Annotated in this window: 99 protein-coding genes, 5 tRNA genes, 2 pseudogenes and 1 riboswitch (1 of these 107 running past the window's edge); of the genes and pseudogenes, 59 read left to right on the top strand and 47 right to left on the bottom strand. The window is 43.2% G+C overall.

Annotated elements, in window-relative coordinates; genetic code table 11:
• The first annotated feature begins 35 nt into the window (after positions 1-35).
• The 9 genes from tpiA to IEV36_RS13705 all read left to right on the top strand — a co-directional run bounded on the left by tpiA (position 36) and on the right by IEV36_RS13705 (position 6969).
• The gene (tpiA, locus tag IEV36_RS13745) at positions 36-827 is read left to right on the top strand and encodes a triose-phosphate isomerase (RefSeq protein WP_004774091.1); all 792 of its coding nucleotides are present in this window, start codon (positions 36-38) and stop codon (positions 825-827) included.
• A gap of 12 nt (positions 828-839) precedes the next feature.
• Entirely contained in the window at positions 840-1169 is a 330-nt protein-coding gene (gene secG, locus IEV36_RS13740; RefSeq protein ID WP_005255466.1) for a preprotein translocase subunit SecG, read from the top strand.
• Positions 1170-1225: 56 nt separating this feature from the next.
• A tRNA-Leu gene (locus IEV36_RS13735) sits at positions 1226-1310 on the top strand.
• A gap of 45 nt (positions 1311-1355) precedes the next feature.
• A tRNA-Met gene (locus tag IEV36_RS13730) sits at positions 1356-1432 on the top strand.
• Positions 1433-1520: 88 nt separating this feature from the next.
• Positions 1521-1597 (top strand) — tRNA-Met (locus tag IEV36_RS13725).
• A 199-nt stretch (positions 1598-1796) separates the two neighbouring features.
• Positions 1797-2321 carry a ribosome maturation factor RimP gene (gene rimP / locus IEV36_RS13720; RefSeq protein ID WP_004774094.1) on the top strand — a complete coding sequence of 175 codons (525 nt, stop codon included), beginning with the start codon at positions 1797-1799 and terminating at the stop codon, positions 2319-2321.
• Between the two features lie 37 nt (positions 2322-2358).
• Positions 2359-3843, top strand: a complete 1485-nt coding sequence (gene nusA, locus IEV36_RS13715; RefSeq protein WP_004774096.1) for a transcription termination factor NusA — start codon at positions 2359-2361, stop codon at positions 3841-3843.
• A 10-nt stretch (positions 3844-3853) separates the two neighbouring features.
• Positions 3854-6568: a translation initiation factor IF-2 gene (infB, locus tag IEV36_RS13710; protein WP_004774098.1), complete on the top strand. Its 2715-nt coding sequence runs from the start codon at positions 3854-3856 to the stop codon at positions 6566-6568.
• Entirely contained in the window at positions 6568-6969 is a 402-nt protein-coding gene (locus IEV36_RS13705) for a ribosome-binding factor A (protein WP_004774100.1), read from the top strand. The genes infB and IEV36_RS13705 overlap by 1 nt, the downstream gene beginning before the upstream one ends.
• A gap of 54 nt (positions 6970-7023) precedes the next feature.
• Here the strand turns inward: IEV36_RS13705 and IEV36_RS13700 are convergent, their stop codons facing one another.
• The 16 genes from IEV36_RS13700 to IEV36_RS13625 form a co-directional block, all read right to left on the bottom strand.
• Positions 7024-7398 carry a Na+/H+ antiporter subunit G gene (locus tag IEV36_RS13700; protein WP_004774101.1) on the bottom strand — a complete coding sequence of 125 codons (375 nt, stop codon included), beginning with the start codon at positions 7396-7398 and terminating at the stop codon, positions 7024-7026.
• Positions 7399-7409: 11 nt separating this feature from the next.
• Positions 7410-7685, bottom strand: a complete 276-nt coding sequence (locus IEV36_RS13695) for a monovalent cation/H+ antiporter subunit F (protein ID WP_004774102.1) — start codon at positions 7683-7685, stop codon at positions 7410-7412.
• Positions 7682-8212, bottom strand: a complete 531-nt coding sequence (locus IEV36_RS13690) for a Na+/H+ antiporter subunit E (RefSeq protein ID WP_005255463.1) — start codon at positions 8210-8212, stop codon at positions 7682-7684. The genes IEV36_RS13695 and IEV36_RS13690 overlap by 4 nt, the downstream gene beginning before the upstream one ends.
• Positions 8212-10023, bottom strand: a complete 1812-nt coding sequence (locus tag IEV36_RS13685) for a monovalent cation/H+ antiporter subunit D (RefSeq protein ID WP_005255461.1) — start codon at positions 10021-10023, stop codon at positions 8212-8214. Before IEV36_RS13685 ends, IEV36_RS13690 begins: the two co-directional genes overlap by 1 nt.
• Positions 10023-10391 (bottom strand): Na+/H+ antiporter subunit C, encoded by a 369-nt coding sequence (locus tag IEV36_RS13680; protein ID WP_004774108.1) that lies wholly within the window; start codon positions 10389-10391, stop codon positions 10023-10025. The genes IEV36_RS13685 and IEV36_RS13680 overlap by 1 nt, the downstream gene beginning before the upstream one ends.
• The gene (locus IEV36_RS13675) at positions 10384-13236 is read right to left on the bottom strand and encodes a monovalent cation/H+ antiporter subunit A (RefSeq protein ID WP_005255459.1); all 2853 of its coding nucleotides are present in this window, start codon (positions 13234-13236) and stop codon (positions 10384-10386) included. The genes IEV36_RS13680 and IEV36_RS13675 overlap by 8 nt, the downstream gene beginning before the upstream one ends.
• A 250-nt stretch (positions 13237-13486) precedes the next feature.
• Entirely contained in the window at positions 13487-14869 is a 1383-nt protein-coding gene (locus tag IEV36_RS13670) for an ATP-binding protein (RefSeq protein WP_005255457.1), read from the bottom strand.
• A 24-nt stretch (positions 14870-14893) separates the two neighbouring features.
• Positions 14894-16396 (bottom strand): UvrD-helicase domain-containing protein, encoded by a 1503-nt coding sequence (locus IEV36_RS13665; protein ID WP_004774114.1) that lies wholly within the window; start codon positions 16394-16396, stop codon positions 14894-14896.
• A 9-nt stretch (positions 16397-16405) separates the two neighbouring features.
• A complete protein-coding gene (gene hisIE, locus IEV36_RS13660) occupies positions 16406-17173 on the bottom strand; it encodes a bifunctional phosphoribosyl-AMP cyclohydrolase/phosphoribosyl-ATP diphosphatase HisIE (protein ID WP_005255455.1) in 768 nt (255 codons plus the stop codon).
• A gap of 91 nt (positions 17174-17264) precedes the next feature.
• Positions 17265-17645, bottom strand: coding sequence for a VOC family protein (locus IEV36_RS13655; protein ID WP_005255453.1), 381 nt, complete (start codon positions 17643-17645; stop codon positions 17265-17267).
• Positions 17646-17657: 12 nt separating this feature from the next.
• On the bottom strand, positions 17658-18974 hold the full coding sequence (locus IEV36_RS13650; RefSeq protein WP_005255450.1) for an FAD-dependent oxidoreductase: 1317 nt from the start codon (positions 18972-18974) through the stop codon (positions 17658-17660).
• A gap of 108 nt (positions 18975-19082) precedes the next feature.
• Positions 19083-19682 (bottom strand): cytochrome b, encoded by a 600-nt coding sequence (locus IEV36_RS13645; protein ID WP_005255448.1) that lies wholly within the window; start codon positions 19680-19682, stop codon positions 19083-19085.
• A gap of 267 nt (positions 19683-19949) precedes the next feature.
• Positions 19950-21569, bottom strand: a complete 1620-nt coding sequence (locus IEV36_RS13640) for an ABC1 kinase family protein (protein ID WP_004774121.1) — start codon at positions 21567-21569, stop codon at positions 19950-19952.
• Positions 21570-21587: 18 nt separating this feature from the next.
• Positions 21588-22262 (bottom strand): ubiquinone biosynthesis accessory factor UbiJ, encoded by a 675-nt coding sequence (locus IEV36_RS13635; RefSeq protein ID WP_005255445.1) that lies wholly within the window; start codon positions 22260-22262, stop codon positions 21588-21590.
• Positions 22263-22272: 10 nt separating this feature from the next.
• A complete protein-coding gene (gene ubiE, locus IEV36_RS13630; protein WP_005255443.1) occupies positions 22273-23217 on the bottom strand; it encodes a bifunctional demethylmenaquinone methyltransferase/2-methoxy-6-polyprenyl-1,4-benzoquinol methylase UbiE in 945 nt (314 codons plus the stop codon).
• Between the two features lie 211 nt (positions 23218-23428).
• A complete protein-coding gene (locus IEV36_RS13625) occupies positions 23429-24136 on the bottom strand; it encodes a DUF8198 family protein (protein WP_188393551.1) in 708 nt (235 codons plus the stop codon).
• A gap of 207 nt (positions 24137-24343) precedes the next feature.
• On the opposite strand from IEV36_RS13625, the gene pap reads away from it, so the two are divergent.
• The gene (pap, locus tag IEV36_RS13620) at positions 24344-25762 is read left to right on the top strand and encodes a polyphosphate:AMP phosphotransferase (protein ID WP_005255439.1); all 1419 of its coding nucleotides are present in this window, start codon (positions 24344-24346) and stop codon (positions 25760-25762) included.
• Between the two features lie 27 nt (positions 25763-25789).
• Here pap and IEV36_RS13615 read toward each other — a convergent pair whose 3' ends face one another.
• Both IEV36_RS13615 and IEV36_RS13610 read right to left on the bottom strand, forming a co-directional pair.
• On the bottom strand, positions 25790-27082 hold the full coding sequence (locus IEV36_RS13615; RefSeq protein ID WP_005255437.1) for an MFS transporter: 1293 nt from the start codon (positions 27080-27082) through the stop codon (positions 25790-25792).
• Positions 27083-27346: 264 nt separating this feature from the next.
• On the bottom strand, positions 27347-27853 hold the full coding sequence (locus tag IEV36_RS13610; protein WP_004774132.1) for a hypothetical protein: 507 nt from the start codon (positions 27851-27853) through the stop codon (positions 27347-27349).
• 190 nt (positions 27854-28043) lie between these two features.
• Between IEV36_RS13610 and IEV36_RS13605 the strand changes: the two are divergent.
• Positions 28044-30521 (top strand): annotated as a pseudogene (locus IEV36_RS13605) (exodeoxyribonuclease V subunit gamma); the annotation flags it as partial.
• A 111-nt stretch (positions 30522-30632) separates the two neighbouring features.
• Positions 30633-31745, top strand: a pseudogene (locus IEV36_RS18950) (exodeoxyribonuclease V subunit gamma); the annotation flags it as partial.
• Positions 31746-31824: 79 nt separating this feature from the next.
• Here IEV36_RS18950 and IEV36_RS13600 read toward each other — a convergent pair.
• Positions 31825-32856 carry an OmpA family protein gene (locus tag IEV36_RS13600; RefSeq protein ID WP_005255434.1) on the bottom strand — a complete coding sequence of 344 codons (1032 nt, stop codon included), beginning with the start codon at positions 32854-32856 and terminating at the stop codon, positions 31825-31827.
• 215 nt (positions 32857-33071) lie between these two features.
• Between IEV36_RS13600 and IEV36_RS13595 the strand changes: the two genes are divergently transcribed.
• The 8 genes from IEV36_RS13595 to IEV36_RS13560 all read left to right on the top strand — a co-directional run bounded on the left by IEV36_RS13595 (position 33072) and on the right by IEV36_RS13560 (position 46427).
• Positions 33072-36785, top strand: coding sequence for a UvrD-helicase domain-containing protein (locus tag IEV36_RS13595; protein ID WP_005255432.1), 3714 nt, complete (start codon positions 33072-33074; stop codon positions 36783-36785).
• 99 nt (positions 36786-36884) lie between these two features.
• Positions 36885-38636, top strand: a complete 1752-nt coding sequence (gene recD / locus IEV36_RS13590) for an exodeoxyribonuclease V subunit alpha (protein ID WP_188393550.1) — start codon at positions 36885-36887, stop codon at positions 38634-38636.
• Between the two features lie 748 nt (positions 38637-39384).
• On the top strand, positions 39385-42012 hold the full coding sequence (locus IEV36_RS13585) for a type VI secretion system Vgr family protein (RefSeq protein WP_005255424.1): 2628 nt from the start codon (positions 39385-39387) through the stop codon (positions 42010-42012).
• Positions 42012-42911 carry a DUF4123 domain-containing protein gene (locus tag IEV36_RS13580; RefSeq protein ID WP_005255422.1) on the top strand — a complete coding sequence of 300 codons (900 nt, stop codon included), beginning with the start codon at positions 42012-42014 and terminating at the stop codon, positions 42909-42911. The genes IEV36_RS13585 and IEV36_RS13580 overlap by 1 nt, the downstream gene beginning before the upstream one ends.
• Before the next feature lie 89 nt (positions 42912-43000).
• The gene (locus IEV36_RS13575) at positions 43001-43423 is read left to right on the top strand and encodes a hypothetical protein (RefSeq protein WP_005255421.1); all 423 of its coding nucleotides are present in this window, start codon (positions 43001-43003) and stop codon (positions 43421-43423) included.
• A gap of 247 nt (positions 43424-43670) precedes the next feature.
• Positions 43671-44111, top strand: coding sequence for a hypothetical protein (locus IEV36_RS13570; protein WP_005255415.1), 441 nt, complete (start codon positions 43671-43673; stop codon positions 44109-44111).
• Positions 44112-44226: 115 nt separating this feature from the next.
• Positions 44227-44667, top strand: a complete 441-nt coding sequence (locus IEV36_RS13565; protein WP_005255409.1) for a hypothetical protein — start codon at positions 44227-44229, stop codon at positions 44665-44667.
• Positions 44667-46427 carry a T6SS phospholipase effector Tle1-like catalytic domain-containing protein gene (locus tag IEV36_RS13560; protein WP_005255407.1) on the top strand — a complete coding sequence of 587 codons (1761 nt, stop codon included), beginning with the start codon at positions 44667-44669 and terminating at the stop codon, positions 46425-46427. Before IEV36_RS13565 ends, IEV36_RS13560 begins: the two co-directional genes overlap by 1 nt.
• Positions 46428-46480: 53 nt before the next feature.
• Here IEV36_RS13560 and IEV36_RS13555 read toward each other — a convergent pair whose 3' ends face one another.
• On the bottom strand, positions 46481-47779 hold the full coding sequence (locus tag IEV36_RS13555; protein WP_005255405.1) for a serine hydrolase domain-containing protein: 1299 nt from the start codon (positions 47777-47779) through the stop codon (positions 46481-46483).
• Between the two features lie 238 nt (positions 47780-48017).
• Between IEV36_RS13555 and rpsO the strand changes: the two genes are divergently transcribed.
• The 4 genes from rpsO to IEV36_RS13535 all read left to right on the top strand — a co-directional run bounded on the left by rpsO (position 48018) and on the right by IEV36_RS13535 (position 53567).
• Positions 48018-48287, top strand: a complete 270-nt coding sequence (rpsO, locus tag IEV36_RS13550; RefSeq protein WP_004774141.1) for a 30S ribosomal protein S15 — start codon at positions 48018-48020, stop codon at positions 48285-48287.
• A 258-nt stretch (positions 48288-48545) separates the two neighbouring features.
• On the top strand, positions 48546-50633 hold the full coding sequence (gene pnp, locus IEV36_RS13545; protein WP_171067053.1) for a polyribonucleotide nucleotidyltransferase: 2088 nt from the start codon (positions 48546-48548) through the stop codon (positions 50631-50633).
• A 260-nt stretch (positions 50634-50893) separates the two neighbouring features.
• Complete coding sequence (locus IEV36_RS13540) at positions 50894-52213, top strand: dicarboxylate/amino acid:cation symporter (RefSeq protein ID WP_005255404.1); 1320 nt, start codon at positions 50894-50896, stop codon at positions 52211-52213.
• A gap of 130 nt (positions 52214-52343) precedes the next feature.
• Positions 52344-53567 carry a magnesium transporter CorA family protein gene (locus IEV36_RS13535; protein WP_005255403.1) on the top strand — a complete coding sequence of 408 codons (1224 nt, stop codon included), beginning with the start codon at positions 52344-52346 and terminating at the stop codon, positions 53565-53567.
• 372 nt (positions 53568-53939) lie between these two features.
• Here the strand turns inward: IEV36_RS13535 and IEV36_RS13530 are convergent, their stop codons facing one another.
• The 6 genes from IEV36_RS13530 to IEV36_RS13505 all read right to left on the bottom strand — a co-directional run bounded on the left by IEV36_RS13530 (position 53940) and on the right by IEV36_RS13505 (position 61514).
• The gene (locus tag IEV36_RS13530) at positions 53940-54266 is read right to left on the bottom strand and encodes a chaperone modulator CbpM (RefSeq protein WP_004774148.1); all 327 of its coding nucleotides are present in this window, start codon (positions 54264-54266) and stop codon (positions 53940-53942) included.
• 11 nt (positions 54267-54277) lie between these two features.
• On the bottom strand, positions 54278-55222 hold the full coding sequence (locus tag IEV36_RS13525) for a DnaJ C-terminal domain-containing protein (RefSeq protein WP_005255402.1): 945 nt from the start codon (positions 55220-55222) through the stop codon (positions 54278-54280).
• A gap of 140 nt (positions 55223-55362) precedes the next feature.
• A complete protein-coding gene (locus IEV36_RS13520; RefSeq protein WP_005255400.1) occupies positions 55363-55974 on the bottom strand; it encodes a LysE family translocator in 612 nt (203 codons plus the stop codon).
• Between the two features lie 119 nt (positions 55975-56093).
• Positions 56094-56969: an Hsp33 family molecular chaperone HslO gene (hslO, locus tag IEV36_RS13515; protein WP_005255398.1), complete on the bottom strand. Its 876-nt coding sequence runs from the start codon at positions 56967-56969 to the stop codon at positions 56094-56096.
• A 117-nt stretch (positions 56970-57086) separates the two neighbouring features.
• Positions 57087-58904 (bottom strand): cation:proton antiporter domain-containing protein, encoded by a 1818-nt coding sequence (locus IEV36_RS13510; protein WP_005255396.1) that lies wholly within the window; start codon positions 58902-58904, stop codon positions 57087-57089.
• 384 nt (positions 58905-59288) lie between these two features.
• Positions 59289-61514, bottom strand: coding sequence for a primosomal protein N' (locus IEV36_RS13505; protein ID WP_227591692.1), 2226 nt, complete (start codon positions 61512-61514; stop codon positions 59289-59291).
• Positions 61515-61727: 213 nt separating this feature from the next.
• Between IEV36_RS13505 and gspF the strand changes: the two genes are divergently transcribed.
• From gspF to IEV36_RS13490, 3 genes are all read left to right on the top strand, one after another.
• Positions 61728-62933, top strand: a complete 1206-nt coding sequence (gene gspF / locus IEV36_RS13500; protein ID WP_005255393.1) for a type II secretion system inner membrane protein GspF — start codon at positions 61728-61730, stop codon at positions 62931-62933.
• 23 nt (positions 62934-62956) lie between these two features.
• A complete protein-coding gene (gspG, locus tag IEV36_RS13495) occupies positions 62957-63394 on the top strand; it encodes a type II secretion system major pseudopilin GspG (protein ID WP_032810915.1) in 438 nt (145 codons plus the stop codon).
• Between the two features lie 261 nt (positions 63395-63655).
• A complete protein-coding gene (locus tag IEV36_RS13490; RefSeq protein ID WP_005255391.1) occupies positions 63656-64000 on the top strand; it encodes a hypothetical protein in 345 nt (114 codons plus the stop codon).
• A 62-nt stretch (positions 64001-64062) separates the two neighbouring features.
• Here IEV36_RS13490 and IEV36_RS13485 read toward each other — a convergent pair whose 3' ends face one another.
• Positions 64063-64326 (bottom strand): DUF2798 domain-containing protein, encoded by a 264-nt coding sequence (locus IEV36_RS13485; protein WP_005255388.1) that lies wholly within the window; start codon positions 64324-64326, stop codon positions 64063-64065.
• Between the two features lie 245 nt (positions 64327-64571).
• Between IEV36_RS13485 and IEV36_RS13480 the strand changes: the two genes are divergently transcribed.
• Positions 64572-64910, top strand: a complete 339-nt coding sequence (locus IEV36_RS13480; protein ID WP_004774166.1) for a tRNA-binding protein — start codon at positions 64572-64574, stop codon at positions 64908-64910.
• A 1-nt stretch (position 64911) separates the two neighbouring features.
• On the opposite strand, the gene lnt is transcribed toward IEV36_RS13480, so the two are convergent.
• Positions 64912-66471: an apolipoprotein N-acyltransferase gene (gene lnt, locus IEV36_RS13475; RefSeq protein ID WP_005255385.1), complete on the bottom strand. Its 1560-nt coding sequence runs from the start codon at positions 66469-66471 to the stop codon at positions 64912-64914.
• A complete protein-coding gene (locus tag IEV36_RS13470) occupies positions 66468-67307 on the bottom strand; it encodes a CorC family transporter (protein ID WP_004774169.1) in 840 nt (279 codons plus the stop codon). The genes lnt and IEV36_RS13470 overlap by 4 nt, the downstream gene beginning before the upstream one ends.
• A gap of 175 nt (positions 67308-67482) precedes the next feature.
• Here IEV36_RS13470 and tusA point away from each other — a divergent pair, with 175 nt between their 5' ends.
• On the top strand, positions 67483-67740 hold the full coding sequence (gene tusA / locus IEV36_RS13465; RefSeq protein ID WP_004774171.1) for a sulfurtransferase TusA: 258 nt from the start codon (positions 67483-67485) through the stop codon (positions 67738-67740).
• A gap of 74 nt (positions 67741-67814) precedes the next feature.
• On the opposite strand, the gene IEV36_RS13460 is transcribed toward tusA, so the two are convergent.
• On the bottom strand, positions 67815-69527 hold the full coding sequence (locus IEV36_RS13460) for an electron transfer flavoprotein-ubiquinone oxidoreductase (RefSeq protein ID WP_004774172.1): 1713 nt from the start codon (positions 69525-69527) through the stop codon (positions 67815-67817).
• Between the two features lie 186 nt (positions 69528-69713).
• Between IEV36_RS13460 and IEV36_RS13455 the strand changes: the two genes are divergently transcribed.
• From IEV36_RS13455 to IEV36_RS13435, 5 genes are all read left to right on the top strand, one after another.
• Positions 69714-70337, top strand: coding sequence for a DUF1285 domain-containing protein (locus tag IEV36_RS13455; RefSeq protein WP_004774174.1), 624 nt, complete (start codon positions 69714-69716; stop codon positions 70335-70337).
• Between the two features lie 44 nt (positions 70338-70381).
• On the top strand, positions 70382-71269 hold the full coding sequence (gene murI / locus IEV36_RS13450) for a glutamate racemase (RefSeq protein ID WP_005255383.1): 888 nt from the start codon (positions 70382-70384) through the stop codon (positions 71267-71269).
• 95 nt (positions 71270-71364) lie between these two features.
• Complete coding sequence (locus IEV36_RS13445) at positions 71365-72393, top strand: DUF4062 domain-containing protein (RefSeq protein ID WP_004774177.1); 1029 nt, start codon at positions 71365-71367, stop codon at positions 72391-72393.
• Between the two features lie 70 nt (positions 72394-72463).
• Positions 72464-73480, top strand: coding sequence for a ferrochelatase (gene hemH / locus IEV36_RS13440; protein WP_005255382.1), 1017 nt, complete (start codon positions 72464-72466; stop codon positions 73478-73480).
• A 29-nt stretch (positions 73481-73509) separates the two neighbouring features.
• Positions 73510-74154 carry an MBL fold metallo-hydrolase gene (locus IEV36_RS13435; RefSeq protein WP_005255381.1) on the top strand — a complete coding sequence of 215 codons (645 nt, stop codon included), beginning with the start codon at positions 73510-73512 and terminating at the stop codon, positions 74152-74154.
• A 57-nt stretch (positions 74155-74211) separates the two neighbouring features.
• On the opposite strand, the gene IEV36_RS13430 is transcribed toward IEV36_RS13435, so the two are convergent.
• Complete coding sequence (locus IEV36_RS13430) at positions 74212-75948, bottom strand: hypothetical protein (RefSeq protein ID WP_005255380.1); 1737 nt, start codon at positions 75946-75948, stop codon at positions 74212-74214.
• Between the two features lie 426 nt (positions 75949-76374).
• On the opposite strand from IEV36_RS13430, the gene pqqA reads away from it, so the two are divergent.
• The 6 genes from pqqA to IEV36_RS13400 all read left to right on the top strand — a co-directional run bounded on the left by pqqA (position 76375) and on the right by IEV36_RS13400 (position 80700).
• A complete protein-coding gene (gene pqqA / locus IEV36_RS13425; RefSeq protein ID WP_009514286.1) occupies positions 76375-76449 on the top strand; it encodes a pyrroloquinoline quinone precursor peptide PqqA in 75 nt (24 codons plus the stop codon).
• A 74-nt stretch (positions 76450-76523) separates the two neighbouring features.
• A complete protein-coding gene (gene pqqB, locus IEV36_RS13420; RefSeq protein WP_005255378.1) occupies positions 76524-77435 on the top strand; it encodes a pyrroloquinoline quinone biosynthesis protein PqqB in 912 nt (303 codons plus the stop codon).
• Positions 77436-77446: 11 nt separating this feature from the next.
• Complete coding sequence (gene pqqC, locus IEV36_RS13415; protein ID WP_155757675.1) at positions 77447-78205, top strand: pyrroloquinoline-quinone synthase PqqC; 759 nt, start codon at positions 77447-77449, stop codon at positions 78203-78205.
• On the top strand, positions 78198-78482 hold the full coding sequence (pqqD, locus tag IEV36_RS13410) for a pyrroloquinoline quinone biosynthesis peptide chaperone PqqD (protein ID WP_005255371.1): 285 nt from the start codon (positions 78198-78200) through the stop codon (positions 78480-78482). The genes pqqC and pqqD overlap by 8 nt, the downstream gene beginning before the upstream one ends.
• Positions 78479-79642, top strand: a complete 1164-nt coding sequence (gene pqqE, locus IEV36_RS13405) for a pyrroloquinoline quinone biosynthesis protein PqqE (protein WP_005255370.1) — start codon at positions 78479-78481, stop codon at positions 79640-79642. The genes pqqD and pqqE overlap by 4 nt, the downstream gene beginning before the upstream one ends.
• Positions 79639-80700, top strand: a complete 1062-nt coding sequence (locus IEV36_RS13400; protein WP_005255369.1) for a dipeptidase — start codon at positions 79639-79641, stop codon at positions 80698-80700. Before pqqE ends, IEV36_RS13400 begins: the two co-directional genes overlap by 4 nt.
• A gap of 18 nt (positions 80701-80718) precedes the next feature.
• Here the strand turns inward: IEV36_RS13400 and IEV36_RS13395 are convergent, their stop codons facing one another.
• Positions 80719-80910, bottom strand: a complete 192-nt coding sequence (locus tag IEV36_RS13395) for a DNA gyrase inhibitor YacG (RefSeq protein ID WP_004774191.1) — start codon at positions 80908-80910, stop codon at positions 80719-80721.
• Between the two features lie 91 nt (positions 80911-81001).
• On the opposite strand from IEV36_RS13395, the gene IEV36_RS13390 reads away from it, so the two are divergent.
• The 5 genes from IEV36_RS13390 to IEV36_RS13370 all read left to right on the top strand — a co-directional run bounded on the left by IEV36_RS13390 (position 81002) and on the right by IEV36_RS13370 (position 85368).
• Entirely contained in the window at positions 81002-81646 is a 645-nt protein-coding gene (locus tag IEV36_RS13390) for a class I SAM-dependent methyltransferase (protein WP_005255368.1), read from the top strand.
• Positions 81639-82841 carry a TIGR03862 family flavoprotein gene (locus tag IEV36_RS13385; RefSeq protein WP_005255367.1) on the top strand — a complete coding sequence of 401 codons (1203 nt, stop codon included), beginning with the start codon at positions 81639-81641 and terminating at the stop codon, positions 82839-82841. Before IEV36_RS13390 ends, IEV36_RS13385 begins: the two co-directional genes overlap by 8 nt.
• Positions 82842-82959: 118 nt before the next feature.
• Entirely contained in the window at positions 82960-84222 is a 1263-nt protein-coding gene (gene dctA, locus IEV36_RS13380; RefSeq protein ID WP_005255366.1) for a C4-dicarboxylate transporter DctA, read from the top strand.
• Positions 84223-84300: 78 nt separating this feature from the next.
• Complete coding sequence (locus tag IEV36_RS13375; RefSeq protein WP_005255364.1) at positions 84301-84711, top strand: GFA family protein; 411 nt, start codon at positions 84301-84303, stop codon at positions 84709-84711.
• Between the two features lie 18 nt (positions 84712-84729).
• Entirely contained in the window at positions 84730-85368 is a 639-nt protein-coding gene (locus IEV36_RS13370) for a flavin reductase family protein (RefSeq protein WP_005255362.1), read from the top strand.
• A 16-nt stretch (positions 85369-85384) separates the two neighbouring features.
• Here IEV36_RS13370 and IEV36_RS13365 read toward each other — a convergent pair whose 3' ends face one another.
• A complete protein-coding gene (locus IEV36_RS13365) occupies positions 85385-85717 on the bottom strand; it encodes a HopJ type III effector protein (protein WP_005255360.1) in 333 nt (110 codons plus the stop codon).
• A gap of 284 nt (positions 85718-86001) precedes the next feature.
• A riboswitch (Fluoride riboswitch) is annotated at positions 86002-86068 on the top strand.
• A 133-nt stretch (positions 86069-86201) separates the two neighbouring features.
• On the opposite strand from IEV36_RS13365, the gene crcB reads away from it, so the two are divergent.
• Both crcB and IEV36_RS13355 read left to right on the top strand, forming a co-directional pair.
• Positions 86202-86582 carry a fluoride efflux transporter CrcB gene (gene crcB / locus IEV36_RS13360; protein ID WP_004774202.1) on the top strand — a complete coding sequence of 127 codons (381 nt, stop codon included), beginning with the start codon at positions 86202-86204 and terminating at the stop codon, positions 86580-86582.
• A gap of 15 nt (positions 86583-86597) precedes the next feature.
• Positions 86598-86927, top strand: a complete 330-nt coding sequence (locus tag IEV36_RS13355; RefSeq protein ID WP_005255358.1) for a DUF190 domain-containing protein — start codon at positions 86598-86600, stop codon at positions 86925-86927.
• Positions 86928-87024: 97 nt separating this feature from the next.
• On the opposite strand, the gene IEV36_RS13350 is transcribed toward IEV36_RS13355, so the two are convergent.
• The 4 genes from IEV36_RS13350 to IEV36_RS13335 form a co-directional block, all read right to left on the bottom strand.
• On the bottom strand, positions 87025-87279 hold the full coding sequence (locus IEV36_RS13350) for a type B 50S ribosomal protein L31 (RefSeq protein ID WP_004774205.1): 255 nt from the start codon (positions 87277-87279) through the stop codon (positions 87025-87027).
• Between the two features lie 149 nt (positions 87280-87428).
• Positions 87429-88721, bottom strand: coding sequence for an ABC1 kinase family protein (locus IEV36_RS13345; protein ID WP_005255357.1), 1293 nt, complete (start codon positions 88719-88721; stop codon positions 87429-87431).
• Between the two features lie 260 nt (positions 88722-88981).
• Positions 88982-90340, bottom strand: a complete 1359-nt coding sequence (locus IEV36_RS13340; RefSeq protein WP_005255356.1) for an MATE family efflux transporter — start codon at positions 90338-90340, stop codon at positions 88982-88984.
• Positions 90341-90370: 30 nt separating this feature from the next.
• Positions 90371-90832: a DMT family transporter gene (locus IEV36_RS13335; protein ID WP_005226577.1), complete on the bottom strand. Its 462-nt coding sequence runs from the start codon at positions 90830-90832 to the stop codon at positions 90371-90373.
• A gap of 114 nt (positions 90833-90946) precedes the next feature.
• Between IEV36_RS13335 and hemW the strand changes: the two genes are divergently transcribed.
• The gene (hemW, locus tag IEV36_RS13330) at positions 90947-92101 is read left to right on the top strand and encodes a radical SAM family heme chaperone HemW (RefSeq protein ID WP_032863751.1); all 1155 of its coding nucleotides are present in this window, start codon (positions 90947-90949) and stop codon (positions 92099-92101) included.
• Positions 92102-92225: 124 nt separating this feature from the next.
• Here hemW and IEV36_RS13325 read toward each other — a convergent pair.
• The 4 genes from IEV36_RS13325 to IEV36_RS13310 all read right to left on the bottom strand — a co-directional run bounded on the left by IEV36_RS13325 (position 92226) and on the right by IEV36_RS13310 (position 98059).
• A tRNA-Lys gene (locus IEV36_RS13325) sits at positions 92226-92301 on the bottom strand.
• A 120-nt stretch (positions 92302-92421) separates the two neighbouring features.
• Positions 92422-92497, bottom strand: a tRNA-Lys gene (locus tag IEV36_RS13320).
• 173 nt (positions 92498-92670) lie between these two features.
• Entirely contained in the window at positions 92671-94512 is a 1842-nt protein-coding gene (locus IEV36_RS13315; protein WP_005255354.1) for a long-chain-acyl-CoA synthetase, read from the bottom strand.
• A 190-nt stretch (positions 94513-94702) separates the two neighbouring features.
• Positions 94703-98059, bottom strand: coding sequence for an Rne/Rng family ribonuclease (locus IEV36_RS13310; protein WP_005255353.1), 3357 nt, complete (start codon positions 98057-98059; stop codon positions 94703-94705).
• A gap of 790 nt (positions 98060-98849) precedes the next feature.
• Here IEV36_RS13310 and IEV36_RS13305 point away from each other — a divergent pair.
• The 5 genes from IEV36_RS13305 (at position 98850) to IEV36_RS13285 (ending at position 103287) form a co-directional block, all read left to right on the top strand.
• Positions 98850-99782: an RluA family pseudouridine synthase gene (locus IEV36_RS13305; protein ID WP_004774219.1), complete on the top strand. Its 933-nt coding sequence runs from the start codon at positions 98850-98852 to the stop codon at positions 99780-99782.
• Positions 99779-100453: an HAD-IA family hydrolase gene (locus IEV36_RS13300; RefSeq protein WP_005255352.1), complete on the top strand. Its 675-nt coding sequence runs from the start codon at positions 99779-99781 to the stop codon at positions 100451-100453. The genes IEV36_RS13305 and IEV36_RS13300 overlap by 4 nt, the downstream gene beginning before the upstream one ends.
• A gap of 71 nt (positions 100454-100524) precedes the next feature.
• Entirely contained in the window at positions 100525-101220 is a 696-nt protein-coding gene (locus IEV36_RS13295) for a helix-turn-helix transcriptional regulator (protein WP_005255351.1), read from the top strand.
• A gap of 52 nt (positions 101221-101272) precedes the next feature.
• Entirely contained in the window at positions 101273-101881 is a 609-nt protein-coding gene (locus IEV36_RS13290) for a glutathione S-transferase family protein (RefSeq protein ID WP_005255349.1), read from the top strand.
• Between the two features lie 353 nt (positions 101882-102234).
• Positions 102235-103287: an MBL fold metallo-hydrolase gene (locus IEV36_RS13285; RefSeq protein ID WP_005255348.1), complete on the top strand. Its 1053-nt coding sequence runs from the start codon at positions 102235-102237 to the stop codon at positions 103285-103287.
• A 126-nt stretch (positions 103288-103413) separates the two neighbouring features.
• Here the strand turns inward: IEV36_RS13285 and IEV36_RS13280 are convergent, their stop codons facing one another.
• Positions 103414-104934 carry a catalase gene (locus IEV36_RS13280; protein WP_005255347.1) on the bottom strand — a complete coding sequence of 507 codons (1521 nt, stop codon included), beginning with the start codon at positions 104932-104934 and terminating at the stop codon, positions 103414-103416.
• Between the two features lie 603 nt (positions 104935-105537).
• Between IEV36_RS13280 and IEV36_RS13275 the strand changes: the two genes are divergently transcribed.
• Positions 105538-105987 (top strand): hypothetical protein, encoded by a 450-nt coding sequence (locus IEV36_RS13275; protein WP_032863813.1) that lies wholly within the window; start codon positions 105538-105540, stop codon positions 105985-105987.
• Between the two features lie 70 nt (positions 105988-106057).
• Here the strand turns inward: IEV36_RS13275 and ptsP are convergent, their stop codons facing one another.
• Complete coding sequence (ptsP, locus tag IEV36_RS13270; RefSeq protein ID WP_004774229.1) at positions 106058-108352, bottom strand: phosphoenolpyruvate--protein phosphotransferase; 2295 nt, start codon at positions 108350-108352, stop codon at positions 106058-106060.
• 93 nt (positions 108353-108445) lie between these two features.
• On the bottom strand, positions 108446-108922 hold the full coding sequence (locus IEV36_RS13265) for an RNA pyrophosphohydrolase (protein ID WP_004656060.1): 477 nt from the start codon (positions 108920-108922) through the stop codon (positions 108446-108448).
• A 183-nt stretch (positions 108923-109105) separates the two neighbouring features.
• Between IEV36_RS13265 and IEV36_RS13260 the strand changes: the two genes are divergently transcribed.
• Complete coding sequence (locus tag IEV36_RS13260; RefSeq protein ID WP_005255345.1) at positions 109106-109756, top strand: HAD family hydrolase; 651 nt, start codon at positions 109106-109108, stop codon at positions 109754-109756.
• 98 nt (positions 109757-109854) lie between these two features.
• Here the strand turns inward: IEV36_RS13260 and IEV36_RS13255 are convergent, their stop codons facing one another.
• Positions 109855-110718, bottom strand: a complete 864-nt coding sequence (locus IEV36_RS13255) for a LysR family transcriptional regulator (RefSeq protein WP_004774233.1) — start codon at positions 110716-110718, stop codon at positions 109855-109857.
• Between the two features lie 52 nt (positions 110719-110770).
• Complete coding sequence (locus tag IEV36_RS13250) at positions 110771-110977, bottom strand: DUF2061 domain-containing protein (protein WP_004774234.1); 207 nt, start codon at positions 110975-110977, stop codon at positions 110771-110773.
• Positions 110978-111321: 344 nt separating this feature from the next.
• Between IEV36_RS13250 and leuC the strand changes: the two genes are divergently transcribed.
• From leuC to leuB, 4 genes are all read left to right on the top strand, one after another.
• Positions 111322-112740, top strand: a complete 1419-nt coding sequence (gene leuC, locus IEV36_RS13245; RefSeq protein WP_004774237.1) for a 3-isopropylmalate dehydratase large subunit — start codon at positions 111322-111324, stop codon at positions 112738-112740.
• A gap of 12 nt (positions 112741-112752) precedes the next feature.
• The gene (gene leuD, locus IEV36_RS13240; protein ID WP_005255344.1) at positions 112753-113403 is read left to right on the top strand and encodes a 3-isopropylmalate dehydratase small subunit; all 651 of its coding nucleotides are present in this window, start codon (positions 112753-112755) and stop codon (positions 113401-113403) included.
• A gap of 135 nt (positions 113404-113538) precedes the next feature.
• Positions 113539-114117, top strand: a complete 579-nt coding sequence (locus IEV36_RS13235; RefSeq protein WP_004774240.1) for a hypothetical protein — start codon at positions 113539-113541, stop codon at positions 114115-114117.
• Between the two features lie 46 nt (positions 114118-114163).
• Positions 114164-115243 carry a 3-isopropylmalate dehydrogenase gene (gene leuB, locus IEV36_RS13230; protein ID WP_004774241.1) on the top strand — a complete coding sequence of 360 codons (1080 nt, stop codon included), beginning with the start codon at positions 114164-114166 and terminating at the stop codon, positions 115241-115243.
• Positions 115244-115295: 52 nt separating this feature from the next.
• Here leuB and IEV36_RS13225 read toward each other — a convergent pair whose 3' ends face one another.
• Positions 115296-115343: the final stretch of a hypothetical protein gene (locus IEV36_RS13225; protein WP_005255342.1), read on the bottom strand. It continues 363 nt past the right edge of the window; only the last 48 of its 411 coding nucleotides appear in the window; its start codon lies off the right edge, out of view; it ends in the stop codon at positions 115296-115298.

Below are 115343 nucleotides of genomic sequence, written 5' to 3'. Positions count from 1 at the left end.
AGCATTTTTGAAAATTAACAGTAGGCGGGCTAAGTATGTCGAACTCGACCATTACCCCTTGGGTTGTTGGCAATTGGAAAATGAATCCAATGCATGCGAATGCTTTCCAACTAATAGAAGAATTTAAGCAGTTATTACAGCAGGACAATATTTCTCCTGAGCAATGTCATATTGGTGTAGCGCCAACGACGATTGCGCTGACGGGTGTCCACGCTCAGTTAAAAGATGCAGCCAGAGCCGTTTATACCGTGGCTCAGGATCTTTCTCGTGTGGCAGGTACAGGTGCTTACACAGGTGAAGTGAGTGCGGAACTGTTAAAAGACAGTCAGATTGAATATGTATTGATTGGACATTCAGAACGCCGTGAATTATTTGGTGACAATGTCGAAATATTAAAAGCAAAGCTGCAAAATGCCTTAAGTGCTGGTTTAACCGTGATTTATTGCGTCGGTGAAAGCTTGGAGCAACGTGAGCAGGGTGCAGCAGAGCAAGTCGTATTACAACAAATTTGTGATATTGCAGCGGTGGTAAAAGCTGAACAATGGCAAAATATTGTGGTAGCGTATGAACCGATTTGGGCAATCGGGACGGGTAAAACCGCGTCACCCGCAGATGCTCAGGCGATGCATGCAAAAATTCGTGAAGGCTTAAAGCAGATTACTGCATTTGGCGCAAATACTGCGATCTTGTATGGTGGTAGTGTAAAAGCTGAAAATGCGGTTGAATTGGCGGCATGTCCAGATATTAATGGTGCTTTGGTGGGTGGTGCATCTTTAAATGCGCAATCTTTTTACCAAATCGCAAAAGCATTTGCGCAAAGCAAATAACGAGGAATAGAGATGTATAGTTTTATACTCGTTGTACACATCATTCTAGCAATTTTGATTATTGCTTTGGTTCTGGTACAACAAGGTAAAGGTGCAGAAGCAGGCGCATCATTTGGTGGTGGCGGTGCTGCAACCGTATTTGGTGCTTCAGGCGCAGGCAACTTTTTAACTCGTATGACTGCGATTTTTACAGCGCTGTTTTTTGTCACCAGTTTGACACTCGCTGTGTTTGCAAAGAAACAAACCACAGATGCATATAGTTTGAAAACTGTTCAAACGACGACATCTGCGCCGGCAACATCGCCTGAAACTTCATCAAATGCACCTAAAACGGCTGAATAAGTCGATTTAGGACTTTCCTTTTTGTATTTAAAGGAATAGAATGCGTCCCACAAACTGCGGTGGTGGTGGAATTGGTAGACACGCTACCTTGAGGTGGTAGTGCTTTCGGGCGTGGGGGTTCAAGTCCCCCCTTCCGCACCAAACTTAATAACCAGTTAAGTTCGGTGTATGCAGTGTTTGTGTTGATGCGGGATGGAGCAGTCTGGTAGCTCGTCGGGCTCATAACCCGAAGGTCGTTGGTTCAAATCCAGCTCCCGCTACCATTTGATTAAGGTGCAACTTAATCAGACGGATATGAAGAAAACTTAAATTGACTTTTTTTCATATTTGTATATAATTTTTGCACGTTGATGCGGGATGGAGCAGTCTGGTAGCTCGTCGGGCTCATAACCCGAAGGTCGTTGGTTCAAATCCAGCTCCCGCTACCAAGTTTCTAAAAAGAGGCTCACAATAAGGTGGGCCTTTTTGCACAGTGGGCTAAGCTTTTCTGTGTAACATAGGGGCGATTTACGCCCTTTTTTATTGGTTGTTTAGCTATCGTGTAGTTGTTCGACATCAATTGGTCAAATAGTCGTGCTTCACTATACGGTTAAGATTGATTGGCTCGTATAAGAGCGACGAGAGTACATGAAATTATCAAATAAATCTCAAGCATTGCATGATCTTATTGCACCAGCTGTAGCTGCGTGTGGTGTAGATCTGTGGGGGATTGAATTCCTGCCACAAGGTAAGCGTTCTTTACTACGTATTTATATCGATAAAGTCGTAGATGAAAATGCTGAACCTGTCCTCAATGAAGATGGTGAAGTTGAACTCGGGCGTGGTATTGGCGTTCAGGATTGTGTTCTGGTAACACAACAAGTGGGTGCAATGCTTGATGTCCATGATCCAATTTCGGGTGAATATGCTTTAGAAGTATCATCACCAGGTTGGGATCGTCCATTTTTCCAACTTAATCAATTACCTGCCTATATCGGGCAACAAGTGGCTTTACGATTAATTGCTGCTGTCGAGAACCGTCGCAAATTTCAGGCGAAATTACTTTCTGTAGACTTGGAAAATGAAATCATTCAGGTCGAAGTTGAAGGTAATCATGTGCTTGAAATTGATAGTAATAATATTGATAAAGCAAATTTAATCTATCAAGACTAATATTAACTTAATTTTATAAGAAATCGGTAGGTGACTTATGGGCCGCGAAATTCTTACCGTTGCAGAAACGGTTAGTAATGAAAAAGGTGTTAGTCGTGAAGCGATCTTCCAAGCGTTAGAGCAAGCACTTGTTGCGGCAACGAAGAAAAAGTTTTACGAAGGCACACATTCTGAAGAAGCTCAACTCCGTGTTGAGATTGATCGTAAAACTGGTGATTACCGTACCTTCCGTCAATGGACAGTTGTTGCGGATGAAGATCATGAAATGCCAGCATGCCAAGACGCAATTTCTGATGTAGACCCTGCGAAATGGTCAATCGGCGATGTGCGTGAGCTTGAAGTTGAATCAATCGAGTTTGGTCGTATTGCTGCGCAAATCGCTAAACAAGTGATCGTACAGAAGATTCGTGAAGCAGAGCGTGCATTGGTTGCAGATGCGTATGAATCTAAAGTCGGTGAGTTGATTTACGGTGAAGTGAAAAAGCAAACCAAAGATGGCTTTATCATTGATCTTGGTGACAACGCTGAAGCTTACTTGGCGCGTGAAGAAACCATTCACAAAGAAATTTTACGTCCTAAACAGCGTATCAATGCAATTTTGTACAATGTAAACCGTGAAGGTCGTGGCGCACAATTATTATTGTCTCGCGCACGTCCTGAAATGCTGATTGCATTGATGAAGAAAGAAATTCCAGAAATTTCTGAAGAAATCATCGAAATTAAAGCAGCAGCGCGTCAACCGGGTGTTCGTGCTAAAATTGCAGTGAAAACCAATGACCATCGTATTGACCCAGTAGGTGCATGTATTGGTATGCGTGGTACACGTATCCAGGCTGTACAGCAAGAGTTGAACGGTGAGCGTATTGATGTGGTGGTGTGGTCTGATGATCCAGCACAATATATCGCAAGTGCGTTAGAGCCAGCTGATGTATCAGGTATTGTCCTTGATGAAGATGCACGTAGTGCTGACATCATCTTTGCGACCAATGATCAGTTAGCGCGTGCAATTGGTTCGCAAGGGCAAAATGTTCGTTTAGCATCTGAATTGACGGGTTATAAACTCGACATGATGTTAGAAGAAGAGTATCGTGCTCGTCAGCAAAATGAAGCACAGCAATATTTAGACATGTTTATTACACGTCTTGATATTGAAGAAGACTTGGCAATGGCATTGGTTGAAATGGGCTTCACTTCATTAGAAGAGATTGCTTACGTTCCAGCTGAAACATTTGACGAAATCGAGCTTGAAGCTGATTTGGTTGAATTGCTACAGAGTCGTGCGAAAGAAGCTGCTTTGACGGATGCATTGAAACAGCAAGAAAATATTCAAGAGCCAAGTGCAGAACTTCTCGGTATGGAAGGTATGACAACTGAGATTGCGTATGCATTGGCGGCGCGTGGTGTGGTTACTGTTGATGATTTGGCAGACCAGGCAACTGACGATATTTCTGATATCGAAGGTTTAGGTCATGACAAAGCGGGTCAGTTAATCATGAAAGCACGTGAATCATGGTTTAACTAGGAGATAATAGATGACGGACAAGTCGATTCAAGAGTTAGCACTCAGTGTAGAACGTCCTGTAGAGAAACTCCTGGAACAGGTTCGCGAAGCAGGCTTACCACAGCGTAAAGCAGATGACATTATTACCACTGAACAGCAAGATACTTTGGTCAATCACTTGAAAAAAGTACATGGTCAGGAAAGTGGTAACACAGGAAAGATTGCGTTGAAACGTAAAACAACGAGTACTGCTAAAGTTACAAGTACTTCAGGTAAAGCAAAAAGCATTAATGTTGAAGTTCGCAAGAAACAAGTTTTTGCTAAGCCAAATCCAGAGTTACTTGCAGCTGAAGCAAAAGCGCGTGTAGAAGCAGATGCTAAAGTACGTGCTGAACAAAAAGTACGTGATGAAGCAGATCAAAAAGCTCGTCATAGCGCTGAACAAAAAGCAAATGCAACATTAGAAGCAATGCGTGCAGCGCATACTTCTGATAGTTCAGGTCAAACTACTGCGAAAGCAGCTGTTGTGGTGAAAAAGCGTAATAGCGACAAGGTCATTAAAGCCCCTGTTGTTCGCCCTACAGAAACACCAGAACAGAAAAAAGCACGTGAAGAGCAAACTGCTCAGTTGAAAGCGACTGAAGAAGCAGTACGTCGTAAAGCAGCTGAAGAAGCGCAGCAACGTACGCTTGAGCAAATGCGTCAGATGGCATCAAAATATTCAAATGATGATGCAACTGCAACCATTCGTGTGATTGATGACTCACCTTTAGCTGCTGGTCTTGTTGGTCAGGCATATGAAGATTCTTTCAATAAGGAAGACCGTGAAATCAAACGCGGTGGCGCGACTGCAAACCCACGTGGTGGTAAGAAAGGCGGTCGTGGTGGCGATGCTCAGTCTGAACAAAGCTTTAGCAAGAGCCACCACAAGCGCGGCTTGAAAACAAGCCAAGCCAACAAGCATGGTTTTGAAAAGCCTGTGAAGAAACAGGTTTATGATGTAGAGATCGGTGAGAAAATCATTGTTGCCGATCTTGCACAGAAAATGGCTGTTAAAGTTCGTGAAGTCATCAAGACTCTCATGAAAATGGGTGAGCTTGTTACTCAGAACCAAGCGATTGATCAAGATACCGCTGTACTTGTCGTTGAAGAATTGGGTCACAACCCAGTATTAGTTTCTGATACACAAGCAGAAGATAACTTATTGGTTGCAGCTGAAGAAGCACGTGGTGAGCAAACAACTCGTCCACCAGTCGTTACAATCATGGGTCACGTTGACCATGGTAAAACGTCATTACTGGATCGTATCCGTCGCTCTAAAGTGGCAGCGGGCGAAGCGGGTGGTATTACTCAGCACATTGGTGCTTACCATGTTGAAACTGAGAAAGGCATTATTACTTTCTTAGATACACCGGGACACGCAGCGTTTACATCTATGCGTGCACGTGGTGCGAAAGCAACTGATATCGTGGTACTTGTTGTTGCTGCTGATGATGGTGTAATGCCACAAACAGCTGAAGCAATTGACCATGCGCGTGCTGCTGGTACGCCAATCATTGTTGCAATCAACAAAATGGATAAAGAATCAGCTGATCCAGATCGCGTATTAAACGAATTGACCACCAAAGGTATCGTACCTGAAGAGTGGGGCGGTGATGTTCCAATCGCTAAAGTATCTGCACACTCTGGTGAAGGTATCGATGGTTTACTTGACCTGATCCTGATTCAATCTGAATTGATGGAGCTTAAAGCTTCTGCTGAAGGTGCGGCACAAGGTGTTGTAATTGAAGCACGTGTTGATAAAGGCCGTGGTGCAGTAACGTCGATTCTTGTACAAAACGGTACATTGAACATTGGTGACCTTGTATTGGCAGGTTCATCGTATGGTCGTGTACGTGCAATGTCAGATGAAAATGGTCAACGTATCACTTCTGCCGGTCCATCAATTCCTGTAGAAATCTTAGGTTTACCAGAAGCGCCAATGGCGGGTGACGAAGTTCTTGTTGTTAATGACGAGAAGAAAGCACGTGAAGTTGCTGATGCTCGTGCAGACCGTGAACGTCAAAAACGTCTTGAGCGCGCAAGCTCGATGCGTCTTGAAAACATCATGGCATCAATGGGCAAAAAAGATGTTCCAACAGTTAACGTGGTACTCAAAACTGACGTACGTGGTACTTTGGAAGCATTGCATGTTGCACTTGATGAGCTTGCAACTGATGAAGTTAAAGTCCGTGTAATCGGTTCTGGCGTAGGTGCAATCACCGAGTCAGACGTAACGTTGGCTGAATCTTCAGAAGCAGTATTGCTAGGCTTCAACGTACGTGCGGACAATACAGCACGTCAAAAAGCTGACCAAGATGGTATCGATATTCGTTACTACAGCATCATCTATCAATTGATTGACGATGTGAAAGCTGCAATGAGCGGTAAGCTTGCACCTGAACACCGTGAGACAATCTTGGGTGTTGCTGAAGTGCGTGAAGTATTCCACTCAAGTAAGTTTGGTGCAGCAGCAGGCTGTATGGTACTTGAAGGTGTATTGCACCGTAACAAGCCAATTCGCGTATTACGTGATGACGTGGTTGTGTTCCAAGGCGAGCTTGAATCTCTTCGTCGCTATAAAGAAGTAGTTGAAGAAGTTCGTGCTGGTATGGAATGTGGTCTTGCAGTCAAAGGCTATAAAGACATCAAGGCACAAGACAAGATCGAAGTGTATGATGTTCAATTGATTAAACGGAGTCTTTAATGGCGGGTAGCCAACGCTTAAAGCGCATGGCGGATTCGGTACAACGTGAGTTGTCCGAGCTTATCCGTCAGGAGCTTAAAGATCCACGTCTGGGTGGTCTTGTGACCATCTCAGCCGTGAAAGTCAGTGCAGATATGGGATATGCTGAAGTATATGTCACTGTAATGGGCCGTGAACTTGGTGATGACCAAAGTGAAGCTGCAAATAAAGAAACCTTGGATGTCTTGAATAAAGCATCTGGTTTCCTGCGTCATGAGTTGAGTCGTCGTATCAAGACACGTATTACGCCAAGATTGCGTTTCCATTACGACAAGACCAATGCCTATGGTAACTATATGTTTGGTCTGATTGCTGAAGCGGTTAAAGATCTGCCTGAACAAGAGCAAGATGAACAAAAGTAAACAGATATAAAAAAGCCACCTTCGGGTGGCTTTTTTATGCGCTGAATAAAAGTGTTAATCTTTCTTCAAAGGATGACGACGATAGCGTTGCCAAGGAAGTGGGCGATTTAACGCTTCTGGTACATCACCACTGGTTGAGCGTAAACGTAAGTGGATGGCTGCTTGGGCCATCAAATTCGCTGATACTGGCGCAGTGATAAATGCAAATAAAGTAATCAGCAGCTCTGCAAAACCGAAACGGCCTTGTGTTGCTGAGAAGATCATCGCAGCGATCAGGAAGCTACCGAGACCCAGCGTACTGGATTTGGTCGGTGCGTGTAGACGCATAAATAAGTCTGGCAGGCGGATCATGCCGATCGAACCGACCAGCATAAAGAATGCGCCAAACACCACAAAGAATGAAATGATAATCTCAAAAATCAATTGCATGCTGGAGCTCCTTAATCAATCACGTGACCGGTTGTGAAATAGCGGGCAAGGGCAGCGGTTGAAACAAAGCCCAGCATTGCAACCAGAAGTGCGCCTTCAAATAAATTGGTGCTGACCCAATAAATGCCCAATACCACGATTAAACAGGTGGCATTCAGGAAGAGTGTATCCAGTGCCAGCAAGCGGTCAATCACAGAAGGGCCGACAATCAGACGAATCAAACACATGAACATGGAGATGGTAATCGCAATTAAACCAATACCCAATGCATAAGGTAAAATAGTCATTTGGTTGCTCCTTCTGCTGTAATCTTCACGTCAAAGATTTCGATTAAAGGTATTTCATAGCGCTTTTTGATGTCCTGAATATCCAGCTCGGCATTATCGGTACTGAGCGCATGCACCAGAATATCACCACGTTCCTGATCAATGCCCGCCGAAACCGTACCCGGTGTGGTGGTAATGATCATTGCCAGCAAGGTATTCACTTGTTCGTGCTCGGTGTCCAATGGAACGCGATACCATTTAGGATGCAATTGATCCATTGGTCCGAGTACCATTTTAGCAACACGGAAATTAGAGATCACGATATCCCAAAGCACCACAAAAACCAGTTTAATGGCAGGCGTCCAGTGAATATGTGGTGTTCTGGCAATAAATGGACTCACTAAACGTGCAATCCCGACTGCCAGAATCACGGCAATTAAAATATCAGTTGCATCCAGACTGTGAGCCAGCATTAGCCAGCTCAGGAAAATCAGAACAGACACAAATGGATGTGGGAACCAACGGTCAAGCAAAGATGATTTTTGCATTAGTGATCCTCCATTGGTTTTAACTGCGTGTTATTTGGAATGGTCGGTGCTTCTAAAACCTGCCCAGCGATTTGACGCTGTTTATATTCGGAAATATGTTCACCTTGTAAGGTCGGCTTGGAAATAATATCCGGAATCAATACTGCATTATGATCTTCTACTTCACCACCATATTTAGTTTCAGGCAAATAGCTTGGATCATAAGGCTGAACACTGATTGGACGACCTTGTGCATCATTTTTCAGAATGGTCTGGTTATACAATGCATGGTTCTGGATTTGCTGAGCAGTTGCTGTGGTATAGCTTTGTATTGGCGCAGCAAAAACCACATAGGCCATCAAGCTGGCAAGCAGGATGTAGATCGCCTTGTCATTACGTTTTGGTGCAACTTCAGGTAAGGCCTGATATTCAGCATAAGCAGCTTCTTTCTGGTCTTCTTCTGGAGGCGTTGCGCGCCAGAACAGAATAAAACCAACACGTGTCAGCGCGATAATGCTGAGCAAGCTGACAATCAAGATGACTGCAATGATCCAGCCTTGATATGGCGTTTCAGCTGTGGCTTGTAAAATAAAGACTTTGCCCAAGAAACCACTGAAAGGTGGTAAACCAGCCAACATTAACGCAATGATGAAATAGGTAAATGCTGCTGCTTTTTCCTGTTTGATTTTAGGTGCAACTTTCAAATGATCTTTGAAAGAACCACGTTGTGATGTCATCCAGCCACAGAATAAATAGAATGCGGCTGCGATTAAGGTACTGTGTACCAAATAATAGAGTGCCGCAGCCCATGCTGCTGTATTGAACATGGCAATTGCAATCAGCAAGGTACCAATCGATGACAACACCATAAAGCCGACAAAACGACGGAGACGTTCAGCACCAATTGCGCCAACCACACCATACAGTGAAGTAATTAAGCCTATGACCAATAAGCAATTCTTGAAAATGCTCTGTGCCATAGCATCATCAAACACGGTTCCATTGACACGTAAAATCGCGTAGATGCCGACTTTGGTCATAATGGTAAACAGTGCTGCAACAGGCGTACTGGCAACGGCATAGGTTTTTGGTAACCAGAAGCCGACAGGGAGCATGGCTGCTTTAATACCAAATACCACAAACAGTAAAAAACCACCTGCAATTGCAAGTTTGTGCTGATCACCATCCAAGGTCGGTACAAGACGACCGACATCGGCCATATTTAAGCTACCTACACTGCCATAGATCATCCCTAAACCGATCAGGAACAGGGCAGAGGCGAGCAGGTTAATGGTGACGTAGTGAATACCCAGTTGAAAACGTGGACGACCTTGACCGTGTAATAACAACACATATGAAGCCATCAACAGGATTTCAAAAAATACGAATAAGTTGAACAAGTCGCCTGTGAGGAATGCACCCGCGATTCCCATCAACAGGAAATGCACCATGGTATGGAAATAGCGTCCACGCGTGTCCCAGTTATCGCTTGCGAACCAGATTACAGGTACGGCAAGAAGATAAGTGAGCACTAGCATAAATGCAGAGAGTTGATCGAGAACCAGAACAATACCAAAAGGTGCAGACCATTCACTGAGTTGATAAACCGTGATTTGGCCGGTACTGGCAATCGCAAGATAACTGATTGCGGTGATCAGACCTAAAATTGCTGAACCCAGACTGATACCGCGACGCCAAGGTTGACGCCAATCGCGTTTTAAAGAACCTGCACCCGGATTACCCAGTAAGAGCAAGATAAAACTGGTAAAAGCCGGAATTAAAATACTGATAATCGGAGCGTGAGCGTGCCAGAAAGTATAAAAATCAAACATTATGGCTCATCCTCACGTGGGTCATAAGTCAAGGTGGGTTCTTCTTTCGAGTCGACATGATCAGTACCTGATTCATAACGGCTGCGTAAGGCAAGTTGCACAATAAATGCTGTGGTTGCAAAGCCAATGACAATAGCCGTCAAGACCAGTGCCTGTGGCAATGGATCGGTGACTTTAGTGGCTTGCGTCAAAACAGCAGGGGCGTTAATTTGCAAGCGCCCCATTGCGAACAGGAACAGGTTGACCGCATAACCAATCATGGCAAGGCCAAGCACAACAGGAAACGTTCTGGCACGTAGAATTAAATAAATACCTGTTGCGGTTAATAAACCAATCCCTGAAGCGAGTAAAAATTCAATACTAACCATTTTCTTTATCTCCACTTGGGATCGGGCCTGACATACTGGAGTGACGTGAGTCCCCCAAGACCGAGATCAATAACATGGCAGCCCCTACAACGGTAATATAGACACCAGTATCAAAGGCAACAGCCGATGCAAGGTGCATTTTTCCGAGTAAAGGTGCTTCCACATAAATATGTGCACTGGTGAGGAATGGACGTGCCCAGAACCATGCTGCAATACCAGTTAAACCAGCAATGGTTAAACCAGAACCAATCCACAATTCATAAAGACGTCCAGATTTGGCTTTGATCATCTGTTCAGTCTGGTCTTGTCCCAGCACGATGTACTGGATTACCAAGGCCATTGAGGTAATTAAGCCTGCAATGAAGCCACCACCTGGAAGGTTATGACCGCGCATGAAAATATACACACTCACCACAAGCGCAAGCGGCAAGATCCATGACGCAGTAATACGTAACATCAGTGGAGATGGGTTAAAACGATAAGTCAGGCCTTGTGTCATGGTCGTGCCATGCGCACGCATGCCATCCATCAAGCACAGCGCACCAATTGCCGCGATGCCCAGTACGGTGATTTCACCGAAGGTATCGAATCCACGGAAGTCCACGAGGATAACGTTGACGACATTTGATCCACCGCCAAGTGGAATCGCCTGTTGCATGAAGAACCATGAAATTGAATTATGGTCACGTGTCAGTAACAACCATGCAATCCAGCCAATCCCTAAACCGCCTGCGATTGCCAGACTTGCATCTCTCCAGCGACGTGAACGACTTGATTCATATGGCGTCAGTTGCGGTAATAACGACAGACTCATTAACAGTAAAACCGTCGTAACAACGTCTACGGTAATTTGGGTTAATGCAAGGTCAGGTGCAGACATGGTCACGAAAACCATGGTCACCACTAAACCAACCGCACCACTGATTAGAACCGCTTTGATTCGTTCATGATGGAACCAAAGCATCATCCAGCAACCAGAGAACAATGTGAGCCATAAAACGATAGCCACCCACGGTGCATGTGTCAGCTCTCGTGTACCTGTGGTGAGTCCCTGATTCAACAGCGGCAGTGCCACCATGACAATACTAAAGAGGACAATCCAGAGCAGATAGCTTTGCAGAGAACCATTTTCAGTGGTCTGCTTCATGCGGCGACTGCTGAGCAGTAAATGTTTCAGGAATAGATCGAATAGGACTCTGCCCTGAAATTTACCCAAATGAGGATCAAGATCAATCTTGCGAATGCGTCCGTCTTTCGCTAGTGCGAAATAGAACAATGCCCCACCAATCAAGGCAATCACACTCATTAGCAACGGTGCATTAATCCCATGCCAAATCGCAAGATGCACACCTTCAAATTCAGGTTGAGCCAGACTTGCACGCGTTACGCTATTCACGAGCGTGCCAGCGAGTAGGGCAGGGAGGATACCAACCAAGATACACAAAGTCGCAAGAATGATTGCAGGCAAGCGCATGCCTAATGGTGGTTCATGCGCATCTTTATTTGGAACCTGTTTACCAAGTGGGCCATCGAAGAAGACACCGTGAACCAGACGAATCGAATAACTCACCGCAAAAATACCTGCCAAGGTCGCAACGATCGCTGAGATCACCATGACTGGGCCAGATAGATTTGCCAGTAATTCAGTAAAGAACATCTCTTTGGAGATGAAACCATTGGTCAGTGGAACGCCTGCCATAGATGCAGCGGTGATCATGGTCAGAGTGGCAGTGAATGGAAGCAGTTGCCAAACGCCACTGAGCTTACGTAAATCACGTGTACCCGTTTCATGGTCGATAATCCCTGCAATCATGAACAATGCCGCTTTAAAGGTGGCATGGTTAATGATGTGGAATACAGCCGCTGCAACTGCGAGCGGTGAACCGATACCGAGTAAGCAGACAATCAGACCTAAATGACTGATGGTCGAATAAGCCAGTAACCCTTTGAGATCTTCTTTAAAAATCGCAAAACCTGCGGCCATACACAACGTGAATAAACCGACAAAAGTAACGATGTTGTGGTATAGCGCAGCACCAATAAAAATAGGCGCTAAACGTGCCAGCAGGAAAATCCCTGCCTTAACCATTGTTGCCGAATGCAGGTAGGCCGAAACAGGCGTGGGTGCCGCCATGGCATTGGGTAACCAGAAGTGAAACGGGAACTGTGCACTTTTGGTGAAAGCCCCAAGTAAAATTAACAGTAAGGTCGGAACAAAAAGCTCATGTTGCTGAATGGTATCTTTCATCAGCACCAGTTGATCAATTTGATAGGTGCCTGTGATTTGACCCAGTAAGACAAAGCCCCCCAGCATTGCCAAACCACCCATTCCTGTAATTGTAAGAGCCATACGGGCACCACGCTGGGCAGCATCATACTGACTCCAGTAACCAACCAGCAGGAAAGAGGAAATACTGGTTAACTCCCAAAACACCAATAACAGGATCAGGTTGTTGGAGAGTGAAATCCCGAGCATTGCTGCCATAAACAGCATTAATAATTGATAGAGTTTACTGAGCGAGTTCTTCGGGCTGAGATAATAATAGGCATAAATATAAATGAGTGTGCCGATACCGCTAATCAGCAGACCAAACAATAAACCTAATGCATCTAGGCGAAAACTAAGATTGATTCCAAGCTGCGGAAGCCAGTCCCAGCTTTGTTGCAGGGTATTGCCCTGAAGAACCGTTTCTGCCTGAGTAAGAAGTAAAATAAAACAGCTAAGGCTGATGCCAATCGCCCCAAGTGCCGTCACGCCCCGTGAAATACGTTGCAATTGTGAGACAAGGGTGGTGCCGAGTATGAGCGGTAATAGGATAATAATCGGTAGCACACTGGTATCCATGTCGATGATTTAGGTCGAGACCTAAGGGTGAATTTTTTTCAAGACTTACAGGCACTCAAAGAGAATACCAAAAACTTTAAATCTTGAAGCCCAATCAAGTTAACGGAGGCAGCAAGTTGTATTGCACAACTTGAAAATAAAAAATGAGATTTATTTTACTACAAAACATCAATAAAAATCTGATGTTATTACATGAAAATAACAACACTTTTTGTTTTAAACCACAGAATTATCCAGTTCGGGCAATCGATTAAAGTGGGCTCTCCTGAGGAGTGTCATCTATCTTGAGCAAGTTGATTAAATCGCTCTTTTCTTGTTCATTTAGACCCTGAATCTGATGAAATAAATCATCTACTTTGTTCGATAAAGGATCAGCTTGGAGCAAATTTTGTTGTTCGATTAAGCTCATTTCTTCTGCTTGCGCTAACTCTTGATACAAGGCAGAAAGTTGCTGTTGGGATGCTTCCAGATCGATTTCATAAACGCCTTTTTGATCCAGTTTCAGGCATTGGTATTGCGCAGCATGCTCCAGCAAAGCATCACGGTTGCCTGTGCTAATAATTTGCAGGCGAGGGAATGCTTCATGTAAGCGCGCCAGAATTTCAGCACACATATGCTGGTCGAGCTGATGATCAATCTGATCAATCAGCAAAATGCCTTCACCTTCCAGACAGGGATTAAAACAATGCTGATTCAATAAACACAATCGTCGGCTAATATCTCCCACCAGCGCAATCCATGCTTTCATGGAAGCAGACAGCAGTTGAAATGGCAGCGTCTTTTCCTGATAGCGCACCATTAACTGAAGTTTAGGAACGTATTGAATGTAAATATCATTCAGTTCGGGAAAAACAGTTTGCAGACTGCCTTTCAAGGCATACAAATTCGGTGCAGATAACTGTTTAGGATGATTGACCAGTTCCTGCTGCAATTCTTGCAAAATTTCTGACTGGTTTTGCTGATTAAAATCGTTGCCCATTAAGCGTCTGACAATGTGAGCCGAATGCGCATTCTCCACATCACTGATTTCACGCAACCATTCAAAAAAACGCGCAAAAGTGGTGTAAGGAATTGCTGTTAGATCATAGGCGGCAATTTCCTGCAAAGTTCCCGGCGTATTTTTACTTTGTAAATTAATATCTTGTACAAAACGCTCAGCGGGATAATAGGCGATCAATGGCAAGCCAAGTAGTGGATCCTGCTGATTGGTTTTCTGGTACAGCGTTACCAGTTGGTCGAGTTGCTGGGTTTCCACCTGACTGATGCCAACACCTTGTGCATTGAAAGTTTTGTACAATTTCCACATGCAGGTTTGTGTATCTTCGGCCTGTGCATTACTACTTTCAGGCAAAGCGCCATTCAGCTCGCTGCTCATGCGGACATGAATCTGGATTTTAGCTTGTAGTCTATTTAACAGAATATCCTGATCGGCAATCACGACCCCAGCGGTGCGTATATCTTTATAGCGTGCAGAAAACCAGGTCAGGCTTTGGTAGATATTTTTTAAAATCGTGCTTTTACCAGTGGCCTGATCACCCAGAATCAAGGTAATGGGGTGTTGTTCAGGATAGAAATCGAGTTTTAAATCCCGAAACATCCCGATGTGTTTAAATAGAACCGATTCAAGTTGCATAAGCTGACCTCAATCATGAGCGCTTTAACCTGCTGACTGACGAAGACTTGAGGGCGCCCGCTGTTTTAATTGTTGTATTAAGTCGTATAAATGATGAATATTTAAACTTACTTTAGCACGCGTGCAGGCCACGTAAAGTAGTCTTAACTCTTCATCTGTAATTTTATGTTCCATACCATTTATTTTAAATTGGTAATCGTCTTCAATATGAACCCGATTCCATTCCAGACCTTTGGCTTTGTGTGCAGTTGAAATGACATAATCCGCCTGTTCAATCGGCGTAATTTTTGCCAATGCTTTTTTCAGCGGTTCAGTCCCATGATCATCAACCAGCTTCACTAAAGGCTTGATATCGCTACCATCATTGGTTTCACAATATTCATGCACATCATGCCATGAGTTGAACCAAGCCAGTTCAGGCACATCGGTAATTCGTTTACCTTGTTTAAGCAAACTTGCGGCATCGACAAAGCGGCTGAGTTTCTGATGATCAGCTTGCAGGCTGACTTTATCACCATGCACCAGACCAGAAAGCAGTAACTCCATCGCGCGGGCATTGGTACGGCAGAGGATGGCATCACGCATTTTGGTGTGTGGTTTATTCACCACACTCGATTTTACATTTGGATTACCGAGTAAGGGAACGGTTTCATTCAATGCACCGAGTAAGCTGTTGGCAACATCGGCAATCGCTTCACCAAAACGGAAAGAGGTGGTGAGACGACTTTCAGGCAAAGGCATTTGTTGCATGGCATTGATTGCACCACGCCATGCATAGATTTGCTGATGCGCATCACCGACATAAATCACTTGGGTACTTTTTTGACGCAGTAAAATGCCCAACATCAATGGGTCTGCATCTTGTGCTTCATCGAACAGCACATAATCTGCAGGAATATTCGGTTCTGATAAGGCCCATAGTTTCAGGTAAATATCATGCCCGATTCCAGCCTGATGATTCGGATCAATCGATTCCAGCCAACGGCGTTCTACCGCAGGATAAAGGTGTTGCTGTAAGGCTTCAATATCATCCAGATGTAACCAGCTCGGTGCCTGAATATGACGTGGGGCAGGGTATTGGGAACTGGTCGAACAAAAGTAGCTCACCGCATTGGCCACCAGACTGGCTAGACGGCTGGGCATCAACACATATTTTTCATAACGTCCGCCCATTAAGCGACGCAGAGTAATTGGCTCTAAGCGATATTCTTTGGCAATAAAACTTGGGCTGAGACGGGGCAGACGTAACTTGTCGGTGACTCCACGTGGAACACTGCGAAATGCCAGTGAGTGGAAGGTACGACAGTTTACGTTGCCATGAAATTTATTCTGTGCTTCTGAAGCAATCGCCTTGTTAAAGGCCAGATACATACCACGCCGTTCAGGCATGGCATCACTGATCATTTGCAAAGTGGTGGTTTTACCTGTGCCAGCATACGCAATCACTTTAAAAGATTGACCTAAACGGGCATTGTCTATGGCAATCGCTTGCTCATAGGTGGCTTTTGGTTTTTCTATATTTGACACAGGCTCTATTTACGCTTCTTTACTACGGTTCGCTTTTTCAACTAAACCAGACAAACCTTGGCGACTTGCCAGCTCATCTAGTACCACTTGCGGATCAAGGTCGAAATAACCCAGCATGACAATACTGTGGAACCAGAGATCAGCGACTTCATAAACCAGATCGTGTTTATTTTCCAGTGAGGCATGTACTGCATAATCTTTGGCAGCGATAATGCTTTCGACACTTTCCTCACCGACTTTTTCTAAAATTTTATTGATGCCTTTTTTGTACAGGCTGGCAACATAAGAGTTATCTGCTTCGGCATTTTTGCGTTCTTGCATCAAACGCCCGAGATAAGCAAGCACATCCACCTGTTCACTTTGAACGTGATCATGTGCTTCAACTTTTGCAGATGCGCCGTAAATCGCTGTCGGATCTTTGAGTTGGGTATCTACGATTTCCCAACCTTGTGGGGTGAGCTTGCGATAGAAGCAAGATTCACGGCCCGTATGACAGGCAATGCCACCATGCTGTTCAATTTGTAGAATAATGACATCGGCATCGCAATCCAGACGAATTTCATGCACGGTTTGAAAGTGCCCAGACTCTTCGCCTTTGTGCCACAACTTTTGACGTGAACGCGAGTAATACACCGCCTGATTTTTTTCAGCAGTGAGTTGCAAAGCCTCACGATTCATCCAAGCAACCATTAACACTCGACCAGTTTGATGATGTTGTGCAATGGCAGGAACAAGACCATTGGAATCAAATTTAACTTCATCTAACCAGTTTGACATGAGTGAAAATCCATTGGGTGGAAAGCAGCTAGTGTAGCGTTTGTGGCTGGGGTTGGCTATGCTTGTGGGGTAAAAAATCGTGGATAGGGCATTAAAGAGCGTTTGAGATTTCAATCAAATTCTGATCTGGATCACGAAAATAAATCGAAAGGATTTTGCCCATTGTACCTGTTCTTTGCACAGGACCTTCAATGATTTCAATCTGCTGTGCCTGAAGGTGTGCAATCACTTCATTGAGTGGTGTTTCCGCAATAAAACATAAATCGGCTGAACCTGCGGTCGGTCGAAATGCTTTAGGTTCAAACTCTTTGCCTGCTTGATGCAGGTTAATTTTTTGAGTGCCGAATTGTAATGCCTTGCGGTTTTCACCGAAATCAATGACTTTAAAGTTCAGGGCTGATTGATAGAAATTACAAGTTGTCTCAATATCGGCAACGGTCAGAACCAAATGATCTAGATGGCTAATTTTCATATTTCACTGTGCTCATTCATATTCAGGGACAGATGCATTGGTATTTTTCAATGTATGGTTTGATCCAGCATAATGTGCCACTTGCTGATAATCCAGTTGCTGAAATAGTCCAGTTTTTAAACCTGAAATGGTGATTGCCATTTCTTTACGGAAATAGGGGATTTGATACATCCATGGGAAAGTCAGATCGCGTATGCCGCCCGCCCACCAATGATCAGATTGATACAATGGCGTTAATAATCGGCTGAGAAACTGGTAGAACTGGGTCGAAGAACGTCGATGTTGATGGTAGTGTTGCCAGAGCATCGGCCAGTCAGTTTGCTGATGATGGGTTGCAGCCTGTAAGGATTGAGAAAAGGCCCATGCATCCAGTAAAGCCATATTGGCACCTTGCCCCAGTTGTGGGCTCATGGCATGGGCAGCGTCACCGATCACACCGATTCGACCTTGTCCAAATTGTGACATCACCACATCACGATATTGAGCGGAAAGCCATTGGGGTTGATTCTGTTCATTCGTCAAAAGCTGTTTGAGCCATTCTGCAACCTCAGGCCAACGATCGCCGACTTGCTTTAACCATTGCTGTTTCGCTGATTCATCTTTTAGAAAAGTACCCAGTTGCGGGGTAGGCAAACTCCAGAACACGCTAGAAAGGCGTTGCTGTGGAGCGGTCGGGATTGCACCTGTAGGCAGCACACCCATCATGATTTTCGAGCGGTCATAAAATTGATGCAAAATTTCAGGATTTAAGTTTGGGCATTCTGGCACGATACTCCATGCCGCACCCCACGGATAAGCCTGATCCACTTTTACCCATGCTTTAGGACGTAACTGGCTACGCGCACCATTGGCAACCAGTACAGCATCAAAATGTTCATCAAATTTCTGTTGCTGATACGTACCGAATAGCCGAACTGCATGAGTACTTTCCTGAATCTGGTCGATCGAGTGACTCATTCGCCAAGTGACATGACTAGAATATTCAGCCAGCTTTTGGGTGAGAACGTGACATAAAGTTGCACGATGAATGCCGAGTCCATATAGATTGCTGCCTGCCTCACGATAATGACTATTTACCAACAGTCGTTTATCTGCAAGCTGACCTTCTAATCCTGTGACTCTCGCGCCTAATTTTAGTGCAGATTCAAGTACACCAAGATGTTCAAATACGGCTAAACCTGCGGGTTGTAAAAGTAAACCTGCACCCATAGGGGAAAGTTCATCTACCTGTTCAAATAGCGTGACTTGATTGCCTGCACGTGCAAGTAAAATGGCTGTGGCAAGTCCAGCAGTACCTGCACCGACAATCGCAAAGTGTGGAGTTTTCATTGCTTATTCTTTTAAAGTCTTTATTGGAGCGTTCAGTAATGATCTTAACTGATCTGCACGACTTTTTAAAAATGAAAATCTAAGCGCTTTTTTAAATATTAGATGGGTTTATTTAGGTTGATCTTGCCCAGTGGTCATTTTGAGGAGGGTGCGGTCTTTTTTGATAAAGTGGTGATACAGCGCTGCGCCTGCATCCCCGAGGATTAAAACCCAGATCAGCCATTGTCCAAGAATTTTCTTATGAATAAAATCAATCGGTTGCTCAAATTCTTCAAAGGTTAAGCCCAAGCCTTGTGAAATCCAGCTTTGGAACAGGGCTGTATGCTCAAATTGGGGGATCTCAAACAGGAAAAAGAATTCCGTATTTACACTGGTACCTAAATAGCCTGTTAATGGTGCAATGATCATAATGGCATATAAGGCAAAATGCCCTGCATGCGCTGCAAAAGTCATGAGCGGGCTGGCAGGTTCTAACTTCGGTTGTGGATTGCTGAGACGCCAGATCACGCGAAGGATGACAAGCACTGCAATACTTACGCCGACAGAAAGATGCATTTGTAGAGCAGTCAAGTTTTCAGCTGTACCTTTTTCGGTAAACCAATGGCGGTAATAAACACTGCAATAGGCACATAAAAATAGCAATGCTGTGGTCCAGTGTAGCCATTTTGCAATTGTGCCGTAATTCTCTGCGCTATTCCTTAAACTCAAATTTGCATCCTTTCACATCTGTTTTTTTAATTTGATTGCCATAGTCGTAACTTCGATGAGCAATCAATAAAAAAATGATTATCTACTTCTCAAAACAGGAAAAGGGCTTAGGTAAGGATGGCCTAAGTTCAATATAAAATTTTCCTGAAATGATTTTTAAATTGAAAATTGGCTGCATTTTTGCAGGGTTTTAAGAAAAAATGAATTTGAAGGCAAAAAGAAAGGCCATATCTATCGATATAGCCTTTGTTTGATTTAAAGCAGAATTTATTTCGCAATACGCCAAAGCGCCAACAGGCTACTTAGCACAATCAGGACAATGGAAATAAACCATGGTGTAATAATGGCAATGGTTAACAAAATCAGCATGGTGCTGCCAAACATCCAGCTACGACGTTGCTGTTGCTGCATTTGCAAACGCATGTGCTGGATTTCACGGAGTTGCTTGTCATGCCATGCAGACTGGTTTTTTAATCCATTCAGACTATCAATCAACAGGCTTGGAATGTCTTGCGCGCCAAGTAATAGATCTGGGATTTGCTGGCCCAGTTCTTTGACATTCTTGACGGGGTTCATATTGGCTTTCACCCATTCGGTCAGAATCGGTTTTGCCAGTTTCCAGATATCCAGTTGCGGATAAAGGTCAGTACCCAAACCTTCCACATGTACCAGTGTCTTGAGCAGTAGCATGAGTTGTGGTGGAATTTCCAGATGAAAACGACGGGCAATATCCATGACCTGGATCAGGATGCCTGCAAAATCCAATTGATCCATCGGCTTTGAAACCATTGGCCCAACAGTACGGCGCATTTCACGCGATAATGCATCCTGATCCGTACCCGGTGGAATCCAGCCTGCCTGATGCACGATTTGAATCAATTGCATAAAGTTGCTGTTCATAACGGCAAGCAACATACGTGCAACGGTCATCTGGTCATGTTTGGACAGTTCACCCATGATGGCACAGTCCAGCGCAATAAAGCGTGGATTGCTTGGATTAATGGTCTCGACAAAGACATTTCCCGGATGCATATCTGCATGGAAAAAATTATCTCGGAATACTTGGGTAAAGAAAATGGTCAGGCCTTTTTCTGCCAGATCCGCACGATCCATGCCTAAACGGTCAAAGGTCGCGATGTCAGAGATCGGCACGCCAGTAATACGTTCCGCTACCATTACATCTTTACTATCCATATAGACTTCAGGCACGTACATCATGCTTGAACCGGTAAAGTAGTGACGCATACGACGGGTATTATCGGCTTCAAGACTTAGATCAAGCTCATTTAAAATAATCTGACGATAATCTTGAATGATCTCTGTCAGATGCAAGGCTCGAGCCGCTTCCAAACGGTTTTCCAGCCAGTCGCCTAACCAAGCCAGAATTTCAAAGTCTTGTAAGATTTGACTGCGAATATCAGGACGAGTGACCTTCACTACGACTTCGCGACCATCATGCAAAGCTGCTGTATGCACTTGTGCAATCGAAGCAGCAGCAAGCGGTTGTTCATCAAAGCGGGAGAACAGGGTGGTCACATCTGCTTTAAGTGATTCCTGAATCCGTTGTTTTGCCAGTTGAGTGTCATAGGGCTTGACTTGATCTTGCAATAACACCAATTGTGATAATACTTCTGGTGGAATCAGGTCGCGGCGTGTAGACAGCAGTTGTCCCAGCTTAATCGCCAGCGGCCCCATTTCTTCAAGTGCTTCTTTCAGTTTAAGCGGATTCTTCTTTTCACGACTTGACCAAGCCGCGGGATGCATTTTAATGATATTTAATGCATGACGTGCTTTAACAGGTAATTCTTCCGCAGGGAACAGGGTATCAAGGCGATAGTGTGCTGCGATACGCCAGAGTTCGTGTAACCGTGTAACATGCGGAATCATATAAAGTCTTACCTAGTCTTATGTGGGTTGCTTTTGTGGATTGAATTGAGCATTCAGCTGTTGAAGCTTGGCTTCCAGACGATCAATTTCCTGATTGAGTTGGCGGGTCTCTCGATTGAGATCATCCATTTGCCAACGTGGGGCAAATAAACCGCTATCTTCTTTTAAGGCATCTTCAACAAAAAATAAATGGCTTTGTAGTGAGCGTTTTAACTGTTTCGGTGCAAGTTGCACTTTACCCAACTCATGTGCCAGTTGTGGACCGATCCACGGGGATAAATGCGCTGCGAGATCTGGCTCTGCTTGCTGCATGATTTTTTGAATATCCTGCAATAAGTGATAATCACCTTGCAATGGAATATTGCCAATCTGATCCATGTCGCTGAGCAATAATTTAACCAGCTCAACCGTATTTTCAACATGTAAGGTTGCAGTTGCATCCTTGAGGGTATGTTGAGGATCAAAGGGGCGTTGTTCAAAAATAGAAGGGCTTTGACTTTGTCCCGTCACGGTCGGTTCGAGACGAACTTTATTCTCATCAAAAAACACATCAACCGAGAGTTGTGGGCTATCGATCACAACACGTAATAATTGACCTTGTAGTTGATTGAGCTGAATGCGTGTAATTGCATCCAGATCAATCACATGATGAATGATACGTTCGACTGCACCGAGTGCTAAAATCGACCACATATCTTAAACCTTAAAGTTTGAATCCACGATGAACTGCAACAATACCACCAGTTAAGTTGTGATAGTCACAGCTTTGGAAGCCTGCATTTTCCATCATTCCTTTCAGGGTACGCTGGTCTGGGTGCATACGAATCGATTCAGCCAGATATTTATAGCTTTCCGAGTCATTGGCAACCAGTTTGCCCATGATCGGCAATGCTGTGAATGAATAAAGGTCATACAGTTTTGAGAATGGCTCAAACACTGGCTTAGAAAACTCAAGAATCAATAAGCGGCCGCCTGGCTTAAGCACGCGATACATGGCTTGTAAAGCAGCATCTTTATCAGTCACATTACGCAGACCAAAGCTGATGGTGACTAAATCAAAACTGTTGTCTGCAAATGGCTCTAAAGTTTCAGCATTGGCAAGTACGAAATCAACGTTGGTGCAGCCTGCATCAATCAGACGATCACGACCGACATTTAACATTGATTCGTTGATGTCTGATAAAACAACATGACCCTGCGGTCCAACTTCACGACTGAATACTTTAGCTAAATCGCCTGTACCACCTGCGATATCCAGTACGTGCTGACCACGACGAACACCTGACATATTAATCGCAAAACGTTTCCATATACGATGGATACCAAATGACATCAAGTCATTCATGATGTCGTATTTGCTGGCAACTGAATGGAACACTTCGGCAACTTTTTGTGCCTTATCATCACTACTCACGGTTTGATAACCGAAGTGTGTGGTTGCACCAACGTTGCCTGTATTGGCACCGCGCGGCAAATTATATTTTGGGATTGAACCTGTTGAGGTCGGCGCTGCTGCATCTTGTTGTAAAGACTGTTGCTGACCTTGTGGTGTGCCTTGTGGAAGTGGCGTGTTTAAGAAAGGGCTGACTTTGTCTGAACTTGGGTTTTGCTCAACTTCTGGGGTAGGCTGTTGGTTTTCGTTAGACATTGTTTTCTCCTAAACTTTCGCTCTAGCGGCACGAATCAGCAAGCATGATGACAGATTTTGTATCTTTTTACAGGGTTTCGCATGTAATTGATATGAATAATATACAGAAAGTCACTTTCTCAAAAGGGTTTTAATTTTTCTTAAGATTTGAAAAGACTCATTTTTCTATTTCAGCCATCATGTGCGTGGCTGAAATAGAAGCAGACTTATCCTAGTCTCGGAATGGATTTGGGTGTCCTGCATGAACTTTATCAATAATTTCACGCTCTTTTTCACTGAAGGTGTTGATAAAGGTTGCCGCAGATTTCATGGGTTTCATCGCAGCGAAACCTTCCTGAATAAACTCATACATGCCATCAAACTGGTATTTATGTGCGATGCCTTTGCACATTTTAAAGGCAGCATACATCATGGTTGAACGCATATATTTATCAAGCGTCACGCCTAATTCATCAAGAAGCTGGAGTTGTTCATAACGCGCTTCGCCCTGATCGAGTTTAATCAAGGTTTGGCGCATGATCTCATCCGTTAAAGGTGTTTCGAGGGGATAATCTTCTAACAGTTGCTGGGCAACTTGCTCATCGAGTCGTGTTGCAAGTACCGCTAAGCTCACTGATTTAGTGCCTGTTTTAATCGCATTTTCTGGGAGAAGGCTTTCGGCTTTATGGGCATATTTGAGCAGACGTTCGATTTGTTGCGCCATTGCATCAAAGTCTGGCCCACCATATAAGCGATTTAAAAAGTACGCTGCCATAAGCTGGTTCTTGGGTTCGGCAAAGAACTCCGCATGCGTCTCGGCAATACGTGCTTTCATCCATGCCTGTACTTCATGCAATCTCTGTGCAATCGCTGGATTCTGGTGGTAATTCAAAGATTGATATTGTAATAAAAGTTGATCAAATGCAGCGAGTTTTGACATGTTCGAACTCAAAGAAAATAAAACGATAAAATCATAGGCATCATCATAGCGGAGAACCATGACAGCATAAACTTTAAATGCTTAATAATTAGTCACTATAGCCGTGTCGGTACAGTCAACATAAACTGTACACGGGTTTTTCTGCGAACATTTATAGTTTGAACAATAGCAATTTTAATTTTAATAATGAGCCAGTTAGAGCAGCACATGAGTAAACAACAACCCACATTTGAATTACGTGACGAAGATGAACTCTCTTTAGAGCTGATTGAGGCGCAATATGCATTAAAAGAAAGTCGTGATAAGAAAAATGCAAAAAGTGTTCTGGTTCTGGTGAGTGGTATTGAGCTGGCCGGTAAAGGTGAGGCCGTGAAACAGTTACGTGAATGGCTAGATCCTCGTTATTTACGAGTCAAGGCCGACGCACCGCAATTTTTAACAAATAACCAGCCTTTTTGGCAGTCTTACACCCGTTTTATTCCCGCTGAAGGGCAAATCGTGGTGATGTTTGGTAACTGGTATAGCGATTTGCTCACCACTGCGATGCATGTCTCCAAGCCACTGGATGAAAATCTGTTTGATGCCTATATTGAACAAATGCGGGCTTTTGAACATGATTTGCAAAATAATCATGTACATATTGTCAAAGTCTGGTTTGATTTATCGTGGAAATCGCTACAAAAACGCTTGGACCAAATCGATGCTTCGGAACAGCGCTGGCATAAATTACACGGTCTGGATTGGCGGAATAAAAAACAATACGATACCTTGCAGGGCTTGAGCCAACGCTTTACCGATGACTGGTTTATTATTGATGGCGAAGATGAAAAGTTGCGTGATCAATGTTTCGCACAATATCTTTTGCAAACCTTGCAAGAGTTGCCAGAACACCAGACTAAAGTGACCCAGAAGTGGCAACAGGCAAAAATTCCACAGCGCCTATTGGAACCAGAGCAAGCCAATCTGGAAAAAGAAGATTATAAAGAAGAACTGAGTAAACTGACCAAAAAAGTGGCGGATAAGCTACGGTTTGATGAGCGCAAAGTGGTGATTTGCTTTGAAGGGATGGATGCAGCAGGTAAGGGCGGTGCGATCAAACGCATCGTCAAAAAACTCGATCCGAGAGAATATGAAATTCATACCATTGCAGCACCCGAACGTTATGAGTTGCGCCGACCTTATTTATGGCGTTTCTGGAATAGATTAAATGATAGCGGCAAGATTACCATTTTTGACCGTACCTGGTATGGACGGGTGTTGGTTGAGCGCATTGAGGGTTTTGCCTCTACAGTAGAATGGCAACGAGCTTATAGTGAAATTAATCGTTTTGAAGAAAATCTGGTGGATAGCCAGACGGTGATTGTCAAAATCTGGCTGGCAATTAGTAAAGACGAGCAGGCACTCCGATTCAAGGCACGTGAACAAACACCACATAAGCGTTTTAAAATCACTGAAGAAGACTGGCGTAACCGCGAGAAATGGGATGATTATCTTAAGGCAGCAGCGGATATGTTTGAACGAACCGATACCGATTATGCACCGTGGTATGTAATTGCGACGGATGATAAATATTCAGCGCGGATTCAGGTTTTAAAAGCGATCTTGCAACAACTGAAGGCGGACTAATCCGCCTTACAGCTAACTTCAATTAAATTAATTGTTACTCGCCAATTGGGCGCTATAACTGCGATGCTGTCGGAATACGATCAGTGTCGCGATTAAACTGGTGATTGCGGCGAACATCAGCCAGAAAGCAGGCATGCTCTTATTGCCTGAGGTCTGTACCAGATAGGTTGCAATCATTGGGGTAAGTCCACCAAAAATCGAGGTGGCAAAGCTATAAGCCACGGAGAAACCGGCAATACGGACTGAACTCGGCATCATTTCCGCTAGTGAAACCACCAGCGCGCCGTTGTAAAAGCTATACAGTAAAGAGAACCACAACAACACCATCAACATATGCGACAGGCTAATGGTATGGGTCAACCAAGTCAGTAGTGGATAAGCACTGATAAAGATCAATAAGGTTGTGGTGATTAACAGTGGTTTTCGACCAAATTTGTCAGAAAGATGTCCGCCAATCGGTAATAAAATAAAGTTACTTAGCCCAACCATAATCGTGGCGATTAAACTTTCGGTACGGGTTAAATGGAGTACTTCTTTACCGTAAGTTGGTGTATAGACAGTAATAAAGTAGAACATTGTCGTTGTGGTGGCGACCATACACACACCTGCCAGCACAATTTTCCAGTTGGCCGCCAAAGTGCTTAGAATTTGTCGAGTGCTTGGATGTTCTTTACGGGAGGCAAAGGCTTCCGTTTCAGCCAATGACTTACGTAGCCAGAAGATAAATGGAATGATGGCACAACCGACAAAGAAGGGAATGCGCCATGCCCATGCATCAACCTGAGCTTTGGTGAAAATGACACTGACGAGATAGCCCAACACAGCAGCGAAGATCACCGCGACTTGCTGACTCGCCGATTGCCAACTGGTGATAAAACCACGGTTATGTGGCTCGGCAATTTCTGCCAGATAAACCGAGACCCCGCCAAGTTCAACGCCAGCAGAGAAACCTTGCGCAAGCCGCCCCGCGAAAATGAGGACTGTGGCTGCGAAGCCGATACTGGCATAGCTTGGCGTAAATGCAATGATTAAAGAACCAAAAGCCATAATGCTCAAAGTGACCATTAGACCTTTACGGCGGCCGATCCGGTCAACATAAGGGCCAAGTAGCAGAGCACCAATTGGACGCATCAGAAAACTGACAGCAAACACCAAAAAGGTTTTCATCAGTGCGGCATAACTGCTATCGGAATGGAAGAAAGTCTCGCCTATCGCCTGTGCATAGAGACCGAAAAGGAAGAAGTCGTATTGTTCAAGGAAGTTCCCGCTGGTCACGTTAAAAATTGCACGGACACGAGAAGGTGATTGGCTAGTTTGCACAACGACGCTCCATCATCTAATTATCATCGAGATGTGGAGATTAAAAATACAATCTTTATGAAAGCTTAAAAAATTAAGTGAATATTAACGTAATTGTGGTGTTTTTTTATGGGTGTGTTGGTGTGATGTAAACAGGAGTCTTGAGGTGTGAAGTAAATAACACATGAATTTGGTCGAGTAATAAGGGCAATTTTCAGTTTTTCATTTCACCTGACCAAACCAATAAAAAGCAGGTATTTAAATCGATACCTGCTCGTTTTTGATTTAAGCAACAATGGTATTACGGCTTTTTTGCTGAATCCGTTTTGCCAGATTATAGCAATCCTGTACATGCGCTTCAGTGATTTTACGCATCATGAAATAGCCGAGACTTGCTGCCACAAGTTGTCCGCCTAAAGGAATAAATTTAGTCACCTGTTTGGTGGCAATCTTGGTGAAAAAGCCATTAAACGACTTTTTCATCGCGGTACGCGCCACCACAAAACCTGAAAACTCAAATCCGCGCTTACGTAGTTCGTCCCAGTGAACTTTTTTAGTTTCAGGGTCGTAAACACTGATATGTTCAGGTGCCAAACCAAAGCGGGCATTAATATCGGGAATAATCTGGGTCAGCATGCCCAAATCAACCACCACATCAAAGAATGGAATCGGTACAATTGCTGCACCTGCGGACCAATATGCACGTTTTTTAGCGAGTTCTAAACATTCGTCACGGATTTGTTCCAAGTTTAAACTTGGGTCAATGGAATCAGGAATTTTTTCAATTTTCATAAAGTTATACCTAAAGTCTATCCCTTGATAGTACATTCAATCGTATTGAATGGTGAATTTCAAAACAATTTTTTTGTTGGATTGTGTATTTAACGTGACTTCATGATATGAAGTTGAATGTTGTATAGTGACTATTATGGACGTTTTCGTGCAACAAAATGATCATTTTTTGATGAGGTTATATTAATACATGGGTATTCATGTTATTCAAAGTCAACGTCTTGAAGTGTTATTACAAGGCGTGATGGCATCAATTACCCAGCCCAGTGATTCACCTTTTCAGGTATTTAAAACCCAGCATTTTATTGTCCCGAGTCCTGCACAAGAACAATGGTTAATACAGAAGATTGCTGAACAACAAGGCATGACCGCCAACTATCAATTCCATCAGCGTATTCGTGGTTTTCAGTGGTATGCCTATCAGCAGGTGCTTGAAAATAAAGAGCAGGTGCGAAAGGCCAATATTCCACGATTAATTTTAAAATGGCGTATTCACCAAGCCTTGCAGCCCTTTATCCGTGCTGATCAGCTCGATCTTGCTACAGATCATCCTTTATATTCAATTGTGCAACGTATTTATGACAGTGCGGCTCAATTACCGCAGGGTACAGAGAAACAGTTAAAAAAGCAGAGTATGTTGTATTGGGTGGCGGAGCAGGTGTCGCAACTCTTTAATAACTACATGATTTATCGCGGTCATTGTCAAAAAGGCTGTCGCAGTGAATGCAGTTGCACAACGAACTGGCTCTCGACTTGGGGGCAGAATAAAGCACTCGATATTGAACAGCTGATTGCCAAGACCGATCAGCAGACCTCAGCCTTTAGCCTAAACCAGACCGAACAACTGGAAGCGTGGCAACGCTGGTTATGGCAAAACTATTTCCATGATGACTTTATTGAAATGCAGGGGATTGATGCCGATTTCTGGAAGGCTTTAGATAATGAGCAGACACGGGCAAAAGCTTTAGCACAATTACCGAATCAGGTGATCGTTTTTACGGTGCTCGATTTGCCACCCAGCCAGCTGCAGTTTTTACGCCGTTTAGGTCAATATCTTGATGTGGTGATTTTGCACTATAACCCTTCACAAGAATATTGGGCGGATAGCGTCGATCCCTTGTGGAAGCAACGTTATGACTTAGGTGTGAAAGAACGTTTTATTGCCAAGCATCCCAAGGCAACCGATGCAGAAATTACTGCTTTTTTTGAGCGTTTTAGTTTAGGTTTTAATGCTCTAAATCGTGAATCTCGTCATCCTTTACTCACCCGTTTAGGCAAGCAGGCGCGTGATCACTTTTCCTTGTTATCGCAACTTGCAACAGGCGAGGAGGGGAAATGGGTTGATGCATTTGAAGATTATTTCCCCGAGACCTTACTGGGCAAAATCCAGTCGGATATTTTCTATCTGGCAGAGCCATTACCTGAGCAATATGAACTGGCAGCCGAGGATAAATCGGTTCAGTTCCATGTCTGTCATTCGAGCCTCAGACAGCTGGAGGTGTTAAAAGAACAGCTCTTACATTGGCTTTCCCAGTCAGATTCATCACCACGTCGTCCCAACGATATTCTGATTCTTACCCCGAATCTGGCTGAGCTTGAGCCGCTGATTCGTAGTGTTTTCCATGCAGTGCCCAATGATCATGATGTGTTCTTACCCGTTAAAATTGCAGGTGTGGCCCAGCTCGATGCACTGAATGCTTGGCGGGCAGTGCTAGGGCGTTTGCAACTGACGCAAACCCGAATGACACAAGATGATTTTGCTGACTGGTTGAATCTATCGGCAACCCAACAGCGTTATGGACTGGATTATAGTCAGGCACAACGCATCCTGACCCTGCTAAATGAAGCGGGTTTTAAACGCGGTCTGGATGAAGAGCATCTCAAGCATAGTCTAAGTGCTGATGATCAAGACTATCGTTATAGCTTCAAGTTTGCTTTAGATCGTTTGGCTTTAGGTATTGCTGTACCTGCGCATGTAATGGTGCAGCAAACTTTAAGTTATGCAGCAGTACAGCCAAGTGATTTTGAACTGATTGGTATTCTGATCCAGATATATCAGGATTTGTCGGTGCGACGTCACTGGCTGGTGGCGCATGAGCAAGGCCAGCGCTTACCAGTAGAGACATGGCTAAAACGCCTGAAAGCAGATGTTCAAGAATTTGAGCAGGCCGATATTGTGGCCTTAAAAGCTGTGCGTGAGATTATTCAGAAGCAGGAGCGGATGCTGACGCTGGCAAGTTATTATGAAGATATGGAAAGCCAGTTACGCCAGATTTCTTTGCCTCTGCCTTATATCATTGAAGAAATTCAACGGACTTTGGAAAGCCAGTCAGCGCAGGTTGAACCCACAGGGCAAATTACCTTTAGCCAGATTGGTCAGATTCGGCCAATTCCTTATCGACTGATTGTGATGTTGAATCTGGATACAGGAAAATTTCCAAATCGTGATAGTCATATTCCTTTTGATTTGATGGATGCGTTACGTCAGCAATTGGGGGATCGTTCTCGTCTGGAAGATGATCAGGGCGCTTTTTTAGATGCGGTCTTGTTGGCGCAGGAACAATTATGGTTGTTCTATAATGGTTTTGATGTGAATGATGGTGAAGTACGAGAGCCATCTAGTGTATTACAGAACTTCCGCGATCATTTGGCACTGATTATAAAGCCACCCCTCTCTAAATCTCTCTCAGAGGGAGAGGCTTCATTGGGGGAAATTGCTCTCAGCTCATCTTTAAAAAAGGGTGACTCTGGAGATATAGAGGATTTTTCTAAAGAATTTGCAGCCTTGCAACTCCCGACACAGTTGTATCCACTTTTCTATATTCATCGCTTACAACCCTTTGATCCATTAGGCTTTATGGCAGAACAAGGCCATATTCGTTTTCAGGACCAATGGTTTAAAGTTGCTTCGCAAATCCAGCAGGAAAAAGGCGAACGAGCGGCTTGGGTCAATACGGTTTATCCCGTTGAAAATAATGAAATGCTGATTCTGGATGGTCAGCAATGGATTCAGGATGTCACTTTTCCAGCCCGTTTGTACTTAAAAACTTTGGGTGTAGAAAACCTGAGTGCAACAGAACTCGTTGATCAAACTGAGCCTCTATTGCTAGATGGCTTGGGTAAATATGCCATTCGTCATTTTTTACAGCAGCATGATGACAAGACTTCACCTCAGTTATTACAAGATCAGTTGCCTGTAGGCAAAGTCCAGCAAAGTGCTTGGCAGCAAAGCCGCTTAGAGCAACAGCGTTTACTGGAACGTTTGCAGCAATATGCCCCAGCGCCGACAGAAACCACAGAGCGTGTTTGGCGAGTGTCGAAACATTTACAGATCGGTTGTATGACCCCGAAACACATCGGGCAGGACTGGATTAGTCTGGATGCCTCAAGCGCACGTGCCAAGCGTCTTGCCAAGGTCTGGCTGGAGTATCTGTTGTGGCTCACGGTATTGAATCATGAGGCTGCAACTGAAAAACGCCGTATCGTGGTGTTTAGTGATCAGACCGTGATTTGTGAAGGCTTGAGTTCCCAGCAAGCACAGACTTATTTACAGGCGTGGCTGGAACTTTGGCAAACTGCACAACAACAGCCTGTGGTTTTACCTGCGGCATTGATGTTAAAGCCACTAGAAAAAGCCAAGCAATACGAATGGTTTGAACTGGATTCAAAGCAGGTATTAGTTGAAGACAGTCAAAAGCAGGTGCTGAAAGACTGGAATGATACAGGCGATTTCTCTGGCTTTGATATGACCCAGAATGAAGCCTGTAAGTTACATCGGGACTGGCAGTTTATTTTGCAAGAACAGGATGCAACAGCATTATTGCAATATGCTTGTGATCACTATTCCTATCGCTTGTACCAACCTATTTTTGAATTTTTACGTGTGGAATAGCACATCGGCAACACCCGCTTGTTGAGTGCAGGAATATCTTGATTGTCCTATATCAACAAGCGTTGGAGTATGGGGACTGTTAGTCAGCATTGAGTTTGACCAGCTCGACTCGTCTATTCTTCGCTTTTCCTTGCTCGGTCTGATTATCTGCAATCGGCTTAGTCTGCCCAAAGCCTGTTGCCTGAAGCCGATTAGAGGAAATGTTGGCTCTAACAAGCTCATTCTTGACGGCTTCTGCACGTGCCTGACTCAACATCTGGTTATGCTCAGCGCTGCCTATATCATCTGTATAGCCCTGTATTTCAAGCTTAAGTTGAGGATCTTTATCGAGTACTTCCTTGATCTCTTGAATACTGACCATACCTTCAGGTTTTAAGGTCGCTTTATTGCTGTCGAAATTGATATATAGAATGGCTTTACCTGTGTCTTCCAGTTGTTGCTGGATCTCCTCTGACTGGAGTAATGTGATGGTCTGTTTAAATGGCTTTTCTTGTAAAATATTGACGCGACCAGAAGCAGTATCGCCAGTCAGTTGAAGATAGATGTCATCGCCATCTGGCCTGCGAATAATATAGACTCTAATGTCCTGATCCGCGTAGCCAATCGAGCCATCTTCACCTAAATAGGGTGCCTGATCGTGATAGCGTTTATATTCCTGATCTGGGATTTTTCCGTCAAATATCTTTTTCCCACCGACCGCAGTGACTGCATCATCGTAACTTTTTAAGAAGTAAGGCAGAGACCAGTCCCCATTTTCTGGTTTCTCTAGAGAAATATGAGATTTCCATACACGGCCTTCGATGGGCGTCATCACTCCGTTAATAGGAAAGTAGACGATGTCATATTTACGTTGAATCGGTGGGTTAGTGGTGATCAACCCTGCTGGAAGATTAAAAAAGGGAAATTCTCCAAACTGATGGTTTGAGATGGGGATGTTTTGAATGGCAAAAGTATTGGATGAGTGATTTGTGTCATCATGACCCGAAATGTCATCTTTTGTTGTATCTGCCGTGGCGCTATGATTCGGGGCTGTCGAGCTATTATTTGACTTGCTACATCCACTAACTAAAGTTGCCCCAATAATGACAGATAGAAAGATAATATTTTTCATAGATTTATTTTCCTTCGAATTTATTTATTGCATATCCCGTATTGCCTATATTCATCGCGATAGATCCTGAAATACGATGAAATATAGATGTATAACATCTATTCGGAGAGATGTGGACTCAGCACAACGGCTGTGAAAGTTCGAATACAATCAGTTATGATTAAAAATGATTGCTATGCCTTCGCGCATCGTTTTAGTTTCAGAGTATGGGGCTTATGTCATCTATAGAAAATACGTCTTTTCAACCGATTCGGGATATTCAATTCGAAGGTCTACATCTGATTGAAGCCTCGGCGGGGACAGGCAAGACTTATACGCTGTCCAGCTTGATGGTGCGTATTTTCTTGGAGAAATATCTGCCCAATCAGGTCATTGCAACCACCTTTACCCGTGCCGCCGCTGCCGAGTTAAAAAGCCGTATCCGTTTACGTCTGGTGGAGATGCAGCAATATCTGGAACCGTTACGTACCGTGCTGGAACAGGATATTCAGGCCTTGGCTGTACAAGAGTCAGATCCGCTCAAACAGCAAGTTCTACAGACTTTTGCACCTCGTATTGCCTATGCCTGTGAACGTTTGAAACTGGTGATTGATCAGTTAGATGAGTTATTTGTCGGAACTCTGGACAGCTTTAGCCAGAAGTTGCTCAGAGAGTTTGCTTTTGAAAGTGGCAAGATCGAAGCGGCACAGATTACCGATGATGCAAAAAGCTATACTCGTCAATTGATTCATGATGTATTGCGTGAGTGGATTCAGGCTCAACCACAACAAGTGATTGATGCACTTTATAGCGTAGGCGGTCTCAAGAGTGTCGACCATTTTGTCTCGATGGTCGAGAGTTCTCTCAACTTTAGTTCGGCTCAATTTAAATTGCCAGCCATGCCTGAGATTGAACTGGCGCAATTACAACAATGGCAGCAGCAAGCTGAACAGATTGAATTGGCCGAGCTGGCTGAATATTTTCATCTGGATGGTGCGCATTATTCCCATATTAATGGTACGTCTTTCCGCAACCATGCTTTTAATAAGCTGTTTACAGTGCATTGTCCTGCGCTATTAAATGCTTTAAAGCAACCTGCATCGATACAGGTTTTTGATGCTTATTTTGAGGCAGATCGCGATGCTTTATTCAAGTTTTTAGACAAGCTCGATAATCAGAAAATTTTTAAAAAATGTCCAGCAGACATTAGTGATGGATTTTATCAGCATCCCGCAATATTGCAGTTACAGACGCTTGGCCAGGCATTACAACAAACACAGCAACAATTTGAACAATTACAGGTTTATCTAAAGGCCTATCTGTGTATTGAGGTCAAAAAAAGGCTGCCACAAGTATTGCAGCAAAAGGGCGAAACCACATTTTCCCAGCAAATTAAAACCTTGTCTGAAGCATTAAAGGGCGAGCAGGGACAACGTTTTGCCGTATTTGTACAGGCACGTTATCCGCTAATTCTGGTAGATGAATTTCAGGATACGAACCAAGATCAGGATGATATGTTAGCCAGTATCTGGCGACATCCACAGCGCTATAAAAAGGGCTGCATGATCATGGTCGGGGATCGTAAGCAGGCCATTTATGGTTTCCGTGGCGGTGATATGCTGACGTTCCTGAATGCCCATCATGATATTATGGCCAAGCAGGGGCGTGTCTATAAGCTGATTCATAACCATCGTTCAGTGAAAGAGCTGGTCGAGGTAGTGGATGTCTTGTTTCAGCGACAGACTGATTTTGGTGAGCAGGTATTGTATGACCCGATTCAAGCGGGATCACGTCCACATCCTGCCTTGATTGAAAATAACCAGATTAATCCCGCACCATTACGCTGGTTGCAACTACAGGATGGTAATGAACAAGCGACCCAAGTGGCTTGGAAAATACAGACGCTGTTAAATCAGGCGCATGCAACACAACTGTATTTGGAGGGTGAAACCCCTAAAGCCATTTGCGAAGATGATATTGCGGTACTCTCCCGTAGCCATCGCCAACTTGATGAAGTGCAATACGTATTGGAGCGTTTGGGGATTCGGGTCAACCGCCCTTCTAAACGCAGTGTTTTTGATTCAGCGATTGCCCAGGATATTGGGGCATTGTTAACCGCCATTCTCAATCCTTATGATGAGGCCAAATTAAAGCGTGCCTTGCTGAGTCGTTTATTTGGCTTTGACTTAACCCGTTTGTTGGCACTTGAGCAAAGTCCAGAAGGCTTAAGTGCTTATATCCAGCAACTGGATGAAATACGGGAAATGTGGCTCAATCAAGGTTTTCTGGCGGCGTGGCAACGTTGTTTAAACCAGTTTGGCATCTGGCAGCAACTGGTGGCAACGCAGAGTAAGGATAATGAGCGTGCGGTGGTCAATTTACGTCATCTCACCGCCATTCTGAGTCAGCACAGCGAACATGTGCAAGGCATACAAAATCTGTATCACTGGTATCTCAAACAACTGCATTCGCCTAGTGATCGTGAATGGGAGCTAGAACATAAGCTGTCCAGTGAAGCCGGTGTACAGTTGATGACGATCCATCAGTCCAAAGGGCTGGAATATAAAATCGTATTTTTGCTTGGTGCTAACAAAGCCTTTGCTGAAATGCAGAAGAGTTTAAATTTTTCGACTGCCGAGATTCAGCATCCAGAAACAGGGCAGATCCGTACGCAACGGGTGGTTGCTGTCGCAGATAAAAACTTTCTACAGCAGGCTGAGTTAGATCAACATCAGCAACGCGCCTTAGCTGAGCAAAACCGTTTATGGTATGTGGCACTGACGCGTGCCAGCCATCGGGTTTATGCGGTATTTGAACCTGAAAAAGGGGATAAAAATAAGTTTTCTGGTCTGGCATTCTGGAAAAATCAGGGTGAGCTATTTCAGCATCGTTGCTGTGCAGATGAGGCTTTGGTACTTGAACGACCGTATGCCGCCTATCAGCAGCAGGACAAACAAAAGCTTCAGCTTGCTGCCCAGCCTTTGCCTGAGCAACGCTTTTATGCACGCGGTAAGACCAGTTTCAGTTATCTGGCGCAGCATCTCAAGCACAAGGCCAATCGCGTTGACCGATTGGCGAATATCGACCCCGATTTTGAACAGGCCGAAGATGAACTTAATCTTGCCAGTAATCAGAGTTTAGCAACCTCTCAACCGATCGCATGGATTAAGCAATACTTTCCTAAAGGCACGCTGGCGGGCAACTTTCTGCATGAGATTTTTGAGCAGATTGATTTTCAACGTCCAGAAACCTGGATTGAGGAAATTCGCCGTCGTTTTAAAAATACCTATCAAAGTTTATGGGGCGATTTACTCGAACAATATCAGCAGCACTTTCCAGAGCAGGAGCAACCAGAACAGCAACTGTATGAATGGATTGCGGCATGGTTGCAGGATGTGCTGGTAACGCCACTGAATCAGGGCTTTCAATTAAAGCAACTACTGGCGGGGCAATATCTATCGGAATGTCCATTCTATCTGGCGTTATCGGATCGGGTGCTGGCAATGCAGCGTGTGCAGCAACTGTTTGAAGAATATGAGATCCAGATGCCTGAACTGCTTGAGGCCAAGTCTGCCCGTTATCTGAATGGTTCAGTCGATTTGGTTTACTTCGATGGTCAGCGTTACCATATCGCCGATTATAAAAGTAATTATTTAGGTACGGACCAAGCCGATTACCAACATGAGCAGATTGCAGAAAGTATGTCGCTCTCTAGTTATTGGCTACAAGCGGCTTTATATCTGGTCGCGTTGCACCGTTATCTGAGCGTGAAATTGCAGAACTACAGCATAGAGCAGCATTTGGGCGGGGCGTCTTATTTATATTTACGTGGGATGAATGGGCAAGAAGATCAAGGCTGTCTGTACTGGAAACCTGAGGACGAATTTATCTTGCGTTTGGATGCAATTCTTGGATATTTCTCTGAGGATAAAGCAGGAAAAATGGTGTAGATAAAATGTATGAAGCTAAACTAAACAAAAACTTATCATGTGGATAAATATGTTTATAACCTTGTGGACAAGCGTGTGGGTAAGTTTGAGGATAACTCTGTGGACAAGCTAGTGGATAATCAGCCTGAGCAAATGACCTGGTTGAATATGTGGAGTAACTACCTCACACAAGCAACATTTTCTCAATCATCTCAGTCCGTTGGCGCTGCACAAGTATTACAGCAACTGGTTGAGGCTAGCTTGCAAGGCGATAGTTGTATTGAAGTCAATCCACTACAGCTTGAAGCGCTCGGAGATCTTGCTGTTTCTAGTGAGCTTGCAACCACTCAGGTGGCGCCGTGCGTCTATGATCAGCAGGGCTTGGCATTATACCGATATTGGCAACTAGAGCAACGTCTCGCTCATCAGATTTGTCGATTAAAGCGACAAACGATTCATACCATTCAAGCTGAGGATTATCACGACTTACTGAGTGACGAATATCAGCAGGCGGCATTGAAAATGGTGTTGCAACAAGGGCTGAGTATTATTACAGGCGGGCCGGGTACAGGTAAAACCTATACGTTGGCACGTATTATTGCTGCCCTGAATCAGATGATTCCTGATATTCGTATTGCGATGGCAGCCCCGACAGGCAAAGCAGCACAACGTATGCAGGAAGCATTACAGAACTCATTTAATGATCCAAAACTGGTAGCATCGGGACTGATTACCGATGAATTACGCCATCAGAATACGCAAACTTTGCATCGTTTATTGGGCATGGGTAATCGGCAGATTCCTCGTTTTAACCAGAAACAACCTTTACCTTATGACGTGATTGTGGTCGATGAAGCATCAATGCTGGATTTAAATCTGGCAACAGCCTTATTTGAAGCGGTACCTGATGCTTGCCGCATTATTTTATTGGGAGATGCCAATCAGTTGGCTTCGGTTGATGTTGGGTCAGTCTTGGCAGATTTACAGCAAGTTCCTGCACTGGCGGAGAATCGGGTGCAACTGCAAACCAGTCGTCGTTTCTCTGGAGAGGCCAAGATTGGACAACTGGCAAGATTTATTCAGGATCAGCACAATCAGGCAGAAGCTGCTTCTGTATTGGAAAATCTGGAAAGCCAGATCGTACCAGCAACAGCTTTACAAGCAGTGGTCTTATCTAAAGATATGCCTGACCTGATTCAGCTTGAGTATCTGCCAGAACAGAATGAGACTGATATTACGACGGCACAGCAGAAATTAATGTATGGTTTTCAAGGCTATGTCGAGGCATTAAAAACATATCTAAAGGCAGATGAACCCGAGCAATATACGTTACAGGTGATTCAGGCCTTTGATGACTATCGTATTTTAACCGCGATTCGCCACGGACAATTGGGGATTGAACAGCTGAATCGTCATGCTGAACAATGGCTGAACCAGCAACTCAAACAAATTGCCGTAGGGGACTGGTATATCGGGCGTCCAGTGATGATGACCTATAATGATTACCAGCTCGGTATTTCCAATGGGGATATCGGGATCTGCTTCAAACATAGAACTCAGCCACAGCAATTTGAAGTCTTTTTCCCCAGCCTGAACAAATGGATTGCAGCACATCGTTTACCACGAAATATGCAGACCGCGTTTGCTTTGACGATCCATAAATCTCAAGGTTCCGAATTTACTCATACCGCGATTGTACTGGATGCAAGTGCGGAGAAATTGCTGAGTCAGGAATTGATCTATACAGCGGTCACCCGAGCGAAAAAAGTGGTAAGTATTTTGGCTGATCCAAATGCGCTACAACAGGCGCTCACAACGCGTACAGTACGCCGCAGTGGTTTAGTGCAAAAGATCAATTTGGTTATATTGTGAACTTTTTCTACAAAATATGAGCTTTTGTAAGTAAAAGCTTACAAAGATTCGAGATATTGTCGCTAGAGCAAATTAAAGCTTTTTGAGATTATGTACCCACAAAGAGCCTAGCACGGAAAGCTAGGTAAATCGCAAAAATATAATAATAACGTCGTGATGACAGCGAACTTACAGTGAAGTAAGTGATAAGAGAGGAAACTTACAGCCGCTAAGCCTTGTAGTTTTGGGAGAGACTACAGGGCTTTTTTATTTTTACTGTTTCAGCACGTCAAATTTTTCACCATCAATCTATTTCTATAATCCAATCAAAAACGTGAATATTCATGTTTTTTTCACTTTGTGTGCGTTGAATCAAGTCAGATAAAAAGAAGAAATGAGAATTCTGTTGTAGAACAATTTTTTGTTATTATTAAGTTAAATGTTATACAGACTTGTACGTTTTTTCTTACACAGAGATAAGAAAAATGCTATTTTTCTCCACAATTGATTCTGACAGAATAGTCAGTATAGAAACAGCACACACAAGAACGAGATAATAAAGACAATGATGTGTGTAAGATCATTCAGAGGGTATGAATGTGAAAGGAGAAGAAGAGTTAACAAGAAAAATAAAGCAAAATGATAATAATAAAACCTCAGCGCAAAGGCCCAAGTTGAAACTTGGGCTTTTTTTGTTTTGAAGAAATTAGACAAGACAGACAATTCTAGGCAAAATTAACTGTATTTTTCGATTGGTTAAATAATAACAATGTTAAGTAGTATTTTTCAGATATTAGAAAGTTTAGGTCTCGGCACCCAAAAACGTGCCATTAGTATGCAGTTTTCAAATGCGGCTCTAAATACTCAAATCATGCTGCAACGTCTAGATGGTTATCACGGCATTAATGATGGACTCTCCCTAGAACTGATCTGTTTATCTACCAATCCTTATATTGAACTCAAACAATTTATTGGTTGTCAGGTTGCTATTGATCAAGTGACGGATTCTGGGCAACTCTTTAGAACGACGGGAATTATTACAGGTGCAAGTCAAGGACAAAGCGATGGTGCATTGAGCCTTTATCGGTTGACGATGCAGGACGCGACGAGCTTATGGCATAAAAGACGCAATAGTCGCGTATTTATGAATAAAAGTGCCGTGGATATTTGCGAAATTATTTTCAAAGAGTGGCAAAGCAAAAGCCCTTTGTTTGCTGCCAGCCTAAAACTGGATACCAGTGGTTTAACTAGAAACTATGATATCCGCCCTTTTTCAATGCAGTCTAATGAAAGCGATTATGAATATTTAACTCGGTTATTACGCGAAGAATCGATTAACTTTTTAATTGATGAGTCGAATTATATTGTTGCGAGTTCAAGTCAAAGTATCGAAGCCCAAAAGCTACGTCTGATTGATGATAACGCACAATTTAAGGCGCTTGAACGCCGATCTATTCGTTACCATCGTTCCAATGCGGTTGAGCAGGCTGACAGTATTACCAGTTTTATTGCCCAGCGCCAATTACAGCCTACGGCTATACATGTACAACGTTGGCAAGCAGATAGTCTAAGTCAAGAAGATGCCAGTGGTTCAGTTCTCAGTTCACATCAACACAGTACCCAGCGAGATAATGAGAGTTTAAGTCTGGAACAAGCCTGGAATATTTCACCTGCCTGGATTGCTGATTTAAATGGAGAAGATCAGGCTACAGCATCAGGAAATAATCAATTAGAGAAACTCAACAAGCAGCTCAATCAATATCAAGCTTTACAGGCGAAATACTTTATTGCACATAGTAGTGTTCGAGATACTCAGGTGGGTTACTGGTTTCAGTTGAATGATCATCCAGAATTAGAAAAAAACCATAGTCAAAATGATAAAGAATTCCTAATCCTAACCAAGCATTTTTATAACCAGAACAATCTTCCGAAAGATATAAAGGAACAAGTCGAAAAATTACTCAGTCTTAGCCATTGGCCAATCAGTAAAGATAGTGAGCAAGAACGCCAAGCCAATGAATTGATGGTGGTACGTCGAACGATTGAGATTGTACCCGAATATGATCCATTGACTCACCGTCCTACCGCACATGTACAACGTGCCAAAGTCGTGAGCGATGGTGAAGAAATCCATGTTGATGAATGGGGACGAATCAAGGTTCGCTTTCTATTTACCCGTACAGAAGACCATGCACATGATGGTGGTGCAGGATCGAATGACAGTGATACCGATTCGGCGTGGGTCGATGTGCTCACCCCGTGGGCGGGCGAAGGCTATGGTACGCGCTTTTTACCACGTAAAGATGAAATCGTAGTAATTGACTTCTTTGATGGCAATATTGATCGCCCATTTGTAACAGGTCGTATTCATGAAGCGCAACGCTCACCCACTAAATTTGATATTAAAGGGCAACTTCCTGACACCAAAAAACTCAGTGGTATCCGTTCAAAAGAAGTGGGTGGTGAAGGCTATAACCAACTGCGTTTTGATGATACGACAGGGCAAATCAGTGCCCAATTACACAGCAGTCATGGTGCAACCCAACTGAACCTCGGTAATTTAAGCCATCCAAAGGAAGTGGCTGAAAGTGAAGGTCGTGGTGAGGGATTTGAACTACGTAGTGATAATGCGGGCGCAATCCGAAGCAAGGGTTTATATCTTTCAACCTTTGTACAAGATCAGGCAAAAGATACTCAACTGGAAGCAAAAGAAGCTCTGGCACAATTTTCGGAAAGCTTTGAAAGTATGAAAGCGCTGTCCGAATATGCAGAAAAACAGCAAGCAGAAGCTGCGGACATGTTGAGTCAGGTCGAGGCTTATATCAAAAAAGTTGAAACACAATGGTCTGACTTAAAAGCAGCACGCGATGCACTGATGCTCATAGCAGCGCCTGAAAGTATTGCTATGGTTTCAGGAAAGAATGTACATCTTCATGCTTTAGAGGCAGTAACAGTCGGAAGTGGGCAATCTGTAAATATTAGTGCAGACGAACATTTTGTATTAAATACCAAGAAAAAACTGAGCATGTTCGCAGGTCAGGAAGACCTTAAAATTTATGCTGCAAAAGGAAAGTTTGATTTACAAGCACAGGATAATCATTTGGAAGCTGCTGCGCGGCTAGACATCAAAATTACGTCATCAGAAGGGAAAGTTGAGATACAAAGCCCAACTGAAATTGTTTTAAAAGCGAAAGACAGCGCTTTAAAAATTAATGCTGAAGGGGTAACGGTGGTTACGCCAAATACATTCAAAGCTAAAGCTGGACAGCATATCTTTACAACAGGGGCGAGTGAAACGCCCCAACTTCCTATTTTTCCGAATAATATCTGCTGGGAATGTTTAGCAAGACGAGCTTCGCAACGTGGAGCATTTATTAACAAAGGCGAGGGTGTGTAATGCAGGGTAATCTGACTCTTTTTTTGGAAACCTTTAAAGATTATCCACTAGATGAACTGGAGCTGAATGTCTATGCGATTGCCGATGCAGCTCAAGATAAGCGCTTTCTCAAAGTATTTGAGCATTTACGCCAGAAGTGCTTGTTAAAAGAAGCCAGTGGAGAGAAAGCACGAGCTATTTCACCTCATCTCTTGCAGTTACCTCGTGATTTTTCCAGTGCAGAATGGAGCTGGGTCGAACGTCATGTTGCTGGGACAGCAAGTATGACGTTGATTGTAACGCCTGTTTCTTTCGATCTGTTGTTTGAACATCTACGTCAGTTTTTAGAGGTTGAGTTTGAAGGTGGGCTAGAAATGGTTTTAGCCTTTTGGGATCCAGTGATATTGGCAACCTTGGTTGGGCATGCTGAGGATCAAACTCTATATGTTAAAGAACCTGTGTTCAGTCCTGAGCAGATCGAAAACTTATTACGCCCTATTCAAAGTTGGTGGTATTGGGATCGTCTCGCTAATCTTCAGGCTATATTTGGTTTAAATCAGAAGCTTGATATTTTACCTCGTTATACAATCCCACTCATGTTTACAGCAGAACAAGAGGAAAGAATGGTTGAGGCTACTTTACCTGATCATTTGATTTATCACCTCAAACTGAATCATTCTTTTTTAGTCGATAAAATGGATGATTATGCCTTATATCAATTTGTAATAGATACGCTTCCACAAGCACGAGAATATCATTTGTCTGGAACACGGGATTTATTAAACTTTCTCTGCCTTAAATTGATGTATGGCGACCATTTTAATAAAGATAAAGATCTACAAATCGTGCTTGCTGAATTAAGTAAAAAAGTCATTACGATGGATGAGCTGATGGCGAAGTTAATGACTAAAGCTGGATAAACAATATGTATGGTTGATTTAGCAGGAATGTATTGTTGATCGTGATGAATCAATAATGAGTTAAGAGTATTTATTATTAAGATGTAAAAATGAAATTTAAAAAAGTATTTATAGTCTTTATCATTTTACCCCTTGTTATAGCAGGTTGTGCAGGGATTGGTCCAAATGCAACTTATTATATGGCGACAACTTCTTTTAAGTATGACCCTCGGTATACAGATTATATGCTGTTATTAAATGGTTCTGAGATTGGAGGGGGATTTGGTAATGTAACCTCTACAAATTCAATTAAAGTTGGTCCGCAAACAGTAACATGGAAGGACTCTAAAACAGGTGAATTACATCAATCTACAAATCAACTTGTGATTCAGAAAGAGCAACTCAAAAATAAAAAATATTTAGCTTTACATATTTACCCCGATGATACCGTTGAAGTCACTACGTCTGATAATTTACCTGATCCAACGGAAAAGGGGATGAAATGGCGAGAGCAATTAAGAAAAAATAAATAAAAGTAAAGTGAGAGGCGAACATGTTAATTGAAGAGTTAAAAAGAATAAGTGCGGTCAATAATGATGTATCAAATGATTTGCCTAGTGCAAAACAAGACTGTAGTGATGTAGTCAATATCTCCGTTTTTTTTTGATGGGACAGGTAATAATAAAGAGGTGAATAGCTATTACTAATATATTTAAGCCATGTAAATTCAAAAGAACGTTTATATGGCTTAAATATAGAGATAAAGATGAGGGTTGGATTATGACATTTAAGAAAGTATTTGCATTACTTACAGCAATACCACTAGGCTTAGCAGGTTGTGCTGGGATTGGTCCAAATGCAACTTACTATATGGGAGCGACTTCTTTCCATTACGATGATTCTTATCATGCTTATAGGATTGAGTTAAATGGTCAAAGAGTAGGAGGGGGCGATGGTAAATCGGTAATAACTTCACCAATTAAAGTAGGTTCACAAACAGTGACATGGAAGGATAGTAATACAGGTGAGCTGCATACGGCAAAAAATCAACTCGTGATTAGTAAAGAACAATTAAAAGGAAAAAAATATTTAGCTCTACACATGTATCCAGATGATACGGTTGAAATTACAACCTCAAATGACTTACCCGATCCAACTGAAAAAGGGTTGGCATGGATGGAAAAACAAAGAAGCATGGGGATAAAAAGAGGAAGTAAATAATAATTAAACAGTTAAAGTAGGTCATAGCTAATAGTGTTACATATATTTAAGCCATGTAAATTCAAAAAAATCGTTTATATGGCTTAAATATAGAGATAAAGATGAGGGTAAGATTATGACATTTAAGAAAGTATTTGCGTTACTTACAGCAATACCACTAAGCATGGCAGGTTGTGCTGGGATCGGTCCAAATGCAACTTATAATATGGCGACGACTTCTTTTAGTTATGATCTTAGATATAGCCCCTATATGTTCAAATTAAATGGACATGAAATTGGCGGGGGGTTTGGAAAGGCAACTATGGTTAGCCCAATTAAAGTTGGTCCGCAAACTGTAGCATGGAAAGACTCTAATACGGGTAAGTTATACCAATCAACCAATCAACTCATAATTCATAAAGAGCAATTAAAAGGGAAAAAATATTTAGCTCTACATATCTATCCAGATGATACCGTTGAGGTGACCACATCAAATGATTTACCCGATCCAACTGAAAAAGGGTTGGCATGGATGGAAAAGCAAGAAAGGGAAGGGGTAAAGAGGGGAGATAAATAATGTTATCTGAAGAGTTAAAACGAATCATTAATGTTAATAATGATGTGTCAAATGATTCTCCAACAAAAAAACAAGACTGTAGTGATGTAGTCAATATTTCTGTCTTTTTTGATGGGACAGGCAATAATAAAGAGGCAGATGAAAAAAATCAGAAGTGGTCGAATCCTGCCCGACTTTGGAGGAATGCTGCTCAATATACTCTTGATCATAAAAAAGACCCTGATCATGCCATTTATGTCTCAGGAGTTGGGACTAATTTCAATGCAGAGTTAGGCATTTTTCAAAGAACCATTTCATGGATGCAGGATAATTTGGCACTTGGTTCTGGTGCAGGACTTGGTGGCGCTAGACGTTTAGATTATGGCGAAGAACAGTTTAACGATCACCTAAAAAAAATCTTGGAAATTAAAGTAAAGAGTGCTGAAAAAAATCTGTCGCAATATGCGACAGCAGGCAAAGCCACTAGTGAAACGGAACTGAGCCAATGCTTGTCAGAGCATCGTCTTATTAAAAAAATTAATATCTCTGTATTTGGTTTCTCTCGTGGTGCTGCATTGGCACGCGCTTTTACCAATCAAATGCTCGGGAAATGTGAATCTACGTGTGATGGTTTGACCTATGGAGAGAAAAAATCTCCGATCGAATTTCAGTTCTTGGGGATCTTTGATACAGTCGCATCCTTTGGTTTACCCTCAACCAATCTTCTGAATAATCTGACCTTTAAAGGTCGTGATATGGTGGTCGATGAACGGGTTAAGATGTGTGTGCATCATGTGGCAGGCAATGAACAACGCTTTGCCTTTCCAGTTGATCTGATTTGTAAACGAGAAGATGGCACATTGGCAAATTCAAAGTGGAAAGAGGTAGTTTATCCAGGCATGCATTCGGATGTTGGAGGAGGCTATATGCCACTGGATGAGAAAACCAAGATTACCGATCATTTTGCCCGTATCCCTTTACGCGATATGCTCAATGAAGCCGTACAGGCAGGTGTACGGATGTATAGCTATGAGCAATTACAAAAAGAGCATGGGGACTTATTTAAGACACAATTCGAAGTTTTACCTCAGGTTGAAACCTTATATCAGTCAGTCGTTAGGGATATGCAAAGTCAGGAAGCAACTGCCATGCAGTTAATTCAGGCGAAAAATCCAGATCAAGCGATGAAGCATCGTGAGCAAATCAAAGCCAAGATGATGGCAGCGATGAAAACTTACTATAGTGCTTATGGCACGATCCAGCGTAGCGGTGAAGCAATTGCGACTGAGCAGGAACGTAAGGGGACAATGCGTAGAACGGTAGATTATTCAGTTGCAGCTTTTGGCCCTGCCAGTATGGCGGAGGAAATCAGACGCTTGAGAGCCAGTCAGAATTTTACTGCTTCCAAGAACGGTGGTATCAATATTTTCCGTGTTTTATCACCAGTGTCTAAACTTTATGAATATCTGATTAGTATTGACGGCTGGGAGCTAGAAAGTTGGGAGCGGGACACCATCCAACCTGTCGCTGATTTTTATCAGCAATATGTTCATGACTCAAAATATGGCTTCTTATTCAATGCAGAACCGTTTAGTTATTTCTATCAAAGAACGGTTTTTGAGCCGAGACGTAGTCGGCAAGGTCAGGAAATCGATAAAAAATTGAGTGAGCAGAAAATAATGTGCTCCAAAGATCCAGAGGTACAGCAACAGCAACTGATGGACTCATTCCAGCAATCTAAACTGGATCAGCAACAGCCAGCTTTAGATGCTGCGAGTTAAGCTGGTGGAAGTAAGGAGGTTGATAATCAACCTCCTTATTTTTTACACATAAATTAGACTAAATCCGCCTCAGTACGATCGGTCGCAAACAGTGAGCGGCGCTGATTTTTCGGAATTTTTGGACAATTTGTGGAGATCTGGTACAACGTTTTTGCCAGTGCAGGCAGATGTGTACCTACCACCGATTTACCTGTGGTGAGCAATGACACACTAATGTCACGTTCAGGATCAGCCCAACACAAAATATTTGAGAAACCGATATGACCAAACGCCTGACCTGTCATTGGACCAAATAAGCCAACAGGATTACTACCCAGCATTGGGCCCAGCGCATAGCGCATCGGTGCTAATAGGGTTCGATCCAGACTAATGCCAGAGGTCGGCAAGGTTGAGCGGAATACGGTTTTTTCACTCATGATTTGCTTGCCTTGATATTCACCACCACTCAGCAGCATTTCAAAAAATCGTCCCGCTTGTTCAGCACTGGTATAAATGTTACCCGCAGGACAAATCGTATCCATAAAGCGATGATCATTGGTGACATCCACCGCCAGTTGCAGACCACCTCCTAACACATGGTTGAGGTAAAAATCTGTGCCTAAGCTTGGATGAATCCCTGTGGCATAGTTCAAGGCAACATCATCGCGATATTCTTGTTTTAAACCATAGTTAAAATAGTCTAAGCCCATCGGTTTTTCGATGTGTTCCGCGAGGAATTCGCGAACACTTTGTCCTGTCACGCGTTGAACGATTTCACCCAGAATATAACCCGCAGTGACGGCATGATAGGCAAGATGCGTACCTGAAGGGGAAACTGGTTTCGCGGCATAAAGCAGTTTTAAGATTTCTTCCTGATTAAAGAGCAGTTCTGGTGTTACTTCGCTATCAATACGTGGAATGCCGCCACGATGTGAAAGTAAATGAAAAATCGTGGCACGGCGTTTGCCATTGACGCCATATTCAGGAATGTAATAGCTAATCGGATCAAGTAAATTCAGGTCGCCACGCTCATCCAGCATATGCACCAACATGGCTGTCACCATTTTAGATGCAGAAAACAGGCATACTGGTGTATCTGGTGTTGCAATCTTGGCATCAGGCGCTAAGCCTTCCGTCGAGTTGCCTTGCGCATAACCAATACTGCGGTTTAACAAAATCTGTCCTTGTCGGCGTAAACATAAAGTGATGAGTGGATAATTCCCCGTTTTATAGAGCGCTTCGACACTGCCCCAGATTTTTTGAATCTGCTTTTCTGTCATGCCACCCAATTCAGCCGAAACCTCATCTTTGGTGCGAATCACCTGATTGAGGTCATGTGGAACGTAGCAAGTATTGGTTGATAAAATTTTCACGCATCCCTCGCAATTTTTTCATTTTCTTTTTTCCTCTGTCATGAATCTAAACAGAGCAAGGGTAGTGTGCCTATTTTGTGCAATGCTGTCAGCTGCCGAAATGCCAGCAAACATAAAACAATTTTGCAATATAGCGATAGATCACTTAAAATAGCGCCTTGCTGTAGTGATGCACGGCAGTCAGTTGTTTTCAACTGATCAATATCATTTTATTTTTTAAGCATCTCGGAGAAATCGAATGGCTTTAACTAACGCAGATCGCGCAGAGATCATCGCTAAATTTGCTCGTGCTGAAAACGACACTGGTTCACCTGAAGTACAAGTTGCTTTATTGTCTGCTCAAATCAATGATTTGCAAGGTCACTTTAAAGAACACAAACACGACCATCACAGCCGTCGTGGTTTGATTCGTATGGTAAACCAACGTCGTAAATTACTTGACTACTTAAACGGTAAAGATCACGGTCGTTATGTTGCTTTGATCGGCGCATTAGGTTTACGTCGTTAATTCGATTTTACTTTGTTTTCGCTATTTCGCATGTTGCAATGCCTTATCGCTGAAAAGAGAGTTTCACCTAATTTCCGTTAGGTGATTTTAGAAGGGGCGCTTGTTCGCTCCTTCTTTGTGTTTAACTTTTATTTAAAAATTTTTGATCTAGTGCGATGGCTTCTAAGCTTTGTCATTTATCCACACGCTAGTGGTGGTCTGAATGCCAAACCTTAGGGGTCTCACTAGAATAAAACTAGGAAAATATAATACATGTCAATGTTTAATATCATTCGTAAAGAATTTCAATTTGGTCAACATCAAGTTGTTTTAGAAACGGGTCGTGTTGCACGTCAAGCCAATACAGTTTTAGTTACCATGGGTGGCGTGACTGTTCTGGTTGCAGTTGTTGCCCAACCTAAAGCAAAAGCGGGTCAAGACTTTTTCCCGTTGACTGTTAACTACCAAGAAAAACAATATGCTGCTGGTCGTATCCCTGGTGGTTACGGTAAGCGTGAAGGTCGTGCTTCTGAAGCTGAAACTTTAATTTCACGTTTGATCGACCGTCCAATCCGTCCGTTGTTCCCAGAAGGTTACTTCAACGAAATTCAAGTAACAGCAACTGTTGTTTCTTCTGACAAAACCATGGATGCCGATATTGCTGCAATGCTAGGTACATCTGCTGCATTGTCAATTGCAGGTACACCATTCCGTGGTCCAATCGGTGGTGCGCGTGTTGGTTTAATTAACGGTGAATACGTTCTTAACCCGAACTTCGAACAACTTGCACAATCTGACCTTGATCTTGTTGTTGCTGGTACTGAATCTGCAGTATTAATGGTTGAATCTGAAGCGAAAGAGCTTTCAGAAGACCAAATGCTTGGTGCTGTTCTTTTCGGTCATGACGAAATGCAAATCGCAATTCAAGCGATTAAAGAATTTGCTGCTGCTGCGGGCGCAGTTGAATCAACTTGGGTTGCTCCAAGCAAAAACGAAGTGCTTCTTGAGCAATTAAAAGCAGCTTTCGAAGCGAAGATTTCTGAAGCATATACCATTGCAATCAAACAAGACCGTTATGCGGCACTTGATGCACTTTATGCAGAAGCGGTTGCTCAGTTCGTTCCTGAAAATGACGAGACTGGTATTGCTGACGAAGTAAATGAATTATTTGAAGACCTTAAATACCGTACAGTACGTGACAACATCTTGTCTGGTAAGCCGCGTATTGATGGTCGTGATACCAAAACTGTTCGTGGTATCGACGTACAAGTTGGTGTATTAGACCGTGCACATGGTTCTGCATTATTTACACGTGGTGAAACTCAGGCGTTGGTTACAACAACTTTGGGTAACACGCGTGATGCGTTGATGGTTGATACCCTTTCAGGTACGAAAACTGACAACTTCATGTTGCACTATAACTTCCCTGCATACTCTGTAGGTGAAACTGGTCGTGAATCTGGTCCTAAGCGTCGTGAAATCGGTCATGGCCGTTTAGCACGTCGTGGTGTTCAAGCTGTACTTCCAGCGGCTGACCGCTTCCCGTACGTAATTCGTATCGTTTCTGATATCACTGAATCTAACGGTTCATCTTCAATGGCTTCTGTATGTGGTGCTTCATTATCACTTATGGATGCAGGTGTTCCACTTAAAGCACCAGTTGCGGGTATCGCAATGGGCCTAGTGAAAGAAGGCGAGCGTTTCGCAGTTCTTTCTGACATCTTGGGTGATGAAGATCACTTAGGTGATATGGACTTTAAAGTCGCAGGTTCTGCAAACGGTATTACTGCACTTCAAATGGATATCAAGATCGAAGGTATCACTGAAGAAATCATGGAAGTTGCATTAAACCAAGCATTTGCTGGTCGTATGCACATCCTCAATGAAATGAATAAAGTGATTTCACGTGCGCGTGCAGAAATCAGTGCGAATGCACCGACATTTGAAGTGATTAACATCAATCCAGACAAGATCCGTGATGTTATTGGTAAAGGCGGCGCAACGATTCGTGCCATTACTGAAGAAACTAAAGCTGCAATTGATATTGAAGATAACGGTACAGTTCGCGTATTTGGTGAAACTAAAGCTGCTGCTCGTGCTGCGATTGCAAAAATTCAAGCACTTACTGCTGAGGTTGAACCAGGTAAGATCTATGACGGTAAAGTAATCCGTATTGTAGAATTCGGTGCATTCGTCAACATCATGCCGGGTACTGATGGCTTACTTCACATTTCACAAATCTCAAATGAGCGTATTGCGAATGTGACTGACGTATTGAAAGAAGGTCAGGAAGTTAAAGTACAAGTTGCTGATGTCGACAACCGTGGTCGTATCAAGTTGACAATGAAAGATATCGAGCAAGCATAAGCTAGCTCAGTCTTTCGACTAAAAAAAGCGCATTGTACAAACAATGCGCTTTTTTTATTAAGTTAATGATTGTTATAAATATAAAAAGTTGAAACTGTAAACATAAAATTTCTTTATATTAGACATTAGTCTAATGCTTTAAATCTGAGCCCAACAACTAACGTAGAATTCCCCAAATTTCCGTGCCTGCCGTATTTATGTGGTTTTAGATAGACAGTCGGAAGTCTATTTGTTCATCTCAATATGAAGGAATATTGCACATGCTTGTCGATCATGTAGCCGCAGGTCAAGATGACCAACAACCTCCCAAGAAACCAAAGTTCTATCAAATTCTCTATGTACAAGTGATCTTCGCAATTGTTGCGGGGATACTACTTGGTCATTTCTTTCCTGAGTTTGGTGAAAGCTTGAAGCCGCTGGGCGAAGCATTCATTAAAATGGTGAAAATGATCATTGCTCCTGTGATTTTCCTGACGGTTGTAACAGGGATTGCAGGGATGAAAAATATTGGAAGTGTTGGGCGTGTCACCGCGAAGGCAATGATTTACTTCTTGACCTTTTCAACCTTGGCTTTGATTATTGGCCTGATTGTTGGAAATGTGATTGAGCCAGGTCATGGCTTAAATATTGATCCAAGTACCTTGCACAGCACCAAAGTCGATGAATATGCAGCTAAGGCGCATGAATCTTCGATTACTGGCTTCTTAATGAATATTATTCCAGATACGTTGGTCAGCCCATTCGTATCGGGACAAATTCTTCAGGTTCTATTCGTTGCCGTATTATTTGGTTTGGCTTTGGCAAAATCAGGTGATTTAGGCCGTCCAGTCACAGACTTTCTTCAACAATTGACCAATCCCGTTTTTACCTTGGTCGGGATGTTGATGAAGTTCGCGCCGATTGGTGCGTTTGGTGCAATGGCCTTTACCATTGGTGCGTATGGGATTAGCTCGATTGGTAATTTGATGTTACTGATTGCGACCTTCTATATTACGGCTTTACTGTTTGTCATTGTGATTCTGGGTGCAGTCGCACGTTATAACGGCTTCTCGATTATTGATCTGATTCGTTATATTAAAGATGAACTCTGGTTGGTACTCGGTACCAGTTCATCTGAAGCAGCATTACCTTCATTGATGGCGAAAATGGAAAAGGCGGGCTGTGAAAAATCAGTGGTCGGCTTGGTCATTCCGACAGGCTATTCATTTAATCTGGATGGTACCAATATTTATATGACCTTGGCAGCCTTGTTTATTGCGCAGGCATGTAATATCGAATTGACGCTGACTCAACAGATCACCATTTTATTGGTGGCGATGCTGAGCTCTAAAGGTGCAGCAGGAATCACTGGTGCAGGCTTTATTACCTTGGCAGCTACACTTTCAGTCGTGCCAGCAATTCCAGTTGCAGGTATGGCGCTGATTTTAGGTATTGACCGTTTCATGTCTGAATGTCGTGCATTGACCAACCTTGTCGGGAATGCATGTGCGACTATCGTAGTTGCGAAATGGGATAAGGCATTAGATAAAGAACAACTCGATCTGGCGTTAAAGCACGGTATCGTTAAAGAAGATGCATAATCTTTTATCTGTTAAAAAAGCCTCCATGTGAGGCTTTTTTATTGTGCAGGAAATAGCGGGTTGAATAGCGATAGCTTTTTACGACGCTTCATGGCAGCATTTCAGTAGCTATCCAAATTCATATTGTCCTATGCAGCTTTATTATTTTTATCGCCATAACAGTGAAAATACAATTTTTATTAGTACAGAACAACAAGCAGAACACGCGCTGGAATTTTTGTGGGTCGATAGTTTAAGACAGGATCTGGTCAATCATACCGAGACGTGGCAAAGCGATATTTGTCGGCATACGGGATTGGTTTTGAATGAATTCCATATGCGCGATTTACTCAATATTGAGCATCCTTGTGCTTTTGATACGGTTGAAGAATACGATCTCTTGGTGTTCCGTAAGTTAATTAGCCCAGATGACCAAATTCTTGAAAGTGAGAATGTTCTGGAATCCCATGAGAGTGTTTTTGGGCTCGCCACCACGCCAATGAGTTTTATCCTGACGCCACAATTTCTGGTGAGTGTACGCGAGCAGGGCAATAAGGCAGTCGAAAGCTATATACAGCGACTACAGACCATTATGGGACGTCCGATCGCCGAGCAGAATAAACCACGTAAATTACCTGCGACACCCGCAGACCTCTGCTTGCGCTTACTGAACAGCATGATTGATGGCTATCTGAATCTGCGCACACCGTTAACACGTCGGGTTGAATATTGGCAGCAGCAGTTGTTACAGGGTAATCGTCGTTTTAAGCAATGGCATCAGTTATTTCATGAAGACATGGCATTTCAGCAAATCGAAAATTTATGTGAGGAGCAGATTGAAACCTTGCAGGAGTTTAGAGATGAGCTGGTCGATAATTATCATCATGTCGTGGGTGAGCATAAGCATAAGGCGCAAGACATTTTACTGGTGCGTTTGAATGATCTGATGAGCCATGTCGAACGGGTACAGAAACATACCTTACGTTTGCGTAATGCGATTCAGTCGGCTATCGACTTGCACTTTTCTGCGATTGCCAATCAAACCAATGAAAACATGCGCATATTAGCCATTATCACAGCCATTTTTGCGCCATTGACCTTATTAACGGGTGTATATGGGATGAACTTCGAGTTTATTCCCGGGCTGAAATCACCTGTTGGATTCTGGATCATGCTGGGCGTAATGCTGATGAGTACCGTGTTGCTGCTATATTATTTCTATCGTCAGCATCTGGTTGGACGCGGTGAACGGAGTGTGATTGATTTGCTGGCACAGCAACATAAGCAGCGTAATTTAAACTTATTATGGTTTCTGGACTACGAACCGATTAAGCAAACGCTGAAAGAAGTGGAGAAAATGACCAAGCTGAAATAACAGATTTCGTTCAAATATTTCATTGTTAAAAAGTAATTTTTAGCAGAGTCATACTGAGTTCTCATCCATTCTCAGGATTAACTACTTCGTCTTGCACTTCACCACAGCTTTAATCGCTTTGGTTCGTTCCGGCTCGCCTTACTTTGGTTTCGCCCTGAGAAGCGTTTAAAGCTTCGCAAGAGCAAAGGCAGCGTCATCCACATGAGGAGCGACTAAAGCTCCGCAAGGTTCACTTTTGATACCATACTCACAGCATAGCTGTTCGTCTTGCGCTTCAGACAAAGCAGTGCTTTGTTTATCTTCGCTCAGGTTGTGGATGATCCCCTCGAGTATCAGATTTTATCTAGTTGTTCGTTAAATTAAGAATATTGGTTAATGAAAATGCTTGAGCTGTTTGCGAAGCTGTTGCACTTCATCGATTAAATCCAGCATCACGGCTACGGCTGACAGGCTTGCATCAAAGTCACGTTGCAGGCGATAGGCACGCCGAGCACGGCTGACATCTTCACCAATAAACTGATAGCTTTGCGGATCGACAGAGATTTGCAAAATATCATAATCGATCAGTTTGAGGACCCATTCGGTACTTTGACCACATGCTTCTGCAAAGTGTTCAAGATCAAGTGCCAATTGTTCATCAATGATTTCAACTTGGCAGTGACCGTCATATTGAATTTCTTTGTATTGAATCGTTGTCATGATCTTACTCCTTATGAGGCACGAGGTTTGAATGTAGCAAAGGCTTCGGCAAATTGTTGATAAGCCTGTTGCTCTTGCTCACTGTGCGCTGGCGGTAAAACAATATTAATAATCAGGTACAGATGCCCCGCAGTCTTGTTCGGAATGCCTTTCTCTTTTAAACGTAACTGTTGCCCATTCTTGGCATTTTTCGGCAAGTTCACCTTGAGCTGTCCAGCAGGGGTATTGACTTCAATACTTTGCCCGAGAGCTGCTTCCCAAGGACTGACATCAATGGTTTGATATACATCAGCACCTTCAACACGAATACGGTCAGTATCCTTATACTGAATCTCGATATAAAGATCACCATTTGCGCCGCCATTGATACCACTCTGGCCTTGACCATTGAGACGGATTTGCTGACCTACCTTCATTCCTTTTGGAATTTTAACTTCTAAGGTTTTGCGTTGAACTTCAGGCTCGCCATAGACGTTATAAGTCGGAATTTGTAGCGTGATTTGCTGGGTTGATCCGTGATAGGCGATATCTAAATCGACCTGAATACTGGCATGTTGATCTTCACCCCGATAGCTACGTTGTTGGCGTTGAGAGCGTTGTTGCCCACCACCAAAGCCTGAACCAAAACGACCAAACAGGTCTTCAAAGCCACTAAAATCTGCCCCTTCTCCTGAACTCTGACGATAGAACTGTGAACCATCAAAACCGCTTTGGTTGCCTTGACCAAAGTTGGAAAAACCTTGTGGGTGATCCAGCATTTGATCATATTCGGCTTTTTTGCTGCTATCGCTTAAGGTGTCGTAGGCGACATTAATCGCCTGCATTTTGGCTTCTGCATCCGCTTCTTTACTAATGTCAGGATGATATTTACGCGCCAGTTTTCGATAGGCTTTTTTGATTTCATCTGCTGAGGCATCTCTGGAAACACCTAGCTCTTCATAATAATTTTTTGCCATGATCTTTAAATATAATAATGTTGTGTTTCTTTCATTATGAAACGAATCCAAGAGATTTCAATGGATTCGATTGTATAAGACTTGTTCTGTTTGAATCAGAAAAGAGCATGTAAATAATTTTATTTGGCTTGGTTGAACGTCTAGATAAAGGTTTCGATCAGACCATACAGTGCAATCAAAACCAGTAAGGCACCGCATAAACCGAGAATTTTTGGATAAATACTGCTTTGCGATAAGCGACGGAAGAACAGATAGACCAAAGATAAGGTCAAGAAATCCAGAACGATCCATGTCACGGTTAATAGACTGAGACTAAAATTGATATTGGGTGAAATTGAAATAAATTGCGGGAAAAATGCCGAGAAGAAAATAATATCTTTGGGATTGGAAATTCCGACCAGAAACCCTTTCTTAAAACCGCCATTTTGTGCCGATACGGTTTGAATTGCAGTTGGATGCGGTGCCTGAATGACTTCTTTAATAATGCTATAACCAAGATAGGCAATATAAAGGCAACCTAATACCCGAATGGCTTTCAGGTAATTTTCATCAATGGTGAGAAAGCCTTTGAGAATCAGCACTGAAATAAAAATCAGGATTAAAGAGGCAAAGTTGGTTCCAAAGATGGTCTGTAAAGCTTTTTTATAACCGCCTTTGAGTCCAGCACTGGCCACCAGAATCATCACAGGGCCGGGCGTGGCAATGAGGACCACCACACTCACAATAAACAGCAAATATTCGAAGTAATTCATAGCTTAATCATAAGGTCGATATTATTGGGAGATTTAAAAATTGTTTTATCGGGTAGACCTTAATACAAAATAAAAAAAGACGGAAGCCCGTCTCTTTTTATTTTTGAACATTGGGTAAATTAACTTAAATGTTCACCGAATAAAGCCAAAGCTTCTTCTGCTGTAAATTCATAGCGTGTATTACAGAACTGGCAATCCATCTGGATTGGGTTTTGCGCTTCTAAAGTTTCGTGTACCGCATCTACACCAATCTGAATCAATGCATTGGCACAACGCTCTTTAGAGCAGGTGCAACCAAACTTTAACTGTTCAATTTCAGGCAAACGCACTTCTTCTTCGTTATACAAACGATAGAGGATTTCATTGGCTGAAAGATCGGTTAGCTCTTCTGGTTTCAAGGTTTCAGTAAGCATGGTCAGACGAGGCCACAGGTCTTCGTCCACCATTTTTTGCTCTTCTTCATCATTACGAGGAAGTAATTGAATCAATAAACCACCTGAACGTTTGCTGTTGGTTGCCAATACGATATGCGTCGGGATCTGCGCCGATAAATCGTAATATTGCGTCAAGCAACCTGCCAAGGTCGGTTGATCAAGCGGTACGATCCCTTGATAGCGTTCGCCGTGCTCAGGTTCAATATTAATGAACAGAACCGGATTGGTTAACGCTGCAAGTACTGTGCGGCTATCATGACCTTCTACAAATCGTGGATCTTCTTCATAATCAGCCAGAGCACGAACTTCACCTAAATGGTTACATTCAGCCATTGCCCATTTGAAGGTGCCGCTTGCCTGAATCTGTAAGCTAATACGGCCACGGATTTTCAGTGTGCTGGCAAGTAATGCTGTTGCACTTAACATTTCGCCCAACAGGCTTTGTACTGCAGGCATATATTCACGTTGCGCCAAAATGGTTTGCAATGCTTCTTCCAGATGCACCACTTCACCGCGAACAGGGCAGTCCTCAATAAAAAAGCGTTGGCGTAAATCAGACATATTTTTCTCCAGTATCCCGCACAGGGAAAACAAAGCAATGCGCTGCTTTGAAAAGCACTTAGGGCTTTATAAAAAGGTGCATGTATGCAGTCAATAATGGTGTCAGTTTGCTAAAACTCAAGATGTTTCATTGAGTGAATTTGCATCACTTTGTGTGTTTTGATCATTGCGCATGCGATCTGGCTGCAAAGTTTTTGTGTTTTCAAACAAATACTCAAGTTCTGCAATCGCACTTGGATAATGTTCAACAATCTCTTGCTGTTCTTGTACCCAATGTTGCTGGATCAGAAGCAGCTCATCCTGTTGCTTAAAACGTTCCATCTGCGTTTGTGCATCAAGATTTGAAAGGCCAGTTTCGACTAAAGCCTGCTGTGCCATATCCAGCGAAGCGGCATAGGTTTCACGCCACATATATTGGATGCCTAAACCATTGAGTAAATGGGCATGATGTCGGTCACGTGCCCGCACAAACAGCGTTAGGTCGGGATGATTCAAACGCAGATAACGCGCCAGATTCATACTGTCTTCAACATCATCAATTGCGAGAATCAGTAGCTTACAGTATTCGATTCCCGCAGCACGCAAGTTGTCGACCTGAGTCACGTCGGCATCAAAAAAACGATGTCCATATTGTTCAATAAAGTCAGCATCTGGTTGGTTGCTGTCAATCACACTAAATTGTTTGCCTTGCGCATGCAAAACTCGGGCAACCACTTGTCCAAAGCGTCCAAAACCGACGATCAGAATCGGATGTTGTGGCACATCTTCAGGCGCAATGGGTACTTTTTTCTGCAATCGTGGCAAAATTTCTGCATCAAAGAGCCAGTACAGCAGAGGCGTCAATAACATCGAACCGAACACAATTAGCAAAGCAGGGTGTAATAAGGCTTTGCTGAGCAGATCTTCACTTTCTGCCAGTTTCAGTAGAATAAAAGTGAGTTCACCACTTTGAGCCAAGGTAATTCCAAACAAGGTGCTGAATCTGGCATGGCGTTGCTGATAATAACGGATTGCTGCAATAACACCCGCCTTGATCAGCACCAGCCCAAAGATTGAACCTAAAATTAATAACGGTGTCTGAGCGAGAGGTTCAAGCGAAAGACCTAGACCAATCGCCAGAAAAAACAACCCGATTGCAGCATCTTTAAAGGGTTCAAGAATACGTTCAACTTCAGCTTTGAATTCGGTTTCTGCTAATAATAAGCCTGCTAAAAATGCACCAATCAAGACATGAATATTCAAAATATCCATAATCAGAATGACCGAGACAATGATTAAGGCACTCAGCACAGGGATAAGTTGAATACTGTTTTTTTGTGCTAAAAAGCGGAAAGCTGGACGTACCAGATAGCGACTGGCGAGAAACAGACCCGAAATCGTGGCAATAATCGCAGCAAAATAAGCAATTCCATGTCTTGTAGATGCGGTTTCTTCTAGCAAAGGAAAAAGCGCAATCAGAACCACTGTGATAAAAATCTGAAATTGCAGTGTGGCTAAACAGGCTTGCCCCAACTGGTTATGCAGTTGTTGTTTTTTCTGTAGCAGTTGCTGCACTAAAGTAACCGCGGAGAGTGCCAGTGCGAAGCCAAGAATGAGACTGGTCAGCAATTGATTCAACAGTAGGAAACAGGCACCGACCAAAAGTGGGATGATGATTGCGAGTGGTAAGCCGCTATGCTTAAGAATACTTCGACGCTCTACCCAGAGTTGTACTGGTCGAAACGCAAGACCTAGAAAGAGCATGACCGCAATCATACCGAGTTCGAGCAATGATTGAATCAGTTGAGGATCTTCAACCAGCCCTGCGACATTGGAACCGAGTACCAGCCCTGCGATGAGATAACCCAAAACAGTGGTGCCCATATAGCGCTTGGCCAATGGAACAAAAATTAAAGTCGCAGCCAGTAAAAAAATAATGGGTAGCAGTAAGGACATCGAATGCCTCAATTTTTCTATTCTTTGTAGGGTTTGCTGATATTTCAGCCATGCATTGCGTTATTGGCTAAAACAACATAAGCAAGGCATGAAACGTAGGCAATGGCGAGTCCCTTGTCAAGTTTCATAACGTAGTTTAGGGAAGTTTTAGCCATAACCCTATGGGACAGGGACATTTTTTGCCGCTACTACGTTATGTCTTGCTTACTTAGAGTGGCTAAGTTTCGCAAAACCTGCCTTGTATCGTCTAAAAATGTCCGCTGTCGCAATGAGAGCTTTAGCTCGCAAGGTGAAATGTCAACAAACCCTAACTTAACTCAAATGAGTAAAGGTTAAAAAGACCGATCCTGTGACGTGTCTTTTATAACATCTGTCTAAAGTATCTTAACTAAACTCTTGTGGATCAACATCAATGGAAAGCCTGAGTTGATGCTGTCGAGGTAAATGTACCACTTGTTGCCACCATTGACGTAAATAAAAGTGCAGTTTTGCCCGATCAGTAGACAAAATCACCATGTGCGCACGATAACGGCCTGCTTTACGCTCCATAGGGGCAGGGATTGGGCCCCAAATATCAACCAGATCGCCAGCCATTGTTCTAAGTTGCTGGGCAATATCCGCTAGAAATTGTTGGCTATAATCACGGTCTTTAGATTCAACCCGAACCAGTACAGCATAACGATAAGGCGGTAGCAGGGCGATTTTGCGATCAGCCAGCATTTGTTTGGCGACGGTACGATAATCATGTTCAATCAGTGTGGTCAGCATCGGATGGTCGGGGCGTAAGCTTTGTAAATACACACTACCTTTATGCTCGCCACGTCCAGCACGTCCCGCCACTTGCACAATCAATTGAGCTGTTCGTTCAGGCGCGCGCGGATCAACGCTGAGCAGACCTGCATCAATATCCAGAATCGCAACAAGTGTCACATGCGGGAAGTGATGACCTTTAGCCAGCATTTGCGTACCCAGTAAAATACTCGGCTTGTTTTGTTGAATCCGATCATAAATTTTCTGCCAGCTACCGACGCGGCTGGTACTGTCACGATCAACCCGTATCACTTCATTGTGCGGGAAGAGTTCTTGTAAATGTTCCTCAAGCTTCGCCGTTCCTGCCCCAATCGTTTTCAAACTCTGTTTTTTGCATTCAGGACAATGATCTGGCAAACGATTGATGGTACCGCAATGATGACAATGCAAATAATGGTAAGGCTGTGAATGCAGGGTAAAGTGTGCATCACAATGCGGACAGTTGGCTTGCCAGCCGCAGCTTTCACACATCAGAATGGGTGCATAGCCGCGTCGGTTTAAAAAGATCAGGACTTGTTCTTTGCGCTCTAAAGTATGCTTAATTTGCTGAATCAAGGTCTGGCTGAGACCATGCTGCTTTTTCGCTATCTTTAAATCCACCACATGTATTTTCGGTAAAACGGCTACGCCTGCACGCTGATTCAGTTCAAGGAGCTGTAATTTTCCTGACTCAACCAGATGGTAACTGTCGATGCTAGGGGTCGCTGAGCCGAGAATCACAGGGCAGTTTTGCAAATGCCCACGGTATAAGGCGACATCACGGGTATGGTAACGGAAACCTTCTTGCTGCTTATAAGAGAGGTCATGTTCCTCATCTAAAATGATCAGGCCCAGATTTGGCAATGGGGTATAAATCGCAGAGCGTGTACCAATAATGATCGAAGCTTTGCCCGTTTGCGCATGTTGCCATGCCTGTAAACGTTTCGAATCATTTAGACCTGAATGGAGCAAGGCAATATCACAATGAAAGCGTGATTTAAACCGTGAAACGGTTTGCGGGGTCAGGCCAATTTCAGGTACCAGCACCAGTACCTGCTTGCCTTGTTTTAATACCTCATGCATCACTTGCAGATAAACTTCTGTTTTTCCGCTTCCCGTCAAACCGTCGAGTAAAAAGGCCTGATAATGATGTTGTGCCTTGAGAATCTGTTGAATGGCTTTTTTCTGGTCTTCATTCGGTGTTAACGGAACTTGCGCCAATTGCACGGGTGTCGGAGTAAAATCATGCGGTTCCAGACAGCATTTGACTAGGCCTTTCTTTTCTAGTGCTTTCAGGGTCGAAGTCTCGACGCCACTAAGATTCAAGACATTTTCAGTGGTGCCATGCGGATGTAACTTTAGCACCTGATAGGCTTCATATTGTTTTTGCGAACGTTTTAATAAAGAGGCAGGGTCATCGTGTGGCGTAATTTTCCATAGATGGAACAGGATATCTAAGGCACGACCTTGTCTGAGTAAAGTGGGTAAGGCACTTTGCATGACCTCACCAATCGGAAATTGATAATATTGGGCAGACCATGTCAACAAAGTTAAAACTTGTTGGTCTAAAATCGCTTCCTGATCGAGTAATTCCGTGATGGCCTTAAGTTTGAACTGACCTGTAAATACTTCGTCTGGGTCAACTTTTTCAGTGATGAGACCCACCAGATTTTGCCGCCCAAATGAAATGGCAACACGCGCACCGACTTGTGCCTGAGCATATTGCTCTGCACTGACCGTATAATCAAAGGTGTCATACAGATATACAGGTATGGCAACGCGAATACGGTAAACAATAGCGCTAGAATTTTGGGTCGGCATATAGGCTTCATTCATGTAAAGTGTATGTTGATATTTTCAGCCTTTTAAGTTGTATGATCGCTTAAAACAACTTAAATAAGGCATGACGGCATCTCATAGAATTATGCTAAAGTGCTGTGCGTTATGTCGATGAATTTCTTGTGGAACCATGTTCCTCAGGCCATACACGGATGCACTTAACAACGACTATTTTGGGACAATTAGAACAGAACCATGCCTGCTTATCAATTTACTGCTATCGATGCCTCAGGAAAGCAACATAAAGGTGTGCTGGAAGGGGATTCCGCACGCCAGATTCGCCAACAGTTACGCGATAAAGCATGGACACCAATTGCGGTCGATGCGGTTGAGCAAAAAGATAAACAACAACAGCGTTCATGGTTTAAAAAAAGCTTTAGCGCTTATGATTTAGCATTGATGACGCGTCAACTCTCAGTGTTGGTCGCGGCAGGAATTCCATTGGAAGAAGCGCTTCGTGCAGTCAGTAAACAAAGTGAAAAAGCGCATGTCCGAAATTTATTGATTGCAGTACGTTCCAAAGTACTGGAAGGGCATTCACTGGCAAAAAGTATGCAGCAGTCAGGACGCTTTCCCGAGCTATATATTGCAACGGTTGCTGCGGGCGAGCGTTCAGGTCATCTTGATCTGATTCTGGATCAGTTATCGGACTACACAGAAAACCGTTTTGCCATGCAGAAGAAAGTTCAGGGTGCGATGATCTACCCGATTGTACTGATGCTGATGTCTTTCAGTATTGTGATGGGCCTGATGACTTATGTCGTGCCAGAAATCGTCAAAACCTTTGAACAAAGTAAAGAAGCTTTGCCGTGGATCACGGTTGCTTTAATGAAAGCCAGCGCCTTTATTCGGCATACCTGGATTGGCATGCTGATTCTTGCCTTTATTGCCATCATTCTATTTACCCGATTCTTAAGAACCAATGCAGGACATTATGCATTTGACCGATTAACGCTCAGATTGCCACTATTTGGTAAACTTTCGCGTGGTATAAATGCGGCACGTTTTGCCAGTACCTTATCCATTTTGACCCGCTCAGGTGTGCCTTTGGTGGAAGCCTTACGCATTGGTGCCGAAGTCAGTAATAACTGGGTAATTCGGGATGCCATTGAAGTGGCGATGGAGCGTGTAACAGAAGGTGGTAATTTGGCAACACAACTGGAACGCTGCGGTTATTTCCCTCCGATGATGGTACAAATGATCCGAAGTGGTGAAGCCTCTGGTGAACTGGATCGTATGCTGGATCGGGCATCGACTATGCAGGATCGTGAGGTGACCACCTTTATTTCAACTTTACTGGCCTTGCTTGAACCCTTGATGCTGATTTTTATGGCAGCAATTGTATTGGTGATTGTGATTGCGGTAATGTTGCCAATTATTAATATGAACAATATGATTTGATGAGTGACATGAAAGAGATGAATATGAAGAATCAAAAAATATATGTGAAGCAATCTGGCTTCACGTTAATAGAAGTGATGGTTGTTATTGTAATTTTAGGTGTTCTCGCTGCACTAATCGTTCCGAACGTGATGGGTCGTGGTGAAAAAGCCAAAGTCGATACTACCAGTATTACCTTAAAAGGTGTTGCGGGTGCTTTGGATCAATATAAGCTGGACAATGGTCGTTACCCATCGATGCAAGATGGTGGTTTAGATGCATTGGTCAACCAGCCAGCAACAGCGAAAAACTGGTTACCTGGTGGTTACGTGAAAGGTGGCTATCCAAAAGACAGTTGGGAAAATGATTTGCAGTATGTCATTCCAGGTCGTGAAGGCCGTCCATTTGATTTATATTCGTTTGGTGCGGATGGTAAAGAAGGTGGCGAAGGCAATGATGCCGATATTTATTATCAGCCTTAATCGTTAGATAAAAATATCACTTCACTTTTGAATTATTAAATCTAGAGTGAAGTGATAATGTTTATTAATTCGAAATTTATTAATAAATCATTGAAAAATAAAGATAGAATAGAATATTGAATATGTGAGATTTATAATAAGAATTATTCCCATATTTAATAGTTACAAGAAAAAGAAATTATGCAGAAAAATAGACTTTTTCTTTAGATCAAAGCTTTGCATAATAAATTCAGACCATTGAAACCAAGTGTGAGAAATCAGATGAAAGCATTTTTTATGTTAGATGAACTGAATCAGTTTCATTGGGCAATGCTTAAATCTGTATTGCTCATTTTAACTTTATTACCCATTAGTGAAGGTGCTTTAACATTATGGCAAGCCACTGAGGGAAGTAGTCAGATTATGATTGGTTTCTTTGCATTAAGCATGTTAAGTGCATGGTTTGTCTTGTGCTTTTTAAGTGCCTTGAAAACCACGGTCTGGAATCATGTTGACTTGATTTCTAAATATGAGCAGTTTTTATTTAAAGCTTATCGTTATATTCCGATGTTATTTTTATCCAGTCTGGTTGCCTATTTAAGCGTGCAATTATCGATGAGCTTTTAAATGAATAAAATACTGAGCGTTAAAAACGTAGATTTAAAATCTACGTTTTTTATTGCCTGAATTTAGCCAGCCCGAACAAACAAAAAGGTAATTTTGCGTACCATTGGCAAGACCAAAAGTAAAACAGGGAAGGCAATTAACCACGAAATTCCCCATGCGGATAGCCAGATCAGAGTAGAAAACTGTTCTAATCCCATGCTACGTAAAGTACTAATGCACGATACGATAAAAGTCATGATGATAGATAGGAACAAAGGTAAAACTACGGTGGCGTAACGATTTGGAATCTTTTGAAAATGAAAAGAAGACCCTTTGAAATTTTGCATTTTTTTCTCCGTAAACCAACAAACGCCAGTGCCTGATCAAATATGAAATATCTTGATCAAATAGCTCCAAACGTTGTTGGAGATATGTTGGCACGTTGATTGACGTAAACGTTTACGGCTTTATAAAGAGCAAGATTAATTTAACATGAAGGATCAGAATAGGGAATAAAAAATGAGCAGCTTTATTTAAAAGTAGAGATCCTCTATATTCCATATGACTTTAAAAAATCGAAGAGAACAAGTAAATGCAACAAATTGAATGGAATGATTTTACCAAAGTGGAGTTGCGTGTCGGTCGGATTGTACAGGCTGAAGTATTTAAAGAAGCGCGAAAACCAGCCTATATCTTGCAAGTTGATTTTGGTGAAGAATTAGGAATCCGAAAATCCAGTGCGCAAATTACCAAACTTTATCAGCCTGAAAACTTGATTGGAAAACTGGTGGTTGCCGTAGTGAACTTCCCGAAGAAACAGATTGGCCCGATTCAATCAGAATGTCTGGTCACAGGATTTCATAATGCGGAAGGAGAGGTGGCACTTTGCGTCCCAGAGTTTGATGTTCCTCTGGGCACAAAGTTGTTGTGATTTATCGACGTGATTTAAACGAAATATCGACTTTACGTGGGCGGTAAATCCAGCCAACGATCAATAACAGAAGTGAGAAAATCAGGATCGGATAATCGCTTAAGCGGTTATACAAGGTTTGCCCTTGCATGGCAGGCAGTTCACCACGAAGCACTGCTTCCTGATCAATTGGTGCCTGTTTCACAATATGACCGTTCTGGTCGATAAATGCTGTGACACCGGTATTGGTCGCACGAATAAACCAGCGGCCGTTTTCTTTGGCACGCATTTGTACCATTTGCAAATGTTGCCAAGGCCCAGCAGTCCCTGTAAACCATGCATCATTTGAAACTGTGATCAAAAAGTCGCTATTCGATGCATTACGGCGGGTCAGGTTTGGATAAGCCACTTCATAGCAAATTGCAGCTGCCAGCGCATGACCTTTAACCATTAATGGCTTCTGGTTCGATTCACCACGAGAAAAACCACTCATGCTGACATCATTCTGCATCGCAGGCAGTACCCATTTCAGCATGCCCGATAATGGAATATATTCACCAAACGGCACCAGACGTTGCTTTTTATACAAGCCATGTGAGTCGCTGCCTGAAGCCATAATACTGTTGTAATACAATGGTTCACCGACTTGCTGTGACTTCGCCATATCCCAATACGGGATACCGGTCACCCAGGCACTGTCTGTTTTCTTGGCTTGAGCATCCATCGCCTCCAGAAATTCTGGAATATCGGTCTGGAACATTGGAATCGAAGATTCTGGCCAGACAATCAGATCACGTCCCCATTCAGCACGAGTCAGCGTGGCATAAATTTCTAAGGTCTTAATCTGGTATTCAGTTAACCATTTCAGGTCTTGAGGAATATTTCCCTGAACCAAAGACACACTCAGTGGTTTGGCTGCTTTCGGTTGTACAAACTGAATAAATCCAGCGCCCCATGCACCTAACACTAGAACTGCGGAAGGCACCGCCCAAAACCAGCGACGATTTAAAATCTCGACCAGCGCACAGGCCAATACGATGACAACGAAAGAAACAGCATAAACACCAAATAGAGGTGCATAACCATCTAACAGGCGTTCAGTGAAGGCATAACCTGCAAATAACCATGGAAAACCAGTGAATACCCAGGTTTTTGCCCACTCAAACAGCACCCACAGGGGTGCAAAAGTAAGCGGCGTCTCGGGGAAAAAGCGACGATACAGCCAAGTCTGAAATGCCGTAAACAAGCCCATTGCAGCCGCCATAAAGGCAATCATCAACACGCTTAAAAAGGCATTGGTATCGCCATAGGTATGGATGGATGTATAGAGCCAGAATGCCCCGACAAACCATAAACCAAAGCCATAGGCCCAGCCGAGCGCAAAGGCCTGACGTGGGCTACGCTGGCGCAATACGGCATAGAGTAGTGCAGGCGACAAAATCGCAAGCCACCAGAAATAGTACGGGGCGAGCGCCAAACTAAAGATTGCACCCGAAATGAGTGCAATCAAAAGTGGAAAAATAAAAGGGAGCTGTTTTTGTGGTTGAGACGAATTTAACAGCTTCTCAAAATAGGTTCTCATTGACGGACAGCTCGAATCAGATGAATAGTGCGTGCATCTGCTTCAATAATGGTGAATTGCCAATCGCCAAGCTCAATAGTTTGACCTTGTAAATCGCTCACTAAACCAATCTCTTGCAGCAGTAAACCGCCCATAGTTTCAACTTCATCGTCAGAAAAATCTGCATTTAAAATAGTGTTGAAATGTTCGATTGGTGTAAGTGCCTGCACAATCCACGTATTTGCTGTGGTCGGGTCATTATCTGGAACGATATATAAGGCTTCTTCATCCGCAATATCATGTTCATCTTCAATTTCGCCGACAATCTCTTCAAGAATATCTTCAAGGGTGACGAGACCAGAGGTTGAACCATATTCATCAATCACGATGGCAATATGAGTTTGCGTATTTTTCAGCATACGCAACACCTGATCTGAACGTGCACTTTCAGGCACAAACACAGGCTGGCGCATCAATGAACGAATATCAACTTTGACATTACGCTCAGTTAAAAAAGGTAATAGGTCTTTCGCTAATAAGATGCCCACCACATTATCGCTTTGATCCGCTGAGAATACAGGGAAGCGCGAATGTGCAGAATCGATCAATACATGCAGAATATCAAGTAATTGATCGTCTTCCTGCAAACTGATGATCGCTGTACGCGGTGTCATGACTTCTCGAATCTTTGTTGCTGGCAGGTCAAGAACACCCTCAAGCATAGCAACAGTATCTGGCTCTAAAAAGCGACGTGAGTCTTGAACTAACTTGAGTAATTCATCGCGGGTTTCAGGTGCGGTACCTAACCATTTTCTTAAGCCACGCATACCCCACGACGGACTGGATTCCTCGACCATGATCTTTCCTAAAGACTCTCTATATCAATTAGATGATTTTCATCATACCGAAGATAAAGCGGATATGCATCAACAATACTATGTAAAAAACGTACAGTTTTCCAAAACAGGCCAGATGATTTTTATATGAGCAGTTTATGCTAAAATGTGAAAATTCGAATATTTGAGTTTTATGATGTCTGAACAACCAAAACTTCCCGCTGTTCAAATCAATACGCGAGGTTTACGTTGCCCTGAACCTGTGATGATGTTGCACCAAGCCATTCGCAAAGCCAAGTCAGGTGAGATTGTTGAGGTATTGGCAACAGACCCTTCAACATCATGGGATATTCCAAAATTTTGTATGCATCTTGGTCATGAGCTGTTGCTCAAAGAAGAAAATCAGGATGAAAACAGCAATACTGAATACCGCTATCTTGTGCAGAAAGGTTAAGTTTTATTTTTGACTTTTAAAGTGCATAGCGCATAAAAAAATCCGAGTCTAAACTCGGATTTTTTCATTTTGAATTACATATTTGGATAGTTCGGACCACCGCCGCCTTCAGGCGTTACCCAAGTGATGTTTTGTGATGGGTCTTTAATATCACAGGTCTTACAGTGTACACAGTTTGCTGCGTTGATCTGGAAGCGTTTTGAACCATCATCATTTTCCATGATTTCATAAACACCAGCAGGGCAGTAGCGTTGAGCAGGCTCATCCCATTTTGGTAGATTTACATCAACTGGAATAGATGGATCAGTCAGTTTTAAATGCGCTGGCTGATTTTCTTCATGTACGGTATTTGATACGAATACAGAAGATAAACGGTCAAAGGTCAACTTGCCATCTGGTTTTGGATAGTTTGGCTTAAACGTTGATGCATCCACAGTTTTCAGGGCAGCAAAATCTTGTTTAAGATCATGCAACGTGAATGGCACTTTAAGGATGTTTTGATCGATAAAGTTAAACGCGCCACCAATCCATTGACCAAACTTGTGCATTGCAGGGCCAAAGTTGCGTGAGTTATATAACTCTTCTTTTAACCAAGAGTTGTTATATTTGTCGGTATAAGCAGTCAATTCTTTGTCGAAATGATCGTCGCCTTCAAGCACACGTGCAATCGCAAGATCACCACCTTTTGCAACACCCGCAGCAATCGCTTCGAATACTGCCTCACCACACAACATACCTGACTTCATTGCAGTGTGTGAGCCTTTGATTTTTGAGAAGTTCAAGAAACCAGCATCATCACCAATCAAGCAACCGCCTGGGAAAGTGAGTTTAGGTAAAGCATTAAAGCCACCTTTTACAACAGCACGTGCGCCGTAAGAAATACGTTTACCGCCTTCAAGGAATTGCTTGATGGTTGGGTGCGTTTTCCAGCGTTGCATTTCCATGAATGGATACATGTGCGGATTTTCATACGATAAATCCACGATCATACCCAAAGTCACCTGATTGTTTTCAGCGTGGTATAACCACCAGCCACCAGATGAACCTGTTTCAGACAACGGCCAGCCAGCACCATGCATGACTAAGCCTGGCTTATGTTTAGCAGGATCGATTTCCCAAAGTTCTTTAATCCCGATACCGTAGTGCTGTGGATCAGCATCTTTATCAAGATTGTATTTTGCAATCAGGCGCTTACCGAGGTGACCACGGCAGCCTTCAGCGAACAATGTATATTTGGCATGAAGTTCATAACCAGGCGTGAAGTTATGCGTTGGCTCACCATTTTTGCCAATGCCCATATCACCGGTTTGGATACCTTTTACCGTACCATCTTCATGGTAAAGCACTTCAGATGCAGCAAAGCCCGGGAAAATTGAAACTTCCAGCTCTTCTGCTTTCTGGCCTAACCAGCGCACGACATTACCAAGAGAAATGACATAGTTCCCTTCGTTGTGCATTGATTTTGGTACCATCCAATACGGCATTTTTTGCGCTTTGGTATCAGACAATAAGAAATAAGTTTCGTCGCCTGTGACAGGGACATTCAGTGGTGCGCCTTCTTCTTTCCAGTTTGGAAATAATTCATTCATGGCACGTGGTTCAAGTACAGCACCTGAAAGGATATGCGCACCTACTTCGGAGCCTTTTTCAACAACACATACAGAAAGGTCAGGTAGGTTGTTTTCAATCGCTAATTGACGAATTTTAATCGCAGCAGATAAACCCGCAGGTCCTGCGCCTACGATCACTACGTCAAACTCCATCGCTTCACGTTCGATGTGTTCCATGTAGGACTCCTCATATTTTTAAGGGTGGCAACCGTAATATTGCGATTCGGCGCTGCCATGAGTGTTCTTAATTGCCAAACACAAATGATAGTATGTGCTTGCAAACGTTTGGGATAGTATAGTTTTAAACCTTGATCTCGCCAATTGGCTGAGCGGTCATATTTTCTCGTCAGCAAGGCATAAACTATGATAAATGAAAATGATTCTCCACAAAACTCTTTAGAAAATCAGGGAAAAATCATGTTTTCTGATGATAAAAACTTAATGAACATTGCACAATACTTAAATGATGTACAGCAAAGTCACAAAAGGTCAATTCCGCCTTTAGACCAGTGGCATCCAAAGCATTGTGGCAAAATGGATCTACGCATAAAAGCCAATGGAGAATGGTGGCACGAAGGTCAATTGATCAAACGTCAGGCTCTTCTGGATCTGTTCAGTAAGGTCTTGTGGAAAGAGGACGGCAAATTCTACCTCAAAACGCCTGTGGAACAGATTGAAATCGAAGTTGAAGATGAACCATTGTTGATCAATCAGGCGGATCAGGTGCAAATCGAAGGCAAAACCTATCTGCAACTCACCACCATTAATCAGGATGTGATTATTGTAGATGAAGCGCATCCTATTTTTATGCGTGAATATGAAGGGGAGTTACGTCCTTATGTGCATGTCCGTTTTGGTATGAATGCCCTGATCCAGCGTCAGAGTTTTTATCATCTCGTCAACTACGGAACTTTGTCTGAAAATGCGCAAGGTGACACGGTTTTAACGCTAAAAAGTGGTGATTTGGTCTTGCATTTGAGCACCTGAGGTTTAAGCTTAAAAGAGTAAATAAACCAGTGTCCATGTGTAATATGACAGTCGTTCAATCCATGCCTCTTTTACTTGATCCAATGCCACACGCATCTGCTGATGCACCCATTGGTGTTTTTGACTCAGGCATTGGCGGCTTATCGGTTGCACAAGAGATTGCACGACATTTACCAAATGAACGCATTCTTTACTATGCAGATACGGCTCATGTGCCATATGGCGCGCGTTCAGATCAGGAAATCCGTCAACTGACTGCACAGGCAATCGAATGGCTTTATCGTCAGGGCTGTAAAATTGCGGTGGTGGCGTGTAATACGGCTTCAGCTTTTAGTCTGGATTACTTACGCGATCATTATGGAGAACGCTTTCCAATCGTTGGTCTTGTGCCTGCATTAAAGCCCGCCGTCATTCAAACTCAATCCAAAGTTGTGGCGGTGCTGGCGACACCTGCAACCTTCCGTGGACAGCTAATTAAAGATGTGATGGCAAACTTCGCACAGCCTGCTGGTGTCAAAGTGTTGACGGTGACGAGTCTAGAGCTGGTGCCATTTGTTGAGGCTGGGCAGCAGATGAGTCCCGCCTGTCTTGACGTACTACAACAGATTTTACAACCTGTGGTTGATCAAGGCGCTGACTTTCTGGTCTTAGGGTGTACCCATTATCCTTTCCTGAAAGATGCGATTCGTCAGATTTTTTCTGAAAAATTAAAATTAATTGATTCTGGACAAGCAGTTGCGCGACAAACTGCCTATCTTTTAATTAAAAATGGGTTATTATGTGACAAATTGCGTCATAACATTACCCGTATTCAATGTTATGTCAGTGGTAACAATGCGGTCGAACTGGAACCCGTTCTTCAGCACCTTATACCAGAACAATTAACATGGAAGATTCAAAATCTGGCCGAGATTGAGATAGGAAATCACTAAATCGAGCCATATTTATATATTTATTGGGGTTAGTTGTTAATAAAAAATCAAGATAAATACTTGATATTATTGATCAATGAATTGGGGCCTAGCCTATGCAAGATACTCGTTATCAAGTCTTTATTTCTACCTCTGGCAATGAAATGCAACCAGAGCGAGCGGTTCTCGCACAAACATTAGTTGGCATGGGATTCCTGTCATGGGGGCTGGAACAGCGCACCCCGCTCAGTACTTCGATTGCTCGCCGTCAAATTGATGATTGTGATTATGTGGTGATTTTGCTGGGTAGCCAATATGGCGAACAATCCGTTTCAGGTGTCGGCTATATGCATCTGGAATATATTTATGCCATGACCAAACAAAAACCTGTGATTGTATTTATGCATGAAGACCCAGAGTCTCGTGATGCCAAATTGCATGATCACAAGCCAGAACTTAAAGAAAAATTCAAAGAATTTAGAAAACAGCTACAACACGAAGTGGATCAGGTCTTTTGTTATCGTACCTTGAGAGATTTGGAGCTGGCTGTACGATCAAGTATGCCGCAAATGCTAGAGCGTTATCCTGTGGTGGGGTGGGTGCGTCCACAAAATACGCAGGTATTGCGTGATGAAATTGACGCATTACGCGCCAAGGTGAAACAGTTGGAAACAGAACTGGGCAATCGTGAAGCTGATCCGCTGACCAATGTACCTAAAGTTTCGATGCATGAACTCTATTCATTTGAATATCGGATGCATGCCTATCAGGATGGCAATTTCAAGGAAGTTAAGCCACATCGCAAGATGACGTGGGCACAATTACTGAATGTTCTCGGTTCAGCCTTTGTGATCCCGACACCAGAAGAATATTTTTCCAAGCGGATCAATGAATATCTCAATGAGACAGGCTTGGACGACGCCCGTAAGGAAATGCCCAGAGCGCATGCTGTATCTCGTGCCCAAGTGAATATTCGTGCTTTGCATGAGATCAAATTACAAATGCGTCAAAATGAATGGATTGTGCCAACAGGGCGTGATGACCGTCAACGTATGTTGTGGCAGCTCACCGCAAAAGGACAGAAACTACTAGAAAGTAATATGCTGGATAGCAATCGGGTTTTTCAATTTAAGACCATGCATTAATCCAATTTAGCAAACAGGGCTAAAACTGCTAAAGTAATTGTATGAACCCAATGAAAAGCGGATGCGGTCTATGTTAGCGACACAAAAACCAAAAGTGACTGTGATTCTGGCCAATTTAGGTACGCCAGATGAAGCAACTGTGCCAGCAGTACGACGTTTCCTGAAACAGTTTTTATCTGATACCCGTGTGATTGAGATTCCCAAATTATTATGGTGGATCATCCTGCACTTATTTGTTTTGACTTTTCGTCCGAAACGGGTGGCTGAAGCCTATGCTTCGGTCTGGTCGAATGACTCACCGATGCGTGAAATTGTGCTGGAACAAACACTGCTGATTAAGCAACGCCTACAAGAAGAAAATCATCAGTTTGATCTGACAGTTGTGCCCGCCATGACTTATGGTCAACCCAGTATCCATGATGTACTGGCGCAACTGGCAAAGGATCCACAAGAACATGTAATTTTGCTGCCGTTATTCCCGCAATATTCAGCAACCTCAACAGCGCCATTATATGATGCGTTTGCCAAATGGATTCCACAGCAACGTCATTTACCCGGTCTGACTATTATTAAGGACTACCATCAACATCCTTTATTTATTCAGGCCTTGGCAGGTAGCGTATTGCATTATCAGGGACAACATGGCAAAGCTGAAAAACTGTTGATGTCATTTCATGGTATTCCTCAACCCTATGCCGATAAAGGCGACCCCTATGCAGACCGTTGCCGAACCACTGCACGTCTGGTGGCAGAAGCTTTACATCTCAAAGAAGATGAATGGGCGATCAGCTTTCAGTCACGTTTTGGTAAGCAGGAATGGGTAAAGCCTTATACGGATCAGTTGTTACAGCAATGGGGTGAACAAAAGGTTCAGTCAGTACAAGTGATTAGTCCTGCCTTTTCAGCAGATTGTCTGGAAACGCTGGAAGAATTGGCGATGCAGAATAAAGAGATTTTCCAGCATGCGGGTGGCGGAGACTATGTCTATATTCCAGCCTTGAATGCGGATCAGGCCCATATAGATTTGCTTGCTGGTCTGGTTCAGGCTAATCTTGATGCACTCACTCATACCTTAGCCCATCGTTAAATCGACGCTTTATTTCGCCAGAGGTTGCTATGCTCCAAGTCAAAATTGTCCCTGTTACTGCATTTGCCCAAAACTGTTCGATCTTATGGGACAGTGAAAGCAAAGAAGCGATTTTGATTGATGCGGGTGGTGATGCTGCGGTGCTGAAAAAAGAAGTGGAAGCTTTGGGGCTAAAAGTGAAAGCACTGTGGTTGACGCACGGGCATCTTGATCATGCAGGTGCAGTCGGTGAACTTGCTGAAACATGGCAGATCCCCGTGATTGGCCCGCATAAGGAAGATCAATTCTGGCTGGACATGATTCAGGAAGTCTCGGCGCGTTATGGCTTTCCAATTCCCCAGCCTGTCAAAGTGGACCAATGGTTAGAAGGTGGTGAAGTTTTAAAGCTGGGTGACGATGAGTTTGAAGTGCGTTTTGCCCCAGGCCATACCCCAGGTCATGTGATGTTCTATAACGCTAAACATGGTTTGTTGTGGACAGGTGACGTGCTGTTTAAAGGCTCGATCGGCCGTACAGATTTTCCAAAAGGCAATCACCAGCAGTTGCTCGATTCGATTCAGCGCGAATGCTTTAGCTTGCCTGATGATACTCAGTTTATTTCAGGTCATGGCCCGATGAGTACCATTGGTTATGAAAAGCAATTTAATCCTTTTGTGGCAAGCAAAGCAGGCTAACTGCACCTTTTAGCTTGTGTATAGCAGCGTGTTATACACAAGCTAGTTCCTTGCTGGCTAAACGGTTTCCAGCCATTTTTGATTGGCCAGATTCAAATCAAAGTTCAAACTATTACAAATGCTTTGCAAGTCGAAAGAGGCTTTATCTTCTGGAATCTGAATCAGAATGGGCAGGCGGGTAATGCCATTTTCTCCTGTCGGAAAAGCGTAATGGCGTTCTTTGTGGTTAATTGAAATCAGTGATTCAAATTCTAAATAAACGATCAGAGATGGAAAACGTCGCTGAATCCGCATAATTTCCTGATGTGCATCTTTTTTTATTTGCGCGGTTTTAAGTTTTAGCTTGAGAATATTGTCTTTTATTTTTTGAGGTTTATTCATAAGCTTGCTCAGAAACGAAGCACTTTGTTTGAGCTGACGTTGATTCTCTTTTAATTCCGAAAAAGCATCTTTGTATTCCTGTAGAGAGGCTAAGCTAATGTCTTTGAGAATATTGGTTGGCTCTAGCGCTTCAGCATGATGTTTTTTCCATTCCTCATAAGAAAACACGGTGAACACATCCGAATGCCGTTTCTGTAGCAAGGTGGCATAAGATTTGAGTCTGGCAATAAACAGATTAACCTGTTTGTTAAAGATCAAAGAGGGTTGTGACTGGAACTCGATAAAATGGCTAATCAGATCATCCAGCGTTTGTTTGACACTTAAATAGAGATAATTACATTCATCCCGATGATGCACTGAATGCTTCAGTGCTTCGGCAACAGGTTCAAGAATATTGCTATTGAGTTTCTGTTCAAAATCAATCAGCCGTTGTTCTACCAGCTTTTCCATAAATACTCCATTGGGTTGCAGAGGCTCTCGTAGGAATGGCACTAGGGTTTTGCTGGTATACAGTTCAATATTGCGCACAATATCTGAAACATACTGGTTAACAGGCTTATCAATCGTAATGATTCGGCTGATTTGCCACTCGAATTGTTCGTGATGGCGGATGTCGTCGATTTTATCTAAATGCAGAATCGCTGAATTCACATAAATATTGTCACAGCCTTCAAATTTTTCTTCTTGCAAAAAACGTCGAATTGAAAAGGTATTGACCATTCCTTCCTTGCTCGGCGCCAAAGCAAAAATATATTTGGAGGTTTTCACGATATCCAGTTGTCTGGATTTTTGTTGTTTATACAGAAAATATTTCAGAATATGCGGTTTTTCTGCTCTGAGTTGATGCGAACGCAAAAGGTTAAAAGAATATTTTAATAACTGTTGTTTGAGAAAAACCTCGGTCATAAAGGTTTTAATGATGTCGGTATTAATATGTCGCTGATTATCAGGCAGGATGATCTTTTCTTTTGCCAGAATAATTTGCGCTGCTGCATAGATAAATTCTTTTAGAATCAGTTTCTTTTGTTCTTGTAGATCAAAGTCGTCTTCGGTTTCAATGGCATGAATCTGGTTCAGGATATTTTCCAGATAATCTGAAATTTCATAAGCATGCTGATAGCTTTTTAACTTTTCTAGGGACGCTGCAATTTTTTTCACTAACACTTTGATTGGAGCGATATAAATTTTCTCAATCAGAATATCAAAGTCGTGTTTAGCCAAATAGGAAAAGCTGTTGTCCTTTCGGTTCCAGTGAATTTTTTTGAGTTGCAGCACCTGCTGGGAAATTTTTTCGCAATGTTCAGGTGTATGTTCTGAAAAAAGTGTGATCAGTGCCGTTTGCCAATCAGCATCCAGATTGGGATCAATTTGTGTTGCCAAAAGCTTGAGCTGATAAGGAATATCGTTATTCATTTTTACATCCTGGTAAATTTAAATCTTTTTATTGAACAAGCTGATGCCACATAAATCGGTGCGAAACTGGATCAGAACAATGTATAAGTTGTCATGTGTAGTTTGGTCTTGTTATTCAATCCTACAGTTGTCACTAGATTTGCATAAGGTCATGAAAAAGTAAATTACTGTGATGTAAATCACATATTTAAAATGTGTAAATTTTTATTAAGAATAGCGTTGTCGGTAGACAATTTTTAAGCAGAGAGACTGAATTTGAGTATGACTTACCGAAATTTAGCCAAAACTCACAATTATCGAACAATATCTTAGGCAGGGTAGGTCTACAAAGCGATTATTTTTATTTAGAATCAGGTGTGAAACGCTTTATTCATGTTGAACTAATTGCTTAATTTCACCTGATGAAAACCAATTGGAGACGATTTCATGCAATGGACTAAACCTGCTTTTACTGATGTACGTATTGGTTTTGAAGTGACCATGTACTTCGAAGTACGTTAATCATTCCGATTCAAATTCAAGATAAGCCCTAGTTATGCCTAGGGCTTATCTTTTTCTAACAAGAAATTAAAGCTATGTATATTCATGTTCTAGGTTCGGCTGCTGGTGGGGGCTTTCCGCAGTGGAATTGTAATTGCCCCAATTGTCATGGCGTGCGTACAGGTACGATTCAGGCCAAGGCACGTACACAATCCTCAATCGCGATTTCTGAAAATGGCATCGATTGGGTGCTGCTCAATGCTTCGCCAGATATCCGTCAGCAATTATTTGATTTTAAGGCAGCTCAACCTGCCCGTAAGTTGCGTGATACCGGTATTCGTGATGTGATCCTGATGGACAGCCAGCTGGATCACACCACTGGACTGCTGACTTTACGTGAAGGCTGTCCAATCAAGGTCTGGTGTACCGATATGGTCTATCAGGATCTGACCACAGGTTTCCCTGTATTTAATATGTTGAAGCACTGGAATGGCGGTCTGCAATATCAGCAAATCGATCCTAAACAGGCATTTAAAATTACGGGTTTTGAAGATCTGGAGTTTATGCCACTGATTATTCAAAGTGCTGCACCGCCGTATTCACCTCATCGTCACGATCCGCATGAGGGCGATAATATTGCATTGATCATTCGGGATCATAAAACGCAAAAACAGTTGTTCTATGCACCGGGTCTTGGAAAAATTGATGAGCAGATCATGCAGATCATGCGTGATTCAGATTGTGTCATGATTGATGGTACGCTCTGGACGGATGATGAAATGCAACACACGGGTGTTGGCAGCAAAACTGGACGTGAGATGGGGCATTTATATATTAGTGGCGAAGGTGGTTCATTGTCTTATCTGAATCAGCTCAGCCGTCCTAAAAAAGTGTTGATCCATATCAATAATACCAATCCGATTTTAGATGAAAACTCGGCTCAATGTGCTGAACTTAAAGCCCACGGTGTTGAAGTCGCCTTTGATGGTATGCAGATTGAACTTTGAGGTAAATGATGATGCCAAGCGCTGATGTATTAAGTGTCGAACAGTTTAAGCAGGCCATTCTGGATAAAGGGCAGTATTACCATATTTATCACCCTTTTCATGTGATGATGTACGAGGGTAAAGCCACCCAGCAGCAAATACAGGCGTGGGTTGCCAATCGTTATTATTATCAAATCAATATTCCTCTGAAAGATGCGGCGATCATGGCCAATTGTCCAGATCAGCGTGTGCGTCAGGAATGGATTCAGCGGATGATTGATCAGGATGGCGAATATCCTGATGGTGGTGGGCGCGAAGCATGGTTACGTTTGGCTGAAGCCGTTGGCCTGACCCGTGAGCAGGTGATTTCAGAAGAATTGGTGTTACCTGGCGTGCGTTTCGCCGTGGATGCTTATGTCAATTTTGCTCGCCGTGCCACATGGCGTGAAGCAGCCAGCAGTTCCCTGACCGAATTATTTGCGCCACAAATTCACCAGTCCCGTCTTGATTCATGGCCGCAGCATTATCCGTGGATTAATGATCAGGGTTATGACTACTTCCGTTCGCGTTTAAGTCAGGCACGTCGCGATGTGGAGCATGGTTTGAATATTACACTGGACTCATTTACCACCTATGAACAGCAGCAGCGTATGCTGGAAATCCTGCAATTCAAGCTGGACATTCTTTGGAGTATTCTGGATGCGCTGACCTTGGCCTATGTGCATGAGCAAGCGCCGTATCATACCGTGACCACACAACCTGTCTGGCATAAGGGGTTATTTCGTGACTAATGCAGAATTTGATTTAAACCTGATTCCGACTTGGCGACAAGGTTACCGCTTTCAGTTTGAGCCTGCACAAAATGCTTTTGTGATTTTATATCCAGAAGGCATGATCAAGCTGAATGACAGTGCTGGAGCGATTGGACAGCATATTGATGGGCAGCAGAATGTTGCTGCCATTGTGACTTTGTTGAAACAGCAGTTTGGTGACATTGCAGAAATCGAGCAGGATGTGGTCGACTATATGCGCGTTGCGCAGCAACAATACTGGATTGATTTGCGATGACCGAAGGCGTTGGTTTACCGCTCTGGCTTTTGGCAGAGTTGACCTATCGTTGTCCTTTACAATGTCCTTATTGCTCGAATCCTCTGGATTATGCCCAGCATAAAAATGAACTGAGCACGCAAGAATGGTGTGATGTTTTTGATCAGGCACGGCAGATGGGTGCGGTGCAACTGGGCTTTTCTGGTGGGGAACCGCTGGTTCGGCAAGATCTGGAACAACTGGTTGCACATGCGCATCAGCAAGGTTTTTATACCAACTTAATCACCTCAGGAATGGGTCTGAATGAGCAGCGTATTGCTCAACTTAAACAGGCTGGACTGGATCATATCCAGATCAGTTTTCAGGCCAGTGATCCTGTGGTGAATGATGCTTTGGCTGGTTCAAAACATGCCTTTGAACAGAAATATAAGATGTGCCGTCTGGTCAAGCAATATGACTATCCGATGGTGCTGAATTTCGTGATTCATCGACATAATATTGACCAGATTGAACAGATTATTGAGCTGTGTCTGGAGCTGAATGCTGATACGGTCGAACTGGCAATCTGTCAATTTTATGGTTGGGCTTTTTTAAACCGACAGGGCCTATTGCCTACGCAAGAACAGTTGACGCGTGCCGAAAAGGTGACCAATGCCTATCGAGAAAAACTTCGCCAGCAGAATCATCCGTGTAAGTTGATCTTTGTGGTTCCTGATTATTATGAGGAACGTCCCAAAGCCTGTATGAATGGCTGGGGTAAAATCTTCTTTACTGTGACGCCTGATGGCACGGCATTGCCATGTCATGCAGCACGTCAGCTACCGATTGCGTTTCCGAATGTTCGTGAACAATCTTTATCAGATATCTGGTACACATCCACGGGTTTTAACCATTTCCGTGGCGATGCATGGATGCCAGAAAGTTGCCGTAGTTGCCCAGACAAACAGCGGGACTTTGGCGGCTGCCGTTGTCAGGCCTATATGCTCACAGGTGATGCTGCCAATGCCGATCCTGTGTGTGGTAAATCCAGCGATCATTATCTGATTGAACAAGCACGCCGTGACAGTGAACAGGCCTCATCTCTTGCGCAACTGGTATTTCGAAATAGCAAGAATTCAAAACAATTGGCACTTCAGCAAAAAATTCCTGTGCAAAGCATTACGGGCGAATCCTCCTCATGACGCATGGCCTAAATCACAACAACGTTGTAGTTTTCGATGGTCATAATGATCTGCTGACACGGTTATGGCTCAGCGATCAAGCGGACCCCGTACAGGCTTTTATACATGAACAGTTGTCTGGACAACTGGATTTAAAGCGCTGCCAGCAGGCGGGATTTGTAGGCGGCATGTTTGCGATTTTTCTACCGCCATTTACCTATGTGAAACAGCACCATCCCGATAAGCTCGTGGATAAAAATGCCGAAGATTTCACTCAACAGCAGGTTGAGCAGATCTGTATGGCACAACTCGAGCTGGCACAGCAGATGGTGCAAGCCTCCGAGCAGATTCAACTGTGTACATCGGTGCAACAGATTCAAGACTGCCGTACTCAAGGTCAACTGGCCGTGGTGCTACACATGGAAGGGGCGGAAGCTTTACAGGACAACCCTGACTTGCTCGATGTTTTTTATCAGGCCGGGCTGCGGAGTATCGGCCCCTTATGGAACAGGGTGAGCCAATTTGGACATGGTTTAAATGCCCGTTTTCCTCATTCACCCGATACAGGTGCAGGCCTGACCATAGCAGGTAAAGCCTTATTAAGACGCTGTGCTGAAAAGAAAATGGTGGTAGATGTATCGCATATGAATGAACGTGCATTTTGGGACACGGTCGATATTTTGCAGCAACCGATTGTCGCCACCCATTCCAATGCACATGCTTTATGTCCCCAAGCGCGTAATCTCACTGATCCACAACTCAAGGCAATTGCTGAGAGTGGTGGCATGGTCGGGGTCAATTTCGATGTGGCCTTTTTACGCGGCGATGGACAACGGAATGCGGACACGCCAATTGAACTGATTCTGGATCATCTGGAATATATGATGAATCACCTTGGAGAAGACCATATTGGCTTCGGCTCAGATTTTGATGGCGCGCTGATCAGTACAGAACTGCAAGACGTTACGGGCTTAGCGCAACTGATTGCTGCGATGCAACAGCGCCACTATTCAAAAGGATTGATTGAGAAAATCTGCTGGGGCAACTGGCTCAATGTGCTGAACCGAATCTGGACTTAGCACATGAGTAGAAGATGATTAATCTTCATAATCATCTTCGTGGCGTTTCATCTCTGCTTGTGGTGTATCTTGCGTTGGCAGTTTGTACTCATCACTGGCCCAGGCACCGAGATCAATCATCTTGCAACGTTCTGAGCAAAATGGACGAAACGCATTACCTTCCCAAGTGCTGGTTTCACCACAACGCGGGCAGGGGAATGTACGTGGCATAGAAAATTCCTAAAACAAAAACTAAATAGATTAGGCAAAAGTAAGGTGACTTGTTAGACTTATGCCGATTTCTAGATAGTTTGATGAGATTATGTCGATTCGTCAATTTCAAGCACAACGTATGCAAGCCCCTCGTGATTTTAAGGCCATTTCTAACACTCCGATTTGTGTGGAAATTGGTGCGGGAAAAGGCAAACATGCCTTGTTATTTACGGGACAAAACCCGCAAACCACGTTGTATGCAATTGAGCGAACCAAAGAAAAATTTTTGGCGATGCAAAAACAGCATCAGCTGGAAGCTCGGGAATATTTAAATCCTGTTCATGCCGATGCATTGCCTTGGGTCGTGCACGCCTTGTTCCCGGCACAAGTACAACAATTTTTTATTCTTTATCCAAATCCAGAACCACATAATCCAGCGCAGCGCTGGCTCAATATGCCATTTTTCGAATTCCTGCTTTCTCGCCTTCAGCCAGATGGAACCATTACCTTAGCCAGTAATATTCCAGAATATATTGATGAAGCAGAACAACAACTGATTGAAGTATGGAAATTACCTTACGAAAAACAAAAAATTGCAGCGGATTCAGCTCGAACGCATTTTGAAATCAAATATCTGGAACGTGGCGAACTTTGCCAGCAATTGATCATTCGCAAGCCAGAAGGTTACGCAACCCGTTTTGATGATTTTTCACCGTTGCAAGGTCAAAATACCCAAGAGAACCGCGATGCCTAAGCGTGTTGCCATTATTGGGGCAGGCCCAGCGGGTTTGATGGCTGCTGAGGTACTGAGTCAATATGATTATGAAATTGACGTGTTTGAGCAGAAACCGTCGGCTGCACGCAAGTTTTTAATGGCAGGTAAAACAGGTTTAAACATTTCCCATGCTGAGCCTGTTGAGGTTTTTATCCAGCGTTATGATCAGACACAATGGTTGGGACCTTGGGTCAAGCAATGGGATGCACAATGGATTCAGAACTGGATGCAAGGTCTGGGGATTGCATCCTATATCGGCAGTTCGGGACGTGTCTTTCCCGTAGAAATGAAAGCAGCGCCGTTACTCCGTGCATGGTTAAAGCGTTTGATGAATGCTGGCGTAAAATTTCATTATCGCCATCGTTGTGTGGATTTATCCAATAATCAACTCACTCTGGAAAATCAGACGCAACGTTTTAGTGCCAGTTATGATGCGATTGTACTGGCCTGTGGTGCGATGTCATGGTCGCAATTGGGCAGTGATGGTGCGTGGCAACAATGGCTCTCAAAGAATGAAATCGCGCCTTTTCAGGCTAGCAATGCTGGTGTTTTGAAAACATGGTCGCCATTTATGCAAGAATGTTTCGGACAACCGCTTAAACGCGTCAATGCATGGGTATGGCCTGAACAGCAAACGCATGGCGATATCATCATTACCCATTATGGTTTTGAGAGTGGTGTGATTTATAAATTGGGTCGTGATCTCAGAGCACAGCTTGCCCAACAGCAAGCTCTGCAATTACAGCTAGACCTACTGCCAGATGTCAGCGTTGAGCAATTAGAAAAGAAATTACAGGCGAATAAAAAACAGTCTTTGACCAATCTTTGGCGTAAAGCAGGATTGGACAATGTCAAAATTAATCTGCTTCGGGAAATCGTCGAAAAGAGCTTGTGGTCAGATGCCAAGCAAATGGCACAGCAGATCAAACAGCTTCGTATTCCCTTAGCAGGCTTTCGCCCGATTGAGGAAGCCATTAGCTGTGCGGGTGGGGTGAAGCAAGAGGTGTTATCTCCACAACTGCAATTGCAATCTAACCCTTATGTATTTTGCTGTGGTGAAATGCTGGATTGGGATGCACCAACGGGTGGCTATTTGCTGACAGCTTGCTTCGCAACTGGGCGAGCCGCTGGAGAGGGTGTGCATGATCGATTAGAGTGTGCCCCGACAAGATAATGTTTTTAAAAGCGTTATTTAAAATTTCTGTATTTTTCATGTTCTAAATCACCTTATTCTTAGCTATTGGCGAGTTTTTTGCAGTGTTGATATTTATCTTTTTATTGATGAATGTTCAATGTTGCAAAAGTTCAAGTCCAGCCTATTTGCTCAAGTTGTTTTTGCATTAATTCTCGGTATTGTTATTGGGGTTAGCTTTCACGATTTTTCTTTAGCTCTAAAACCATTCGGGGATGGCTTTATTGCGCTGATCAAGATGTTGATTGCACCTATTGTTTTCTGTGTGGTCGTTCTGGGAATCTATGGCGCAAATGACATTAAAAAAATGGGAAAAGTTGGTGCAAAAACAATTTTATATTTTGAAGTGGTCACCAGTATTGCACTGATTTTGGGGATTGTGGTTGCCTACGTATTCAAACCTGGTGTAGGGATGAATATTGATATCACCAAGCTAGATGGCAAAGATTTAAATGTTTATACCGAACGTGCACATAGCATCAGTTCTGGATCAGATTTTTTACTCCATATTATTCCTAAAACATTTGTAGATGCGTTTGCCCGTGGTGATATTTTACAGGTTCTGTTGATTGCGATTTTATTTGGTGTCGCCTTATTACTGATCCCAAAACATTTAGCAGAACTGGTTTGCAAGGCAATTGAAGCATTTTCTGAAGTGTTTTTTAAAATGATGGCTTTGATTATCCGTCTAGCTCCAATCGGAGTGTTCGGTTCGGTTGCGTACACCACTGCAAAATTTGGAGTGGATTCGCTGATCCAGCTTGGTTATTTAGTCTTGTTATTTTATGTGACGTGTACTCTATTCGTGCTGATTGTTTTAGGTGTAATCCTGAAAGTTGCAGGTTTAAATATATTCAAATTTCTCAATTATTTTAAAGCTGAGCTTTCCATCGTATTGGGAACAGCATCTTCTGATTCTGTATTGCCACAGATCATGAAAAAGTTGAAAAATTTAGGTATTCAGGATTCGACGGTAGGCTTGGTGATTCCTACGGGTTATTCTTTTAATCTGGATGGATTCTCTATTTATTTAACCCTCGGGGTCATCTTTATTGCACAAGCCTGCAATATCGATTTATCCATGCATGATCTACTCGCAATTCTATTGGTGTCTTTAGTGACTTCAAAAGGTGCGCACGGTATTCCTGGTTCAGCTTTAGTTATTTTGGCGGCGACTTTATCCGTCATTCCAAGTCTTCCAACCATTGGTTTGGTTTTATTGTTGTCAGTGGATTGGTTCATTGGAATTGTACGTGCTTGCACAAACTTGATCGGCAATTGTGTGGCGACGGTTGCAATTGCACATTGGGAAAAGGATATCGATCATGCCCGCGCTCAAAAAGTATTAGACCAAAAAGTCTGAATAAATAGGATTTGTAATTTGCATGGTGACAAGATCTAGCCTATATTTTTAGTGGAAAAATCATCCAAGGAATGACCAATGTCTCAAGCTTCACCCGTGTATCGTGGCAGTTGTTTATGTGATGGAATTCATTATGAGATTCATGGTGAAATCGGCGAGATCGTACAATGCCATTGCCAGCGTTGCCGCAAAGCCAATGGTACGGCCTATGCCACCAATGCACCCGTAAGCAGTACAGCATTTAAAATTGTTCAAGGTGAAGCGCTAGTTAAAAAGTTTGCGGCATCTGGGGTGTATCGCTGGTTTTGTGGTGAATGTGGTTCTCCACTGGTCAGTTCACGGGATGCGCAGCCTGAGCTTTACCGCTTAAGAATCGGAACTCTGGATACGCCATTACAGCAAAAGCCAAGCATGCATATTTTCGCTGCTTCCAAAGCAGAGTGGGATTGTATTGCGGATGATTTACCTCAATATGCTGAACGTCCTTAAATCGGATGTATTTTTACGATGATTTTTGAGACCTCAGCGTTAGAAGCAAATGATATCTATCGTTTATTGGTCGGTGGAATTTCGCCTCGACCGATTGCCTGGATTAGTACACTCTCTAAAGAGGGTGTCGCCAATATTGCACCTTATTCATTTTTTAACGTTGCCAGCTGTAATCCTCCTATTTTATGGTATTCACAGGTCAATCCCAGACATGGGCAAGATAAAGATACCATTCGCAATCTGATGGATACACGAGAGTGCGTGGTGCATATCGTGAATTCACAATTGCTAGAAAAGATGAATTTATCCTGTGCTTTATTGCCTCCAGCGCAAAGCGAATTTGAGTTTGCCGAGATTGAGTCTGAACCAAGCCATTCGGTGGCCGCTTTATCTGTCAAACATGCACCGATTCGTTATGAATGTCAGTTAAGAGAGGTTCTGCAATTGAGTACGCTTCCATCGGGTGGTACGGTGGCTTTGCTGGATGTGAAATCAATCTATGTCGATGATCGACTCTGGGATGGTCAAATGATCGACCAGCAACAACTGGATAGTGTAGGCAAAATGGGCGGTGATTTTTATAGTTTAACCACCGATCTGCGAAAACTTGCCCGACCGGTCGTGTCATCCACAGGTGAGCATAAAAAAGGAGGTTAAATACCTCCTTTTTCTATTATTTGGCAGTTAAAGCTTCACCTTCGAACTTAACTCCATCCCAGCCATTTTGCATAAACTGACGGATATTTTGATGGTCTGTTGCTTCAGGCGTTGCCAACACAGAGGCATAATGTTCTGCAAATAAACTGAGTGTGTCCGCTTGATTTAAGCCTTCAATTTTAGCAAAGCTGAGTACTTTGGCACTGCCTTGGTTTTCAGTCGCAGCATTAGATTGCGTGCCGTTCTGGAATGCAGTTGGGGTATGTTGATAATGCGCTTCGATAAATGCCAATACATCTGCAAACTTTGCCGAGCCATCTTTAAGTTGTGCCAATAAGCTTTGAGTCATGTCTAAAATTCCATGTTGATTGAATCAATAGCAGCATCATAACATTGAAAATGCAGAAGAGAAGTCGTTGGTGTATTCGCCGTTTATGTTCAAAGTCGTCATTTATATATTGACGAATAATGTATAGGCATAAGCCTTTGTTTTTGTCGTACTCGCCTTAGAATTTGATGGGGCTGGGGAAAAGTTTTAGCAACATCTGGCTGAATTGTGGATAACTTCATGTTTATACACAGTGCAATTCTACTTAAAAAGAGCGATTGAGTTGCCTAAAAAATATGTTATTTTAGAGCAAAGGAGATGGCATTCCTCCTATTACAAACCGCCAGAATGGCTAATGATGCCTACGTTACCCTGAACAGGGGACGTAGGTTCGTGCGTGCTCTGTTCCCATTTTTGGAGTTCGCCCATGAAAAATCTTCAGAATAATTGCTATACATCCATGTCTCATCATTCTTTCGCTCCAACTCTGTTCTTGGAGTAAATCATGTACTATCCATTACTTTCAATTGCTTTAGGCTCGGTATTAGGTGCATGGTTGCGCTGGTTTCTGGGTCTAAAACTCAATCCTATTTTCCCGAATATTCCTTTGGGTACGGTCACGGTCAACTTTGTCGGTGGCTTTATTATTGGTTTTGCCATTTCATATTTTTCTCAAAGTTCACTCAGTCCCAATTATAAACTGTTTGTGATTACAGGCTTTTGTGGCGCGCTCACAACATTTTCGACTTTTTCTGCCGAGATTATTGCCTTATTACAAAGTGGTAAATTGGGCTATGCCTGTGCAGCAATCGTGATTCATGTGGTTGGATCGCTATTGTTTACTATTCTGGGAATGAGCCTGCATCAATGGCTCAGTGCTGCATAATTGGGAGTCATCGTAATGAATGGATTTTTAATTACCTTTTATACCACACAAAATCGTTCCTATCAGGGACAGCCGATCAGTGAATGGCTATTGGCTGTTGCCAAACAGATGAATTTACGTGGGGCGACGGTATTGGCTGGATTGGAAGGTTTTGACCATCAAGGCCTATTTCATTCTGCCAGTTTCTTTGAATTGGCGGATCGACCTGTGCAGATTCAATTTGCGGTAACAGAGCAACAAGCGACTGAATTATTGAGCTATCTCAATGCTAAAGAGATTTCGCTGTTCTATGTGAAAACACCGATTGAGTTTGGTGTGGTGGGACAGCAAAAGACAGATTCCTGAGGCTGGAATCAAGACATAAAAAAAGAAGTCTAAGTGGAGGAGAGTTAACCTTAGACTTCTAATGCTTTCAGCTTAATGGGTGAAACTTAAATGAAAATTAACCTTTGCGGTTAAAACGTGCAAAGCGTTTGTTAAAGCTTGCAACACGACCTTCATTGCTGGCCTGACGTTGCTCACCAGTATAAAACGGATGTGATGCACTTGAAATATCAAGCGTCACGTAGGGATAAACTTTGCCTTGATATTCCTTGGTCTGTTTGGTTTGCAGGGTGCTACCAATTAAGAAGTAAGCATCGGCATTGGTATCGTGGAACAAGACTTGTTGATAAGCAGGATGGATATCTTTACGCATTTTGAATGACTCCTATTGTTAATAGAAATGTTATAACATAACAATACGTGAAGTCAATTCATGTCTTTTCAAGTCAGTTGTATATAGAAATTGATCAAAGTAGATAACCCTCTAACTTGTTGCAACAAGACAAGAGGGCATTAGATAGATTAATTTGGAACTAATTCTTCAAATAAATCATTGAGATTATCATGCACTTTGAGATGAATCAGGTTCCAGTAATGTCCAGAAATAGTTCGGTTAACCATGAGCGTATCTGGTGATGGTTTAAAGACATCCCAGTATTTAAGCGATTTTTTCACCAGCAACATACCATCATGATGTGATGAGTTTTCTGCAAAATCATAATTGGTCGTTAATGGGCGCAATAGAATTTCAATCCATTGCGTATATAACTCACTTGGAAATTTCTGTTTTTCGGCAATCGAATGCAGTTCTGCCAGTAAGTCTTCAACTTGGGTAATATTTTCCTGACGAGCTGCATTGACCAGCGCCTTAAAGTGCTGAACGATTTCAGGTGATAAGGTTTTAACGCTACCATAGTCGTAAATAATCACACTGCCATCTTCACGGAAAGCAAAATTGCCCGGGTGTGGGTCGCAGTGGAAGCGTTTTAAGAAAAACATTTCCTGTCCCAAGGCACGAATCAGGCGACGTCCAATCTGATTACGCGTATCAACTGACCATGTACTTGCTGTTTCGATAGATTCACCTTGTTCCAGACTTAGGGTGAGCACGCGACGAGATGAATAGTCTTTATAAACGGTTGGGATGATCACTTGAGGATCGAGCTTTTCATGGAAGGTTTTAAATACTTCCAGATTTTGGGCCTCGATTTCATAGTTTAATTCGGCTGAGAGGCTGTCCTGAATTTCCTGAAACAGTTGATCTTGCAGCTTCTTGTCAATTTTTAATACGCCCATCAATCGCAGAGCCAGACGTACTTGTTTTAAGTCACTTTCACAGGCCTGATCTACACCCGGATATTGCACTTTTACCACAACGGCTTGCCCATTTGGCAATACTGCACGATGGACTTGTCCGATTGATGCGGCAGCAAAAGGTTCTGTTTCAAAAGAGCTAAAAATCTGGTTTAACGGTTTACCCAGTTCTTTTTCAACTTGTTGTTGAATCGCGGAAAAGGGCATTGCAGGGGCCTGACGTTGCAGCTTGGCAATGGCTTTGGCGACTTCTGGCGGGAAAATATCCTTATATTGCGAGGCGATTTGCCCGACTTTCATCACGGCGCCTTTCATTTCTCCGAGGGTATCGGCAATCTGTAGACCGATGTCCTGAAACAGCTGGCTACGCGCTGCATTTTTCTGTTCTTCATCTGCGGTGAGATTGCGGATAGAGTTCGCCACGCTTTTGCTGGCAATACTTGCGGTCATACCAGCCAGTTTTAGAAAACGCTTACTGGGAGAGCTTGCATGTTTTGCCATAAGGACTTGACCTCATACGATCCAGTTTCAAAGTGATACCTTGATCATAGGTGACAAAACTTAAATTGCCTATAACAAAATGTTAAGTGATGTAAGCAGGTATAAGAGAGCTGCGATCAGCAACTGTAGGCATGCAAACTGTACTGGCTATATGGTGCATGATCTAAAAATCATGTTTTTGAAAGTAATGACGGGAGGATCAATCGCAGGCAGCGTCCATGCCCCCCTTGATGTCTTTTCTTGTTAAAAATGGATTGTCATTAGGTCGTGAGCGTCATTTTTGCCAAACGTTTATTGTTTAAATACAAACGGCTGATCAGCAATACACAGGCAATGCTTAAGCCAATAATCAGACCCAACCAGACACCTGCCACGCCCCAAGAGGTATAACGGGCGAGATATAAACCAATCGGGAAAGCAATCACCCAATACGCCATTAAGGTAATCCACATCGGTGCCTGCGTATCTTGCATCCCTCGTAAACAACCTGCCGCACTCACTTGCCATGCATCCATCAATTGATAAGCCATTGCAAACCAGAGTAGATACATTGCCACTGGAATTACATCTATATCTGTGGTGTAGATTGCCACGATATAAGGACGTGCCAGAACAATCAGCGTCATCGTGAAAGCCGCAAAAATCGTAGCGCTAATCAATCCCACAGTTTGTACCTGACGCATCGCGTGCCAGTTCTGCTCGCCATAATACATGCCGACACGAATCGTTAAGGCAATCGCCAATGAAAGCGGAATCATAAACAGTTGAGAGGTGACTGAAATTGCAATTTGATGCGCTGCAATCGCATTTTCACCGAGTGGGCTAAGCACAATTGCGCCGGTACTAAAAATGCTGACTTCAAAGAAAACGGCCAGACCAATCGGTAAGCCGAGTTTCAGAATTCGTTTAATCCAGACTGGATCAAGTTTTTCCCATTTGGTAAAAATAGGCGCCTGCTTGTAGGCCTTGGCTTTTGATACATACACAGCCAGTGTAATGAACATTAACCATTGCAAGATGGCTGTTGCAAAACCACAGCCTGCGCTACCAAGTGCTGGAATCGGCCCGAAGCCGTACATAAACATAAAGTTTAGCGGAATCAATACCAGCAAGGCGATTAAGCTGATTGCGGTGACTGGACGTGGATGTCCCAAGGCTTCGGAGTAGCTTCGTAACGCAGCATACATCATCACCGCAGGCATACCGAAGCCAATTGCGTGCAGGAACAGGCTGGCTTTGGGTAATAAGCTTTCAGGTACGCCAAACAATGGCAAAAATCTAGGCATGCATTGTAGGATCAACATTGCCACAGTACCTAGAATCACAGCGACCCATAAAGACTGACGGGCAATGGTCGGTATTTTCTCTGGTGTTTTTGCGCCTCGTGCTTCAGCGACCAATGGAGTCGTTGCCAGCATGATGCCTGCAAATAACAGCATAATCGGAATCCATAGTCCGACACCGACTGCGATGGCTGCCAGATCTGTCGCAGAAAGATGACCTGCCATAATGGTATCGATCAACCCCAAACCCGCTTGAGCAAACTGGGTAATCAGGATGGGAAACATCAAATGGAATAGCTGTTTGAGTTCAAACCGCTTGGTTGTGACATGGGACACAAAAAATACTCTTATTAAAATGAGGAGGAATCAGCGTTGCAGGGTGAGGAGCACCCCAATAAAAATCACAATACTACCGAGCAGACGTTGCCAGTTAATCGGTGTTTTTTCTGTACCTAACCAGCCAAAGTGATCAATAAACATCGAAATCACCAGTTGCCCGAAAATGACCAAACCTGAAAACGTTAACAATCCGAGCTTGGGTGCAGTATAAATGCTCAAACTAATCGCATAAACCCCAAGAAAGCCACCTAGCCATAGAAACCAAGGAATTTGTGAAATTTCACTTAAACTCGGCTTGCTTGCACTCTGAAAACAGACCAGCAGCGCCAGTACAATCGTGCCAATAAAAAAAGAAAGTAGAGCCGCTTGCAGGGGAGAGTTCAGATACTCTCGCAGTTGTGTATTGATTGCGGTTTGAAAGGCCATGGCAATGCCAATCCCTAAAGTCAGGGGAAGAATAAAAAGTAATTGGCTAGAAATTTTCATCATATTATCGGTCTAATTGTTCTTGGTTATCCTCAGTCTAACTGAATACGTAGATGATGATAAGCCGAATGCGCGAGTCATGTTAAAATAGCAGGGTTCTGTCATTGAGCTGCTATCTTGAGCCATTTAAACCCCGCAAATATTCCGCTTTCCTTGTATATCCATATGCCGTGGTGTGTCCGTAAATGTCCTTATTGTGACTTTAACTCGCATGCTGTGCCTGATGGACAATTGTCGTTAGAACTGGAACAGCAATATCTGGCTGCACTGGTGGCAGATTTTGAAACTCAGGTTGAAATGGCGCAAGGCCGATCGATTCACAGTGTTTTTATTGGTGGCGGAACACCTTCGCTGATCTCTGCACAAGGGTATCAATGGTTATTTGAACAGTTGAAAGCGCGTTTAGCGTTTGAGCCAGATTGTGAAATTACGCTGGAAGCCAATCCGGGAACCGTTGAGCATGACCCGTTTGCGGATTATCTTGCTACGGGGATTAACCGTTTATCCTTGGGCGTACAAAGTTTTGATCCTGAACATTTACAGCGTTTGGGACGGATTCATACAGCCAGTAATGCACTAGATGCGATCCAGCAGGCACGACAAGCAGGCTTTGAGCGCGTAAATGTAGACTTGATGCACGGTTTACCTCAGCAAACAGAAGAACAGGCCTTAACGGATCTTAGATTGGCTGTAGAGCACGGAGCGACGCATATTAGCTGGTATCAGCTGACCATTGAGCCAAATACGGTTTTCTTCCGAACCCAGCCTGTATTGCCCCAAGACGAGGTTCTAGAGCATATTCAGGAGCAAGGTGAGGCATACTTGAAAGCTAATGGTTATGTGAATTATGAAGTTTCGGCTTGGCGTAAGGAAAAGCCATCGGCACATAATCTGAATTATTGGCAATTTGGTGATTATCTGGCGATTGGGGCTGGTGCGCATGGCAAGGTCACGCGTCCTGATGGAATCTATCGTTTCCAGAAAACCCGTTTACCTAAAGATTATTTAGCTAAAGTCCCTGCTGAACATGTGCAAATGAAACGCATTGAAGCAGAGGAATTACCTTTCGAATTTATGATGAATGCCTTACGTTTAAATGAAGGTGTGGCGACCGAGTCTTATACGCAGCGCACAGGGCTTGCATTGGAAGATTTGAATGAGACATTGCATCAGTTGCGTGAGAAAAAACTCCTCGTTGCTGATGAGGGGCGAATTGCCTGTACCGAGCAGGGACACATTTTTTTAAATTCGGTGCTAGAAAAATTTTTATAGTTTAAAAATTATGTGTGCTTTGAGCAGGGAAGCTTAAAGCATAGATTTTGGTCTTGTCATCATTTGGAAAGATATCGACGACAAAATAAAAAAGCCTCATCAAATGATGAGGCTTTTTAGAATCTGGTGGGTCGTCCGCGACTCGAACGCGGGACCAACGGATTAAAAGTCCGCTGCTCTACCAACTGAGCTAACGACCCTGAGCGAGGATAAGTAAAACAACGTTTTACCTGAGCGCAAGAGAAAATCTATGATTTTCTGTAGCTTAACCTCTTACAGGCGTTTGTAAAATACATTTTACAAACTCTCAAAACATTAGATGGTGGGTCGTCCGCGACTCGAACGCGGGACCAACGGATTAAAAGTCCGCTGCTCTACCAACTGAGCTAACGACCCTAAGCAAGTATTTCAACAAGCTTCGCAAGAAAAACTAATTTGTTCTAAATGCGTCTTCGTTTTGATGTTGCGTATTCTAGCAAGTTATTCAGCTAACACAAGAGGAAATTTAAAAACATGTGCATGATTGTTTATAAAAAGCACGATTTCCTCTTATTTAGCTAAAAAATAAACTAGAAACGGTATTGATAGCTTTGAATATTGTCAAAGATCTCAGTATTTACATCACAATAGCTGCTTTCACCAGGTAATAAAACCAATAAACGTTCAGAAGTTTTGCTCGGGTTGAACGCGTCTTCTTTCAATTTATTCTTCTGGTATTTAAATGTACCTGTGGTTTCGACCTTTTCCTGTACGCGTAAAAACACAGGAATGGCATATGAAGGTAAACATTTTTTAAATACGTTCACCATTTCGCTTAAATCTGCATCATTCAGCTCGACACCATCCACCAAGGTAATGGCTGCCATGCCAGCACGACCGTTGGTATTTGGAATTTCTACGCCATATACCACTGCTTCAGCGATTTTTTCATACTCGCAAACCATGTTTTCAACTTCGGTGGTCGAAACGTTTTCACCTTTCCAGCGGAATGTGTCGCCTAGACGATCCACAAACTGTGCATGACGGAAGCCGATATCACGGACCAAGTCGCCTGTATTGAAGTATGAGTCACCTTGAGTGAATACATCTTTCATAATCACAGATTTGTTCTTTTCAGGGTCGGTATAACCATCGAAAGGCGAGCGACTGGTGATTTTACCAATCAGTAAGCCAACTTCACCAGTTTTGACTTTCTTACAATAGCCTTTTTTGTCGCGTACCAGTTCGTTCTTTTCTTTATCAAACTCAACGATGGCATAAGGCGTAGGGGAGAAGCCGACAGTATTGTCAAAGTTAAAGATATTGCTGAAACCGACATTACCTTCACTTGAAGCATAGAGTTCAAGGACTTCTTCAACACCAAAACGCTCTTTAAACTTGCCCCAGATATTTGGACGCATGCCATTACCAATCATTTTGGTGACACGATGGGCACGATCCAGTTCTGTTGCAGGTGCATCAATCAGGTAGCGGCAAAGTTCACCGACGTAACCAATCGCAGAAGCATTGAATTTCTGTACATCTTTCCAGAAGGCACTGGTTGAATATTTACGACGTACTGCAAGCGTTGCACTGCCTGCAATCACGCCACACCAGCACACCACCACACCTGTTGCATGGTAAAGCGGTAGGGTGACATACATCACATCATCTTTGCCAAGATTGAGAATATGACCATAGGTACCGTAAGCAAGTGTCCAGCGGCTATGCGTAAAAATCACGGCTTTTGGCAAACCAGTGGTGCCTGAGGTGTAGATATAGAACAAGCCATCTTTACCAGTCACAGTGCGTGTGGTGGATGGGTTAAATTTCGGGAACTGGTCAATTTGTAGCGCTAGATTGAGGTAACCGTCTGGTGCTATGCCCGCATTTTTACGGGTTTCCTGATCAGCAAACCAGTGAAAACGGTCTTGAGCAACTTTTAAATCCTGACGTGCTTCGTCGATTGCAGCACGGACTTCTTCACCAGCAATCACTGCAATTGGATTGACCAGATTAATACTATGCGCGAGTACTTTACCGACTTGAGAGGTATTTACAAGTGCAATGGTGACCCCGATTTTTGCTAAAGCAACAATGCTGGCAATCAATTCAGGACGGTTCTCAACCATCACAGCAATCACATCACCTTTTTTTGCACCCAGAGATAAATAGTAATGTGCAATCTGGTTTGCCCATTCATTTAAGGCCTGATAACTATAGCTTTGATCTTCAAATAACAGTGCGATGCCTTGAGGGTTACGCTTGACTGCTTTTTCAAAGGCAATACCTAAACCAGCGGGAGAAGATGGCGTACGTAAATATGCCTGTTTAAGACCATTAAGGATATGAGGTACTTTAGTAATGAAGTTTGGAAGTCGAGTAGCGACATCACCAAGAGTAATAATATCGGTCTGCGTAGTTTGGCTCATATCAATCCTGTTTATTTTTCGATCAATCCAAAAATGGCTATCCGTAAGAACACAACCATTCACACCATTGTCGTTGATGCTGTTTTGTAATGGTAAGTCCCTAGAGCAATCAACCTAATTTGACAAAATAACAAAAAAGCCTAGTCACCGAAATGACTAGGCTTAGCCTTATTGAGTGCAATTTAGCAAATTACTCATTGCTAGCTGCAGCTTTTTTTGGTGGACGTCCACGTGGACGGCGCGGGCGGCTTGATTTCTCTTTTTCTGCTTTTGCAGCTTCGTCTTCAGACTCTGCTTCAGTTGCAGGTGCTGCCTGTTCTGCTTTTTCAGCAGCTTGGGCTTTCTCAGCAACTTTAGTCGTTACCTCAGACTTCGTTTCAGCTTTAGCTACTGGTGCTTCGACAGCTTCAACTAGTGCTACTTCTGCTGGCGCAGCAGCTGTCTCAGTCGCAAGTTCTAATGGTTGTTGCTCTGGCGCCACAACCACAGTTTCTTCTGCTGGAGTAACTGCTTCTTCTGTTTTCACTTCTTCTTTCGATTCAGTGTTTTCGACAGGAGCTGGAGTCGCGGTTGAAGCAATATGCGCTTCTTTGGCTTGCTCAGCAGCAAGTTTTGCTAAACGACGACGTTCACGAGGATCGTTTGCAACACGCACTGTTGATGCTTCAGGCGGTGTTAATGCTAACACTGGCGCTGGTTCAGCTTCTTCAGTGACTTGCTTGCTTGGAAGTTCAGCATCACGTGTTACAGGACGCTTTTCTTCTTCAACCACTGTTTCTACAACGAGAGTGCTTGCATATTGCTCAGCAAACTTTTGTAGGGCACGATTAAATGTCGTGATTAAACCAAACTGCTCAATCAAGATGGTGCAGTCTTCGCCATACACATGACGAATCAAGCTACCTAGCGTGTATTGACTCAACGCAGGAATTTGCGATGGTGCAACTTTTGGTGCAGCAGCTTTCTGAGGTGCTTGAGCACCACGTTGACGACGGCGTGAACGCGGATCATTGCTGGCACGTTTTACTGGTGCTTGAACCGCTTCTTCTGCAGTTGCAGCAGGTGCTTCTTTCGCAACAACTGGTTCTGCTTGAGCCGCAGGTTTTGTTTCAGCTTTTTCAACAACAGCAGGAGCAACCTCAGCTTTTGCTTTAGGTGCAGTTGCTTGTTGTGGATTCAGTGCAACAATTTCACTTTGACCTTGGTCAATGTTCACGATCAATGCCGTGTTCATTGGTTCCGAACGTGGTGCATCAACAACATCAACTTTAACCTGTTGTGGATTCGCAGGCGCTGCAGTTGTAGCCGCAGGTGCTTCATTCAACACGCTTTGGTCACGATGACGGTTTGGACGGTTCGGACGCTGTTGGTTGCGGTCACGACGTGGTAATGGCGCATTCTCATTGCCTTGAGCAGCATCATGATGCTGTTGCTGGTTTTGAGGCTCTTGCGACTGCTGACGTTTTTGTTGACGTTTCAGTTCGCGTTGCTCTTGGCGCTGTTCCTGACGTGACAACTGAACCACTTCTTCGTGCACTTGATTTTGTTGTTCATGTGCATGGGCGTGTTGTTCACGTTGCTCTTTGTGCTTACGTTTCTTCTGGTTTTGATTCGGACGATGTGGTTTTTCGTCTTTCTCAAACTGCTCACGCGTTTCCTGTTTCACAGGATTTTGTGAGATATAGGCATTGTTTGCCGCTGGGGCAGCAGTTTCAGTGGCAACAGGTGCATTCACCTGACCAAACTGGCCACGGCTCACTGCGCCATTATTTACCATTTGCTCAATCGCAGCTGCAGCATTTTGTGCTGAACGAGATTGGTCTGTGGTTTGCGCTTGCTTTTGAACAAACAGGTTTTCTAACCATGCACAAGGACTTGCTGACTTTTGTGCAACAGCTTGTTGAGCTTGTTTTGCTGGTGCTGCCGCATTTTGTGCTGCTTTCTTCTGTGGCGCAGCTGCTTGATTTTGTGCAGGTGCATGGTGATGCTCTGCATCTTCCAAATGCCAGTCAGAAGACTCATAACCGAGTTCTTTTTCACTTGAACGGGTTGCTTCAGTACGTTCATAACTCGACGGCGCAAAACCATCTGGATTGAACTGGATCTGGTAGTGCGGCGTTTCTAAGTGCGGATGCGGTAATACTGTTACACGAACATTTGACGTTTGTTCTAAGTAAACAAGGCTGTGACGCTTTTCATTCAATAAGAATGCTGCGATTTCAACAGGGACTTCAACTTGAACTTCACCTTGACGTTCGCGTAATGCAATTTCTTCAACCTTACGCATGATCGAAAGTGACAATGAACGTAAGTCACGCACCATACCTGTACCATGACAGCGTGGGCACACGTAACCTGTCGCTTCTTCAAGAGAAGGGCGTAAACGTTGACGGCTCATTTCCATCAGGCCAAAACGTGATAGTTGACCAAACTGGATACGTGCGCGGTCGCTTTGCGTTGCTTCACGTAATTTGGCTTCAACCATACGCTGGTTACGGTCTTTGGTCATGTCGATGAAATCGATGACCACTAAACCGCCGATATCACGTAAACGAAGTTGACGTGCAATTTCTTCAGCTGCTTCAAGGTTGGTGTTGAGTGCTGTTTCTTCAACATCGTGACCGCGAGTTGATTTCGCCGAGTTAATATCAATTGATACCAAAGCTTCGGTCTGGTCAATCACGATTGAACCGCCAGAAGGAAGTTTTACTTCACGCTCATAGGCAGTCTGGATTTGGCTTTCGATACCGAAGTGAGCAAATAAAGGCTCATTCAAAGTATAGGTTTTTAATTTATCAAGCTGACGTGGCATCACTGCTTTTACGAAGTTATAGGCTTCGTTATAGGCTTGCTCACTATCAATCAGGATTTCAGCCACATCATCACGTAAATAATCACGAATGGCACGTGTCACCACGCCTGCTTCTTGATGTACCAACATTGGTGATGGACCTGAACTTGCTGAACCCTGGATTTGTGCCCAAAGGTCAAGCAAGTGTTGTAGGTCGAGTTGCAGTTCTTCCTGAGTGCGGCCAATACCTGCGGTACGAACGATCACGCTCATGCCACGCGGAACATTTAAAGACGCCAAGATTTCTTTAAGTTCTTCACGTACAGAACCTGAAATCTGACGGCTGATACCGCCACCTTTCGGATTGTTCGGCATTAAAACTAAATAACGGCCTGCAAGTGAAATGAAAGTCGATAGGGCAGCACCTTTGTTGCCACGTTCTTCTTTTTCAACTTGAACCAGTAATTCAGTGCCTTCAGTGATGAGTTCACGGATGTTTGAGGTTTGACGAGGGTCAGCTTTGAAGTACGAGTTTGCAATTTCTCGCATTGATAAAAAGCCTTGACGCTGTGCGCCGTACTCAACGAAAACCGCCTCTAAAGATGGCTCAACGCGAGTAACATGACCTTTATAAATATTTGATTTTTTTTGTTCGCGAGTACGATTCTCTAAATCGAAATCGTAAAGGCGATTACCAGTGATAAGTGCAACGCGAACTTCTTCGGCGTGGGTTGCATTAATCAACATACGTTTCATGGGTGTGACACCTAATAGTGATACACACAAACAATAAGCCCAATATTTTTGAGCAAACATCAAATTGGCGCGATCAAGACTCAGAAGCAACTTTGTGTAGGAAGCTCTGAAACCACTGGCTGTAAGTATCCAGCTGGGGGCTTTGATTCGGTTATTCCGATGTTAGCAATACTGCTTCAATCTTGAATCCGTTGATATTTCATGGCATGTCTTACATCTGTGAAATATCACTAGATCCGACATAATCAAAGTTTCCTGTACGCTTCACTGGCGGGTGAGCGGTGCATTGGATGGTGACTTTCACTGTCATTAAGCATTGAAGTCGATCCATCTGGAAGTCTTGATACGGAATGATCATCGTATCTCTGCTTGGCAGTTCCAATGCATCAACGCTTTAGCCTGAATGCGACATCAGGGAGCAAATTGTCTGATGTGGATCAGTTTACGTTTAATAACCAGCAAATTGCTGGCGACATATTTTTTCTGAACAAACTGTATGTGCTGATGCACAATTAAACGCAACAGTTTGCCATTTTGCCGATATAATAAGCCTTCGGCGTCGGCATAATTCTTTAGGACCTATCCGAGTTATTGGTGAATATCTCATCGATTTAAAATTTTATCTAAATAAAATTTCTGATTTGATGCTCACTTACGGTGGTATCCGTGCGCTGAATATACCAAACCTTGCAGCATCTGCCTATGGGCTAAGTTTAGGTTTCTTGTGAAATAACTTAGCTAAATGATCATTTTTTAATCATATTTAGCAAATCTTGGATTAATCGAGCGTATGAATTCTACACAACAATGGCAAAGTGTCACTTGGTTTGACGTGGATGAGCATCAAGACGGGCAGCGAATAGATAATTTTTTATTTACCCGATTAAAAGGTGTTCCAAAAAGTCGAATCTACCGTTTGATTCGTGAAGGGCAAGTACGCGTAAACAAAAAAAGAATAAAAGCAGAAACACGTTTGAGCATTGGCGACCAGATTCGTGTCGCACCCATTCGTTATGAACAAAAGGATGAAACGGCTGCACCTGTAAGCGATAGCGTTGCGCAAAGTTTACTGAGCCGTGTGGTTTATGAAGATGAAGGTCTGTTGGTCATTAATAAGCCTTCGGGTATCGCCGTGCATGGCGGTAGTGGTGTGGCTTATGGCCTGATCGAAGCGTTACGGGCTGCCACAGGTAAAAAATATTTAGAACTAATTCATCGTATTGACCGTGATACCTCAGGTCTGGTGATGGTCAGTAAAAAGCGTAGTACCTTAAAATTACTACAGGATCTCCTGCGCGAACATAAGATCCAGAAAACGTATGCGGCTATTGTCAAAGGGCAAGTCAGTCTGGATCGCCAAATGATTGATGCACCGTTATTGCGTTATGAACTGGCCAATGGCGAGCGTCGTGTCCGTGTTACTTCTGAAGGTAAGCCAAGTAAGACAGACTGGAAAGTGGTTGAGCGCTTTAAAACAGCCACTCTGGTTCATGCATCACCATTATCAGGTCGTACCCATCAAATTCGTGTACATGGTTTAAGTATTGGTCATCCTTTAGTGGGGGACGATAAATATGGACACAATACAGTGTATAACGGCCCAGCAGCACGCCGTTTATGCCTGCATGCCATGCGTTTGGAAATTCCGAATTATCCAGTAATTGAAGCACCGATGCCCGAAGATATGCAGCAAGTGATTGACGAGTTGAGAAAGCAGAAATGAAGCAGAATATCGAACTCATCATTTTTGATTGGGATGGCACCTTATTCGACTCGGTAGGCCAGATTGTGGCGAGTTTGCAATATGCAGCGCAGCAATTTGAGCAGCCACTGACTGATGAAGCCGCGAAAAGCATTATTGGTTTAGGTTTGCCAGAGGTGATGCAGATCCTGTTTCCACAAGTACCGCATTTGCATCAGGAGCTTTTGCAATGCTATGCCGATCATTATGTGGCAAACTCGAAAGGTGATGTCTGGTTCAATGGTGTCGCTGAGCTATTGATGGATTTAAAGCAGCAAGGTCTCAAGCTTGCCGTAGCAACAGGCAAAAGCCGTAAAGGTCTGGACCGTGTATTGGCGCAAACCAATAGCCATGCACTGTTCGATATTACCCGTGCCGCGAGTGAAACCAAGTCCAAGCCAGACCCATTGATGTTGCAGGAGATTCTTGCCGAGATGGATGTGGCGGTTGAACGCGCTATTATGGTGGGGGATACCAGTTACGATCTGGAAATGGCACAAAACCTGAGTATGCCGCGTATCGGCGTCAGTTATGGGGTGCACAGTATTGAAACTTTGCAGCAATACCAGCCTTTAACCATCGCGCATAACGTGCAGGACTTGCATGGTTATTTACAAAGCCTTCTCAAGGTTGCTGATTTAACTGAAAGTTAAGCTACTTAAGATAAAATAATCATGAGGGGAGAGTTCGCTTTCCCGTCATCCATAATAACAATAGGGACTGTATGAGCCGATCGATCCGTTTGCTCAATTTATTACAACTACTCAGAGAATATCGCTATCCCGTCACTGCACAGGTATTGGCGGAGCGATTGCAGATTAGTCAGCGTAGTGTCTATCGTGATATTGAAACATTACGCGCCCAAGGTGTGAATATTGATGCTGCGGCAGGCTTGGGTTTTCAACTCAAAGAAGATTTCCTGTTACCACCGATGACCTTGAATGAAACCGAAATTGAGGCCATCTTCTTGGCCTTAAACTGGTTAAGTGAAATTCCAGATCTGGCTTTAAAATCGGCTTCAACGTCGGTATTGGCGAAACTCAATGCGGTATTGCCTGAACATTGTCGGCATTTACTTGAACAAACCACCTTACGCTCAATTAACGCCTGGTTACCCGTCGATGAAAATCTGGTAGAGCAGGTGCGTTTGGCCATTCGTCAGCAAGTTAAAATTGTCGTGGATTATGCAGATGAACAACAACGTATCAGTTCTCGTACCGTGTGGCCTTTTGCTTTAGGTTATTTTAATGATCGGATTGTGCTGGCAGCATGGTGTGAGTTGCGACAGAGTTTTCGGCACTTTCGGATTGACCGTATTCGACAGTTAAGCCTGAGTCAGGAGCTTTATCCGCAATTTAAACAACAGCTCTTTCAACAATGGTGGATTCAAGAGGTGTGTGCGACTACTGACAAAAACTGACAATCTAAACAATTACATTGAAATAAGAATAACTCACTAAGGAAATATCAACATGGCACTTAAACTTTATACCAATAATTTCTCACGTGGCGTCGTTGTAGACTGGTTACTCATCGAATTGGATGTGCAATGTGAGCGCATCGAAGTGGCCTTTGAAACTGAAATGAAAGCGCCTGAGTACTTAAAAATCAATCCATTTGGCAAAGTCCCAGTATTGGTGGATGATGATATTGTGATGTATGAGCTTGATGCGATTTGTGCGTATTTAGCCGATAAGTTTGCTGACAAAGGTTTGGCACCTGCACTCAATGATCCAAAACGTGGCCTTTATTATCGCTGGTTGTTCTTTATTTCAGGGCCTTGGGAGGCTGCTTCAACCAATAAAATGCTGGGCGTTGAGGTGAAACCTGATCAGAAAGGATCTGTCGGATATGGAGACTACCATGATGCCTACAATGCCTTTGTACAAGGCCTGAGTGAAGTTGATCCGTATTTATGTGGAAAGCAGTTTACCGCTGCGGATGTAACTGTTGCCGCGATGTTGTTCTGGCAGCTTAAGATGGGAGAGGTTGAATCTCATCCTGCAATTGAAAGCTATCTGGACAATATTAAGCAGCGTCCAAGCTATCAAAAATTTGCTGCCTTTTTTAGTAATGCTTAGATTCTCATCCTCCTGAAAAGCCGACTCGTTCGGCTTTTTTAATTTTTGTAGTGCCTATAAACGATCAAATCAAAATAAAAAATATAAATGAAAAACTCTTTGTTTAACGTTTAGATGGAAATGTCACTGAGCGTTATTAGTTCAGTAAAATTGTGTTGACTCAGCTCTAGAAAATCAGCATAACTAAAAACCTTATGTTAGGATCAAAGACCGATTATGCTGTGATGAAATGTCATCTTTATAGTCAAAAAATCATGATGATTTAAAACGCGATAACATTGAAAACACGCCGTAATCACAGGGATATAACATAATGGACCTCATGCGATTAGATTCCACCAAAGAAGAAGTACATGAAAGATAAGCCGACATTAACCTATCAATTGCCGACACAATCTTGCTTGAGTCATACTTGGGTGAAACCTCCGTTTCCACATGAGGCTTCTGATCATTGCGGGATAGACCGTTTCTATAATTTGCAGAAACCGTTAACGCCGTTTGATCGAAAAGGGCTGCTAAAGTGGTTGGCGACACGTCAGTCCTATACATGGAATGTTGATCGTGTTCATGAGTCCAATTTACGCAATCAAATGCTGGAACTGCCTCAAAACCGTCCGCATGCGGACTTAAATGACTGGCAAATCTGGTTTGTGGGACACGCTACGATTTTAATTCAAATCGGCCCTTATAACTTTCTGACTGATCCTGTCTGGTGTGAATATGCCAGCCCGAAACAGGGCAATGGCCCACGCCGTGTATGTCCCGCAGGAATTGCACTAGAACATCTTCCGACTATTCATGGGGTGTTATTGAGTCATAATCATTATGACCACATGGATCTGGCGACTTTGGACTGGTTACATCAGAAGTTTGAAATGCCGATTTATACCGGTTTAGGCAATGCCTATTACCTGCCGAAGCATTTGCATGTGATTGAAATGGATTGGTGGCAGGAAATCCCGTTTCATGATGAGTTAAAGATTGCCTATACACCTGCACAACATGCATCTGGACGCGGCGTGCGCGATCAGAACCGTGCCTTATGGGGTGGTTTTTCTTTGCTTGCCAAGACAGGGCACTGTTTTTTTGCGGGGGATACAGGTTATTCAGGGCATTTTAAACAAATCCATGAGCGTTATGGTGATGCCCGAATTGCATTATTGCCGATAGGGGCTTATGAACCGCGAATGTTGATGCGTTATGTGCACATGAATCCACAAGATGCATTTCATGCGCATTTAGATTTGCATGCGCACCGTTCACTGGCGATTCATTACCGTACCTTTCAGTTGACAGATGAAGACCGTGATTCTCCTGAGCATGAATTGCAGCATGCCATGAAATCTTCTTCGAAACTGGTTAATCCTTTCTATTGCATTCGAGAAGGGCATTTTATTCGGGCCTAAAAGCTGGCGTGAGTTGATACACCCATGGTCATGATTGTTGTTCTAGTCAAATTTTGAATAAATCATTATGCACACAAATAAAAAAGCCATCCGAAGATGGCTTTTTTTATTTCAGTATGTCAAGGCTTACAGAAAGCTTGGTAAATGACGCGCTGGATCAGTTTCGCGTGCAGCTTGTGCATCAGCAACGGTCATCCCCAATGCTTTCGCAACACCTTCACCGTACGCTGGGTGGCAAGCATAGCAATTGCGGATATGGCGATACTTGATGAAGTCGAGTGCATCGCCCATGGCACGCGCTGTATTGCCAAATAATGCATCTTGTTGCTCTGGTGTCATGAGTTCGAACAAGGCACGTGGTTGACTGAAGTAATCATTGTCATCTTCACGGTAATCCCAGAAATCGGCATCACCATTAATTTTCAATGGTGGCTCTTTATACTGAGCTTGCTCTTGCCACTGACCGAAGCTGTTTGGCTCGTAGTGCGGTAAACCACCATAGTTGGCATCGATACGGCCTTGACCGTCACGGTGATTACTATGTACAGGGCAACGTGCTGCATTGACTGGAATTTGCTGATAGTTCACACCTAAACGATAGCGTTGCGCATCTGCATAGTTAAACAGGCGCGCCTGCAACATACGGTCTGGTGAAGCACTGATCCCTGGAACCAGATTACTTGGTGCAAAAGCAGATTGCTCTACATCAAGGAAGAAGTTTTCAGGATTACGGTTCAGTTCAAACTCACCCACTTCAATTAACGGATAATCGCCGTGTGGCCATACTTTGGTTAAATCAAACGGATGATAGGGAACTTTTTCCGCATCTTGTTCAGGCATCACTTGAACGAAGAGTGTCCATTTTGGATAGTCTTTACGTTCAATTGCATCGAATAAATCACGTTGATGGCTTTCACGATCCTGACCAACCAATTCACCCGCTTCAGCATCCGTCAGATTTTGAATACCTTGCTGAGTTCTGAAGTGAAATTTCACCCAGAAACGCTCATTGGCTGCATTAATGAAACTATAGGTATGACTACTGAAGCCATGCATATGACGGTAGCTTGAAGGAATACCACGGTCTGACATGACGATGGTGACCTGATGTAATGCTTCTGGCAATAAAGTCCAGAAATCCCAGTTATTGGTCGCACTACGCATGTTGGTTTTCGGGTCACGTTTTACCGCTTTATTTAAATCTGGGAATTTACGTGGATCACGCAAGAAGAATACAGGGGTGTTATTGCCCACCATATCCCAGTTACCTTCTTCGGTATAGAATTTTAGGGCAAAACCGCGAATGTCGCGTTCCGCATCTGCTGCCCCACGTTCACCTGCAACTGTGGTAAAGCGGGCAAACATTTCGGTTTTTTTGCCGATTTCGCTAAAGATTTTAGCGCGGGTATATTGGGTAATGTCATGAGTAACCGTGAAAGTACCGAATGCACCTGAACCTTTGGCATGCATACGGCGCTCAGGAATCACTTCACGGACAAAGTTAGCAAGTTTTTCATTTAGCCATAAGTCCTGGGCTAATAATGGTCCTCTGGCGCCTGCGGTCATACTGTTCTGGTTATCGACAACGGGTGCACCAAAATCAGTGGTGAGGTGGCTATAAGGACATTTTTTTTCGTCTTGGCTCATGTTCTATCTCCATCAAGATGACCTGTGAGCTTGGTCATCTCAATCATTTGACCGTTCAAAGATATGAATGCTTCACTGGGACATATACAAATTGGGTATCAAAATTTCAGATGCCTAATTGAGATTTGTAATGAATCAGATTACATCCTTTGTATTTTTACTCTAGGTTGATGAAAGCTTTTTTTCCAATGGATTAAAGTTGATGTCATAAATGCTTTATTCGATTGAAGCTGTCTAAATCTTAAACTTGAGCTGAGCATTTTTGGATATAAAAATTGTTAAAAAAAGAAAAAAGCTTATGAAAAATAAAAGTTTTATTATAATTTTACTCAACCCGCTAGATGGATGAAAATCGCTGAACGAAGAAATGAAAAATAGAGATGTTTGATGCAGAAATAGGGGGATTGACCTGTTGCAGTTGTGTAAAGCAGCGTTCAATTGCACAAATCGTTTAATGATTCGTCAATACTTAAGTGTTCATCTTTAAGAGCAACATCTCGTTGAGGGGGCAGAGATAAGATATTAGGTTGAAAATATGTAAGTCATCATGATTTTAATTCAAGGCATGCTATGTTTGAGCTCTTTCATGATGAGATAAAAACAATGAAAAAAATAGTAACGGGTCTTGGTTTATCTTTCACTTTACTGACAGGTTGTACCTCCATGACGCAGACTTCTGAACTTAAGGCCAATCACGCCGCTACTTTGACGGTTGAGTTTGTGGGGGCAGGCAATCATGCCGTTCAGCCACAGCAAGGTACAGTCAGTTTATATGCGGTAGAAAGTCGCATGGCTGATGTGCCTGCGACTTTAATTCAGCAAAAGAAGGTGCAGGTATCACAAGTGCCGTTTAGTGTTGAGTTTAGTGTGCCCGTAGGGCATCGTCAGTTGATTCAACCGCAAGTACGTGATGATGCTGAGATTAGTTATTATGTGACTTGGCAATCTGATAGCAACAATCTAACGGCTAAAGATGCCATTGTGATTGATTACGACCGCCAATTTCCGAAGGTGAGACTTGGTCAAGGAAAGCAACAGGTTTATTTAAAATAAAAAAATCTAGCTATAAAAAAAAGCGCCACTTTTAGGAGGGCGCTCTTTTTATGATTGTGTGAATTGTATTTTATACACTGACCAGACGATTCGATTTCACCATGTCAGCAAGACCGTGGGTTCTGAAATAATGTTCAAGCCAGCTTTTAATCACCAGCGGATTGTTCATTTGCAGTACATCTTCAAGCAGTTTTTTGGCGTCGCTCATTGGCACATGGCAAATTGCTTTGCGTACTCGCAAAATATTACTAGAACTCATTGATAGCGTATTGAAGCCCATTGCCATTAACAGAATCGCAGACAATGGATCACCCGCCATTTCACCACACACACTGACAGGTTTTTGGTGGGTATGGCAATCTTCTGCCAGACGTTTCAAAGCCCGTAAAATCGATGGGTGGAAGTGCGAATAGACGTTGGCAACATGTGGATTATTACGATCCACCGCTAGTAAGTACTGGGTTAAATCATTGGAACCCACCGAGAAGAAATCGACCAGTTCGGCAAACTCATCAATTTGCAGCAGCACGCTCGGTACCTCGACCATAATCCCGATTTTAGGCTTGGTAATCTTGACCTGTTCTTCTTCCTGTACTGCAACCCAGTCACGCTCAAGCAGATACAGCACTTCTTCTACTTCGCTGACACTGGTTACCATCGGCAGCAGGATATGCAGATTATTCAGGCCAATGCTGGCTTTGAGCATGGCACGGATTTGCGCAGAGAAAATCTCAGGATGATCCAGCGTAAAACGCAGTCCACGCCAGCCTAGCGCTGAGTTTTCTTCTTCAATACTGAAGTATGGCAAGTCTTTATCCGCACCAATATCGAGGGTACGCATAATCACTGGTTTATTGGCAAAATGGCTAAGCTGCTGACGATAGATGGCGCGTTGTTCTTCTTCGCCAGGGAAGCGCTCACGTAGCATGAAGGGAATCTCGCTACGGTATAAACCTACACCTTTGGCACCGCGCTGAACACCACGCACCACATCAATCATTAAACCTGTATTGACGAATAACGGAATAGAAATGCCATCAGGCGTAATCGCATCTTTGGTTTCGTATTGCTTTAAATCTTTAGCGATCTGTTCTTCTTCTTTCTGAACTTCTTTATAACGTTGGCGTAAACGACGTGGTGGATTGACAAAAACACGGCCTTGATAAGCATCGACAATCATTTCAATGTCATCCAGCGTAGTGATTGGCAATTCGGTAACGCCGACCACTGTTGGAATACCCAGCGCACGCGCCACAATCACCATATGTGAATTGGCTGCACCTTCCGAGGTGACGATTGCGGCAATATTATCAACAGGTAATTCTACCAGAGCAGCGGTACTGATTTCTTCACCAATCAGAATGCTATCAGGGCTGAGTTCACGATGGCTTGAATCCGCTTCTTGCAGGCAGGCTAGAATTCGACGGCCCAGATCTTTGAGATCAGAAACGCGTTCACGCAAATAGTCATCTTCCATTTGCGCAAACAGCGCAACATGTTTGTCGATCACTTTACGCACTGCACCTTGGGCCCAGCTTCCTACACGAATATGGTCTTTAATTTCACTTGGTAAGGCATTTTCATCCAGCATTCGTAAGAACACGCTAAATAACGCCCGTTCTTCCGACATGAGGGAATCTTGCATTTTTTCATCTAAGGACTGAATTTCCTGACGAACCGAAGCAATGGCTTGATCCAGTAAATCCAGTTCTTCGCTGATATCTTCTGCTTCACGATCTGGAATGGCAGCAAGATCGGCAGGTGGGTAGAGCACGATGGCGCGACCCAGTGCGATACCGCCTGCACCTGAAACACCTTGGAAGGTTTTGTAAGTTGAGCCTGTAGTTGGCTTGCGGAACACATCAATATTGCCGACCGCATGTGCATGTGCGATGACACCTGAAAGTTGTGCACATAGCGTCACTAAAAAGGATTCTGCGGCTTCGCTGAAGTCTTGGGATTCTTTATTCTGAACCACAAGTACGCCCATGACCTTACGACGATACATCACAGGCACGCCAAGGAACGAGTTAAATAGCTCTTCGCCTGTTTCAGGTAAATAAGCAAAGCGGTCATGCTTCGGCGCATTGTCGAGGTTCACAATCTCCTCGCGTTGCCCGACTAAACCGACCAGACCTTCACCGATATTTAACGAGACATTGCCGACGGCTTCAGGTTTAAGACCTTTCGATGCCATCAGCACATAACGGCGATTACGTTCGTCCAGTAAATAAATCGAGCAGACATCCACATGCATGGCTTCAGCCACATGATTGACCATAATGTCCAAAGAATCATGCAAACTGACGGACGCATTAATTTCTTGCACAATGCGTCTAAGGGTGTCGAGTTGCATGTTTGACATGGATGTTTACTCCAGTTTATTGAATCGTTATAGGCCTAGTTATAACAGCTCTCTTGCCAAAAATCATTGCTTAAAATGATGATTCTATGACAATTAACGCTGAGGTAGTTGTAAACATAATTCCATCATGGCTTTACGGTAAACATCACGTTTGAAGTTGACCACTTGACCCAATGGGTACCAGTAACTCACCCATTGCCATTCATCGAACTCGGGTGGGTCTGACAGGTTTAACTGAATATGATGAGGCGAGGCCGTTAACTTCAGTAAAAACCATTTTTGCTTTTGTCCAATACATACCGGATCTGAATCTGACCGAATGTACCGATGTGGCAAACGATAACGCAGCCAACCTTTTGTTTGCGCTATAATCTGGACGTGTTCGGGCAATAAACCGACTTCTTCTCTCAGTTCACGAAAAAGTGCCTGTTCAGGGGTTTCACCAAATTGGATCCCTCCTTGTGGAAATTGCCAAGCATTGTGACCAATGCGCTTTGCCCATAAAACCTGTCCGTCATCGTTTGCCAAAATGATCCCGACGTTGGGTCGGAAACCTTCTGAGTCGATCATTTGGCTACCTAAATTTTATCTATATCGTTGACTTTGATCTCGGGGACAGACTATCTTCCATGTCCAACTCGAAAAAGGTCAAAGTAAAATGTTTAAATTGCTATGATCTTAACGAATTTTTAGTGACTTACGGAAATAGATTTACGTTTTTTTTCTTTAATTTGCATTTAAATGAGCATTTATATGAAATTGGCTTTGTTTGATTTAGATCATACCCTGTTAAATACCGATTCTGACCATTCATGGGGCGAGTTTTTGGTCAGTGAAGCTTTGGTTGATCCTGTTCATCATCGTCAAATGAACGACAAGTTTTACGAAGACTATAAAGCGGGGCAACTGGATCCGATTGCCTATAATGAATTTGTTTTTGAATTTCTCACCAAACACGACAATAACTATTTAACTGAATTACATCAGTTGTTTATGCAAAAAATCATTCGTCCACAAATGCGTCCAAAAGGATTTGATGCGATTAAAAAGCATCAGGATCTCGGGCATGCCATTGTGGGGATTACCGCGACCAGTGATTTTATTACCGCGCCGATTTTCCGTGAGTTTGGTATTACAGAAATTATTGCCACCAGTGCTGAAGTTGTTGATGGTAAATACACGGGCAAGGTCACAGGAATTCCATGTTATCAAAAAGGTAAGCTGGCACGTCTGGATCAATGGCTCGCTGGACGCACCGTAGATGAATCTTGGGCTTATTCAGATTCGATTAATGACCGTTTCTTGCTGGAATATGCGACCCATGCGATTGCAGTCAATCCAGATGACCGTTTAGAAAAATTGGCGCAAGAGCAGGCTTGGGAAATTCAGGACTGGTCAATCTAAAGTCTCTATATCCCTGTCTATTTTGAAGAATATAAAAAACCTCCCATAAGTGGAGGTTTTTTATCGTACCAATGTTTCTACAGCAAAGGATGGATTATTTATCCTACCTGCATCATCCGAATCAGCTCCTCAGCCGCTTTAGACTGGATGCGAGCTGGATGCCAGACCATACCAAGTTGGCGTTGCATATCCAGCTGTAGATCTAGCTGTTTTAAATCCTGATTGACCAGTGTCTTGGGTAAAACAGACCAGCCTAAACCAATCGATACCAACATGCGGATGGATTCTAATGGATTGTTGCTCATGGTGATTTTGGGTTTGAGATTATTCTTTTCAAATTCGGCCAAAGTAATCTGGCTGGTATAGGTTTGTGCTGCTGGTAATAAGCTTGGATAAGCTATTAGGTCTTCGAGTTTGAGCTGAGTTTGCTGTGCCAAGGGATGGAAGGGCGCGGTAACAAATACCAATGGATCATTCCAGATGGTGACATAGTTGAGCCGATCATCTCCGACAGGAGGTAAGGTTAAAAAGGCCAGTTCGAGTTCGCCTGCCAATACCTGTTCATGCGCCTGTTCAGAATCGACAAAATGGACATCTAAGGTGACTTGAGGAAAATGCTGAACAAAATTTTTAAGTGGCTCAGCCAGATGATGTAAACCGATATGGTGACTGGTACCAATCTTGAGACGACCTTGTACCTGTGCCTGTTCATGACTCAGGGTATGATGAATCTCACCCAGTTTATTCAGCCAGGTTTGAACTTTGGGCAATAGAGAATGTGCTGCATGAGTCGGTTGAATGCCACGACCTGCGGATTCAAATAGCTTGACGCCAAAGTAGTCTTCCAAGCTATGAATCCGTTTGGTCACTGCAGGCTGGGTAATAAATAATTGTTCTGCTGCAATAGAAATTGAACCAGTTTCCATCACTTTTACAAATGCTTCAAAAGCTGCGAGGTTCATACACGCTTATCCGGGAGAGATTTTAAATTGGTTTTATGTGCAATTTTTTGAATTAGAAATAATTCCAGACTTTTTCATGAAAGAAAAAAGCAAAGGCTTGTACTGTTGGCTCAATCAAACTTAAGGTTGCCGCCATGATCCAATTGCCTGTAATGATATATGCAACGAGCATCGCCACACTAATATGCATGATGTAATAACTCAAGGTTTTTTTCAAAGTCCTACTATTATTCATTACGAATTGTTGAATATTTGACATTGGCTTCACCCTACAGAATCTCTATTTAATTAAATAATAATCATTATCATTTGAAATGTAAAAAAGAAATTTCAATTTATGATGATTGTTTTTATAAATAGAATGAACATTCACTTAAATATGATTAAAAAAAATGACATTAAAGTTAAGATCAGGCAGGATCAGATTGATTTCGCATGCTTTTCATTTAAAAGCACAAAGATGAGCCGAGAAGAAAATTTATCATTCCAAAAAGTTTTTTAATTTATAAAAATGATAAATTAGATTTATGTAAAAGCATTGCTATAATCAATTCAAGATAAAAAATACCCAGTCCGATGGCAAGCACGATGGAGAGCGACGACATGGCAGGCAAAACTTTGTACGACAAATTATGGGACGACCATTTAGTAAAACAACGCGATGATGGTTCTAGCCTTATTTATATTGATCGTCATTTATTGCATGAAGTGACCAGCCCTCAGGCATTTGAAGGCTTACAACTTGCTGGTCGTCAACCGTGGCGTTTAAGTGCCAATGTTGCAACCCCTGACCATAACGTACCGACTTCTAAAAAAGAGCGTGAACAGGGTATCGCTGGGATTGAAGATGATACTTCTCGTATTCAGGTTCAGACTTTAGACGATAACTGTAAAACATTTAATATCGTTGAATTCGGTATTAATGACATACGCCAAGGCATCGCGCATGTTGTTGGGCCAGAGCAAGGTTTGACTTTACCAGGTATGACGGTGGTGTGTGGTGACTCGCATACCGCAACGCATGGTGCCTTTGGTTGCTTGGCACATGGTATTGGGACTTCAGAAGTTGAACATGTATTGGCAACGCAATGCTTGGTACAGAAGAAATCGAAAAACATGTTGGTGCGTGTCGATGGCGTATTGGGCAAGGGCGTAACCTCTAAAGACGTGGTTTTGGCGATTATCGGCAAAATTGGTACTGCGGGCGGTACAGGCTATGCCATTGAGTTTGGTGGGCAAGTGTTCCGCGACATGTCAATCGAAGGCCGTATGACGGTATGTAATATGGCGATTGAAGCCGGTGCTCGTGTGGGAATGGTGGCTGTTGATGACAAGACCATTGCCTATGTCAAAGATCGTAACTATGCGCCAACAGGTGAACAGTGGGATCAGGCGGTTGAATACTGGAATACCTTACATTCGGACGAAGATGCGGTATTTGATGCGGTAGTTGTATTGAATGGTGCCGAGATTGAACCACAAGTGTCTTGGGGAACCTCGCCAGAAATGGTCATTCCAGTGACACAAGCCGTGCCAACTTTAGAGCAAGCTAAAGATGACGTACAACGCAATGACTGGACCCGTGCTTATCAATATATGGGTTTAACAGCTGGACAGGCCTTGGCTGATATTCAGTTAGATCGCGTATTTATTGGTTCATGTACCAATTCACGTATTGAAGATATCCGTGCAGCTGCCGACGTGGTAAAAGGTCGTAAAGTGGCTGCGAGTATCAAGCAGGCCATGATCGTTCCGGGTTCTGGTTTGGTGAAACAGCAGGCGGAACAGGAAGGTTTGGATCAGATTTTCTTGGAAGCGGGCTTTGAATGGCGTGAACCAGGTTGTTCAATGTGCTTGGCGATGAATGCCGATAAATTACAACCCGGTGAGCATTGTGCCTCGACTTCAAACCGTAACTTTGAAGGTCGTCAGGGCAATGGTGGACGTACCCATTTGGTGAGTCCAGCGATGGCGGCTGCGGCAGCAATTGCAGGCCATTTTGTTGATGTTCGTTCATTCTAAGGGAGCAGAATCATGGAAAAATATACTGTAGAGCAAGGTATTGTTGCACCTTTAGATCGTGCCAATGTTGATACCGACTTGATTATTCCAAAACAGTTTTTGAAATCAATTAAACGTACTGGTTTTGGCGACAATTTATTTGATGAGTTGCGCTATTTGGATGAAGGTTATTTGGGACAGGACATTAGCAAACGTCCAAAAAATCCTGATTTCGTTTTAAATAAGCCGCGTTATCAAGGTTCTAGCATTTTATTGGCACGTACCAATTTTGGTTGTGGCTCAAGCCGTGAGCATGCGCCGTGGGCATTGAGTGAATATGGTTTCCGTACCGTGATTGCACCAAGCTTTGCCGATATTTTCTTTAATAACTGTTTTAAAAATGGCATGTTGCCTGTGATCTTGTCTGAGCAGATTGTGGATCAGTTATTTAAAGAATGTGCTGAAAATGAAGGTTATCAGTTAACCATTGATTTGGATGCTCAGGAAGTTCGTACGCCAACAGGTGAAGCATTTAAATTCGAAGTTGATCCATTCCGTAAACATTGTTTATTGAATGGCTTGGATGATATCGGCTTAACTTTACAGGTTGCAGACGATATTCGTGCCTATGAAGCCAAAGCAAAACAGGCGCGTCCTTGGGTCTTTCAGGACATTCAGGCTTAATTTGAGTGGACGAAATTACACTTCGTCTTGGACATTTTTAACATAGCCATAGCGCAGACATTGAACTCTTGTTAACATGCTAGCGAATAATTTTTTGCTTACATGTTAACAAGGCATGAGGACTGGGCTTGAATAATGAGAAGAAGACTCGCTCGCAGTATTTTACTGTGTCTATGTGTTGGTACGACTTTAACCGCGTGTCAAAATGCACCGAACGTGGTTGATCAGGTTCGTATTGCACAGAACATGCTGGAAAGTAAGGCGGACAACACGACTTTATATTGTTCAGGCGTTGAGAATTGTGAGTTTGAACGAATCGGGGATATTGCGGTAATCGATGCAAAGACCCACCGGATCAGCCAGCAGGCAATGGGTCGGGGGATTGTTCGATTACATGGTTCGGTATTCAGCCGAAAGCAGCAGGTGTATTTAAGCGTACCTGCCAAGCAATATGAAGTTGTCATTCGTTTTTATCCTATTTCTCCAGATCGTGCAGAAACTTTCCATGTCATTCATGCGTTTAAACCGCATGTGCGCTATACCTTTAAAATGTATCGAGACAGAACACATCGCTCATCAGGCAGCTTACTTAAAGTTTCTGTACCTGATCCGCTATGTGTAGATTTACAGCAAGAGCAACATACCATTCGCCGCTTCTGCCGTCCTTTTGATGTCAGTACAGGTTTAGGCGAATTTGTTGAGAAAAAGGTTTAATCGGCTCGCAGTGTCAATACTGCTTATATGAAAACTGGAAAAGTAGATGTCTAAACATATTTTAATTTTAGCGGGTGATGGCATTGGTCCTGAAATCGTAGCTGCAGCGGAACAGGTTTTAACCAAGGTCAATCATAAATTTAATCTAGGTTTGACATGGGAACATGGTTTACTCGGTGGTTCAGCAATTGATGCACATGGCGAACCGTATCCAGCTGTGACCAGCGAACAAGCAAAAAAAGCCGATGCCATTCTACTTGGCGCTGTGGGTGGTCCTAAATGGGATAGCATTGAGCGCTCAATTCGTCCAGAACGTGGTTTGTTGAAAATCCGTAGTGAATTAAATTTATTCGCTAATCTTCGTCCAGCAATTTTGTATCCGCAATTGGCTGATGCTTCTAGCTTGAAGCCAGAAATTGTAGCGGGTCTGGATATTCTCATCGTTCGTGAATTAACTGGCGGGATCTATTTTGGTCAACCGCGTGGTATTCGTGAACTGGAAAATGGAGAGAAGCAGGGTTATAACACTGACGTTTACTCAGAAAGCGAAATCAAGCGTATCGCTAAAGTTGCTTTTGAACTGGCGGGATTACGCGGTGGAAAAGTATGTTCGGTCGATAAAGCCAACGTACTTGAAGTGACTGAGTTGTGGAAGCAAACGGTGACTGATTTACAGCAAGCTCAATATTCAAATATTCAGTTATCACATATGTATGTTGATAATGCAGCGATGCAACTGGTGCGTGCACCAAAGCAATTTGATGTCATCGTAACAGGTAATCTGTTTGGCGATATCCTGTCTGACGAAGCAGCGATGTTGACTGGTTCAATTGGCATGTTGCCTTCGGCTTCTTTAGATGAAAATGGCAAAGGCATGTATGAACCATGTCATGGTTCTGCTCCTGATATCGCAGGACAGAATATTGCCAACCCATTGGCGACCGTGCTGTCAGTTGCGATGATGCTACGTTATACCTTCCGTGAAGAAGCGGCTGCCAAAGCGATTGAAGATGCTGTAGGTCAGGTGCTAGATCAAGGTTTACGTACTGCCGACATTATGTCTGAAGGCATGACCAAAGTGGGTACAGATGCGATGGGTGAGGCGGTTGTTTCTGCGCTGAACTAATCTGTATTGAAAGCAAAAACGCAGCAATTGCTGCGTTTTTTTATTTGGCTGTTTAGCAAGCCTTACCTTCATAACGTATGGCGCGGGCGATTTGCTGCTG

Origin of the sequence: Acinetobacter vivianii (genome assembly GCF_014635885.1) — a bacterium.
GTDB classification, from domain to species: Bacteria; Pseudomonadota; Gammaproteobacteria; order Pseudomonadales; family Moraxellaceae; genus Acinetobacter; species Acinetobacter vivianii.
Note: the sequence above shows the minus strand (reverse complement) of the source record. Positions and strands in the feature narration are given on the sequence as shown.

Excerpts from the sequence above, each read along its gene's own strand:
- IEV36_RS13305 (WP_004774219.1), top strand. The coding sequence starts at position 98,850 with ATGAATTCTACACAACAATGGCAAAGTGTCACTTGGTTTGACGTGGAT.
- dctA (WP_005255366.1), top strand. The coding sequence starts at position 82,960 with ATGTTGCAAAAGTTCAAGTCCAGCCTATTTGCTCAAGTTGTTTTTGCA.
- IEV36_RS13570 (WP_005255415.1), top strand. The coding sequence starts at position 43,671 with ATGACATTTAAGAAAGTATTTGCATTACTTACAGCAATACCACTAGGC.
- IEV36_RS13390 (WP_005255368.1), top strand. The coding sequence starts at position 81,002 with ATGTCGATTCGTCAATTTCAAGCACAACGTATGCAAGCCCCTCGTGAT.
- IEV36_RS13530 (WP_004774148.1), bottom strand. The coding sequence starts at position 54,266 with ATGACAACGATTCAATACAAAGAAATTCAATATGACGGTCACTGCCAA.
- IEV36_RS13395 (WP_004774191.1), bottom strand. The coding sequence starts at position 80,910 with ATGCCACGTACATTCCCCTGCCCGCGTTGTGGTGAAACCAGCACTTGG.
- IEV36_RS13565 (WP_005255409.1), top strand. The coding sequence starts at position 44,227 with ATGACATTTAAGAAAGTATTTGCGTTACTTACAGCAATACCACTAAGC.
- IEV36_RS13445 (WP_004774177.1), top strand. The coding sequence starts at position 71,365 with ATGCAAGATACTCGTTATCAAGTCTTTATTTCTACCTCTGGCAATGAA.
- IEV36_RS13430 (WP_005255380.1), bottom strand. The coding sequence starts at position 75,948 with ATGAATAACGATATTCCTTATCAGCTCAAGCTTTTGGCAACACAAATT.
- pqqC (WP_155757675.1), top strand. The coding sequence starts at position 77,447 with ATGCCAAGCGCTGATGTATTAAGTGTCGAACAGTTTAAGCAGGCCATT.
- infB (WP_004774098.1), top strand. The coding sequence starts at position 3,854 with ATGACGGACAAGTCGATTCAAGAGTTAGCACTCAGTGTAGAACGTCCT.
- IEV36_RS13350 (WP_004774205.1), bottom strand. The coding sequence starts at position 87,279 with ATGCGTAAAGATATCCATCCTGCTTATCAACAAGTCTTGTTCCACGAT.
- gspF (WP_005255393.1), top strand. The coding sequence starts at position 61,728 with ATGCCTGCTTATCAATTTACTGCTATCGATGCCTCAGGAAAGCAACAT.
- pnp (WP_171067053.1), top strand. The coding sequence starts at position 48,546 with ATGTTTAATATCATTCGTAAAGAATTTCAATTTGGTCAACATCAAGTT.
- IEV36_RS13685 (WP_005255461.1), bottom strand. The coding sequence starts at position 10,023 with ATGTTTGATTTTTATACTTTCTGGCACGCTCACGCTCCGATTATCAGT.
- ptsP (WP_004774229.1), bottom strand. The coding sequence starts at position 108,352 with ATGTCAAACATGCAACTCGACACCCTTAGACGCATTGTGCAAGAAATT.
- IEV36_RS13355 (WP_005255358.1), top strand. The coding sequence starts at position 86,598 with ATGAATGGATTTTTAATTACCTTTTATACCACACAAAATCGTTCCTAT.
- secG (WP_005255466.1), top strand. The coding sequence starts at position 840 with ATGTATAGTTTTATACTCGTTGTACACATCATTCTAGCAATTTTGATT.
- IEV36_RS13680 (WP_004774108.1), bottom strand. The coding sequence starts at position 10,391 with ATGGTTAGTATTGAATTTTTACTCGCTTCAGGGATTGGTTTATTAACC.
- IEV36_RS13255 (WP_004774233.1), bottom strand. The coding sequence starts at position 110,718 with ATGAACCTCGCAGCTTTTGAAGCATTTGTAAAAGTGATGGAAACTGGT.
- leuC (WP_004774237.1), top strand. The coding sequence starts at position 111,322 with ATGGCAGGCAAAACTTTGTACGACAAATTATGGGACGACCATTTAGTA.
- IEV36_RS13600 (WP_005255434.1), bottom strand. The coding sequence starts at position 32,856 with ATGAAAAATATTATCTTTCTATCTGTCATTATTGGGGCAACTTTAGTT.
- IEV36_RS13650 (WP_005255450.1), bottom strand. The coding sequence starts at position 18,974 with ATGAAAACTCCACACTTTGCGATTGTCGGTGCAGGTACTGCTGGACTT.
- rpsO (WP_004774141.1), top strand. The coding sequence starts at position 48,018 with ATGGCTTTAACTAACGCAGATCGCGCAGAGATCATCGCTAAATTTGCT.
- IEV36_RS13260 (WP_005255345.1), top strand. The coding sequence starts at position 109,106 with ATGAAATTGGCTTTGTTTGATTTAGATCATACCCTGTTAAATACCGAT.
- IEV36_RS13535 (WP_005255403.1), top strand. The coding sequence starts at position 52,344 with ATGCAGCTTTATTATTTTTATCGCCATAACAGTGAAAATACAATTTTT.
- IEV36_RS13505 (WP_227591692.1), bottom strand. The coding sequence starts at position 61,514 with ATGCCGACCCAAAATTCTAGCGCTATTGTTTACCGTATTCGCGTTGCC.
- IEV36_RS13510 (WP_005255396.1), bottom strand. The coding sequence starts at position 58,904 with ATGTCCTTACTGCTACCCATTATTTTTTTACTGGCTGCGACTTTAATT.
- gspG (WP_032810915.1), top strand. The coding sequence starts at position 62,957 with ATGAAGAATCAAAAAATATATGTGAAGCAATCTGGCTTCACGTTAATA.
- hslO (WP_005255398.1), bottom strand. The coding sequence starts at position 56,969 with ATGTCTGATTTACGCCAACGCTTTTTTATTGAGGACTGCCCTGTTCGC.
- pqqE (WP_005255370.1), top strand. The coding sequence starts at position 78,479 with ATGACCGAAGGCGTTGGTTTACCGCTCTGGCTTTTGGCAGAGTTGACC.
- IEV36_RS13560 (WP_005255407.1), top strand. The coding sequence starts at position 44,667 with ATGTTATCTGAAGAGTTAAAACGAATCATTAATGTTAATAATGATGTG.
- IEV36_RS13315 (WP_005255354.1), bottom strand. The coding sequence starts at position 94,512 with ATGAGCCAAACTACGCAGACCGATATTATTACTCTTGGTGATGTCGCT.
- murI (WP_005255383.1), top strand. The coding sequence starts at position 70,382 with ATGACAGTCGTTCAATCCATGCCTCTTTTACTTGATCCAATGCCACAC.
- IEV36_RS13580 (WP_005255422.1), top strand. The coding sequence starts at position 42,012 with ATGCAGGGTAATCTGACTCTTTTTTTGGAAACCTTTAAAGATTATCCA.
- IEV36_RS13335 (WP_005226577.1), bottom strand. The coding sequence starts at position 90,832 with ATGATGAAAATTTCTAGCCAATTACTTTTTATTCTTCCCCTGACTTTA.
- IEV36_RS13485 (WP_005255388.1), bottom strand. The coding sequence starts at position 64,326 with ATGCAAAATTTCAAAGGGTCTTCTTTTCATTTTCAAAAGATTCCAAAT.
- IEV36_RS13690 (WP_005255463.1), bottom strand. The coding sequence starts at position 8,212 with ATGCAAAAATCATCTTTGCTTGACCGTTGGTTCCCACATCCATTTGTG.
- IEV36_RS13490 (WP_005255391.1), top strand. The coding sequence starts at position 63,656 with ATGAAAGCATTTTTTATGTTAGATGAACTGAATCAGTTTCATTGGGCA.
- hisIE (WP_005255455.1), bottom strand. The coding sequence starts at position 17,173 with ATGTCAAACTGGTTAGATGAAGTTAAATTTGATTCCAATGGTCTTGTT.
- IEV36_RS13365 (WP_005255360.1), bottom strand. The coding sequence starts at position 85,717 with ATGACTCAAAGCTTATTGGCACAACTTAAAGATGGCTCGGCAAAGTTT.
- IEV36_RS13595 (WP_005255432.1), top strand. The coding sequence starts at position 33,072 with ATGTCATCTATAGAAAATACGTCTTTTCAACCGATTCGGGATATTCAA.
- IEV36_RS13235 (WP_004774240.1), top strand. The coding sequence starts at position 113,539 with ATGAGAAGAAGACTCGCTCGCAGTATTTTACTGTGTCTATGTGTTGGT.
- IEV36_RS13640 (WP_004774121.1), bottom strand. The coding sequence starts at position 21,569 with ATGATTCCGCATGTTACACGGTTACACGAACTCTGGCGTATCGCAGCA.
- IEV36_RS13670 (WP_005255457.1), bottom strand. The coding sequence starts at position 14,869 with ATGCAACTTGAATCGGTTCTATTTAAACACATCGGGATGTTTCGGGAT.
- IEV36_RS13400 (WP_005255369.1), top strand. The coding sequence starts at position 79,639 with ATGACGCATGGCCTAAATCACAACAACGTTGTAGTTTTCGATGGTCAT.
- IEV36_RS13370 (WP_005255362.1), top strand. The coding sequence starts at position 84,730 with ATGATTTTTGAGACCTCAGCGTTAGAAGCAAATGATATCTATCGTTTA.
- IEV36_RS13435 (WP_005255381.1), top strand. The coding sequence starts at position 73,510 with ATGCTCCAAGTCAAAATTGTCCCTGTTACTGCATTTGCCCAAAACTGT.
- IEV36_RS13635 (WP_005255445.1), bottom strand. The coding sequence starts at position 22,262 with ATGTGGTCGATTTTAGCACTCGGTGCAGTCGAACGTATCATTCATCAT.
- pqqB (WP_005255378.1), top strand. The coding sequence starts at position 76,524 with ATGTATATTCATGTTCTAGGTTCGGCTGCTGGTGGGGGCTTTCCGCAG.
- IEV36_RS13610 (WP_004774132.1), bottom strand. The coding sequence starts at position 27,853 with ATGAAAATTGAAAAAATTCCTGATTCCATTGACCCAAGTTTAAACTTG.
- IEV36_RS13275 (WP_032863813.1), top strand. The coding sequence starts at position 105,538 with ATGAAAAAAATAGTAACGGGTCTTGGTTTATCTTTCACTTTACTGACA.
- IEV36_RS13480 (WP_004774166.1), top strand. The coding sequence starts at position 64,572 with ATGCAACAAATTGAATGGAATGATTTTACCAAAGTGGAGTTGCGTGTC.
- IEV36_RS13675 (WP_005255459.1), bottom strand. The coding sequence starts at position 13,236 with ATGGATACCAGTGTGCTACCGATTATTATCCTATTACCGCTCATACTC.
- IEV36_RS13470 (WP_004774169.1), bottom strand. The coding sequence starts at position 67,307 with ATGGTCGAGGAATCCAGTCCGTCGTGGGGTATGCGTGGCTTAAGAAAA.
- leuB (WP_004774241.1), top strand. The coding sequence starts at position 114,164 with ATGTCTAAACATATTTTAATTTTAGCGGGTGATGGCATTGGTCCTGAA.
- hemH (WP_005255382.1), top strand. The coding sequence starts at position 72,464 with ATGTTAGCGACACAAAAACCAAAAGTGACTGTGATTCTGGCCAATTTA.
- IEV36_RS13300 (WP_005255352.1), top strand. The coding sequence starts at position 99,779 with ATGAAGCAGAATATCGAACTCATCATTTTTGATTGGGATGGCACCTTA.
- IEV36_RS13705 (WP_004774100.1), top strand. The coding sequence starts at position 6,568 with ATGGCGGGTAGCCAACGCTTAAAGCGCATGGCGGATTCGGTACAACGT.
- IEV36_RS13455 (WP_004774174.1), top strand. The coding sequence starts at position 69,714 with ATGATAAATGAAAATGATTCTCCACAAAACTCTTTAGAAAATCAGGGA.
- IEV36_RS13280 (WP_005255347.1), bottom strand. The coding sequence starts at position 104,934 with ATGAGCCAAGACGAAAAAAAATGTCCTTATAGCCACCTCACCACTGAT.
- IEV36_RS13695 (WP_004774102.1), bottom strand. The coding sequence starts at position 7,685 with ATGACTATTTTACCTTATGCATTGGGTATTGGTTTAATTGCGATTACC.
- rimP (WP_004774094.1), top strand. The coding sequence starts at position 1,797 with ATGAAATTATCAAATAAATCTCAAGCATTGCATGATCTTATTGCACCA.
- IEV36_RS13310 (WP_005255353.1), bottom strand. The coding sequence starts at position 98,059 with ATGAAACGTATGTTGATTAATGCAACCCACGCCGAAGAAGTTCGCGTT.
- nusA (WP_004774096.1), top strand. The coding sequence starts at position 2,359 with ATGGGCCGCGAAATTCTTACCGTTGCAGAAACGGTTAGTAATGAAAAA.
- IEV36_RS13700 (WP_004774101.1), bottom strand. The coding sequence starts at position 7,398 with ATGCAATTGATTTTTGAGATTATCATTTCATTCTTTGTGGTGTTTGGC.
- IEV36_RS13625 (WP_188393551.1), bottom strand. The coding sequence starts at position 24,136 with ATGTCAAAACTCGCTGCATTTGATCAACTTTTATTACAATATCAATCT.
- IEV36_RS13525 (WP_005255402.1), bottom strand. The coding sequence starts at position 55,222 with ATGGCAAAAAATTATTATGAAGAGCTAGGTGTTTCCAGAGATGCCTCA.
- IEV36_RS13585 (WP_005255424.1), top strand. The coding sequence starts at position 39,385 with ATGTTAAGTAGTATTTTTCAGATATTAGAAAGTTTAGGTCTCGGCACC.
- IEV36_RS13285 (WP_005255348.1), top strand. The coding sequence starts at position 102,235 with ATGAAAGATAAGCCGACATTAACCTATCAATTGCCGACACAATCTTGC.
- crcB (WP_004774202.1), top strand. The coding sequence starts at position 86,202 with ATGTACTATCCATTACTTTCAATTGCTTTAGGCTCGGTATTAGGTGCA.
- IEV36_RS13290 (WP_005255349.1), top strand. The coding sequence starts at position 101,273 with ATGGCACTTAAACTTTATACCAATAATTTCTCACGTGGCGTCGTTGTA.
- IEV36_RS13375 (WP_005255364.1), top strand. The coding sequence starts at position 84,301 with ATGTCTCAAGCTTCACCCGTGTATCGTGGCAGTTGTTTATGTGATGGA.
- tusA (WP_004774171.1), top strand. The coding sequence starts at position 67,483 with ATGTCTGAACAACCAAAACTTCCCGCTGTTCAAATCAATACGCGAGGT.
- IEV36_RS13655 (WP_005255453.1), bottom strand. The coding sequence starts at position 17,645 with ATGAAAATTAGCCATCTAGATCATTTGGTTCTGACCGTTGCCGATATT.
- IEV36_RS13295 (WP_005255351.1), top strand. The coding sequence starts at position 100,525 with ATGAGCCGATCGATCCGTTTGCTCAATTTATTACAACTACTCAGAGAA.
- IEV36_RS13385 (WP_005255367.1), top strand. The coding sequence starts at position 81,639 with ATGCCTAAGCGTGTTGCCATTATTGGGGCAGGCCCAGCGGGTTTGATG.
- lnt (WP_005255385.1), bottom strand. The coding sequence starts at position 66,471 with ATGAGAACCTATTTTGAGAAGCTGTTAAATTCGTCTCAACCACAAAAA.
- pap (WP_005255439.1), top strand. The coding sequence starts at position 24,344 with ATGAGTAAACAACAACCCACATTTGAATTACGTGACGAAGATGAACTC.
- IEV36_RS13520 (WP_005255400.1), bottom strand. The coding sequence starts at position 55,974 with ATGAATTACTTCGAATATTTGCTGTTTATTGTGAGTGTGGTGGTCCTC.
- leuD (WP_005255344.1), top strand. The coding sequence starts at position 112,753 with ATGGAAAAATATACTGTAGAGCAAGGTATTGTTGCACCTTTAGATCGT.
- IEV36_RS13250 (WP_004774234.1), bottom strand. The coding sequence starts at position 110,977 with ATGTCAAATATTCAACAATTCGTAATGAATAATAGTAGGACTTTGAAA.
- ubiE (WP_005255443.1), bottom strand. The coding sequence starts at position 23,217 with ATGTCTAACGAAAACCAACAGCCTACCCCAGAAGTTGAGCAAAACCCA.
- IEV36_RS13460 (WP_004774172.1), bottom strand. The coding sequence starts at position 69,527 with ATGGAACACATCGAACGTGAAGCGATGGAGTTTGACGTAGTGATCGTA.
- IEV36_RS13265 (WP_004656060.1), bottom strand. The coding sequence starts at position 108,922 with ATGATCGACTCAGAAGGTTTCCGACCCAACGTCGGGATCATTTTGGCA.
- IEV36_RS13345 (WP_005255357.1), bottom strand. The coding sequence starts at position 88,721 with ATGGCAAAACATGCAAGCTCTCCCAGTAAGCGTTTTCTAAAACTGGCT.
- IEV36_RS13540 (WP_005255404.1), top strand. The coding sequence starts at position 50,894 with ATGCTTGTCGATCATGTAGCCGCAGGTCAAGATGACCAACAACCTCCC.
- tpiA (WP_004774091.1), top strand. The coding sequence starts at position 36 with ATGTCGAACTCGACCATTACCCCTTGGGTTGTTGGCAATTGGAAAATG.
- IEV36_RS13575 (WP_005255421.1), top strand. The coding sequence starts at position 43,001 with ATGAAATTTAAAAAAGTATTTATAGTCTTTATCATTTTACCCCTTGTT.